Origin of the sequence: Idiomarina sp., from assembly GCF_048265525.1 — a bacterium.
Taxonomy (GTDB): Bacteria; Pseudomonadota; Gammaproteobacteria; order Enterobacterales; family Alteromonadaceae; genus Idiomarina.
The window spans coordinates 690,662-806,004 of record NZ_JBLXBI010000001.1; the positions used below are offsets into that span (position 1 = coordinate 690,662).

The 115,343-nt window shown below is 45.9% G+C and carries 105 protein-coding genes, 1 tRNA gene and 1 riboswitch (2 of these 107 running past the window's edge); of the genes, 42 read left to right on the plus strand and 64 right to left on the minus strand.

Features of this window, described 5'->3' with window-relative positions:
* Positions 1 to 1,385, minus strand: the 5' portion of a protein-coding gene (gene gyrA, locus ACN0TF_RS03365; protein ID WP_417440742.1) for a DNA gyrase subunit A. It extends 1,255 nt beyond the left edge of the window; only the first 1,385 of its 2,640 coding nucleotides appear in the window; its start codon is at positions 1,383 to 1,385; its stop codon lies off the left edge, out of view.
* 149 nt (positions 1,386 to 1,534) lie between these two features.
* On the opposite strand from gyrA, the gene ubiG reads away from it, so the two are divergent.
* The 6 genes from ubiG to ACN0TF_RS03395 all read left to right on the plus strand — a co-directional run bounded on the left by ubiG (position 1,535) and on the right by ACN0TF_RS03395 (position 7,338).
* Positions 1,535 to 2,266 carry a bifunctional 2-polyprenyl-6-hydroxyphenol methylase/3-demethylubiquinol 3-O-methyltransferase UbiG gene (gene ubiG / locus ACN0TF_RS03370; RefSeq protein WP_417440743.1) on the plus strand — a complete coding sequence of 244 codons (732 nt, stop codon included), beginning with the start codon at positions 1,535 to 1,537 and terminating at the stop codon, positions 2,264 to 2,266.
* Positions 2,267 to 2,950, plus strand: coding sequence for a phosphoglycolate phosphatase (gph, locus tag ACN0TF_RS03375; protein WP_417440744.1), 684 nt, complete (start codon positions 2,267 to 2,269; stop codon positions 2,948 to 2,950).
* Positions 2,951 to 3,222: 272 nt separating this feature from the next.
* Positions 3,223 to 5,553 (plus strand): class 1a ribonucleoside-diphosphate reductase subunit alpha, encoded by a 2,331-nt coding sequence (gene nrdA, locus ACN0TF_RS03380; protein WP_417440745.1) that lies wholly within the window; start codon positions 3,223 to 3,225, stop codon positions 5,551 to 5,553.
* A gap of 18 nt (positions 5,554 to 5,571) precedes the next feature.
* Positions 5,572 to 6,705, plus strand: coding sequence for a class Ia ribonucleoside-diphosphate reductase subunit beta (gene nrdB, locus ACN0TF_RS03385; RefSeq protein ID WP_417440746.1), 1,134 nt, complete (start codon positions 5,572 to 5,574; stop codon positions 6,703 to 6,705).
* Positions 6,706 to 6,708: 3 nt separating this feature from the next.
* Positions 6,709 to 6,969, plus strand: coding sequence for a class I ribonucleotide reductase maintenance protein YfaE (yfaE, locus tag ACN0TF_RS03390; RefSeq protein WP_011234611.1), 261 nt, complete (start codon positions 6,709 to 6,711; stop codon positions 6,967 to 6,969).
* 102 nt (positions 6,970 to 7,071) lie between these two features.
* Positions 7,072 to 7,338, plus strand: a complete 267-nt coding sequence (locus tag ACN0TF_RS03395) for a GrxA family glutaredoxin (protein WP_011234612.1) — start codon at positions 7,072 to 7,074, stop codon at positions 7,336 to 7,338.
* Positions 7,339 to 7,374: 36 nt separating this feature from the next.
* Here ACN0TF_RS03395 and hrpA read toward each other — a convergent pair whose 3' ends face one another.
* Positions 7,375 to 11,304, minus strand: a complete 3,930-nt coding sequence (gene hrpA / locus ACN0TF_RS03400) for an ATP-dependent RNA helicase HrpA (RefSeq protein ID WP_417440747.1) — start codon at positions 11,302 to 11,304, stop codon at positions 7,375 to 7,377.
* An 11-nt stretch (positions 11,305 to 11,315) separates the two neighbouring features.
* The gene (locus ACN0TF_RS03405; protein ID WP_417440748.1) at positions 11,316 to 12,353 is read right to left on the minus strand and encodes an isoaspartyl peptidase/L-asparaginase family protein; all 1,038 of its coding nucleotides are present in this window, start codon (positions 12,351 to 12,353) and stop codon (positions 11,316 to 11,318) included.
* Between the two features lie 89 nt (positions 12,354 to 12,442).
* Between ACN0TF_RS03405 and ACN0TF_RS03410 the strand changes: the two genes are divergently transcribed.
* Together ACN0TF_RS03410 and sbcB are read left to right on the plus strand one after the other, a co-directional pair.
* Entirely contained in the window at positions 12,443 to 12,679 is a 237-nt protein-coding gene (locus ACN0TF_RS03410) for a hypothetical protein (protein ID WP_417440749.1), read from the plus strand.
* Positions 12,680 to 12,741: 62 nt separating this feature from the next.
* The gene (gene sbcB, locus ACN0TF_RS03415) at positions 12,742 to 14,181 is read left to right on the plus strand and encodes an exodeoxyribonuclease I (RefSeq protein WP_417440750.1); all 1,440 of its coding nucleotides are present in this window, start codon (positions 12,742 to 12,744) and stop codon (positions 14,179 to 14,181) included.
* A gap of 104 nt (positions 14,182 to 14,285) precedes the next feature.
* Here sbcB and ACN0TF_RS03420 read toward each other — a convergent pair whose 3' ends face one another.
* From ACN0TF_RS03420 to ACN0TF_RS03430, 3 genes are all read right to left on the minus strand, one after another.
* Positions 14,286 to 14,999 (minus strand): hypothetical protein, encoded by a 714-nt coding sequence (locus ACN0TF_RS03420; RefSeq protein WP_417440751.1) that lies wholly within the window; start codon positions 14,997 to 14,999, stop codon positions 14,286 to 14,288.
* Positions 15,000 to 15,208: 209 nt separating this feature from the next.
* Positions 15,209 to 17,539: an efflux RND transporter permease subunit gene (locus ACN0TF_RS03425; RefSeq protein ID WP_417440752.1), complete on the minus strand. Its 2,331-nt coding sequence runs from the start codon at positions 17,537 to 17,539 to the stop codon at positions 15,209 to 15,211.
* Positions 17,540 to 18,712 (minus strand): WD40/YVTN/BNR-like repeat-containing protein, encoded by a 1,173-nt coding sequence (locus ACN0TF_RS03430; protein WP_417440753.1) that lies wholly within the window; start codon positions 18,710 to 18,712, stop codon positions 17,540 to 17,542.
* Positions 18,713 to 18,874: 162 nt separating this feature from the next.
* On the opposite strand from ACN0TF_RS03430, the gene ACN0TF_RS03435 reads away from it, so the two are divergent.
* Positions 18,875 to 20,224 (plus strand): DUF1329 domain-containing protein, encoded by a 1,350-nt coding sequence (locus ACN0TF_RS03435; protein WP_417440754.1) that lies wholly within the window; start codon positions 18,875 to 18,877, stop codon positions 20,222 to 20,224.
* Positions 20,225 to 20,299: 75 nt separating this feature from the next.
* On the opposite strand, the gene ACN0TF_RS03440 is transcribed toward ACN0TF_RS03435, so the two are convergent.
* From ACN0TF_RS03440 to ACN0TF_RS03450, 3 genes are read right to left on the minus strand one after another with little or no spacing between them, the layout of a single operon-like run.
* Positions 20,300 to 21,169, minus strand: coding sequence for an NAD(P)-dependent oxidoreductase (locus ACN0TF_RS03440; protein ID WP_417440755.1), 870 nt, complete (start codon positions 21,167 to 21,169; stop codon positions 20,300 to 20,302).
* A gap of 2 nt (positions 21,170 to 21,171) precedes the next feature.
* Positions 21,172 to 21,960: a methyltransferase domain-containing protein gene (locus ACN0TF_RS03445; protein WP_417440756.1), complete on the minus strand. Its 789-nt coding sequence runs from the start codon at positions 21,958 to 21,960 to the stop codon at positions 21,172 to 21,174.
* 16 nt (positions 21,961 to 21,976) lie between these two features.
* Positions 21,977 to 22,738 (minus strand): Nif3-like dinuclear metal center hexameric protein, encoded by a 762-nt coding sequence (locus tag ACN0TF_RS03450; RefSeq protein ID WP_417440757.1) that lies wholly within the window; start codon positions 22,736 to 22,738, stop codon positions 21,977 to 21,979.
* A 140-nt stretch (positions 22,739 to 22,878) separates the two neighbouring features.
* Here ACN0TF_RS03450 and ACN0TF_RS03455 point away from each other — a divergent pair, with 140 nt between their 5' ends.
* Positions 22,879 to 23,253: a hypothetical protein gene (locus tag ACN0TF_RS03455; protein ID WP_417440758.1), complete on the plus strand. Its 375-nt coding sequence runs from the start codon at positions 22,879 to 22,881 to the stop codon at positions 23,251 to 23,253.
* Positions 23,254 to 23,300: 47 nt separating this feature from the next.
* On the opposite strand, the gene ACN0TF_RS03460 is transcribed toward ACN0TF_RS03455, so the two are convergent.
* The 11 genes from ACN0TF_RS03460 to ACN0TF_RS03510 form a co-directional block, all read right to left on the minus strand.
* A complete protein-coding gene (locus ACN0TF_RS03460; RefSeq protein WP_417440759.1) occupies positions 23,301 to 23,558 on the minus strand; it encodes a DUF3912 family protein in 258 nt (85 codons plus the stop codon).
* An 83-nt stretch (positions 23,559 to 23,641) separates the two neighbouring features.
* A complete protein-coding gene (locus tag ACN0TF_RS03465) occupies positions 23,642 to 24,169 on the minus strand; it encodes a DUF3833 domain-containing protein (RefSeq protein WP_417440760.1) in 528 nt (175 codons plus the stop codon).
* Between the two features lie 2 nt (positions 24,170 to 24,171).
* Positions 24,172 to 24,678, minus strand: a complete 507-nt coding sequence (locus ACN0TF_RS03470; RefSeq protein WP_417440761.1) for a chalcone isomerase family protein — start codon at positions 24,676 to 24,678, stop codon at positions 24,172 to 24,174.
* A gap of 3 nt (positions 24,679 to 24,681) precedes the next feature.
* A complete protein-coding gene (locus tag ACN0TF_RS03475; RefSeq protein WP_417440762.1) occupies positions 24,682 to 25,182 on the minus strand; it encodes a DUF2878 domain-containing protein in 501 nt (166 codons plus the stop codon).
* A complete protein-coding gene (locus tag ACN0TF_RS03480; protein WP_417440763.1) occupies positions 25,182 to 26,420 on the minus strand; it encodes a class I SAM-dependent methyltransferase in 1,239 nt (412 codons plus the stop codon). Before ACN0TF_RS03480 ends, ACN0TF_RS03475 begins: the two co-directional genes overlap by 1 nt.
* A 21-nt stretch (positions 26,421 to 26,441) precedes the next feature.
* Entirely contained in the window at positions 26,442 to 27,164 is a 723-nt protein-coding gene (locus ACN0TF_RS03485) for a DUF1365 domain-containing protein (protein WP_417440764.1), read from the minus strand.
* The gene (locus tag ACN0TF_RS03490; protein WP_417440765.1) at positions 27,161 to 28,435 is read right to left on the minus strand and encodes an NAD(P)/FAD-dependent oxidoreductase; all 1,275 of its coding nucleotides are present in this window, start codon (positions 28,433 to 28,435) and stop codon (positions 27,161 to 27,163) included. The genes ACN0TF_RS03485 and ACN0TF_RS03490 overlap by 4 nt, the downstream gene beginning before the upstream one ends.
* Complete coding sequence (locus ACN0TF_RS03495) at positions 28,432 to 29,163, minus strand: SDR family NAD(P)-dependent oxidoreductase (protein WP_253620006.1); 732 nt, start codon at positions 29,161 to 29,163, stop codon at positions 28,432 to 28,434. Before ACN0TF_RS03495 ends, ACN0TF_RS03490 begins: the two co-directional genes overlap by 4 nt.
* Positions 29,160 to 29,594, minus strand: coding sequence for a nuclear transport factor 2 family protein (locus ACN0TF_RS03500; RefSeq protein ID WP_011234633.1), 435 nt, complete (start codon positions 29,592 to 29,594; stop codon positions 29,160 to 29,162). The genes ACN0TF_RS03495 and ACN0TF_RS03500 overlap by 4 nt, the downstream gene beginning before the upstream one ends.
* The gene (gene phrB / locus ACN0TF_RS03505; RefSeq protein WP_417440766.1) at positions 29,587 to 30,993 is read right to left on the minus strand and encodes a deoxyribodipyrimidine photo-lyase; all 1,407 of its coding nucleotides are present in this window, start codon (positions 30,991 to 30,993) and stop codon (positions 29,587 to 29,589) included. The genes ACN0TF_RS03500 and phrB overlap by 8 nt, the downstream gene beginning before the upstream one ends.
* Positions 30,994 to 30,995: 2 nt before the next feature.
* Positions 30,996 to 31,931: a YbgA family protein gene (locus ACN0TF_RS03510; protein ID WP_417440767.1), complete on the minus strand. Its 936-nt coding sequence runs from the start codon at positions 31,929 to 31,931 to the stop codon at positions 30,996 to 30,998.
* 145 nt (positions 31,932 to 32,076) lie between these two features.
* Here ACN0TF_RS03510 and ACN0TF_RS03515 point away from each other — a divergent pair, with 145 nt between their 5' ends.
* The 3 genes from ACN0TF_RS03515 (at position 32,077) to ACN0TF_RS03525 (ending at position 34,030) form a co-directional block, all read left to right on the plus strand.
* Positions 32,077 to 32,655, plus strand: a complete 579-nt coding sequence (locus ACN0TF_RS03515; RefSeq protein WP_417440768.1) for an LON peptidase substrate-binding domain-containing protein — start codon at positions 32,077 to 32,079, stop codon at positions 32,653 to 32,655.
* A gap of 87 nt (positions 32,656 to 32,742) precedes the next feature.
* Positions 32,743 to 33,363 (plus strand): sigma-70 family RNA polymerase sigma factor, encoded by a 621-nt coding sequence (locus ACN0TF_RS03520; RefSeq protein WP_253620009.1) that lies wholly within the window; start codon positions 32,743 to 32,745, stop codon positions 33,361 to 33,363.
* A complete protein-coding gene (locus ACN0TF_RS03525) occupies positions 33,353 to 34,030 on the plus strand; it encodes a ChrR family anti-sigma-E factor (protein WP_417440769.1) in 678 nt (225 codons plus the stop codon). The genes ACN0TF_RS03520 and ACN0TF_RS03525 overlap by 11 nt, the downstream gene beginning before the upstream one ends.
* A gap of 44 nt (positions 34,031 to 34,074) precedes the next feature.
* Here ACN0TF_RS03525 and ACN0TF_RS03530 read toward each other — a convergent pair whose 3' ends face one another.
* The 7 genes from ACN0TF_RS03530 to thrS form a co-directional block, all read right to left on the minus strand.
* The gene (locus tag ACN0TF_RS03530) at positions 34,075 to 34,371 is read right to left on the minus strand and encodes an integration host factor subunit alpha (protein ID WP_253620011.1); all 297 of its coding nucleotides are present in this window, start codon (positions 34,369 to 34,371) and stop codon (positions 34,075 to 34,077) included.
* Between the two features lie 3 nt (positions 34,372 to 34,374).
* The gene (gene pheT / locus ACN0TF_RS03535; protein ID WP_417440770.1) at positions 34,375 to 36,762 is read right to left on the minus strand and encodes a phenylalanine--tRNA ligase subunit beta; all 2,388 of its coding nucleotides are present in this window, start codon (positions 36,760 to 36,762) and stop codon (positions 34,375 to 34,377) included.
* Positions 36,763 to 36,775: 13 nt separating this feature from the next.
* Entirely contained in the window at positions 36,776 to 37,756 is a 981-nt protein-coding gene (gene pheS, locus ACN0TF_RS03540; protein ID WP_011234641.1) for a phenylalanine--tRNA ligase subunit alpha, read from the minus strand.
* A gap of 123 nt (positions 37,757 to 37,879) precedes the next feature.
* Positions 37,880 to 38,233 (minus strand): 50S ribosomal protein L20, encoded by a 354-nt coding sequence (gene rplT / locus ACN0TF_RS03545; protein ID WP_011234642.1) that lies wholly within the window; start codon positions 38,231 to 38,233, stop codon positions 37,880 to 37,882.
* A 13-nt stretch (positions 38,234 to 38,246) separates the two neighbouring features.
* Positions 38,247 to 38,444: a 50S ribosomal protein L35 gene (rpmI, locus tag ACN0TF_RS03550; protein WP_417440771.1), complete on the minus strand. Its 198-nt coding sequence runs from the start codon at positions 38,442 to 38,444 to the stop codon at positions 38,247 to 38,249.
* A 73-nt stretch (positions 38,445 to 38,517) separates the two neighbouring features.
* Positions 38,518 to 39,063: a translation initiation factor IF-3 gene (infC, locus tag ACN0TF_RS03555; RefSeq protein ID WP_126779471.1), complete on the minus strand. Its 546-nt coding sequence runs from the start codon at positions 39,061 to 39,063 to the stop codon at positions 38,518 to 38,520.
* Positions 39,064 to 39,082: 19 nt separating this feature from the next.
* Positions 39,083 to 40,999 carry a threonine--tRNA ligase gene (gene thrS / locus ACN0TF_RS03560; protein ID WP_417440772.1) on the minus strand — a complete coding sequence of 639 codons (1,917 nt, stop codon included), beginning with the start codon at positions 40,997 to 40,999 and terminating at the stop codon, positions 39,083 to 39,085.
* Positions 41,000 to 41,165: 166 nt separating this feature from the next.
* On the opposite strand from thrS, the gene ACN0TF_RS03565 reads away from it, so the two are divergent.
* Positions 41,166 to 42,059: a DMT family transporter gene (locus ACN0TF_RS03565; RefSeq protein WP_417440773.1), complete on the plus strand. Its 894-nt coding sequence runs from the start codon at positions 41,166 to 41,168 to the stop codon at positions 42,057 to 42,059.
* A 199-nt stretch (positions 42,060 to 42,258) separates the two neighbouring features.
* Positions 42,259 to 42,468, plus strand: coding sequence for a CPXCG motif-containing cysteine-rich protein (locus tag ACN0TF_RS03570; RefSeq protein WP_417440774.1), 210 nt, complete (start codon positions 42,259 to 42,261; stop codon positions 42,466 to 42,468).
* Here ACN0TF_RS03570 and ACN0TF_RS03575 read toward each other — a convergent pair.
* A complete protein-coding gene (locus tag ACN0TF_RS03575) occupies positions 42,462 to 43,070 on the minus strand; it encodes a riboflavin synthase subunit alpha (protein ID WP_417440775.1) in 609 nt (202 codons plus the stop codon). The two genes, ACN0TF_RS03570 and ACN0TF_RS03575, sit on opposite strands and share 7 nt — an antisense overlap.
* A gap of 31 nt (positions 43,071 to 43,101) precedes the next feature.
* Between ACN0TF_RS03575 and ACN0TF_RS03580 the strand changes: the two genes are divergently transcribed.
* Complete coding sequence (locus ACN0TF_RS03580; RefSeq protein ID WP_417440776.1) at positions 43,102 to 44,136, plus strand: DUF3080 domain-containing protein; 1,035 nt, start codon at positions 43,102 to 43,104, stop codon at positions 44,134 to 44,136.
* Between the two features lie 8 nt (positions 44,137 to 44,144).
* On the opposite strand, the gene ACN0TF_RS03585 is transcribed toward ACN0TF_RS03580, so the two are convergent.
* Positions 44,145 to 44,408 (minus strand): hypothetical protein, encoded by a 264-nt coding sequence (locus ACN0TF_RS03585; RefSeq protein ID WP_417440777.1) that lies wholly within the window; start codon positions 44,406 to 44,408, stop codon positions 44,145 to 44,147.
* Between the two features lie 195 nt (positions 44,409 to 44,603).
* Between ACN0TF_RS03585 and ACN0TF_RS03590 the strand changes: the two genes are divergently transcribed.
* Positions 44,604 to 44,680, plus strand: a tRNA-Val gene (locus ACN0TF_RS03590).
* Positions 44,681 to 44,722: 42 nt separating this feature from the next.
* Here the strand turns inward: ACN0TF_RS03590 and ACN0TF_RS03595 are convergent.
* The 7 genes from ACN0TF_RS03595 to ACN0TF_RS03625 form a co-directional block, all read right to left on the minus strand.
* Entirely contained in the window at positions 44,723 to 45,433 is a 711-nt protein-coding gene (locus tag ACN0TF_RS03595) for a cold-shock protein (RefSeq protein ID WP_417440778.1), read from the minus strand.
* A 272-nt stretch (positions 45,434 to 45,705) separates the two neighbouring features.
* Complete coding sequence (locus ACN0TF_RS03600) at positions 45,706 to 46,275, minus strand: porin family protein (RefSeq protein ID WP_253620019.1); 570 nt, start codon at positions 46,273 to 46,275, stop codon at positions 45,706 to 45,708.
* 220 nt (positions 46,276 to 46,495) lie between these two features.
* Positions 46,496 to 47,530, minus strand: a complete 1,035-nt coding sequence (locus ACN0TF_RS03605; protein WP_417440779.1) for a cyclase family protein — start codon at positions 47,528 to 47,530, stop codon at positions 46,496 to 46,498.
* 33 nt (positions 47,531 to 47,563) lie between these two features.
* Positions 47,564 to 49,012, minus strand: coding sequence for an NAD-dependent succinate-semialdehyde dehydrogenase (locus ACN0TF_RS03610; protein ID WP_417440780.1), 1,449 nt, complete (start codon positions 49,010 to 49,012; stop codon positions 47,564 to 47,566).
* On the minus strand, positions 49,002 to 50,381 hold the full coding sequence (locus ACN0TF_RS03615; protein WP_417440781.1) for a sigma-54 interaction domain-containing protein: 1,380 nt from the start codon (positions 50,379 to 50,381) through the stop codon (positions 49,002 to 49,004). The genes ACN0TF_RS03610 and ACN0TF_RS03615 overlap by 11 nt, the downstream gene beginning before the upstream one ends.
* Positions 50,371 to 51,732, minus strand: coding sequence for a hypothetical protein (locus ACN0TF_RS03620; protein WP_417440782.1), 1,362 nt, complete (start codon positions 51,730 to 51,732; stop codon positions 50,371 to 50,373). Before ACN0TF_RS03620 ends, ACN0TF_RS03615 begins: the two co-directional genes overlap by 11 nt.
* Positions 51,733 to 51,743: 11 nt before the next feature.
* Complete coding sequence (locus tag ACN0TF_RS03625) at positions 51,744 to 52,907, minus strand: iron-containing alcohol dehydrogenase (RefSeq protein WP_417440783.1); 1,164 nt, start codon at positions 52,905 to 52,907, stop codon at positions 51,744 to 51,746.
* Positions 52,908 to 53,219: 312 nt separating this feature from the next.
* On the opposite strand from ACN0TF_RS03625, the gene ACN0TF_RS03630 reads away from it, so the two are divergent.
* Positions 53,220 to 54,380, plus strand: coding sequence for a porin (locus ACN0TF_RS03630; RefSeq protein ID WP_417440784.1), 1,161 nt, complete (start codon positions 53,220 to 53,222; stop codon positions 54,378 to 54,380).
* A 116-nt stretch (positions 54,381 to 54,496) separates the two neighbouring features.
* Here ACN0TF_RS03630 and ACN0TF_RS03635 read toward each other — a convergent pair whose 3' ends face one another.
* Positions 54,497 to 56,413: a bifunctional metallophosphatase/5'-nucleotidase gene (locus ACN0TF_RS03635; protein ID WP_417440785.1), complete on the minus strand. Its 1,917-nt coding sequence runs from the start codon at positions 56,411 to 56,413 to the stop codon at positions 54,497 to 54,499.
* Between the two features lie 212 nt (positions 56,414 to 56,625).
* Here ACN0TF_RS03635 and ACN0TF_RS03640 point away from each other — a divergent pair, with 212 nt between their 5' ends.
* From ACN0TF_RS03640 to dbpA, 3 genes are all read left to right on the plus strand, one after another.
* Positions 56,626 to 58,968, plus strand: a complete 2,343-nt coding sequence (locus tag ACN0TF_RS03640) for a TonB-dependent receptor (protein ID WP_417440786.1) — start codon at positions 56,626 to 56,628, stop codon at positions 58,966 to 58,968.
* Positions 58,969 to 59,093: 125 nt separating this feature from the next.
* A complete protein-coding gene (locus tag ACN0TF_RS03645) occupies positions 59,094 to 59,966 on the plus strand; it encodes a DMT family transporter (protein WP_417440787.1) in 873 nt (290 codons plus the stop codon).
* Positions 59,967 to 60,051: 85 nt separating this feature from the next.
* A complete protein-coding gene (gene dbpA, locus ACN0TF_RS03650) occupies positions 60,052 to 61,476 on the plus strand; it encodes an ATP-dependent RNA helicase DbpA (RefSeq protein WP_417440788.1) in 1,425 nt (474 codons plus the stop codon).
* A 97-nt stretch (positions 61,477 to 61,573) separates the two neighbouring features.
* Here dbpA and katG read toward each other — a convergent pair whose 3' ends face one another.
* Positions 61,574 to 63,829, minus strand: a complete 2,256-nt coding sequence (gene katG / locus ACN0TF_RS03655) for a catalase/peroxidase HPI (protein WP_417440789.1) — start codon at positions 63,827 to 63,829, stop codon at positions 61,574 to 61,576.
* A gap of 234 nt (positions 63,830 to 64,063) precedes the next feature.
* On the opposite strand from katG, the gene ACN0TF_RS03660 reads away from it, so the two are divergent.
* The 7 genes from ACN0TF_RS03660 to ACN0TF_RS03690 all read left to right on the plus strand — a co-directional run bounded on the left by ACN0TF_RS03660 (position 64,064) and on the right by ACN0TF_RS03690 (position 74,116).
* Entirely contained in the window at positions 64,064 to 66,880 is a 2,817-nt protein-coding gene (locus ACN0TF_RS03660; RefSeq protein ID WP_417440790.1) for a TonB-dependent receptor domain-containing protein, read from the plus strand.
* Between the two features lie 8 nt (positions 66,881 to 66,888).
* Positions 66,889 to 68,058, plus strand: coding sequence for a M14 family metallopeptidase (locus ACN0TF_RS03665; RefSeq protein ID WP_417440791.1), 1,170 nt, complete (start codon positions 66,889 to 66,891; stop codon positions 68,056 to 68,058).
* A 104-nt stretch (positions 68,059 to 68,162) separates the two neighbouring features.
* Positions 68,163 to 68,771: an outer membrane protein gene (locus ACN0TF_RS03670; protein WP_034821143.1), complete on the plus strand. Its 609-nt coding sequence runs from the start codon at positions 68,163 to 68,165 to the stop codon at positions 68,769 to 68,771.
* Between the two features lie 292 nt (positions 68,772 to 69,063).
* Positions 69,064 to 70,686, plus strand: a complete 1,623-nt coding sequence (locus ACN0TF_RS03675; protein ID WP_417441109.1) for a BCCT family transporter — start codon at positions 69,064 to 69,066, stop codon at positions 70,684 to 70,686.
* A 71-nt stretch (positions 70,687 to 70,757) separates the two neighbouring features.
* Positions 70,758 to 72,611, plus strand: coding sequence for a DUF294 nucleotidyltransferase-like domain-containing protein (locus tag ACN0TF_RS03680; RefSeq protein WP_417440792.1), 1,854 nt, complete (start codon positions 70,758 to 70,760; stop codon positions 72,609 to 72,611).
* Positions 72,612 to 72,614: 3 nt separating this feature from the next.
* A complete protein-coding gene (locus ACN0TF_RS03685; protein ID WP_417440793.1) occupies positions 72,615 to 73,361 on the plus strand; it encodes a 3'-5' exonuclease in 747 nt (248 codons plus the stop codon).
* A gap of 140 nt (positions 73,362 to 73,501) precedes the next feature.
* On the plus strand, positions 73,502 to 74,116 hold the full coding sequence (locus tag ACN0TF_RS03690) for a hypothetical protein (protein ID WP_417440794.1): 615 nt from the start codon (positions 73,502 to 73,504) through the stop codon (positions 74,114 to 74,116).
* A gap of 16 nt (positions 74,117 to 74,132) precedes the next feature.
* Here ACN0TF_RS03690 and ACN0TF_RS03695 read toward each other — a convergent pair whose 3' ends face one another.
* From ACN0TF_RS03695 to ACN0TF_RS03720, 6 genes are all read right to left on the minus strand, one after another.
* Positions 74,133 to 74,387, minus strand: a complete 255-nt coding sequence (locus ACN0TF_RS03695; protein WP_011234669.1) for a hypothetical protein — start codon at positions 74,385 to 74,387, stop codon at positions 74,133 to 74,135.
* Positions 74,388 to 75,563 carry a 2-methylaconitate cis-trans isomerase PrpF gene (prpF, locus tag ACN0TF_RS03700; protein ID WP_417440795.1) on the minus strand — a complete coding sequence of 392 codons (1,176 nt, stop codon included), beginning with the start codon at positions 75,561 to 75,563 and terminating at the stop codon, positions 74,388 to 74,390.
* 14 nt (positions 75,564 to 75,577) lie between these two features.
* The gene (gene acnD / locus ACN0TF_RS03705; RefSeq protein ID WP_417440796.1) at positions 75,578 to 78,172 is read right to left on the minus strand and encodes a Fe/S-dependent 2-methylisocitrate dehydratase AcnD; all 2,595 of its coding nucleotides are present in this window, start codon (positions 78,170 to 78,172) and stop codon (positions 75,578 to 75,580) included.
* An 83-nt stretch (positions 78,173 to 78,255) separates the two neighbouring features.
* Complete coding sequence (gene prpC / locus ACN0TF_RS03710; RefSeq protein ID WP_317497051.1) at positions 78,256 to 79,380, minus strand: bifunctional 2-methylcitrate synthase/citrate synthase; 1,125 nt, start codon at positions 79,378 to 79,380, stop codon at positions 78,256 to 78,258.
* Between the two features lie 99 nt (positions 79,381 to 79,479).
* Positions 79,480 to 80,358: a methylisocitrate lyase gene (gene prpB / locus ACN0TF_RS03715; RefSeq protein WP_417440797.1), complete on the minus strand. Its 879-nt coding sequence runs from the start codon at positions 80,356 to 80,358 to the stop codon at positions 79,480 to 79,482.
* Entirely contained in the window at positions 80,355 to 81,044 is a 690-nt protein-coding gene (locus ACN0TF_RS03720; RefSeq protein ID WP_417440798.1) for a GntR family transcriptional regulator, read from the minus strand. The genes prpB and ACN0TF_RS03720 overlap by 4 nt, the downstream gene beginning before the upstream one ends.
* Positions 81,045 to 81,205: 161 nt before the next feature.
* On the opposite strand from ACN0TF_RS03720, the gene ACN0TF_RS03725 reads away from it, so the two are divergent.
* From ACN0TF_RS03725 to ACN0TF_RS03735, 3 genes are all read left to right on the plus strand, one after another.
* Positions 81,206 to 81,973: a TerC family protein gene (locus ACN0TF_RS03725; protein ID WP_417440799.1), complete on the plus strand. Its 768-nt coding sequence runs from the start codon at positions 81,206 to 81,208 to the stop codon at positions 81,971 to 81,973.
* 118 nt (positions 81,974 to 82,091) lie between these two features.
* Complete coding sequence (locus ACN0TF_RS03730; RefSeq protein WP_417440800.1) at positions 82,092 to 83,645, plus strand: peptide MFS transporter; 1,554 nt, start codon at positions 82,092 to 82,094, stop codon at positions 83,643 to 83,645.
* A gap of 67 nt (positions 83,646 to 83,712) precedes the next feature.
* The gene (locus tag ACN0TF_RS03735) at positions 83,713 to 85,029 is read left to right on the plus strand and encodes a M24 family metallopeptidase (protein ID WP_417440801.1); all 1,317 of its coding nucleotides are present in this window, start codon (positions 83,713 to 83,715) and stop codon (positions 85,027 to 85,029) included.
* Here ACN0TF_RS03735 and ACN0TF_RS03740 read toward each other — a convergent pair.
* The 9 genes from ACN0TF_RS03740 to ACN0TF_RS03780 all read right to left on the minus strand — a co-directional run bounded on the left by ACN0TF_RS03740 (position 85,019) and on the right by ACN0TF_RS03780 (position 94,070).
* The gene (locus tag ACN0TF_RS03740) at positions 85,019 to 85,489 is read right to left on the minus strand and encodes a hotdog fold domain-containing protein (protein ID WP_417440802.1); all 471 of its coding nucleotides are present in this window, start codon (positions 85,487 to 85,489) and stop codon (positions 85,019 to 85,021) included. The genes ACN0TF_RS03735 and ACN0TF_RS03740 overlap by 11 nt on opposite strands.
* A 134-nt stretch (positions 85,490 to 85,623) precedes the next feature.
* On the minus strand, positions 85,624 to 87,849 hold the full coding sequence (locus ACN0TF_RS03745; RefSeq protein WP_417440803.1) for an NADP-dependent isocitrate dehydrogenase: 2,226 nt from the start codon (positions 87,847 to 87,849) through the stop codon (positions 85,624 to 85,626).
* Between the two features lie 89 nt (positions 87,850 to 87,938).
* Positions 87,939 to 88,379: a VOC family protein gene (locus ACN0TF_RS03750; protein WP_417440804.1), complete on the minus strand. Its 441-nt coding sequence runs from the start codon at positions 88,377 to 88,379 to the stop codon at positions 87,939 to 87,941.
* 137 nt (positions 88,380 to 88,516) lie between these two features.
* Positions 88,517 to 89,233 (minus strand): M48 family metallopeptidase, encoded by a 717-nt coding sequence (locus tag ACN0TF_RS03755; RefSeq protein WP_417440805.1) that lies wholly within the window; start codon positions 89,231 to 89,233, stop codon positions 88,517 to 88,519.
* Entirely contained in the window at positions 89,217 to 90,044 is an 828-nt protein-coding gene (locus tag ACN0TF_RS03760; RefSeq protein WP_417440806.1) for an ion transporter, read from the minus strand. Before ACN0TF_RS03760 ends, ACN0TF_RS03755 begins: the two co-directional genes overlap by 17 nt.
* A gap of 11 nt (positions 90,045 to 90,055) precedes the next feature.
* Complete coding sequence (locus tag ACN0TF_RS03765; RefSeq protein WP_417440807.1) at positions 90,056 to 90,853, minus strand: undecaprenyl-diphosphate phosphatase; 798 nt, start codon at positions 90,851 to 90,853, stop codon at positions 90,056 to 90,058.
* A gap of 85 nt (positions 90,854 to 90,938) precedes the next feature.
* Positions 90,939 to 91,280: a hypothetical protein gene (locus tag ACN0TF_RS03770; RefSeq protein WP_417440808.1), complete on the minus strand. Its 342-nt coding sequence runs from the start codon at positions 91,278 to 91,280 to the stop codon at positions 90,939 to 90,941.
* A gap of 81 nt (positions 91,281 to 91,361) precedes the next feature.
* Positions 91,362 to 92,702, minus strand: a complete 1,341-nt coding sequence (gene lysC, locus ACN0TF_RS03775) for a lysine-sensitive aspartokinase 3 (protein ID WP_417440809.1) — start codon at positions 92,700 to 92,702, stop codon at positions 91,362 to 91,364.
* Positions 92,703 to 92,798: 96 nt separating this feature from the next.
* Positions 92,799 to 92,976: riboswitch (Lysine riboswitch) on the minus strand.
* A 44-nt stretch (positions 92,977 to 93,020) separates the two neighbouring features.
* Positions 93,021 to 94,070, minus strand: a complete 1,050-nt coding sequence (locus ACN0TF_RS03780) for an NAD(P)-dependent alcohol dehydrogenase (RefSeq protein WP_417440810.1) — start codon at positions 94,068 to 94,070, stop codon at positions 93,021 to 93,023.
* A gap of 136 nt (positions 94,071 to 94,206) precedes the next feature.
* Between ACN0TF_RS03780 and ACN0TF_RS03785 the strand changes: the two genes are divergently transcribed.
* The 3 genes from ACN0TF_RS03785 to ACN0TF_RS03795 are packed head-to-tail and all read left to right on the plus strand — an operon-like array spanning position 94,207 to position 99,825.
* Positions 94,207 to 97,119 carry a ligand-binding sensor domain-containing protein gene (locus ACN0TF_RS03785; RefSeq protein WP_417440811.1) on the plus strand — a complete coding sequence of 971 codons (2,913 nt, stop codon included), beginning with the start codon at positions 94,207 to 94,209 and terminating at the stop codon, positions 97,117 to 97,119.
* Positions 97,116 to 97,991: an MBL fold metallo-hydrolase gene (locus ACN0TF_RS03790; protein ID WP_417440812.1), complete on the plus strand. Its 876-nt coding sequence runs from the start codon at positions 97,116 to 97,118 to the stop codon at positions 97,989 to 97,991. Before ACN0TF_RS03785 ends, ACN0TF_RS03790 begins: the two co-directional genes overlap by 4 nt.
* Positions 97,992 to 98,010: 19 nt before the next feature.
* Entirely contained in the window at positions 98,011 to 99,825 is a 1,815-nt protein-coding gene (locus ACN0TF_RS03795; protein ID WP_417440813.1) for a DUF885 domain-containing protein, read from the plus strand.
* Between the two features lies 1 nt (position 99,826).
* On the opposite strand, the gene ACN0TF_RS03800 is transcribed toward ACN0TF_RS03795, so the two are convergent.
* From ACN0TF_RS03800 to ACN0TF_RS03815, 4 genes are all read right to left on the minus strand, one after another.
* Positions 99,827 to 101,221, minus strand: coding sequence for a phospholipase D family protein (locus tag ACN0TF_RS03800; RefSeq protein WP_417440814.1), 1,395 nt, complete (start codon positions 101,219 to 101,221; stop codon positions 99,827 to 99,829).
* Positions 101,218 to 102,387 (minus strand): vWA domain-containing protein, encoded by a 1,170-nt coding sequence (locus ACN0TF_RS03805; RefSeq protein ID WP_417440815.1) that lies wholly within the window; start codon positions 102,385 to 102,387, stop codon positions 101,218 to 101,220. The genes ACN0TF_RS03800 and ACN0TF_RS03805 overlap by 4 nt, the downstream gene beginning before the upstream one ends.
* An 8-nt stretch (positions 102,388 to 102,395) precedes the next feature.
* The gene (locus tag ACN0TF_RS03810; protein ID WP_253620049.1) at positions 102,396 to 103,232 is read right to left on the minus strand and encodes an AAA family ATPase; all 837 of its coding nucleotides are present in this window, start codon (positions 103,230 to 103,232) and stop codon (positions 102,396 to 102,398) included.
* Between the two features lie 61 nt (positions 103,233 to 103,293).
* Positions 103,294 to 105,228: a PAS domain-containing protein gene (locus tag ACN0TF_RS03815; protein WP_417440816.1), complete on the minus strand. Its 1,935-nt coding sequence runs from the start codon at positions 105,226 to 105,228 to the stop codon at positions 103,294 to 103,296.
* 101 nt (positions 105,229 to 105,329) lie between these two features.
* On the opposite strand from ACN0TF_RS03815, the gene ACN0TF_RS03820 reads away from it, so the two are divergent.
* A complete protein-coding gene (locus tag ACN0TF_RS03820; RefSeq protein WP_417440817.1) occupies positions 105,330 to 105,800 on the plus strand; it encodes a hypothetical protein in 471 nt (156 codons plus the stop codon).
* 1 nt (position 105,801) lies between these two features.
* Here ACN0TF_RS03820 and ACN0TF_RS03825 read toward each other — a convergent pair whose 3' ends face one another.
* Both ACN0TF_RS03825 and ACN0TF_RS03830 read right to left on the minus strand, forming a co-directional pair.
* Positions 105,802 to 106,869, minus strand: a complete 1,068-nt coding sequence (locus ACN0TF_RS03825) for an alpha/beta hydrolase (RefSeq protein WP_417440818.1) — start codon at positions 106,867 to 106,869, stop codon at positions 105,802 to 105,804.
* Positions 106,870 to 106,883: 14 nt separating this feature from the next.
* Positions 106,884 to 107,207 carry a DUF3392 domain-containing protein gene (locus ACN0TF_RS03830; RefSeq protein WP_417440819.1) on the minus strand — a complete coding sequence of 108 codons (324 nt, stop codon included), beginning with the start codon at positions 107,205 to 107,207 and terminating at the stop codon, positions 106,884 to 106,886.
* A gap of 121 nt (positions 107,208 to 107,328) precedes the next feature.
* Between ACN0TF_RS03830 and xthA the strand changes: the two genes are divergently transcribed.
* Positions 107,329 to 108,138 carry an exodeoxyribonuclease III gene (gene xthA / locus ACN0TF_RS03835; RefSeq protein WP_417440820.1) on the plus strand — a complete coding sequence of 270 codons (810 nt, stop codon included), beginning with the start codon at positions 107,329 to 107,331 and terminating at the stop codon, positions 108,136 to 108,138.
* Positions 108,139 to 108,162: 24 nt separating this feature from the next.
* Here the strand turns inward: xthA and yfbV are convergent, their stop codons facing one another.
* Positions 108,163 to 108,597 carry a terminus macrodomain insulation protein YfbV gene (gene yfbV, locus ACN0TF_RS03840; protein WP_417440821.1) on the minus strand — a complete coding sequence of 145 codons (435 nt, stop codon included), beginning with the start codon at positions 108,595 to 108,597 and terminating at the stop codon, positions 108,163 to 108,165.
* 139 nt (positions 108,598 to 108,736) lie between these two features.
* On the opposite strand from yfbV, the gene ACN0TF_RS03845 reads away from it, so the two are divergent.
* The 5 genes from ACN0TF_RS03845 to ACN0TF_RS03865 are packed head-to-tail and all read left to right on the plus strand — an operon-like array spanning position 108,737 to position 111,609.
* Positions 108,737 to 109,285: a PTS glucose transporter subunit IIA gene (locus ACN0TF_RS03845; protein WP_417440822.1), complete on the plus strand. Its 549-nt coding sequence runs from the start codon at positions 108,737 to 108,739 to the stop codon at positions 109,283 to 109,285.
* Positions 109,286 to 109,305: 20 nt separating this feature from the next.
* Positions 109,306 to 109,650, plus strand: coding sequence for an arsenate reductase (locus ACN0TF_RS03850; protein ID WP_417440823.1), 345 nt, complete (start codon positions 109,306 to 109,308; stop codon positions 109,648 to 109,650).
* The gene (dapE, locus tag ACN0TF_RS03855; RefSeq protein ID WP_417440824.1) at positions 109,647 to 110,777 is read left to right on the plus strand and encodes a succinyl-diaminopimelate desuccinylase; all 1,131 of its coding nucleotides are present in this window, start codon (positions 109,647 to 109,649) and stop codon (positions 110,775 to 110,777) included. The genes ACN0TF_RS03850 and dapE overlap by 4 nt, the downstream gene beginning before the upstream one ends.
* A complete protein-coding gene (locus ACN0TF_RS03860; RefSeq protein WP_417440825.1) occupies positions 110,771 to 111,475 on the plus strand; it encodes a M15 family metallopeptidase in 705 nt (234 codons plus the stop codon). Before dapE ends, ACN0TF_RS03860 begins: the two co-directional genes overlap by 7 nt.
* A 38-nt stretch (positions 111,476 to 111,513) precedes the next feature.
* Positions 111,514 to 111,609, plus strand: coding sequence for a hypothetical protein (locus ACN0TF_RS03865; RefSeq protein ID WP_309109148.1), 96 nt, complete (start codon positions 111,514 to 111,516; stop codon positions 111,607 to 111,609).
* Here ACN0TF_RS03865 and purC read toward each other — a convergent pair.
* The 3 genes from purC to dapA are packed head-to-tail and all read right to left on the minus strand — an operon-like array spanning position 111,606 to position 114,321.
* On the minus strand, positions 111,606 to 112,319 hold the full coding sequence (gene purC, locus ACN0TF_RS03870) for a phosphoribosylaminoimidazolesuccinocarboxamide synthase (RefSeq protein ID WP_417440826.1): 714 nt from the start codon (positions 112,317 to 112,319) through the stop codon (positions 111,606 to 111,608). The genes ACN0TF_RS03865 and purC overlap by 4 nt on opposite strands.
* A gap of 23 nt (positions 112,320 to 112,342) precedes the next feature.
* Positions 112,343 to 113,431, minus strand: coding sequence for an outer membrane protein assembly factor BamC (gene bamC / locus ACN0TF_RS03875; protein WP_417440827.1), 1,089 nt, complete (start codon positions 113,429 to 113,431; stop codon positions 112,343 to 112,345).
* Positions 113,431 to 114,321, minus strand: coding sequence for a 4-hydroxy-tetrahydrodipicolinate synthase (gene dapA / locus ACN0TF_RS03880; RefSeq protein ID WP_417440828.1), 891 nt, complete (start codon positions 114,319 to 114,321; stop codon positions 113,431 to 113,433). Before dapA ends, bamC begins: the two co-directional genes overlap by 1 nt.
* A gap of 177 nt (positions 114,322 to 114,498) precedes the next feature.
* On the opposite strand from dapA, the gene bcp reads away from it, so the two are divergent.
* On the plus strand, positions 114,499 to 114,969 hold the full coding sequence (gene bcp, locus ACN0TF_RS03885) for a thioredoxin-dependent thiol peroxidase (protein ID WP_417440829.1): 471 nt from the start codon (positions 114,499 to 114,501) through the stop codon (positions 114,967 to 114,969).
* Between the two features lie 22 nt (positions 114,970 to 114,991).
* Here the strand turns inward: bcp and ACN0TF_RS03890 are convergent, their stop codons facing one another.
* Positions 114,992 to 115,343, minus strand: partial view of an AI-2E family transporter gene (locus tag ACN0TF_RS03890; protein WP_417440830.1) — the final stretch only. It continues 728 nt past the right edge of the window; the window shows 352 of its 1,080 coding nt (coding positions 729-1,080); the start codon falls outside the window, past its right edge — the gene reads right to left on this strand; its stop codon occupies positions 114,992 to 114,994.

Consider the following 115,343-nt stretch of genomic DNA (forward strand, 5'->3'; position numbering starts at 1 on the left):
CGTAAATCCAGAATAGCCTGAGCCTGTTCTTCGGTCAGGTGATAGTTGCCATCCCGTATGCCGTATTCTTCCGGCAGATGATCAGGACGCGCAGCATCAACGCCGGCAGTTTCCAGCATTGCAGCAACATCACCCAGTTGCCATGCGCGGGCAATTAGCCCAGCTTTAGCTTCAGCAGGCGTTGGCGAGCGACGGATAAGCTCAATAATTTCGTCAATATTGGCCAGCGATATCGCCAGACCTTCCAAAATATGGGCACGTTCACGAGCTTTACGTAATTCGTAGACTGAGCGGCGCGTAACCACTTCACGACGATGACGGACAAAGCAATCCAGCATATCGCGCAGGTTAAACAAACGCGGCTGGCCTTTATCCAGGGCAACCATGTTGATACCAAACACAACCTGTAACTGGGTATTAGCGTACAAATGGTTAAGAACAACTTCGCCAACATCGCCACGACGGATCTCAATAACGATACGCATACCGTCTTTATCAGACTCGTCACGCAAGGCACTTATGCCTTCAACGCGCTTTTCTTTAACCAACTCAGCAATTTTTTCAATTAAGCGAGCTTTATTCACCTGATACGGAATTTCCGTAACAATGATGGTTTCTTTACCCGTTTTCTCGTCAACTTCAATTTCCGCCTGAGCGCGCAAATGAATACGGCCACGACCCGTTTTATAAGCTTCGACAATACCGCTACGGCCAGAAATTGTTGCTGCTGTCGGGAAGTCCGGTCCCGGGATGTATTCCATTAACCCTTCAACATCAATGTCCGGGTTATCAATCATGGCAAGTGCACCATCGACAACTTCGGTCAGATTATGAGGAGGGATGTTCGTTGCCATACCAACGGCAATACCAGAAGAACCGTTAACTAACAGGTTAGGTACACGGGTAGGCAGAACGTCAGGAATACGCTCGGTACCATCATAGTTGTCTACAAAATCAACCGTTTCTTTATCTAAATCGGCGAGTAACTGATGCGCAATTTTCGCCATGCGAATTTCGGTATAACGCATCGCGGCAGCAGAGTCGCCGTCAACCGAACCAAAGTTACCCTGGCCGTCGACCAACATATAACGCAAGGAGAAGTTCTGTGCCATACGTACAATAGTGTCGTAAACAGCACTATCACCATGTGGGTGATATTTACCAATGACGTCACCAACGACACGAGCTGACTTTTTATAAGGTTTATTAAAGTCGTTGCGCAATTCGCTCATTGCGAACAAGACACGTCTGTGTACTGGCTTCAGGCCATCACGAACATCTGGTAAAGCACGCCCAACAATGACGCTCATGGCATAATCGAGGTACGAGCTTTTTAGTTCGTCTTCGATATTTACCGGTGACACTTCTCTGGCTAGATCGCTCATAGTTTATTCCCTAAATATAGATCCGCATATTCATTGTTATTTTGATCCAATCATTGTACCCATCCCAAACGAGTCTCGCACCCTCTTTTTCTTATTCTTTGCCTGAGGTAGACTAGCCGCGTTATCCATCTCTTAAAGACGTATAATCTATGACCACCAGTCGCTCTAAAAGTGAACAAAAAAACGTCGATCCGGAAGAGATCGCAAAATTTTCAGCCCTGGCCTCGCGCTGGTGGGACCCCGATGGAGAATTCAAACCCTTACATAAAATAAACCCCGTTCGACTAGGGTTTATTGAGAATTATACTGAAGGCCTGTTCGGTAAAAAGGTACTGGATGTTGGTTGTGGCGGTGGATTACTCAGTGAAGCTATGGCTGAACGTAGCGCTCAGGTTACAGGGGTTGATTTAGCCGAACAGTCGTTAAAAGTAGCGCGTTTACACGCCTTAGAAAGCGGGCGTCAAATCGACTATCAATGCATTGCTATTGAAACTCTGGCAGAACAGCAGCCAGCAAGCTTCGATGTGGTGACTTGTCTGGAGATGCTGGAGCATGTACCTGACCCTGAGGCTATTGTAAAAGCCTGTGCTAAAGCACTAAAACCTGGCGGGAAGATCTTTTTTTCCACATTAAACCGTAATGTAAAGTCTTGGCTGTTAGGTATTGTTGCCGCTGAGCATGTTTTAGGCTGGGTTCCCAAAGGAACTCATCAGCACCAACGTTTTATCAAACCATCAGAGCTACTGCGTATGACAGATGCCGCCGCGTTAAAAGATATCGCCATTAACGGTCTTATCTTTAATCCGTTTAAAGGCTTTGTTCTTTCAGAAAAAGATGTTGATGTGAATTACATTATCGCTTTAGAAAAGCCGGAGTCATAAATGGCCTCATCAGACAGGAATTCTCCGGTAAAGGCGGTATTGTTCGATTTGGACGGCACGCTGCTTGATACAGCCCCCGACCTGGGTGCTGCACTGAACGCCGTATGCGAACAATACGAACGCCCCGCCATTACCGCTGAAGTGTTTACGCCAGTCGCATCCCATGGTTCCAGAGGTATGCTGCAGCTAGCTTTTGCCGAAGAGTACAGCGACATGGAAGCCGAGCTCCGGCATGCGTTTCTTAGTGCTTATAAAGAGAACATAGCCATTCATACGCAACCCTACCCTGGGGTTCTCGAACTACTCTCTGTACTACAACGTGAATCTATTCAAATTGCTATAGTCACTAATAAGCCAGAGCGCCTCACCCAACAATTATTGCCTCATTTCCCGGAGTTTGAAGCTATTAGTGTGGTCGTAAGCGGTGATACCCTAAGCGTAGCAAAGCCCTCGCCGGAACCTTTATTCTATGCGGCTGAAAAGCTGGGAATAGAACCTGCAGACTGTCTTTATGTCGGAGATGCGGAACGGGATATCGAAGCCGGTCGCAATGCCGGTATGGTTACTGTGCTTGCTGAATATGGCTATATTAGCAACGAGGATCAGCCGCAACGCTGGCAAGCCGACTATCATATCGCCTCACCGCTGGAGTTACTGAAGTTACTTGCTATTGATGACTCTTGATCTATAAACATCTTTTAAAAGATCAAAAAAATATATAGCAAGATTACCAGCGCAAACTCACGCCAAGCAAAGGCTGACAAAAAATCAAGATTTCTAAATCAAAATTATTACTGTTTTTGCCCGTAAATTTACTTGATCGAAGTGGCAGTTAGACCTAGCATACTCTTCATCCTCAAGACACTAGATATTGTGTAAATATCGCTCTGTACAACTAATAGGCACAATATCTAGTGGCTACAAACATATAACAAAAAGCTAAGAGTCGGCGCAAAATGAACGAGCAACTATATGTCACTAAACGCAGCGGCGAACGCGAACCGCTAAACCTCGATAAAATTCACCGGGTTATCATGTGGGCCGCTGAAGGTCTTAATAATGTTTCAGCTTCTCAGGTCGAAATTAAGTCTCACATTCAGTTTTACGACGGTATTAAAACCGAAGATATCCACGAGACCATCATTAAAGCTGCAGCTGATTTAATTTCAGAGGAAGCGCCCGACTATCAATACATGGCTGCGCGTCTGGCTATTTTCCACTTGCGCAAACGGGCCTACGGTAAGTTTGAACCGCCGCGTCTCTACGATCAGGTCAAAAAGATGGTTGCAGAGCATCGCTACGATGAGCACTTGCTGGAAGACTACACTGAAGCTGAATTTGACCAGATGGACGAAATTCTGGATCACTGGCGTGACATGAACTTCTCTTACGCGGCCGTTAAGCAGCTTGAGAACAAATATCTGGTTCAGAATCGGGTTACCGGAGACATCTATGAAAGCGCTCAGTTCTTATACATTCTGGTAGCGGCTTGTTTGTTCGCCAACTACCCGAAAAGCACTCGTATGGACTACGTTAAACGTTTCTACGACGCCGCTTCTGAATTCAAAATCTCACTACCAACACCTATCATGTCGGGTGTGCGCACGCCTACGCGTCAGTTCAGCTCCTGCGTTCTGATTGAAGCCGGCGATAGCCTCGACTCTATTAATGCCACTTCAAGCGCCATCGTAAAATACGTATCGCAGCGCGCCGGTATTGGCATCAATGCCGGGCGTATTCGCGCTCTGGGCAGCCCTATTCGTAACGGCGAAGCTTTCCACACAGGTTGTATTCCGTTCTATAAATATTTCCAGACGGCGGTTAAAAGCTGTTCGCAAGGTGGTGTTCGTGGTGGCGCGGCTACCCTGTTCTACCCGCTTTGGCATCTGGAAGTTGAAAGCTTATTAGTACTGAAAAACAACCGCGGTGTTGAAGAAAACCGCGTTCGTCATCTGGATTACGGTGTGCAGTTTAACCGCACCATGTACCAGCGTCTGATTAAAGACGATTACATTACTTTGTTCAGCCCGTCGGATGTGCCAGGCCTTTACGACGCGTTCTTTGAAGATCAGGACGAATTTGAGCGTTTGTACCTTCAGTACGAACAGGATGAGAGCATCCGCAAAAAACGTATTAAAGCCATTGAGTTGTTTGGTTTGTTTATGCAAGAACGCGCCAGTACTGGCCGTATCTACGTACAAAACGTTGACCACTGCAACACGCACAGCCCGTTCGATTCAAAAGTTGCTCCTATTCGTCAGAGCAACCTGTGCCTTGAAATTGCGTTACCAACTAAGCCTCTAAGTCATGTGAACGACGAAGAAGGTGAAATTGCCCTGTGTACACTGTCGGCCTTTAACTTAGGCAAAATTGAGAGCTTAAGTGAATTTGAAAACCTTGCCGACTTAGCTGTTCGCGCACTGGATAGTCTGCTGGATTATCAGGAATACCCGGTTCCGGCCGCTTACAATGCAACAATGAACCGTCGTACTCTGGGTATTGGTGTTATTAACTTTGCCTACTACTTAGCTAAGCACGGCGTTAAATATTCAGACGGTTCTGCAAATGGTCTGGTTCATCAGACCTTTGAAGCAATACAGTATTATCTGATGCAGGCGTCAATGAACCTGGCTAAAGAAAGAGGTGCCTGCCCTAAATTTAATGAGACCACCTACTCTCAGGGCATTATGCCAACCGACACCTACAAGAAAGACCTGGATAAGGTTTGCGATGAGCCTCTGCACCTGGACTGGGACAAGCTTCGTGCCGACATCAAACAACATGGCATGCGTAACTCCACATTATCAGCGTTAATGCCTTCTGAGACATCGTCACAGATTTCTAACGCAACTAACGGTATTGAACCGCCTCGTGGTTTTGTCAGCATTAAGTCGTCAAAAGACGGTGTCACCAAACAGGTTGTTCCAGACTACGAAAACTTAAAAGACAAGTACGAGCTGTTATGGCAAATCCCTAACAATAAGGGATACCTTGAGCTGGTGGGTATTATGCAAAAGTTTGTCGACCAGACAATTTCTGCGAACACCAATTACGACCCAAGTAAATTCGAAGCCGGTAAAGTACCAATGAAGCAGCTTCTGCAGGACTTATTAACGGCCTATAAGCTTGGCGTTAAGACGCTTTATTATCACAACACCCGTGACGGTGCTGCGGATAATCAATCCGACATTGCGGCACGTAAAGGTGCTACTGCGTCTCAAGCTCAGCCGACAACAGTGATCATTGAAGAAGATGATGACTGTGCCGGCGGCGCCTGCAAAATTTAATAAGAAGGATTTTAGCGAATGTCGTACTCAACCTTTAATCAAGAGCAGAATAACCCGTTAACGGAGCCTATGTTTTTAGGCAACTCCGTTAACGTTGCTCGCTACGACCAGCAAAAACACAGCATTTTTGAAAAGCTGATTGAAAAACAAATCAGCTTTTTCTGGCGACCTGAAGAAATCGATGTCAGCCGCGACCGCATCGACTTTAACAAGTTAACAGCCAGTGAAAAGCATGTGTTTATTTCTAACCTGAAGTATCAAACACTGTTAGATTCAATTCAGGGGCGTTCGCCGAATATCGCGTTACTGCCTATTGTTTCTCTTCCGGAACTGGAAACCTGGATTGAAACCTGGTCATTCTTTGAGACCATACATTCGCGCTCGTACACACATATTCTGCGTAACCTGTTTAGTGATCCCAGCGAAGTCTTTGAAGATATCGTCATTAACGAGCAAATTAAAATTCGCGCGAATGACATCTCCAAGTACTACGATGATCTTATTTTCTATACTCAACTGTTGCAGACGCACGGTGAAGGCGATGTCGTTGTTGAAGGCAAAACCCATACCGTAACGCAACGGGAAATTAAGAAGAAACTATTCTTATGCATTAACTCGGTTAACGCGCTTGAAGCTATTCGTTTTTATGTCAGTTTCGCCTGCACTTTCGCTTTTGCAGAACGTGAGTTAATGGAAGGCAACGCAAAAATTATTAAACTGATTGCCCGTGACGAAAACGTTCACCTGACATCGACACAGCACATTCTTAATTTGTGGCAATACGGCGAAGACGACCCGGAAATGAAAGAAATTGCCGAAGAACTGCGTGACGACGCCTATGAAATTTTCATGACTGCAGTGAAGCAAGAAAAACAGTGGGCGCACTACCTGTTTAAAGACGGCTCAATGATTGGCCTGAACGAGAGCATGCTCTGCCAGTACGTCGAATATATTGCGAACTTACGTATGCAGGCCATTGGCTTTGACGCACCGTTTGAGAACCAGCGTTCCAACCCTCTACCGTGGATGAATAAGTACCTTGTTTCAGACAACGTTCAGGTAGCGCCGCAGGAATCAGAAATCACCTCTTACCTTGTTGGTCAGATAGATAGCGAAGTGAGTGCTTCCGACCTTGGGGACTTTGATCTCTAAGCTATGGCTAACACCTTTAAAGTCACTGTCAACGGTGGGCCCGAACTTGCCGTTGACGCGACTGAAGGCACCTTACTCGAGGCCTTAGAAAAGCATCAGTTAGAAATGCACTACCACTGCCGCAGTGGTTTTTGTGGTGCCTGCCGTAGCACCCTAAAGTCCGGTAAAGTCCGTTATACAACAGAACCTCTGGCTTATGTCAGAAAAGGCGATATTCTGCCCTGCTGCTGTGTACCGGAGTCGGATTTGGACATAGACCACTAAGTATTATTCATTAAATCGATTGTGCCCATCGTGCAGAACAATTGTTAACCAGCAATAAAATCTGGATAATGGCACCATAAATTTTTGTGAGAGAGGTATTTCATGTTTACAGTCATTTTTGGACGTCCGGGTTGTCCGTTTTGTGTTCGTGCCGTAGAAGTTGCGGATAAATTAAAAGCCGATATGGAAGATTTTGATTATCGCTATGTCGACATTCACGCTGAAGGCATCAGCAAAGCTGACCTGGAAAAAACGGTAGGCAAACCGGTACAAACGGTTCCTCAAATTTTTGTCGACGAACAACACGTTGGCGGTTTCACAGAATTTGAAGCCTACGCAAAAGAAAACTTAGGGCTATACACTGCATAGTTCTGTGTAAGTAATGTAACCCTATCGTAGAGGCGGCTATCTAGCCGCCTCTATTGCTTGTTTAACCCGCTTTTCTGACACCGGATACTTCGTTCCCAGCGTCTGCGCGAAGAATGATACTCGCAGCTCTTCAATCATCCAGCGAATTTCAGCAACCTCATCGGGAACCACCGAACCTTTATTTTCATAAGCTTTCACCGCCGCTTTATACTGCTCTTCAAGGTTGGCCAGGGTCAGAGTCATCAATCTGTCCTTATTCGGGTCAACCGGCAGTTTTTCTAGCCGACGTTGAATAGCTTTTAAATAACGCACAATGTCACTCAAGCGCTCCCCACCAAAAGCAGAAACAAACCCGGCGAACACTAAGTTATCCAGTTGGTCCTGAATATCGCCCCGGGACTGGATCTGATCCAGTGGAATTTTACCTTTAAGAGACTTTCTAACCTGTTGTGACAATAGAAGGCACTGTTCAACTTCCAGTGCTATTTGTTCAACACGATCATTCAAATTAGCACGAACAATATCTTTTAATTGCTCAAATCCCTTTTGTTCACGGAGCTCATTGCCCTGCTCAATCTGTTCCTGAATAAGGCCGTCTACCGCCGCTGCTATACAGTCGGCTATTAACGCATCCACTTTACCCCAGGGGTTAAAGTACATAGTCAACTTGGCTTTATTCGACAGTGACTTCTGTAAATGCTTAATAGGTGACGGTATTTGCTGCAATAACAATTCGCGCACACCGGCTTTATGATGCTTCTTAGCCTGCTCCGGGTTATCGAACAACTGCAGAGCAACCTGCCCTTTGCCTTTATTGATTAAGCCCGGATACGCCTTCAGCTCAAAACCTTGCTGACGTTCGGTAATAACTTCCGGTAAGTCATCAAAGTCCCAGCTATCGACGCGCTCACGGCTAATATCGTCACCGGCGGTTTTCTCCAGTCGCTGCTGCACTTTACCCGACAATTGCTGCTGAAGGCTTTGCAAATCACGCCCCTGGCTAACCAACTTTTTGCCGTCAAGAATCTTAAAGTTCATGCGTAAATGAGCCGGTAGCGAGGACTCATCCCAGTTTTCTTCCGGAACCGTCACGCCGGTCATACGCCGCAACTTAGTCGCCATAGCATCGGTTAAGCGCCCCTGCAGCGGTTCAATATCGGCTATAATCGCGCCAGCAAAGTTAGGTGCCGGTACAAAATTCCGGCGTAAGGTTTTCGGCAACGACTTAATTAAGTGAGCAATACGTTCCTCGCGAAGCGCCGGAATATGCCAGTCGAAACCTTCCGGCTTCACCTGATTCAGAATACCCAGTTGGATATTCACACTGACGCCGTCGTCTTCAGCGTTAGGTTCAAAATGGTAGCTTAATGGCAGTCGCAAGTTGCCTTGTCGCCAAAACTCCGGATATTCATTTTCTGTAATGTGTTCGGTGTCGCCGGCAATAAGGTCATCGCGTTCAAAAAACAGAAGTTTAGGTTCTTTTTTGGCCGCCTTATGCCACCAGCCTGCCAGTAGCTTTTCGTTGTATATGCCTTCGGGTATTGCGCGGTCATAAGCCTCGAACAGGACCTCTTCATCCACCAGAATATCGCGCCGGCGGGACTTCGCCTCCAGCGCCTGAACATCCTGAATCAACTTTAAGTTGTGTTGAATAAACGGCAGTTTGCGCGTCAGCTGCGAATTAACCAGCCCTTCGCGGATGAAAATCTCCCGGGCTTTGACTGGTGAAACCGGACCAAACTGGACACGCCGTCTGGGTACCAGAATAAGTCCCAGTAACGTCACCTGCTCATCGGCAATAACACTGCCTTGCTTCTTCTCAAAATGAGGCTCAAGGTATTGTTTTTTAACTAAGTGTGGCGCGGCTTCTTCTATCCACAGCGGGTCAATATCGGCATTAATGCGCGCATACAACTTCGAAGTTTCCGCCAGTTCAGCGGTAACAACCCATTTCGGAGGTTTGCCAAACAAACCTGAGCCCGGAAAAATATGAAAACGCGTCTGGCGTGTTCCCTGATATTCGTGTCGGTCTTCTTTAAAGCCCACCTGAGACAATAAGCCAGTAATCAACGCCCGGTGCACTTGCTCGAAAGTGGCCGCTTCTTCATTAATGGATAACCCCATTTCCCGAACCGTTTGTCGGCTCTGCGTGTAAATGTCCTGCCACTCACGCAGGCGCATAAAATGAATAAACTCACGACCCATTTGCTTACGGAACTGATTTCCTGACAAGGCTTTTTGTTTTTCTTTGACGTAATTCCATAGATTCAGAAACGCCATAAAGTCGGAGCTTTTGTCACGAAAACGCTGGTGCCATTCATCGGCTTTTTGCTGCGCATCGTGTGGCCGTTCGCGCGGATCCTGAATACTCAGAGCCGCGGTAATTATCAGCATTTCACGAACACAACCATATTGCTGTCCGGCTATGACCATTCTGGCCAGGCGCGGATCCAGAGGCAGCCGCGACAGTTGACGTCCCGTATCCGTTAATTTCGGTTGCTCATTTTTACGTCCGGGCTTAATGGCATGCAACTCTTCCAGTAAGTTCAGGCCATCTTTAACAAAACGCTCATCGGGCTTTTGAACAAATGGAAACTGGCGAATGTCACCCAGGCGCAACGACGACATTTGCAATATGACCGCCGCCAAATTGGTACGGAGAATTTCTGGGTCGGTATACTCCGGACGCTGCAAAAAGTCCTCTTCACTGTATAAGCGAATACAAATGCCCGGACCAATACGGCCGCAACGCCCCTTGCGCTGGTTGGCACTGGCCTGTGAAATAGGCTCAATAGGTAAGCGCTGCACTTTAGTGCGATAACTGTAACGGCTCATGCGCACGGTGCCCGGGTCAATCACAAAGCGTATCCCCGGAACCGTTAACGAGGTTTCTGCCACGTTGGTAGCAATAACCACCCGGCGTTGACTGTGCGACTGAAACACACGGTTCTGCTCGTGCGAAGACAAGCGCGCATACAAGGGCAATACTTCAGTATTACGCAGCTGTAAGTCCCCGATAGCATCTGCGTAATCGCGGATTTCGCGCTCACCGCTGGCAAAAATGAGAATATCGCCTTCACTTTCACGTTGCAGCTCTTCCACCGCCTCACAAACCCCCTGAAGAACATCGGCATCAGCAGCTTTGCCATCTTCTTTAGGCGGCCGATACCGAACTTCCACCGGATAGGTTCGGCCGGTTACCGTCAGTACGGGAGCATCATGAAAGTGTTTGGAGAAACGTTCGGTTTCGATGGTCGCTGAGGTAATAACAACTTTGAGATCACGGCGTTTGGGCAGCAGCGTATGCAATACGCCCAGCAAAAAGTCGATGTTCAGACTGCGCTCATGCGCTTCATCAATAATAATGGCGTCGTATTGCAGTAGCAGAGGGTCTTGCTGCAGTTCGGATAACAGCATACCGTCGGTCATCAGTTTTATTGCCGTAGTCGGTGCGGTCTCATCCTGAAAGCGGATTTTATAACCCACCTGCTTTTTCGCGTGATCCTGCAGCTCATCCCCAATTCGGGCAGCAACACTGCGTGCCGCCAGCCGCCGGGGCTGAGTATGACCAATGGTACCTTTGCGACCATACCCCAGTTCCAGCAACATTTTCGGTAGCTGCGTGGTCTTACCCGAACCGGTCTCGCCGGCAATGACCACCACCTGATTCTGCTCAATGGCTTTCTTAATGTCGCCACGCTGCTGGGCAACCGGCAATTCTTCGGGGTAACTGATATGAAACTTTTGCTGCTGACGCTCCAGATACGCCAACTCAGCAGTCTCGATATCGCCCGCTATCCGCTCCAGCACTTGCTGCTGTCGTTGCTCGTTTTTAATTTTACTCAGACCACGCAAACGACCGCGCAAAAGCGCGGCCTGTTGTGTTGTACATTGCTCTAATTGTGTCTGAAATTTATCAACAAAAGGCTGACTTTGTGATTTATCGTGCGATTTTTGACGACTCATAGACTCCGAACTTATTCATCCTCGTTATAAATAGCAATATGGGCATCACCTTCGCCCTTAATATAGCCACGATACATACCTTCAGTATTAAACGGCATAGCAATATTGCCTTCTGCGTCAATAATAATGACGCCTCCGGTACCACCCGCTTGTTCCAGCATGCCGTGAATAACCTCATCGCCGGCCTCACTGACCGAAAGCCCTTTATATTTAACCCGCGAGCAGATATCAGCCGCCACGTGGAAGCGAATAAAGTATTCACCGTGTCCGGTTGCCGAAACAGCACAGCTGTCGTTATCCGCCCAGGTACCGGCACCAATAATGGGGGAATCCCCTATTCTACCATAACGTTTGGCTGTCATGCCGCCGGTTGAGGTACCAGCGCTTAATAGCCCGTTTTTATCAACAGCCACAGCACCGACGGTGCCGTATTTGTAGTCCAAATCCAGATATTCCCAGGCCTGTTGCTCTGGTTGTTCACTTTTCTTGATGGTTTCCTTGGCGTTTTGTAGCTGCTGATAACGGTGCTCTGTATTAAAGTAGCTGTTCTCTACCTGCTCCAGGCCTTGTTGACGGGAAAACAGCTCTGCGCCTTCACCACTTAGCATGACGTGTACCGACTCATCCATTACTTCACGCGCCAGTTCTATTGGACTTTTTACCGTTTTCACACCGGCAACAGCTCCCGCATTGCCGTTCAGACCTTCCATTAACGAAGCATCCAGTTCATGTTCTCCGTCCCAGGTATAAACCGCGCCTTTACCAGAGTTAAAAAGTGGCGATGCTTCCATTACCTGAATAGCTGCAATAACTGCGGTGGTGCTGTCACCGCCTTCTTTCAATACCTTTCGGCCGGCTTCTAGCGCTTCTGTCAGTTTATCTTTATAGGCTTGTTCCTGTTCAGCGGTTAAATTGGCCCGAGTAATTGTTCCGGCTCCGCCGTGAATGGCCATAGCGTATTCAACATCATGTTCATCCGCCTGTGCGGCGGGTAATAGCGATCCAAACGCAGCAGTGGCAAGTAATGCAGATAAGTAGAGCTTTTTCATTCTGACCTCGATTTTATTGTTATAGGCTAGATTGTTAGTCATAACATAGTCGCAGGAAAGCAACGAACTGACAACGAGGAGATATGCAGATGCCGACTTATCGCGTTGAGTACACACACTTAGGCGACAGACAGCAAATTACGCTGGAAGTAGATAATGAAGCACTAGATAACGAACAAAAGTTCAGAGACGCCGTTGCACAACGTTTAGCTAAACGCATTCTGCCGCACGCTGAACTTGCTTTTCGCCACGAAGATGACCGTACACTGGAGCAAAAGCTGGACAAAGCTTACGACTTGCAAGTGAACAAGATTGAAAGAGAGTGAGTGGCTGAATTTATCTGCGGGCTCGTGCTATAGTTTTCCTTTTCCGCTGAGCACTTAGGCTTATGGCACAAAACGAACAAGAAACCTTCTACTGGCACGATTATGAGACATGGGGCGCTAACCCTTTAGTGGACCGCCCTGCACAGTTTGCCGGATTACGCACAGACACTGATTTTAATGTTATCGGTCGGCCTTTAACGCTTTACGCTCAACCCACACCGGACTTTCTGCCTAACCCGGAAGCCACCTTAATTACGGGTATTACGCCGCAGCTTGCTGCGAAGCAAGGAGTCGGTGAAGCGGAGTTCAGCAAAGCCATAGCAAACGAATTTCAAAAGCCCAATACCACCATTATTGGCTACAACAACATTCGTTTTGATGACGAAGTCACCCGTTTGCTGTTCTATCGTAACTTTTATGACCCTTACGAATACAGCTGGCAAAACGGCAATTCACGCTGGGACTTAATTGATGTGGTGCGAGCCTGTTTTGCGCTGCGCCCGGACGGTATTAACTGGCCGGAAAACGCCGACGGACAACCCAGTCTAAAACTGGAGCACTTGAGTGTTGCCAATAACATTGAGCACGGTCAGGCGCACGATGCTATGTCGGACGTTTACGCGACCATTGGTCTGGCAAAACTTGTCAGCGAGAAGCAGCCTAAGCTGTGGCAGTGGGCTTACAGTATTCGCCGTAAGCAAAAGCTACTGAATTTGTTTAACTGGCAGGCACCGGAGCCTCTGGCACATGTCAGTGGGTTTTACGGTACGGCTAACCGCTATTTGTCGGCTATATTGCCGCTGGGCTTTCATCCTAAGCAAAATAGCAACGTTATTGCCTGGGACCTGCGCGTTCCGCCCATGGATTTTGCCGATAAATCGGTAGAAGAATTAACGGAACTAACCTACACCAGTCGTAGGGAACTGGAAGAGCAAGGCTTACAGAAAAGCGGTATACAAAATATTCACTTGGGTCGTTGTCCTTTCTTAGCGCCTATTAAAACTATTTCTGCTGAAGCTGCTGATAGTGCCGCATTAGATACAGCCGCCCTGGAGACAAACGCTAAATGGTTACAGGATAACAGCGACTTCCGTGACAAGCTCATGCAGGTGTTTGAACAAACCAAAGAGTTTGCTCCCAGAACCGATGTTGATCACCAGATATACGATGGCTTTTTCTCTCCTCAGGATAAAAAACATATGGAGATTATCCGTTCGTCAGAGCCACACCAACTGGCAGGTCTGGAGCTGGATTTTCAGGACAAGCGTATGCCTACACTGCTGTTTCGCTACCGGGCACGAAACTACCCGTCGACTCTTAGCGACAAAGAACTAAATAAGTGGCGTCTGTTTTGTCAGCAGCGCTTAATTGAGCCGCCAGAAGGCTTATTGTCCGCAGAGGACTTTGCACTGAAGCTTGAGGATTTAGCAAATCAGCATCAGGAAGATGCGCATAAGCTGCGGTTGCTAAAATCACTGTATGACTACGCCGCATCGCTTTAATGCTAATGTTCTAAAACCTGTGTCGTTGCGTTGAATTAAAGAAAAGCTGATGACACAGGATATTTATCTCCTCTCCACCAGTGATGAATCCAGGATTTACATGCTTAAACTTTAGCGTTAAAGCGCACACTCGTATTCTGCAGTATATCTAGTACATTAAAGTGGACTTCCTCACTGAACATTGCTCTTTCATCATAAGGTTTCAGAACAATATCTTCATCATGAATTCTACTTTTCTCTGCAGACCTTTCTTCAGCCTGCTCTATCACACTTCTGACTTTAATTCGGCCGGCCACGTCTTCTTTGGTGTATATTGTGTTACTTCTTGATGTTTGTGTTTTCTCTCTAGCTAGGTCAGTATTTAAAAAATCAGTGGCTTCAACTAGTTTATCACTAGCGTTGAGTTTTGCTTTTAAGTAGTTATATTCTCTTTTTGTTAAATCATGATCAATGATGTCTATTTCATCGCCCGTGTTAGTAAAGTCGAAATTTTTGTTTAGTAGGTTTGGTTGCTCTTCTGCTACCTCTGCTAAAATACGTTGAGTTTCAGAGACCATGTCACCGGCATATTTTTGTTGTTCCTTTTCAATAGCGACTAAGTCTATAAGCCCCTCTTTTAATTCAGCTGCTGTTGGTTTAGTTACTTCCTTAATGGTTATTGTATTTTGTTTTGATGATGTTGCTATCGTGTCGTTAGAAATGCTAGCAACATACTGTTTTTTCGCAGAACTTACTTCCATGTTATTAATTTTTTGCGCTTGTCCAGGCGAGTTCATTGAAGTAAGTATTGAAGTCGATGTCAACGTAATAGGTTTCATGTTCACTTCCTTTTAAACGTTATTTATAAACTCCGTTTAATAAGTTATCGGTCGCTTTTTCATTAACTTAAACACTTTACTTTTCAAACGAACTTTACAGTCTTGTTAAGGCTGTGAATAATATGGAATTAAAATACTCACAGAAAAAAGGCGCCGACTTAATAAAAGCCGACGCCTAATATCACTGATTTATCTTTCGAATAAGCAAGTTAGGCTTTCTTATTCCCCACTCTGAATAACCTTGCCAGTGCCGGAATTAAGATAAGCGCACCCAGCATATTCCACAGGAACATAAAGGTTAACAATATACCCATGTCGGCCTGGAATTTAATGGGTGAGAATATCCAGGTAGCGACGCCTATGGCCAGCGTTAAGCCAGTAAAGCCGACGGCCTTGCCGGTGTTATCCAGCGAGTACTTGTAGGTTTCCTGCAACGACATGCCCTGCTGCAAGCCCTCTTTCACTTTACTGTAAATATAAATGCCGTAGTCGACACCGATACCAACCCCTAAGGCAATAACCGGCAAGGTAGCCACTTTAATGCCTATGCCTAACACCGCCATTAGTCCCTGACTCATAACAGTAGTAAAGGCCAGCGGCAATACAATACAAGCCACCGTACGAACGCTACGGAAGGTAATAAAGCACAGCACGATAACAACGCCATAAACCCACAGCAGCATCTTATTCTGCGCTGCTTCTATAACTGAGTTGGTTGCCGCTTCAATGCCCGAGTTGCCCGCTGCCATCAACAACTCTAAACCTTCCTGCTGATAGTTCTGGTTAAACTCATTAACCGAGCCAACAACATTCTCTAATGTCTCAGCTTTATGGTCGTCCAGATAAATAATGACCGGCGCCATTGAGCAGTCGTTATTGATCAAACCATCAGGAATGCGACTTAACGAGGCGTTAGTCACATACTTGTTACGGTTTAAGCTAAACCACTTAAGGTTACCCTCGTTAATACCAAACATGCCCATTTTAGAAACGTAGACAACAGATTTAACGTCCTGAACACCGCTGGTGTTTTCCATATGCCAGCTAAAACGTTCCATCATCTCGAGATTATCGTACGCAATACATTGCTCAGGCGCGGACGCCGCCATGACCACAAAGATATCGGTACTGGAGCTGTAGTTTTCTACAATAAAGGCATTGTCCTGATTGTAGCGGCTGTCAGGGCGAAGTTCCGGCGCGCCTTTATCAAGGTCACCAATTGCCATATTCTGACTATTGACTAAGCCCCAGGCCAGCATAACAAGAGCAATAACTAACGCTGAATACGCCCATTTAGGCTGAGTAAATTTAGCAAAGAAATCAAACAGCGGATGACGCTCACCCTTTATTCGTTTCTGGTAAGCAACACCGTTGTCGGATGTTCCCAAGTACGACATCAAAATAGGCAATAAACCCAGGTTGGTCAGCACCACCACGGCGACACCTATACTCGCGGCTATCGCCAGTTCTTTAATTACCTCAATATCAATAACCATCAAGGTCGTAAAGCCAATGGCATCGCTGGCCAGAGCGGTTAACCCGGCAATATACAGACCACGGAACGCTGTGCGAGCTGCAGCAACTTTATCAAGCCCGGCAACCCGGTTAGAGCCAATGGCATTAATAATTTGTACGCCGTGTGATACCCCTATGGCGAACACCAGGAATGGTACGAGCATTGAGTACGGGTTAATACCGCTGCCAATAAGTTCAATAATCCCCAGTTGCCACACTACCGCGATAATTGAACAACTAAGCACCATAAAGGTACTGCGCCAACAACGGCTATACAGATAAAGCATGACCAAAGTAATAGCGATAGCCAACAGGAAGAACAAACCAACCTGCTCAGCACCTTCAATAAGGTCGCCTATCAGTTTCGCAAAACCGGTAATGTGAATTTCAATATCATCACTTTGGTATTTATCGCGAACCAGGGTTTCCAGCTTTTCAGAGAACTCTTGATAATCCAGCTTTTCACCGGTTTCCGGATTAACTTCATCCAGCGGAATATAGACGATGGTTGATTCAAAATTATTGGCAACCAGGTTCCCTACTTCACCTGAACGCAGAACGTTAGTTCTTAGTTTATCTAAGGACTCTTCACTGCCGTCATAACCATCGGGAATAACCGGGCCGCCGACAAAACCTTCTTCGGTTACTTCCATCCAGCGAACATTGGGTGTCCATAAACTGCGAAGCCCGGAGCGATTGACGCCCGGAATAAAGAAGATCTCATCGGTTATTTTTTGCAGTTCTTGTTGAAAATCGGCTTCAAAAATATCGCCGTCTTTATTCTCAACCGCCACCCGGACAACGTTCCCCAAACTGGCTAAGTCGTCCTGATACTCAAAATAGTTTTGAATAAACGGATGGTTGGTCGGGATCATTTTGGTCAGGCTGGCATCGGGGCGAACCTGTGACGCGTGATAACCCAAAAACAAGGTCAGTAACAAAAAGACAATTAGCCAGGGAGCCCGTACCGTGAATAATAGCTTCTCCAGCAGTCCAGCTGGTTTATTCGCACTCGGATTATCCATTTACTGCGCTCCTTGTTGCGTTGCTAATGCTTCTTCTTCAGTGATTTTGGCTGGCCAGTGCAATAAACCACTGCGGCCCGTCATAATCCACTCACCGTCGCCTACTTCAATAATATCGGTCATAACCGAACCGCTCGGATGTGTCCGGTTCTTTACTTCTAGCTGGTCATCAATCTCAAGAATGGTTCCGGAATGCCCAACAATTAGCTGAGTACCGTTGTTAGTGTTGGTTCCTGCCGACAAATTAACTCTGGTGCCTGTATCAACGGTTGTAAAGCTTTGTCCTTTATCGTCTGAGACAAAAGCATTGCCGCGTAAGCCATAAACCCAAACACGGCCCTCGGCATCAAGGTGTCCGCCAAACAGCGAACCGCGATAAGGAGAATCAAGAGTCTCCCAACTCTCACCACCGTCGTAACTCGCAAAGGCTAGTCCGGCTTCCCCGACAATATATAAGTCGTCACCCTGACCAAAAATGGTATTCAAATGATAACCACCCGGGTTTTCCAAACGACCCGAGATAACCTGCCAGCTGTCGCCTCCATCTTCGGTTTTAAGGAAGGTACCATAAGCGCCTATCGCCAGCACGGTCTGACTATCCTTCGCGTAAAGGTCTAAAAAGGGCTTGCTGGGGCCTTCTTCTCTGGCTGCCTCTATATTACTGATCTGGAACTGAGCCTCTTCAAGCTGCCACTCCAGTTCACCGATAACGTCTTCATCCTCGGTTGATTCGAGTTGTTCATTCAGTTTCTCAATATGCTTTTCATAATAGCCTTCTTCTAACGTCATCAGTTCAAAACCGTCTAACTGACGCTTCCAGCTTTTACCGCCGTCTTCTGATTTAATAATGACACCATGATGCCCGGTCGCCCATCCATTTTGCTCGTCAGCAAAAGCGATACTGGTTAAAAGTACGCTGGTATCTACTTCTGCCTGTTGCCAGTCATCACTCTCTTTCCAGATAATATTTCCATGCGCACCGACGGCTATAAGTCGCGTTCCAACAGTCGTCACTTCAATAAGTACTTCGCTTTTAATTCTGTCTGATGACAATGCTGGTGCACTGATCACGTCGTAATCAGTAATTGTTGTTGTGTCGCTATCCTGTGCGAGCACTGTGGTGCTAAAAATAGCCCCCAACAACACCCCTAATGGGGTTAAAGACAAGCGCATGGAACCTCCCGGGTACTAAAAATGTCATAGGATTGTATAAGCTCAAGATAATTTGAAAACCTTTTTTCGTTAAATTCGTGCTTTTTTTCGTTAAAGTATTGCTTGAGAGGTCAGTCCTCTGGCAAAGTGATGTTGGAAAGTAGAACAACAAGGAAAATTATAATGAATAAACTGATGCTAAAAGCTGGCGTTTTTGCCATATCGGTGATTTCCGCGAGCGTTGCGGCTAAAGTATCACCAGAAGAAGCCGCACGGCTTGGTCAGGACCTAACCCCTATTGGTGCTGAAAAAGCGGCAAATGCCGACGGCTCTATCCCAGCCTGGGATGGTGGTTACTCCGATCACGCGGTTGAAGTTGTTCGCGGTAATGACCCGTATGCTGATGATAAACCTTTGTTTACCATCACTCACGATAACCTGGATGAGCACAAAGAACATCTGAGCGAAGGCCAAATCGCGATGTTCGATAAGTACTCAGACTATAAAATGATTGTGTATCCAACACGTCGTTCGGCAACCTATCCGGACGAACTTTGGCCTAAGATTAAATCCAACGCAGAAAATGCAGAAATGGTTGCCGGTGGTAACGGCGTCGAAAACTTTGATACCACCATTCCGTTCCCTATCCCGGAAAATGGATTAGAGGCTGTATGGAACCATATTACTCGTTACCGTGGCGGTGCAGTTACTCGTAACGTAGCGCAGTTCCCAGTTCTGTCTAACGGTAACTACACCACAGTAGAACTTAAAGAAACCCTGGTATTCCCTGAGTACTTAGAAACCGGTCGCCAAGAAGCCGACGACAACGTTCTGTTTTATTTTATGCAGGAAGTTGAAGCTCCTTCTCGCTTAACCGGTACTGTTTTGCTGGTTCATGAAACCATTAACCAGGTGAAAGAAGGGCGTCGCGCCTGGATTTATAATGCCGGTCAGCGTCGCGTTCGTCGTGCACCTAACGTTGCTTATGACGGACCAGGCACTGCAGCAGATGGCCTACGTACTTCTGACAACCTGGATATGTACAACGGTGCACCAGATAAGTACAACTGGGAGTTAAAAGGTAAGAAAGAAGTTTATATTCCTTACAACAACTTCAAGATCATGGATCCTGAACTGAGTTATGACGAAATCATTAAAGCTGGTCATATGAATCAGGACTTGATCCGTTATGAAAAACACCGTGTTTGGGTGGTTGAAGGTAGTCTTAAAGACGGTGAACGCCATATCTACTCTAAGCGTACAATGTACCTTGATGAAGATACCTGGACAGCGTCACTGGTTGATCACTACGACGGACGTGGCGAACTATGGCGTGTTGGTGAAGCTCTGAATACTCAGTTCTATAACCAGGACGTTCCATGGATGGCTGCAGAAGCGTTATATGACTTGGACTCTGGACGTTATATTTCTCTGGGTCTGGGTAATGAAGAAAGTACTTACATGGAATGGGATATTTCTCCAAACCGTGAAGACTTCAGTACTAACGCATTGCGTCGTAAAGGCTTCAGATAAGTTAAACACTTAGTGGAACTTAAAAAGGAGGCAACCGCCTCCTTTTTTAATACTATAGTTAGGCCAATAAGCTAATCACTTTTCAAGACGCGCAAGCAAGCTTGAAGTATCCCAGCGACTGCCACCCATTTTCTGAACGTCAGCATAGAATTGATCAACTAATGCTGTCGCCGGCAGCGACAAGCCCTGACGATCGGCCTCAGCCAACGCTATTTTTAGGTCTTTACGCATCCAGTCTACAGCAAAGCCATGCTCGTAGTGGTTATCCCACATGGTTTTATAGCGATTTTCCATCTGCCAGGAGCCTGCAGCGCCCTGGCTAATAGCCGTAATAAGCTTATCAGGATCTAAGCCGACTTTACGTGCCAGTTGAAGCCCTTCCGACAAACCTTGCAAAACGCCGGCAATACAAATCTGATTGACCATTTTCGCTAATTGTCCACTGCCAACAGGACCCATCAACTGACGAGTTTTGGCATAGCATTGGAAAAGCTCGTCTGCAGCTTCAAAAGTGTGTTGTTCACCACCGACCATAGCGGTTAGAACACCGTTTTCCGCTCCGGCCTGGCCGCCTGAAACCGGCGCATCTAAAAAGCTGCCCTGCTTTTCATTTACAGCTTGTTCGAGCTCTCGTGCCAATTCAGCAGAAGCCGTAGTGTGGTCAACAACAACAGCTCCGGGTTTTAAATTAGCCAAGATGCCGCCGTCACCATAAAATACACTGCGTACATCGTCATCGTTACCAACACAAACCATAACAAAGTCAGCTTCTTTAACCGCTTCAGCCGGGGTTGGCTGGTAGCGTCCGGAGTATTCCTTTGCCCATTTTTCGGCTTTAGCCTGAGTGCGGTTATAAACCGTTACCTTATGATCCGCTTTTTGTAAGTGGCCGGCCATTGGGTAACCCATGACGCCTAATCCAATAAATGCACATTGCTTCGACATAGTCATTCCTCCTGACAATTCGGTTTTTCAATAAGCCAGTGTTGATAACGCCCCAGCTCACGATAAGGGGATATTTGGTTGTATTTCATCTCCAGCGCCAGTAACTCATCGAACCGTTGCTGATGAGTTAGGTCCCGTAAGTAGTCATGAAAACAGCGAACACCAGTTTTTTGCTGAACTTTTAACCCTTCTTGCTCTAGCCAATGGTCAACATGTTCCGGCACCGCCGGGTTCTGCGGACTCAGGCGAACCGTTTTTTTCACTTTCAGACCACGCTCAATATAATCAAAGTTGCCGTATATGGCATTGGCAAAAAGCTTGGCGTGGTAGTTATAGAACATAAGCGACAGTTTGCCGCCTGGTTTTAATAATGAAGCCAATTGATGAATGGCGAACTCGGTATCCGGCAGCCATTCCAGCACCGCGTGGCAGAGAATAATATCGTACTGATCTAGCGGCTGTTGATTAGCAAGCTCCGTTAAACTTGCCGAAACGTACTTGCACTGATGCCCCAGGCCTGCCGCTTTGTGACGGCGCTCAGCTTCTTCAACCATTTCGGTTGAAAGGTCAGAATGCACTACCGTAAAGTCTTTTTCCTGAAACCACTGGTTTACCTGACCAAGCCCGGCTCCTACATCAAGCACTAAACATGGCTCAGTGGCTAACAGCGGCGCTAAATCACGCTTGAGCACCTCAACCCTGAGTTGCCCCTTAGTGGTGTCATAAATGGATTTAGAGAACTTTTGGCTGATGCCGCTAAAGTCGCCGCGTTCTTGTTTCTTTTTATTCATTAAAGGCTTCTTTTCATCAGGCCGGACTGTCAATGTCAATAAACTTAACATCAAGTTTAAACTGGCTTGCTAAGTGCTCGCCCAGCGCTTTTGCGCCGTAACGCTCTGTGGCGTGATGCCCGGCCGCAAAAAAAGCGATTCCCTGTTCCCTGGCACTGTGTATAGTCGGTTCTGAGACTTCACCTGTAATAAAGGCGTCGACACCAAGCTGAGCCGCCCGGTCAATAAAACCCTGACCACCACCAGTGCACCAGGCAACTGTTTTAATTTTATTTAAACTGTCGACACGACAAACCAGCGAGCGCTCTAAGCGCTGCTCCAGTTCATTGGCAAACTCATCGCAGGAAACGGATTTAGCTAAATGACCGGTTACCAGCGGGCATGCCGGATCAGAAGGATCCACCGGCCCATCGAATTGCCAATCCATCAGTTTGGCCAACTGAGCATTGTTTCCCAATTCAGGATGAACATCGAGTGGTAAGTGGTAGGCAAATAAATTGATATCATGCTTCAACAGCTGCTGTAAGCGCCGCTTTTTCATTCCGACAACTTCCGCCGGTTCTCCCTTCCAAAAATAGCCGTGATGAACCAGAATCGCATCGGCGTTCTCGTCGACGGCCCTGTCAACCAAAGCCTGGCAAGCCGTTACCCCGCTGACCACTTTGCGGATCTCGGATTTACCCTCTACTTGCAGTCCATTGGGACAATAATCTTTAATCTGCTCACTATTTAATAGCTTATTAAGATAATTCTGTAATTCATTTCTATTTATCGGCATATCTAAAAACCAAATTGCTTTGCTGAATGGCCTCAGTTTACCCGAAATTAGACAATAATCCGAAAAAACGGTATAAACGAATAGCGAAGCATTTTTATACAAAACTTTTACAACCAAACCTTGAATAAGGGAACACTTGAATGAGCAAACTGGATAAAGAAAAGGTACTCGCCGAATATACCGAAGCTTATCAAAAGGCTCACGGTAAGAAGCCTGAAATAGAAAGCAGTAACGGCTGGTATAGCGTTGATGGAGGCAAAAATGTACGCCTGAGTCAATTAGCTGACGACGCAAAAGCGCTTGGTAAAGAGAAAAAGTCTGCGCCTAAAAAGTCGGAGTCGAAGAAGACTGAGCCTAAAAAAGCAGAAGCGAAAAAGCCTGCTGCGAAGAAATCTTCAGCTAAGCAATCCCCGGCGAAAAAATCCAGCTCTGGCGGCTTAACTGCAAAAGAACTGTGGAAGCAAAAGCTAGAAGGTAAAGACAGTGATTGTCGTTTACCCCGAGGCAGTGCGTAAGGCACCGCTAGAAGTAAAAAAAGCGACCTTCATGGTCGCTTTTTTCGTTATAGAACGTCCGGATTTTTTCCGGCAACGCGGTCTATTGGAACTCTAATTTTACGGTAACGGTGCACCAGGAAATCGCTACGTTTGAAAATGACTTTTTCAGAACCAAAGTCAGCCTGAGACACCAGGAAGCGCTCGTTATCCAGTGTTTTTGCTATAATTCCTAACTTCCCCTGATGCGGTCCACGCTTAATAAAAATCGTCTGCCCTTGTATGCGGGGGTTGTTATAAGAAAATGTCGGATAATTAATTGCCACTGCCGTTTCCCTAAACCTTATAAGGCTATATCAATATCAGGATTATACTCCTATTATCGGTCACCGACAGAGATTCTTGATATTTATTTCTTAACAATATAAAGCGTGATCTCACCAACCGGAAAGCCCCATTTAGACATATCGGTACGATTGATCATATTGTTCTCGTCAATAAGATACAGCCAGTCATCCAGCGTCAATACTAGAGGCTCTCCGTCTACCACTACTTCCAGTTGGTACTCCCAGTTAAGAACATTGCCTGCTGTTGTACCTTTGGCAACACCTTCAACATCGTCTGCGCGCCCTTCATAGCTATTCGGGCCGGTTTTCGTTATGTGCCAGACTCGTTGCTGCTCACGACCGTCGGCATAAGTGAAATGTTCGTCGAGAACGCCTTCATTACCTTCCCAGGTACCTGTCATGGTTACCTCGAAACGCTGAATCACTTCACCGCTATAGTCCTGAACCATACCGTAAGCAACCAGCTCACCGTTAAAGAACTCTTCAAGCTTTAACTTCGGCTCAGCTGATTTATAAGCATCAATGCCGGTTGAGCACGCCGCAAGTAAACTGAGTAAAACGGTGAAGCCCAAAACTTTTAAAGTCTTCATTTTTATTTCTCCCCAATGAGTTCATTACGCTCAGATTCAAAGCGGCTATTTTCCGACAGCCAAATAGCTAAAAACTGCTCGGTAAAGTCTTTATCTTCAATTTCGCCCAGCAACTTATCGCCTTGGTAAAATTCTGCTGTCCCGTCTTTCTTTTCAACTAAGAGGAGGCAGTCGCCCTCTTTAATGTCAGGCCAGATAGAGTCCAGTTTTTCTAACCATTGCTCGTGTTTATCGCTATTCAGTTCCAGCTTCAGCCATTCTTCTTCCGTTGTTTCTATAAGATCTTTCGCCTCAATATCACGCAGGTACTCCAGTAACAGAGCTTGTCGTTCGTCCTGTTTATACTTACCTGAAGGGCTATATAAAGTGGCGTCATAAACGTCCCAGAAATACACACTGAGCCGAGTTTGCCCAACTTTAGAAAAGTCATCGGGTACGGAACCGGTGCATTCAGCGGCATAGGAATTAAGGCTGAAAAGCGCAATAATTCCGCATAAAATGAATCTCATACTCTACACTCCCTGTTCTTTCTTAGATGACATGGAAAAAACAAAATACGCCATCATTAGTCCCCATACAGCGGCATAACAGGCAATAACAATGGGCATTGAGTCAACGGTGGCAGCATTAAGCTTTATTCCTGCAACATAGCTTAAAGGGCCTGAAACAGCACCGAGCAGAACAGCTATTAGCGGTTTAGGTGCCAGCCAGTCCAATGCAACCGGTGCCATAGATGAAAACCCCAGCCACAGCATGACCAACCACAAAGGAAAGTATCCTCCGGCAAAATCGATAACGCCCAGACTAATCACAATAGCTTCAAGCAATAATCCCACCGCAAACAGCCGCAAAATTAAAGTCCAGCTGACCCTGACTACGGCAATGCTGTAAAAAAATTGCAAGGCTAATAAAACACCGCTAAGCACAATATAGTTCTCACGGCCAGAAACAGCACTTAACCAAAGTGCATTGAACAGAACGAAACTGACAATTTTATGCTGAATAGAAGTCATTAGTAGGCCTGCGATTTGCTGGCAGTAACCTGAACAACCGATACTCGTTGCTCCAGAAAGCCGCCTTCACAATAGCTGAAATAGTAATTCCAAAGTCTGGAAAAGCGTTCATCGTAGCCAAGCTTTTCGAGCTCGCTTTCGTGGGCGTTAAACCGCTCTTCCCACTCTCTAAGAGTTTTGGCGTAACTCAAACCGAAGTCGTGTACGTCACGAACCACCAAGTCAGTGTAACGCGTAAACAGTTGCGTCATCTGGCTCAAAGACGGAAGGAAACCACCGGGAAAGATATGCTTTTGAATAAAATCTACAGAGCGAGCATAGGATTTCGCTCGCTGGTCGGCAATAGTGATAGCCTGTAACGACATTCTTCCGTCTTCTTTCAACAGTTTGTTGCAGGTTTTGAAAAAGGTCGGTAAGTATTCCTTTCCTACCGCTTCAATCATTTCAACCGAGACCAACTTGTCGTACTGCCCTTCTAAGTCACGGTAGTCACGCTTCAACAGTTCAATTCTGTCGGACAAGCCCGCCGCTTCAACTTGCTGCTTAGCGTACTGAAATTGCTCATCTGAAATTGTCGTCGTTGTTACCCGGCAACCATAATTTTTTGCCGCATAAATGGCCAGACCGCCCCAACCTGTACCTATTTCCAACAAGTGGTCTTGCGCTTTTAAATCAAGCGGATCGCATAAGCGCTGCATTTTATTGCACTGAGCTTGCTCCAGTGAATCTGTGGACTCTTTAAATAAGCCACTAGAATATTGCATTGCGCTATCAAGAAAACGAGTATAAAGCTCGTTGCCCAGGTCGTAGTGGGCGGAGATATTCTTTTTAGCCTGCCCTTTGTGGTTGCGATTACTCCAGTGCTGGTATTTATTAAAGGGAAAAGTTAACCAGGCCAGTCGCGTCTCCAGCTTATCTAAGGCCGGTAAGTTACGGGCAAAAATACGAATAACCGAGGTTAAATCGGGAGTATCCCAATGCTTATCAATATATAACTCGGCTGCACCAATACTGCCACCAGTAACCAGACGACGGTAAAAAGACGAATCCTTCACGTCAATTTCAGCGTTCAAATCTTTATCGGGATGCCCGAAGGTTTCAATGAACGTGCCTTTTTCTTTTATCGTCAACTGCCCATACTGCAAATGAGCTAATAACTTAAAAGCGATAGTACGGAAAAGCTTATCCAACACACCATACTGAATAGGCGCTACCATAGTTGTTTCACCACTGGACATACAAACTGCCTTCTAATTATTTTAGTTACCAGGGTTTCCGTAAAATGGAACCCGCTTGATAAAAAGCTTTAACGCCTGCCAATAAATGCCCCCAATAATTTTCAGAGCCATAACAGGTGTTGTTCTTAATACGCGGTAAACTTCACTACGGTTTAGCGGTTGTCTATTTAATTTCATACCGGCAACAAAATCTTTCTCTTGCTGGTGGGCGCTTAGAGTGACTTTTAAACTCTCGGAGGGTGGCTCTATCTGCCAGTGGTAAGTCATATCCATAGGGTTAAATGGAGAAACGTGGAATTGCTTTACGGTTTCAGGAGACTCTTCTGACAAATCGACCAAGTAATAATGACGTTGTAGCCAGGGCGTATTACTGACTTCAGCTAACATGTGCGTATATTCGTCATTGTCCTGACGAAGAAAATACAAATTAATGGGGCTAAAAAAAATTCCAAAGGTACGTAAGTTACCGACAAATAGAACCTGACCGGTTAAATCTTTTCCGGCAAGGGAGGACATTTTCTTTAGTGCCGCCTGGTGTAAACTGCCCTCTTCATCTTTCAGGTAGTCCTTTCGACGAAACCAAAGGGGAGCAAAACTGTTACAGGATAACCAGCGACTTATAGAGCTGACTTGGTCAAGTTCGGATAAATCGATGCACCATTGTTGAAAACGGTAATTAAAGGCGTGGTGTTTGGGGCGGTGCCTTACATGAAAAACATCGCCCCAATAAATGGCACTCTTCATGAGTTATCAATCGCTGCTGTATTCAAACGGTTAGCAACATCAATGGCGCTTCTTACGCCGTCTTCATGAAAACCGTTATACCAATAAGCACCAACAAAATGAGTACTATTTTTTCCACAAATTGAATTCCGTTCTGCTCTAGCTTTTAAAGACTGAACGGAATATTGTGGGTGCTCATAGGTAAAGGTTTTAATGATCTCATCAGAATTAATTGCGGCTGTATTGTTCAACGTAACGCACACGGTTTTGTCGCACAGCAATCCTTGCAGAATATTCATATTGTAAGTTACTGAACTGGGTTGCTCTTCTGCTGCATTGTCTTCTCTTAATAGATAATTCCAACTGGCCCAGGCACGTCGGTTTCTGGGTAACAAGTTCTCATCGGTATGCAGAACAACCTCATTCGGGCAGTATTTTATCTCACCAAGAATACGTTTTTCATCAGCACTGGCGTCATCGAGTAAAGCAAGCGCCTGGTCACTGTGACAGGCGAAAACCACCTCATCAAAATACCGTTCCTCTCCATTACTAAAAACAAGAACAACCTGTTCCTGTTGGCGCTTAACCGCAACAATGTCACTGTTTAGCTCAAGCCGTTCTTTAAACGGCTCTGTTAGCATTGGAATGTACGCGTGAGAGCCGCCAACCAAAGTATGCCACTGAGGACGGTCGCTGACATTCAATAACCCATGGTTATCAAAAAAACGTAAGAAAAAGCCCAGAGGAAAGTCCTTCGCATCAGCCAGACTCGCAGACCATATAGCCGATACCATCGGTAATAAGTAGTAATGCGAGACCGATTCCGGAATATTGTGCCGAGTGAGGAATTCTGCCAACGTGACATTGTCGGCTTCGCTGACATCCTCTTCTAACGCATTTTTCGCGGCAGCGTTAAACTTCAAAATACCCTGTAACAAACGGTAAAAAGACAAGCTAAACAAATTTTTCCGTTGCGCAAACAGTGTATTAAGGTTATGTCCGTTAAACTCCAGTCCCGACTTAGGATCTCGTACGCTGAAACTCATTTCAGTGTCGCGCCAGGCCACTTTCAGCTCTGCTAACAGACGTTTAAAGCGCGGATACGTCTTATCATTAAAAACAATAAAGCCTGTGTCCACAGCATACATACTGCCATTAATCTTCACATCGCTGGTGCATGTATGCCCGCCAATATAGTCATTTTTTTCAAATACACTGACTTGATGTTCACGACTTAAATAATAAGCACTGGTAAGACCCGCAATACCACTTCCAATAACGGCTATCTTCATGACGACTGCTTCCTTGCCATTTGTTCTGATAGTTTCACTTGTAGGCCTTCCGGCAAAATAGACATTAACTTCAGAAGACTACTGAATAACCACGGAAATGCGATGTCCCGTTTGTTCTTATTAATGCCTTTTATTATTGCCTTCGACGCAAACTCAACGTCAACGCGCATTGGCATTTCAAAATCATTGGCATCAGTCATTGGTGTTTTCACAAACCCGGGTGAGACGGTTTGAACTTTGATTCCCTGAGGTTTCAAATCAACTTCCAGACCCCGGGCAATATAGTGCATTGCCGCTTTCGAACCGCCATAAGCCTGAGCCCGGGTGAACGGGAGAAGTCTCGCCAGGCTGTCAACAATGACCAGCCGCGCCGAGTCACTGAACTGAGGAAGTAAAGCTTCCACGCAATTCATCGTGCCGAATACATTCACTTTAAACACCCGCTCGAACATGTCGGCATCGAACGCTTTAACGTCGAGGTATTCACACACACCCGCACACAATATGGCAACATCAATATCGTTAATTTGTGCTAACGCATTTTTTGCTGACTCTTTGTCGGTAATATCAAAAGCGCTGCAGGTTATTTTTTCAGGATATTGTTTTTGTACCTCTGACAACGCATCGTTATTTCTTCCGCACACAACAACGTCATTGCCATCAGCTGCATAATCCAGAGCCAGCTGGCGCCCAATACCTGATGAAGCTCCAGTAATTAAGACTTTCATTCGTCTGTTAGCCTATTTTTAATTTTATCAATGACATAGCCGACTAGCGGTACGTGTTCATAAAGCATTGCGCCAAGATCGTAATAATCTCTTTGTTCTCTGATTTTGCCGTCTTCAAAGGTTAAATACGAAACTCCCGGCAGAATAATTTCCATACCATTGGCGAGCTTGGGGTGTGCGTAACGCATCTGCCAAGTTAGAAACGCCTGTTCTTCTCCGACGCATTCATCGTCAAAAGCAAAGTGACAATACTCAACGTTTTCCATTGTGTGTTTTAGATACTTGCGAAAATCGTCCAGCCCGACAACATGTTGTATTGGATCAGTAAACGAAATTTCGTCATGGTATAGCTCATCCAGGTCATCAAGGTTTTCGGTTTTCAGCTCATCGTAGAATTCTTTGAGTTTTTCGACTAATTCACTGTTATCCATTTTTCACCTGCTTAAACGTTGTTAAGAATCGTTCACGAGCAAATTTGTGCTCGACCATGGGTTCGCAATAGTTATTACTGCTTTGTTGCTGAAGCCAACTATGAGGCCAGTGAATATACTTTGTTGGTACTTCCTTAAGCTCGTCTACCCATTTACGAATGTACTGCCCGTCAGGATCAAATTTCTCACTTTGCTTAACCGGATTAAAAACACGAAAATATGGAACGGCGTCAGTTCCGACCGAAGCACTCCATTGCCAGCCACCATTGTTTGCCGGAAAGCTACCATCAATTAAATGCTGCATGAAAAAGGCTTCACCTTTTCGCCAGTCCACTAATAGATCTTTTACCAGAAAATTGGCTGTGATCATTCTTAAGCGGTTATGCATCCACCCGGTTGATGTCAACTGACGCATTCCGGCGTCAACTATTGGATACCCGGTACGGCCATCACACCAACGTTGAAAAGCATCATCGTCTTTTAACCACTGAATTCTGTCAGTTTCAGTCTGAAAGCTCTCACCTTTTGATAAACGCGGCACAAAGTACATTAGATGCTGATAGAATTCTCTCCAGGCCAGTTCGGTAAGCCAGGTATCGGCCCCGGAAGCAAGCCCAAACGGAAACTCCGGCGAAAACTTGTGTAATGCCCGGGCAGCGGTCTGCGGCCCGATAACCCCCTGCGCCAAATAAGCGGAAAGTTGTGAGGTTCCATTTTCAGCCGGCAAGTCTCTGGCTTGTTGATAATCATCAACACTGTGGCCGACAAATTGACCCAGTTTCCCCAGAACTTGTTGCTCTCCGGCACTCCAGTCAGACGAGTCTTTTCTCGCCAACGGGCATTCGGGCAGGCCTTTTGCGGTAACTCGAGAATAAGATTTAATTTGCAGCGGTTCGCTGTAGGCTTTTTCGCTTAATACTTGTCGCCAACGCCGGTTAAAAGGCGTGAACTTTTTGTAGTAGTCACCTTGTTGTGTTCTAACCTCTCCGGGCGCCACCAACAAGTTGCCATGATGCGAAACCATTTCGATATCATCATTGCTTAGTACCGCATTGGTAGCTGCGTCTCTACGTTTTTCATCCAGCGCATATTCCGCGTTAATATGTACCCGGGAAATTTTATTTTCCCGACAGAAGGATCGTAAAGCCCCTGGAACCTGACTGAATTTGGGTACTAACTGCACTTGCAGTTCAATGCCCTTTTCGGCTAAATCCTTCTGCAGGCATTCTAAGTTTCGCCAAATAAAGTCAACTTTTATCGGTGCCCAGTCATGGTTTTTCCAGGTTTCATGACACACAAAAAATATAGCCAAGGGTGGCTCATCGCCCTGACACGCAGAAAAGACGGCCGGGTTATCTAATATTCTTAAATCACTACGAAACCAAATTGCTTCTCGCATCACTACAGCCCATAACGTAATTTTAAATCATCGGGATAAGGCGTCAGATACCATTGCCCTTCTAGGTACTCTTTCGGAAACTCGCGCAAATAATGTCGTATTAACGTTAGAGGAGACATCAGAGGGAGAATACCATCGTGATACTGAAGAATGATATCACTCAGCTCTTCTCGTCTTTCATGAGCAAGATCAGATTTAAAATAACCCTGGATATGTTGAAGCACATTGGTGTGATTCTTACGCGACGCCGGTTTTGATAAAGCGTCCATCACATCAATGATATATTGTTCCGCAAAGGCATTGTCGATGCTTTCTTGTTCACCCAAACGTTTACCCAACTCGCGGTAACGCTGCTGATTATGAGCTAACAAAAGTAGCTTGCAGCGCTGGTGAAACTGCAAAAGCTGATGTTTGGAAAGCTTCTGCGTCATTTCTTTCCATTGACTAAACACATAAACCCGCATCACAAAGTTTTCACGTAAATGTGGGTCATTGAGCCGGCCATCTTCTTCTAAAGGCAAAGCGGGATTCTTTTCTTTCAGGCGCGCGGCAAAAATCCCCATTCCAGCTTTTTGTGCATGCCCGGTTTCCGGATCATATAACTTGACCCGCTCCATACCGCAGCTGGGAGATTTCGCGCATAGAATGTAGCCGCTTAACTGTTCTACTTTCACCTGAACCTTATCGGCAAAGGCAGCTAGCTGTGACGTAACATTTTCACCGGTTTTGGGCACTACCGCCTGTACATCGTCATGTTGTTCAAGCCGAATAGTCGGTCTTGGCACCGGCATTCCAATACCAACTTCCGGGCAAAAGCGTACCAGTTCAATGTGTCGATTTAATTCATCAACACAGAATGAGGACTTCTTGTGTCCCCCGTCAAATCTGACCTCGTCGCCCATTAAACAGGAACTAATACCCACTTTTAACTTTACCATTTTAACCCCTGTTGAATTTCACTGATGATAATGTACGGCATATCGCTAAAAATAGTTTGGCATTTATTCGATAAAAAAGATCCAACCAGACCCGCCTCAACGTAATGTTTCTTAATTGTTCAAACTACTAGCCAAATGAGGTTATATGCAGCAGTATCAGCAGTTACCGCTATTCCCGCTTACGTCGCATATAATGCCGGGCGGGCGCATGAAATTAAAGGTGTTCGAGCCTCGCTACACCAGGCTGGTAAAAGAGTGTCTCCAGAATGACAGTGAGTTTGTGGTGGCCATGTTTAACAACGAACATGCAACGACATCAAGCGATTACCTTCTTCCTTACGCCACCACCGTAAAGATTATTGATTTTGAACCAAGAGATGATGGCTTACTCGGTATAACTATTGAAGGAAAAAGTCGGGTTCGTATTGACGAGCATTGGTCGGAAAGCGATAAACTAAGGTTTGGGAAAATAGAATATCTTGAAAACTGGCCTGAACTTTCTCTGGATAACGCCGCTGCAAAACTCAAAACCCGATTAGAAGAAGCTTTCGAGACCTACCCGGAACTGTCCGAGTTGTTACCAAATCTTGGCTACGAGAAACTTGACTGGGTATGTTCAAGATGGCTTGAAATACTGCCTCTGGACGTCTATACAAAACAAGAGCTGATAAGATGCGAAAGTTGTCTAAAAGCAAAAGAATATCTGTTAGACTTAATTCGTTAATTGAGTAAACATTCTGCCATCTGGGTGATCCATTTTCTCGACACCCCGTAATAGTTAGAACATTGTGTGAAAAAAGCAGGTCTAATTATGCAAATGGTGTCAGAAAGAACATCGAATCGGGGGTCTATGGCTACCACCCAGACAGACGCTGCAGAGAAAGCAGCGGAACTGCTGGCAAAGATTGCAGAAAATAGAAATCGCGCTGCCTTTAGTGAACTCTTTAGGCTATTCGCACCCAAACTGCAGTCTTACGCTACAAGACAATTTGGTAATGAACAAACGGCTATGGATCTCGTCCAGGAAACCATGACTAACGTCTGGCATAAAGCTCACTTGTTCAAGCCTGACCGTGGCTCTCCTTCCACTTGGATATTTACCATAGCTCGTAACATCCGCTTCGATTTGCTTCGTAAAAACAAGAAACGCAAAGATGACATCAGTGCTGATGAACTATGGCCGATTCTTTCAGAGCAGAACGATAGCCTCGATGACGGTTACGCTTTGGATCACGATGTTCTGATGCAGGAAATTTCTTTCTATTACGCTCAATTGCCCGATGCACAACGGGTTGTTATTGAGAAGATTTATATTGAAGGTAAATCTCAGCAGGAAGTCTCTGACGCCCTGGGAGTGCCTTTAGGGACAATTAAGTCCCGAACTCGTCTAGCATTAAAAAAATTGAAAGAGTTGATAGTCGATGATGATTAAATCACACCCAGGCGAAGGCCTTTTATATCAGTACGCCTCTGGCGACCTTAGTGCGGCCATGACTTTAGTTGTCGGTACACACATCGATATGTGTAAAGCATGTCGTCAAACCGTGTGTGATATTGAACAGAAGTTGTGTGAAGAAAACCTGGATACCTTAGTTAGTGTTGCCAGTACAACGATGAGCAAGTCTCAGTGTGACCAAATGCTGGAAGCCATTTTTGCGTCTTCTGCATGTAACAAACAAGCACAGCAACCGAATGAGATGCTCTCTCTGGAAGGTCGTCGCTTTACACTGCCTCGTACTTTGGCTCATAACAGTCACCGCATTGGTGAGTGGTCAAAACTGGTTGGTAAACTCTGGCGCGCACCATTAACTCTGGACAATGGGAATCAGACAAACTTGATTTACATGGCGCCAGGCGCAAAACTCCCGGAGCATACGCACAAAGGAAAAGAAGCGACGTTGGTTATTGATGGTGTTTTTAATGACGAGCAGAACGAATACCGGGACGGCGATTTTATTTTGTTAGACCCGAGTCGTACCCATACTCCGGAAACTCAAGATGAAGACTGTTTAACTCTGGCTACGCTGGATGCGCCCTTACACTTTACTTCTGGTATCAGCCGATTGCTGAACCCCTTTAGTCAGCTCTTCTTTCGTTAATTCCAAGCGACTAAGTACAGACTCAAATAAAAAAGAACCCGAGGTTAATCCTCGGGTTCTGCGTTTTCGACTCGACTTTTAAATTTCTGACCAGGTTTGAAGGTGACAACCCGCCGCGCTGAAATAGGAATTTCCTCGCCCGTTTTCGGGTTACGCCCAGGGCGCTGATTTTTAGTTCGCAGTTCAAAATTGCCAAAACCTGACAACTTCACCTGCTCACCTTTTTCCAAAGCAACTCTGATTTCTTCAAAAAAATCTTCAACTAACACTTTGGCATCTTGTTTACTAACACCGTATTTGTCGAACAGCACTTCTGCCAGTTCTGCTTTGGTCAGCGCCATAGTTTAATCCCTCAATGTTGCATTAAACTCACTCTTTAATGTCTCAATAAATTTAGTCATAAGCTCAGTGACTTCCGCTTCTTCCAAAGTTTTGTCGCTGTCTTGCAGAGTAACGGATAGAGCCAAGCTTTGCTTACCTTCTGCCACACCATCACCGATGTAAACGTCAAACAAGTTTAGGTCAACTAACTGTTTTACGCCAACATTTTCCATCGCAGCGATCAGTTCACCCGCCGCAAGGTCTTTATCAACCACAACAGCAAGGTCGCGGCGAATAGAAGGATAACGAGATACCGGCTTAGCTTGCGGTAAAGGTCGCTCAGTCACGGCTGATAACGCCAGTTCAAAAACAAAGGTGCGCTGGTTAAGCCCTAAAGCCTTATCAAACTTAGGGTGCAAAGCGCCGATATCGCCAACTTTTTCAGAGCCGCGGTAAATTGCCGCTGATTGCCCCGGGTGCAGCGCTGGATTTTGCGATGCAACAAAACGAAAGGCTGCAGCATTGCCTGTTTGAGCCAACAAAGCTTCAACATCGCCTTTTACGTCGTAAAAATCAACTGCACGATCACCTTCCGACCAGTGCTCGGAGTGCGCTTTACCAGAACGTATGCCACTAATAACCGCTTCCTGACGAACACCATTTTCAGCTGACTCGTCTGGAATAAAGCGTAAACCCGTTTCTACAAAAGCCAGTACAGACTGCTGACGCTTCTGGTTATGAGCAACCGCGCCGACTAATCCTGGCCATAGGCTCACACGCATAGAAGACATATCAACTGAAATTGGGTGTGGCAAAGTCAGCGCTGCGGTTTCATCAAACATCAGTGCCTGATGTTTTGGATCAACAAAGCTGTAAGTTATCGCTTCCTGATAACCACGACTGACCATAGCATCTACCAATTGATGGGTACTAAGCTGGCTTTCTTTGCGCTCAGTCATACGCAGTTGCGCTGCCGGCGGTGCAGCCTGAATTGAGTTATAACCGTAAACCCGGGCTACTTCTTCAATTAAGTCTTCTTCAATACTCAAATCAAAACGGTATGACGGAATGCCCACCTGCCACTGTTCACCGTCAAATGAAACCTCGAAGCCTAAACGCTCAAGAATTTCAGTGACATTGTCATTAGCAATGCTGACACCCAGTACTTTAGCCAATCGGCTGGTTCTTAGCGTAATACCATCACGCTTAGGTAAAAATGCTTCTGCAACCGCTTCGGTTACCGGCCCTGATTCACCACCGCAAATCGCCAACAATAATTCTGTCGCTCTTTCCATTGCCGTACGCTGCAACTGAGGGTCCACGCCGCGCTCATAACGATGAGACGCATCTGTATGTAAACCGTAACGGCGAGCTTTGCCTAAGATGGCATCTGGTGCAAAGAAAGCGCTTTCCAGAAAAATGTTTTTGCTGTTTTCTGTTACACCACTGTTTTTACCACCGTAAACACCCGCCATGGCTAGTGCTTTTTTCTCATCAGCAATGACCAGGGTGTCTTCGTCCAGCTCAACCAGTTGCTCATCTAATAAAGTCAGCTGCTCTTTGGGCTTAGCTAAGCGAACATCAATGTTCCCTTCCAGCGAATCTAGGTCAAAAGCATGCATGGGGTGACCCAGTTCAAGCAACACGTAGTTAGTGACATCAACTACCGGGTCAATACTACGAATATCACTGCGTCTTAATTTTTCTGTCATCCATACCGGCGTTGGGCGAGTTAAATCGACACCTTTAATAACGCGACCTAAATAACGTGGACATTGCTCAGCGGCAGACAAGGTAATGCTTAGCGTATCTTCAATACTGGCGGCTACTTCATTGCTTTCTGGTACTGTTACATCCAGACGGTTCAATACACCCACTTCACGGGCTATACCTCTAATGCTAAGGCAGTCACCACGGTTAGGCGTTAAGTCGATATCAATACTGTTGTCGTCAAGCTGCAGGTATTTACGGTAATCTTCTCCGACCGGAGCATCTGCCGGAAGCTCTATAATGCCGTCGTGCTCATCAATAAGACCCAGTTCTTTGAACGAGCACAGCATACCGTTTGACGGCTGACCGCGAAGCTTCGCTTTCTTAATTTTGAAATCACCAGGCAATACCGCACCAACTTTAGCAACCGCGACCTTAATACCTAAGCGGCAGTTAGAGGCGCCACAAACAATATCCACCGGCTCGTCTTCGCCAACATTAACTTTGGTCACTTGCAGTTTATCTGCATCCGGATGAGGACCACACTCAATCACTTCACCAACGACGACAGTATGGAATTCATCGGCAACCGGCTCAACAGCATCTACTTCAAGACCAGCCATACTGAGCTGTTCACTCAATTCATGACTGCTGATGTCGGGGTTAACCCATTCCCTTAACCATTGTTCACTGAATTTCATTGCTTACTGCCCGTTAGTTAAATTGTTTGAGGAAACGCAGATCGTTCTCGAAGAACGCACGTAAATCATTCACGCCGTAGCGCAACATGGTAAGACGTTCAACGCCCATACCAAATGCAAAGCCGGTGTACTTTTCCGAGTCAATACCCACCGCCTTTAATACATTTGGATGCACCATGCCGCAACCTAAAACTTCTAACCATTTACCGTCTTTACCCATGACATCAACTTCCGCGGAAGGTTCGGTAAATGGAAAGTAAGAAGGCCTGAACCTAACCGTCAGCGACTCTTCAAAAAAGTGGTTCAGAAAGTCTTCTAAAATGCCTTTCAACTGCGTGAAGCTAACATCGGTATCAACCATTAACCCTTCTACCTGATGAAACATCGGTGTGTGGGTCTGGTCGTAGTCGTTCCGATAAACCCTGCCCGGAGAAATGATCCGCAGTGGCGGTTTTTCATTTTCCATGGTACGAATTTGCACACCAGAAGTTTGCGTACGCAGCATTGTTGAGGGAGTAAAGTAAAACGTATCGTGGTCGGCTCGTGCCGGATGATTCGCCGGAATATTCAACGCATCAAAGTTATGAAAGCCGTCTTCGACTTCCGGGCCTTCTTTTACGCTAAAGCCTAAATCACCGAAAAACTGTTCAATACGACGAATGGTCTGAGTAACCGGATGCACACCGCCCACCGCTGAATGCCGTCCGGGTAGGGTAACGTCTATACGCTCCGCTTCCAGCTTTTGCGCTAACTCAGCAGCTTTCAATAACTCTTTACGAGCATTGATACTGGTCTGCACTTGTTGCTTGGCTTCATTAATTTTCTGTCCGGCTTCCCGGCGTTCAGACGGATCTAACTTACCTAAGCCTTTTAAAAGCTCAGTAAGCTGCCCTTTCTTGCCCATATACTCGACGCGGACTTCGTCTAACGCAGTCGGTGAATCTGCGGCCGCAATGGCCGATTCAGCCTGCTCAACAATTTGCTCTAGCTGCATCGTATCCCTCAACAACACAAGATAAATAATAAAGGCGCTATGATAGCGAATTTTCAATGAAAAAGGGAGCCAATTGGCTCCCTTCTAAATCTGTTTATTCGAACCCCTAAAGGTTTTGAATAATTACAGCGCGCCTTTTGCTTTCTCAACCAAAGCGGCAAAGCCGTTTTGATCATGAACAGCGATATCGGCTAAGATTTTACGATCGATTTCAATAGATGCTTTTTTCAGACCATTGATAAAGCGGCTGTAAGACAGACCGTTTTGACGAGCCGCAGCATTGATACGAACAATCCATAATTGACGGAATTGACGTTTTTTGTTGCGACGGTCACGGTATGCGTATTGACCTGCTTTAGTTACTGCCTGGACCGCTACGCGATAAACGCGACTACGGGCACCATAATAACCTTTCGCCTGCTTCAGGACTTTTTTGTGACGCGCTCTCGCGATTACACCACGTTTTACTCGTGCCATTTGCTATCTCTCCTTATGCGTACGGTAACATGCGAGCGACTAATTTAACGTCGGCCTCATGGACCATGCTCTTAGCGCGAAGCTGACGCTTACGCTTAGGGCTCTTCTTAGTCAGAATGTGACGCAAGTGAGATTGCTTGCACTTAAAACCACCAGAAGCAGTCTTTTTAAAGCGCTTGGAAGCGCCCTTGTTCGATTTCATTTTTGGCATGAAATTAAACTCCGCATTGTTGATAAAAGTGTGAAAGGGTGAGCCTGACAATCAGACTACTTGTAAACCACGATCACTTCTTGTTGGGTGCCAAGACCATAATCATCTGGCGCCCTTCGGCACGTCTTGGGAACGACTCAACAATTGAGATTTCTTCTAAATCGTCTTTAACACGGTTTAGCAATTCAATACCCAATTCTTGGTGTGCCATTTCCCGGCCACGGAAACGGATAGTGACTTTAGTTTTGTCACCTCCCTCGAGGAAACGACGCAGGTTGCGCAGTTTTACCTGGTAGTCGCCCTCATCAGTACCAGGTCGGAACTTAACTTCCTTGACCTGAATCTGTTTCTGTTTTTTCTTCTGCTCTTTCTGTTCTTTACTCTTTTCAAAGAGGAACTTGCCGTAATCCATCAAGCGGCAGACTGGTGGTTCTGCGTTAGGGCTCATCTCCACCAAATCAACACCAGCTTCCGCTGCTGCATCAAGAGCCTCGTTAATACTGACGACACCAGCTTGTTCACCATCGGTTCCGATTAAGCGAACTTCATCAACGCCTGTAATCTGTTCGTTGATACGGTTTTTATCTGCAGCTTTCTGAGTTCTTTTTCCGCCTTTAATGGTTTATTCCTCCAAACAATTAATCAATTTTGCGAGTACGGACTTCGTCCTCTACACGAGCAATGAAGTCTTCTAACGGGAATTTGCCCAAGTCATCACCACCACGTGTACGTACCGCAACCTCACCAGCTTCGACTTCTTTATCGCCGACAACCAGTAAATATGGAACACGTTTCAATGTGTGTTCACGGATTTTAAAGCCTATCTTCTCATTTCTCAAGTCGGCTGATGCACGAATTCCCTTTTCGTTCAGGGTTTTGACAACTTTTCGTACATAATCGCTTTGATTATCCGTGATATTCATTAACACAACTTGCGTTGGCGACAACCACAACGGGAAGTTCCCTGCGTACTCTTCAATAAGAATACCCATGAAACGTTCAAGTGATCCCAAAATAGCCCGGTGAATCATAACTGGCGTGTGTCGCTCGTTATCTTCGCCTACGTATGTGGCACCTAAACGTCCTGGCAACGCAAAATCGAGCTGTATTGTACCACATTGCCACGCTCTGCCCAGACAATCGAACAAAGTAAATTCTATTTTAGGGCCATAAAAGGCACCTTCACCCGGTAAATAAGAAAAATCGATGTCATTATTTTTCAAAGCCTGAGCTAATGCAGTCTCCGAGCGGTCCCATGTCGCATCGTCACCTAAGCGTTTTTCAGGACGGGTTGAAAGCTTTACATCGATGTTTTCGAAACCAAAGGTTTTGTAGGTTTCGTACACCATTCTGATACAACCCGCGACTTCTTCCTGTATCTGCTCCTCGGTACAAAAAATGTGCGCATCGTCTTGTGTGAAACCTCGAACACGCATCAGACCATGCAACGCACCTGAAGGTTCATTACGGTGACAACTACCAAATTCCGCCATGCGTAACGGCAAGTCGCGGTACGACTTTAAGCCCTGATTAAAGATTTGAACGTGTCCCGGACAATTCATTGGCTTAACGGCGTATTCGCGGTTTTCCGATGACGTAGTGAACATCAGTTCTGAGAATTTCTCCCAATGACCTGATTTCTCCCACAGCACCCGATCCATCATCATCGGACCTTTGACTTCCTGATATTCGTACTCGCGCATTTTTTCGCGAATGTAAGTTTCTAACTCACGGAAAATGGTCCAGCCATTGTGATGCCAGAACACCATACCCGGCGCTTCTTCCTGCCAATGGAATAAATCCTGAGCTTTAGCAATTTTACGGTGATCGCGTTTTTCCGCTTCTTCTAGACGCTGCAAATAGGCTTTTAACTGTTTCTTATCTGCCCAGGCGGTACCGTATATACGCTGCAGCATTTTGTTGTCAGAATCACCCCGCCAGTAGGCACCGGCCATTTTCATAATTTTAAAATGCTGACAAAATTTCATGTTCGGCACGTGCGGCCCACGACACATATCAACGTATTCTTCGTGGTGATAAAGCCCCGGCGTTGCATCGGTTGGGATGTCTTCGTCCAGGATTTCTATTTTATAAGGTTCATGGCGTTCTACGAAAGTTTCACGGGCTTCTTTCCAGCTGGCTTTTTTCTTTATAACGGCATATTCCGTTTTAGCCAGTTCTTTCATCCGCTTTTCAATCTTCTCCAGATCTTCCTGAGTAAAGGTATGATCAACATCGATGTCATAGTAAAAACCGTTGTCGATGACCGGGCCTATTGCCATTTTTGCGTCTGGCCACATCTGCTTCACCGCGTGCCCCATTAAATGAGCACAAGAGTGACGAATAATGTGCACTCCGTCGTCATCTTTTGGTGTCACAATTTCAATGCGGGCGTCATGTTCAATGAGTTCACAGGCATCAACCAGCTCACCGTCAATACGGCCAGCAACCGTTGCTTTCGCAAGGCCGGCACCGATATCGGCGGCAACTTCCATAATGCTTACAGATTTATCGAATTCGCGTTGACTTCCGTCAGGGAGAGTAATTACAGGCATGAAACTTCCTTTCCAACCAGTGGTGACACCTACCAAGTGCCACGTGCTCTATTTTGGTTTTATCTGCTTTATAGAAAAAACCTACGAAATTTTTGCGTTCGGTACCATCGAACGCGAGACGCTACTATAATCGACCGCTTACATTTGAGCAACCGCCGAGCCTGCTTTGACATCAGACATTACTGGAGAGTTAACCGGACAACTTGCCGCTTTATTGGCCGCTGCCTTCTGGGCGGTCGCCACCGTGTTGTACCACCGCGCCGGTAGCCACTTCTCGCCCTTACAAATGAACTTAGTTAAAGGCGTTGTTGCCACTCCCCTGCTTTTAACTATGAGTTTGTTGCTGGGCAACTCGTTAGAGCTAAGCTCAGGCCTGTGGTTACTCGCATTAAGCGGTATTATAGGTATTACCATTGGCGACAGTTGTCATTTTGCCGCGCTGCGACGTTTAGGTCCCTGGCACGCTATGTTACTGGAGTATCTGGCACCACCATTGGCCGCTTTCATGGCCTGGGTATTTTTAAGTGACGGTTTATCCACCATTGAAATTACCGGTGCGGTAATAACCTTAAGCGGTGTTCTGTGGGTCGTTACTGAAAAAGCCCCAGACAAACAGCCTGCGCTTTCATTATCCGGTATATTCTTCGGCTGCGGCGCAGCACTCTGCCAGGCCACCGGTTTAGTCATGGCTTTTGCGGTGCTAATGCAATCCAGCGTAAACGCTATAGATGCGGCATTTGTGCGTCTTGCCGCCGGTTCTTTTTTACTCGCTATAATTGTCGGACTTTCAAAACGAGGCGCATACAGCGCAATCATAAAACAAGTTCGTTCTATCAACCCATTGCCGCTTCTCGGCGCCATTGTATTCGGTACGTTCCTGGCTATTTGGTTACAGCAAATTTCTATCGCCAATATCAACCCGGGTCTTACCCAGACTTTATTATCCACTGCACCACTCTTTTTGATACCGATTTCTTTACTGAAAAAACAACGAATTACCCCGCGTTCCATAACCGGAGCGTTAATCTCATTGGGCGGAATCAGTATTTTATTTCTATAGTAAGACGTAGAACCTTATTTCGTTAAGGATGCGTGGGTAAATTCTGGCGTATAAAGAAATGACCGGGTATGAAACAGACTATCGAAGGCCATGGATGGCCTGAGTTAAGCGTCCATGGACGGACTCGTAGCGTGTCTGTTTCATACCCGGTCATTTCTCAGCCAGGGTTTACCCACGGATCCTGACAAGGGAGTTACCAATGAACGAAGAAAACTTACAAAGTGTTCCGGTGAAATGCCCGCACTGTGGGCACAATACCTTTTTAGAAATTGATGCCTCGGAGGGAAATCAGGATTATCAGGAAGAATGTGCTGCCTGCGGTGACCTCATTCATGTTCAGTTACAAGTTGATGAAGTTAACCAACAGGCACGGGTGAAAGTAGATGGTAACGATGAGCAGTTTTACTGACGTTTAGCCAGCACACGCTCAACTGTTTCAACAATAGTGATAGTTTGCTGATCAAGTTCAATATTCAGACTGTCGCCCACCTGCGTTGATTCCAAATTGGTCAGGCGCAAAGTTTCCGGAATTAAATGCAGGCTAAAGCAATTAGCTTCAACCTGACCTACCGTCAAACTGGCGCCGTTAACCGCAATAAACCCTTTGGCAAACAAGTATGGGGTGTAATGCTCCGGTAGTTCTATCCACATAGCAACGTTATTCTCAGAGGTATCAATTTTAGTCACTTTGCCCTGGCAATGAATATGACCTGAAACTGCATGCCCGCCAATTTCATCGCCCACTTTTAGTGACCGCTCCAAATTAACTTTGTCCCCCTCACCTAACAGCCCTAAATTAGTTAGCCGCAGGGTTTCATCAATGACATCAAAATGCACCTCAGTATCGCTAAATTCGACCACCGTTAAACAGCAACCATTTATGGCAATACTTGCACCAATAGCCAGGTTTTGTAGAAATTGGGGTTCAGTTTTAACAACCAGGTGTCGAAAAGATCCTTGGTCAGAGACTGAAAGTATCGTAGCTTGGGTTTGAACAATACCGGTAAACATCGATAAGAACCTTGTTGCAAGGAATAATACAATGAAGCGAAGTGTACTGATTTTCCGCTCTTTTGGCTATGCGTTCGTCGCCTTTGGGTTATCGGCCTGCTCAGATGACCAGGGTCTAACGGAATACGCGGATGAACTGCATAACCGCGTCCAGAGTACACTTAAGCTCCCCAATAACTCAATAGAAGCTCCTAAGCCTCAACTCCAGTATCCGGCCAAGCGCGCATTAACCAGAAATATTGAACGGACAAGCATGGGCTTACTGGAAAGCCTTCGGCTTAATCATTGTCAGTTAGGCCAGCTAATAGCTGAAAACAACAGTTCACTGGGAAAGCTAAAAGATGGGTTTAGCCGCTACCACGCTGACCTGACCATGATTAAGGCACTGAAGGAATGCATTGAGCATCCTGAGTCGGCCAATGTTAAAGACAAATTGAAAGAAGTATTAGTGCATAAGGAATCGCAACTACAGAGCAGCCTGGCGAATGCCTTTGCCCGTGACGAAGGATTGAGAAGAGCTCTGTCTGTAGGCAATAACTCTTTACCCAAAATACATGTGACAGAGTACAACTACGCTGTGAATGCGCTGGAGCGCTTTACCCGCATATTAGAACGCTGGAACTACACAAAAGAAGCAGATGACCCCGATGAGCTAATAAAAATGCTCGGTCGTTTAGAGCGTAGTGACTACCTTCCTGACTTGTTCCGTACTATGTTGGATTACTCTTATAAACTGGAGAAAATGACCGAACTGCTGCCTGAAGTTCCTAAGTCAGTTTATTGTCAAAATGGAAAGGTGCCAGATGACGCATTAGCGCTAAAAGAAGCTTTTAACAACATTTATCTCAAAGAAATGCAAGGTGACATAGCAGAAGTTATTGAACAGCATCAGCGCTTACTCATGACTCTGGAGAATCTCGCAGGTATAGCCCCTCAACCGGAGCTAAAAGCCTACATTGCAGAACTCGGTACACTCAGTAAAAAGCTAACCGATGCATCAGTGCATTTTGTACGCCCATGGCAAAAATTCTATAGCGCCTGTGACTTTACACCAGGGCTAGATTAGCGGTTCGCTTAAAGATGCCAGTGTTTAGTTAGGCCCGGGTGTGGCGTACCTTGCTCTGTTTGGTGAATTTCATTGATAACGTACCGTAAGCCAATAAAGACCCAAAGCCAGAAAGCGGCATGTAAAGCCCCCGCCATAACAACAATTACGGAAGAGCGCATCAAAATATCGACATGTAATATATTGAAAGCAAGCTGTGCAATAATGCCGGCGATGGTCGCCAGAAAAAGAAGCCCTGCAACGGCGCGTATTACTCGTAAAAAAGTAAACATTTAACCACCTCTTTTTCGTCAGTAAAAACTGAGTATAGTGAACATTCTAGCAAAAGCCCTCTTAAGAAAGTAAGCATAGTCATTCAAAGCTGAATAGAATTTCGACAAACAAATGCATTTAGTAAAAAATCGCTTGCACCTGTGGGCGCAAATCACTAATATACCGCCCGTCGTTAACGACATTCCCCATAAAGTGCGTCCGTAGCTCAGTTGGTTAGAGCGCTGCCTTGACATGGCAGAGGTCGGTAGTTCGAGTCTACTCGGACGCACCATTTACTGTTTCTACTTCTCAAGTATCCCCTTGAATTATGCTTTCAACTAACTATCGTAACCCCTAAAACAAAAACTAATAGTGCTAAACTCGCCCATACCCAAATTGAATTCTCTCCTTCGAAATCTTTTTTCAAAACATTGCCATCATAAACGACATTGCACTTTCTTGATAAAGTCCCGCTATAGGGTGGAAGAACCTCATTGATTCGCTCTTCAATTGCAGCTACCTGCTTTAAAACTTCTTTTTCAGGAATTCCTTGAGTGTCATTTTTCGTCCCATTCATCACTAAAGCGCTCTCACCAATCATCGAAAAAGCTCTATAAATATAGTTTCCTTCATAGAATTTTTTTTGAACTAATCGAGTATTTAACAGCGCATTGCCGCCAGTTAATTGAACTTCTGCTCTTGCATGTGCTTCAGCTTCGTCTGGATCACGATAAAAATAAGTTTGAATCATTCTACGATAAAATACAGTTCCATACTTTGGGGATTCGTTTTTTGTCTTAATGAAGTTTTTAGGAGCCACAAAAAATTTATCCGAGAAATTAGATACAGGTACTACTAAACGGGTAACACAAGGACCTCGTTCTTCTAACTGAATATCCACATTCACCATAAGGTCTTTCTTAAGTTCTGAGAAGGTATTTTTACCAACAACTTTTATATGAAAGAACGCATCATTACCTTCATGATCAGTAACAAAGCCAAAACCTTTTTCAGGGAATAGATTTTTTACTAACGCTTTTTTCATATAAGACACTCTTATCTACAAAGTACTATAATCCGAACCATCGTTCAGAATAACTAAATCGAGGATACTAAATGATCAATATTCTTGTTAATACTATTACTTATTTTCTGTTCCGAGGAGATCTAATAAAAGTAAGAAAAGTAATATAGCGGATTAATAAAGCATATAATTTTTAGAAAACTATTGGGAGTCTAAATGAAATACAAGGGTGATTTTAAAAGAGTAAATTGCCGCCCATCTAAAACGACAGGCGGCGGGCTTAACTGGCTTGCTTAGAAGTGCCAAGCAGCGCCAAGGAAGTAACCGTCGCGGTTATCACTATCAAAGCTATCAGCGTAAGTTGCACTTAAGCTGAATTGGCTATTGATGTACCAACGAGCAGCCAATTCAAATTGTTGGTCATCATCATCAATATCGATGTGACGTACCAAACCTGAGAACTCAACTGCTGGGGTTAAACGATAAACACCACCAATTTGCACTGCGTAGCCAGTATCGTCATCGCCATATGACTGGCCATTCACGTCAAAATCAACATCCATGTAAGCAAGGTTCACATCAGCAAAGCCAGTGAATTTTTCGCTAAACTCGTGTTTGTAACCAACACCAGCCAAAACTTCATCCATATCCAGACTGCTTACGCTAGTGTGAGCGTAATCTGCAGTGAAATAGATAGATTCACTCAGCATGACACGACCATCAAGGCCAAAACCATCAACATCATCGCCATAGTCGATAAAACGCGCTTCTACGCGATCAAAGTCAGAACCTTGGTCTGCGGCTAAAGTTGCACCACTGAATAACGCGGCGCCGATAAGTGTAGCTAATACTGCTTTTTTCATTCTTTAATACTCCGTTATGTCGTGCGTGTCCCGCACATACTACTTCCAAGCTGCCAGGCAGCACTGCTTCATTCAGCGAAGCAATGTATGTAATGATAACGAAAAGTTCTTTGACTATTTGTTGTTTTTTAGTTGATTATCATATGATTAACGACAGGTTACTACGACAAAAAGTAGAGAAGCATACAGATACAACGCCTGCATGCTTCAGGGTGAAAGGCTACTTAATAACGATAGGATTAATTGGAGAACCCGAGCCTCGCTCCATTTTTAAAGGAGCAGCGGTAAACATAAACGTATATTGACCGTCTTCACGGCTATCTGCCGCCAAATCGTCCAGCCAGTAAAGCTCACTCAATACCACACCTAAGTCCCGAATAAGTGCCCCATGCAGCGGGATCACATAATCTTTACCTTCAATCTCTTGCGGTACAAGTTCAACTGCCAGGTTATCAGCAGCAATCACGGGTATCTCCATGTTATCAATCCATTTGATCAGATCTTTGCTATAACACAGGCCGGGCTCTGTCGTTGCGCTCCACTCAGCATCTGGTTCTTCCTGATAGAAACGTCCAACAGATCCTGTTCTTATTAATAAAATATCGCGTTTTTCTACGGTTACATCCTGCGCTTCTGCCGTGTCTTTGAGGTCTTGTAAAGTAATACATGAGCCCGGTGCCAGCCGTCCTACGTCACCGCCTTTCAAATGCCCGACATCCAGCAGTACGCCGCGGCCAACAATACCGTGCTCGGCTAATACTCCGACATCAACATGATCATGTCCATGCACTGTGCTATCGGCCGATACCCCACCGTATACTTTATCGCCATACCAGGCGTGACCTAGTGCATCCATGTGCGTCGTACCCTGCAAGTACATAAAGACTGCATCGTCTGAGTACTTAACACCACCGGCCAGCTCATCCAGCTTATTTACGCTGTACATACTTTCGTCCTGAGTCATGAAATGCATTGCCGGAACACGTCCCGGGAATACAGGCCCCACTCCATGAGTAATCGGCAGTTGAAGCGTAAAAGTTTCACCTGAACGAACGGCTTTTATACCACGCAAGGCCTGTTTTTCATCAAGGTAGTTAAGAGCGCCAAGTTGATCGTCATCGCCCCATTTCCCCCAGTTCTTGGGCATATCTTTTTGAAGGTTTTCAATATCGCTGGTCTGGGCCAACGAAACTCCGGATGCACTCATAAGTGCTGTAGCTAAAGCCATTGATAGTACTGATTTTATTGTTTTCATTGTTCTTCCTTTTTTGTTGTTCTAACGCTTATATTAATAACTAAGTTTGATGTACTTAGTTTCTAAATATTCTTCAATTCCGTGACGCCCGCCCTCGCGGCCAATCCCTGACGATTTAACGCCACCAAAAGGCACTGCCGCATCAGATATAACGCCGCTATTGACACCAATCATTCCAACTTCAAGAGCTCTCGAAAGACGGTTAACCTGTCCTAAGTTCTGGCTGTAAAAATAAGCAGCTAATCCGGTTTGTTGCTGTCTGAGTTCTTCTAATAAAGTTTTCTCATCGTGGTATCGAACAATAGGTGCAACGGGTCCGAATATTTCTTCATTCACACAACGCATAGAGCTATCGGCGTTGAGTAACACGGTCGGGTAATACCAGCGCTCTGAGTTTACCCACCGCTCTCCACCACATGCGATTACGGCACCTTTTTTTACTGCGTCAGCGACTATCTGCTCTACTTTTTCGAGCGCATTTTCGTTAATCAATGGGCCGATATCGACTGACTCATTTTTGCCGTTACCCAACATGAGCTGATTCACCCGGGCGATGAATTTCTCAGTAAACTCATCGTAAACGTTGGCATGAACGTAAAAAGCATTGGCACATACGCAGGTTTGCCCCGCATTACGAAATTTTGATTGGATAGCTCCTTGAACGGCACGCTCGACATCCGCTGTTTCACAAACAATAAAAGGCGCATTTCCACCGAGTTCAAGTGAGAGCCGTTTAACGGTTGAAGCTGATGAAGCCATGAGTAAACGCCCGACTCGAGTTGAGCCGGTAAAACTTAATTTTCTGACCACGGCGCTTTCACTGAATATTTTACCAATAGCCTCCCCGTCGCCGGTTACAATGCTTAAAACGCCTTCGGGAATGCCCGCCTGTATTGCCAACTCAGCAATAGCAATTGCTGTCAGCGGGGTTTCAAGAGCAGGTTTCACCAACATTGTGCAACCAGCCGCCAGTGCCGGCGCAACTTTTCGAGTGATCATCGCCGCAGGAAAATTCCAGGGTGTTATCGCAGCACAAACACCTACCGGCTCGGTAATAACCATCATCGATTCATCGGTTGACGAGTACGGTAGAACGCTCCCCTGGTCTTGCAGGCCTGGCTGCGCATACCATTGAATATAACTTGCCGCGTAACGTATCTCGCCTCGTGACTCAGATAATGGTTTACCCTGCTCACTGGTCAAAATGCCTGCAAGCTCCTCTTCCTTTTCAAGCATGAGTTGGTACCAGCAGAAAAGCTTCTCGCATCGCTCTCTGAGAGGAACGTCTCTCCACTTGTAAAAAGCGGCTTCCGCAGACTCTATAGAGCGGCTAATTTGCTTCGGTGTTAAATCGGGTACGTGACCTATCACATTCCCAGTTGCAGGATCATCAACAGCTATTGACCTGTTTGTTGACGGGCCAACCGGGCTGTTTTTTATTAACTCCACATTATCGGGCTGGAAAACTTGTTCATTCTTCATCGTTCGGTAAGTCCCTTTTTTGTTCTATGCGCCAGCGTTTTTGTTTTTTAACTAAGGTCGACTGATCAACTCCCAGAGCACTGGCTGCCGCCCGCGTCGTACCGTGTATTAATAACGCCTCTTCAATTACTTTCTTCTCAAGCATCTCTACCTGCTCTTTTAGCGGGCAACCTTCACGCCCTAACGGCCTGTCTGTTGCTATTTCTATAGGTAACTGAGCAGTCGTTATCAGCGACTGCTCAGAAGTCACCATTAATCGTTCTGTCAGGTTAATCAGCTCGCGAATATTGCCCGGCCATTGATATTGTTTAAGACGAGAAATCACATCCGCATGCCAACGACAGTCCAGCTCATAGTTTTCATTGAAATGGCTGAGATAATGTTCAAGCAGGACAGGGATTTCTTCGATCCTTTCTCGCAGGGGAGGCAATTCAATCGGTACCACACTTAATCGGTATAACAAGTCTTCGCGAAAATGATTTTCGGCAACAAGTTTCTTTAAGTCATGATGTGTTGCAGAAATTAACCGAAAGTTCGTTTGCTTAAACGATGTCGCTCCGACCGGTAAAAATCGCTTCTCATCAATAACTTTAAGTAACTTGGCTTGAAGAGTTAGCGGCAAATCACCAATTTCATCAAGAAACAAAGTGCCATTATTAGCCGCCTCAAGTAACCCTGTCTTGCCTTTCTCTGAAGCTCCGGTGAACGCCCCGGAAGCATAACCAAATAACTCAGACTCAAGCAGAGACTCTGGCATCGCGGCACAATTTAATTCAATAAAAGGCCCGTTAGCTACAGTGCTATAACTATGAATAGTCCGTGCAAGCAGTGTTTTCCCGGTACCCGTTTCTCCCTGTAGCAATACTTTTGCAGAGGAGTTTGCGACTCGTTTTGCGAGATCATAGCAAGCTCTCATTTGCCGACTAATGACAAAAGGCTCTTTATGGCCATCAGTTGAAACGGAAGCGCCATATTGCTCTCGTAAGCTCAGTAACTGTTCCAGTTTTTCCTGCGCTCTTTTGGCTTTTAGCAGCTCAGTAACGTCCCGAACCGTGGTAACAACGTATTCAATACGCCCGTCGGAGTCGAACATCGGCGTACCAGAAACTAAAATTTGGTGCTCTTTACTTACGTCCTGCGTCAAAGTAACTGGTCTTCTTTCTTTCAAAACCTCCAAAGATACCGAGCGCGAAATATAACCACGCTTCACAACTTCGGACATATGTAACCCCCGAAGCTTTTCCTTCGGAATACCGGTAATACGCTCATAAGCCGTATTGACCGTTATCGTAATGCCGTTACCATCGGTGACATAAACGCCGTCGCTCATCGCATCTAATACACGTTGTAACCTATCGCTACCGAACATCCGTCTGCTCCTTTTTAGGTGCGCGCAAACGCCAGCCATATATTAAAAAACATAACAACAGCCCTGCAGCGAAAGCCCAGGTTGCTCCTTTAACCACGAGAATTGCGCCAATAATTCCTGCAATACCCAGGTCGCGTTCAGTTTTTGCTTCCTGAATGCCAATACGAACACTGACGTAGCCTTGTATAAGCAAAGTCAGGGCTAAAGCAATTCCCAGAATCGGTTGAACTAAGCTAACCACCGGCAGAAGTAAAAGACCGGTATTGGTTCCCCAGCGAAAGGAACCTGCGCCTCCAAAAATGGAATCCATCGCTTTCCGGCCTTTCTTAAAGCGCTCAACAATAACCACATGCATTGCAGCCCATAACGGTCCGCACATTGCGACATCCGGGCCAATTATGCTCATACCAAAGTTGCGGGCACCAAAAATGAGATGCGCGCGATCCGCGTTGTAATCAATTTTTTCGTCCTGACGCATCTCATCCGCTTCCGCCAGGATAGCTTTGCTCTGTAAAACATCGCCAAAAAGAACAATATAAGCCGCCAGCACCGTAGGTATGGCAGTTAAAAACATACTGAGTGGCGGTAGCCCAACACCAAAAACGGTGTAATGCGCGAATAAGGTTGCAAAATCAGGTGACGTTATGCCCCATTCGATATCCGGCCATGGAGCTTCCGAAGCCAATGGCGCAATAACAATCGCCAATGCAATAATGGGAAAGATGCCGAGCTTGCCCAGTGCCCGAAGAACCCAGTGTTTATTCTGAACGGTCGCGAAATGGCGTGAAAAAATAAGATAAAAAGCAATGCCAACCGCAATTGAGATAGTAAACGGGTAGGATTCAAAACGGCCTCCCTCCTCAAATACTACCGCTACCGCGGCTAAGCCGGAGCCCATGATGATTCCAGCTTTTATAGCGCTGGGAATAAGCTGCACTACTCGTTTTGCAACACCAGATGCCCCCAGTCCAATAGCAAAAAGGCCCAGCAGCATCTGAAACGCTATCAAAGCATGCACTCTCGCTTCACCCTCCGGAAAGGTTGAGACGTACATCATCAATAAAGGAATAGCGGGCGTTATCCATCCGGGAACGACCGGGTCACCCAATAAATGGTGCAACAGATAAAACGCTCCGTTAATCACAACAACGGCTAATGCCGCTTCAAATGGCATTCCCAGTAATTCGGTCATTAATGATATTGCCGCCAAATCGACGGCGCACATTAATAACCCTTGCAGATAGTCTGGCCACTCAAAGTGATAATGCAGAAATGGCAATCTGACCTTGAATGATCCCATAGGCCAGAAAGGTGCTTCCGCCCCGTCTTTTCGTTGTTTCCATAACGACATAATGAATCCTTTTAATAGGCGGCCTGATAAATTGCTTCGATATCATCGACGCTAAGTTCACGAGGGTTATTTCGCAGTAAACGCGTCACACCACTCGCCGCTTCAGCCAGTGAACGCAGATCGCTATGCTCAATACCAAATTCTCTTAGTCCACCAGGAATTTCGACAGCCCGGCAAAGGGATTCAAGTTTCTCGATAACGAAATCTCCTGCGTCGACTTCGCTAATCGTTGCTTCAGCCCCCATCGCCAACGCAATATTGAGAAAATCATTTGGGCATGATGATAGATTCCAGCGCATGACGTGAGTGAACATCAGTGCATTACTAATTCCATGCGACAAGTGATAACGCCCACCCAGGGGATAAGCCAATGCATGCACTGCGCCAACTCCCGCATTTCCGAATGCCAATCCCGCCATTAAGCTACCGGTAGCCATACGCTCTCTCGCGTCAAGATCATCAGGGCGTTGATAAGCGTCGGGCAAGGCGTTGACAATCATTTTTATGGCGCCTATCGATAACGCCCGGGTGATATCTGAAGCAAAGTTAGAAATATAACTTTCTACGGCGTGCACCAATGCGTCAATGCCACTTGCTGCCGTTACAGATGGCGGGCAACTCTGCGTCAATTCCGGTGCAACAATCGCCACATCCGGTAACAGTTCATCGCTGACAATCCCCTTTTTCAGTTGTGCCTCTACGTCTGACAGGATAGATATATTAGTGACTTCAGAGCCGGTTCCTGCAGTGGTCGGTAAACAAATTAAAGGTACGGTTCGCCGCGCACAGTTGTTCTCGCCAAACAGTTCGCTCAAAGCTCTCTTTTCGCTTTGATATACCGCAACAGCTTTTGCAGTATCCATTGCACTACCGCCACCAATTCCAATAATGCCGTCACAGCTTTCACTGATAAAAACGTCACGGCACGACTCAACGACATGGGTCTCTGGCTCCGCTGATATCTCAGAGTAAATAACAATATCCGTAATGCCCTGATTTTTAAGTTCGGCAACAATAGGTTGAATTAGCCCGGCATCAAGCACGCCTTTATCCGTTACAATTAAGGGATGCCTCAAGTTAAGCCTGCACATTTCGGAAAATAGCTGGTTACTTGCTCCTGAGCCGGTAAGCAATCGTCCCGCCGTTTTAAAAATCTGTACGCTATTGGCTGTCATAGATTTCCTTCATCCATACCTTCAATTTATGTCAATAAACTGTAGCAAAACCCGTACCACTCACAACAGAATTATATAACTGATTGTTTTTAAAATACTTTATTTAAATCCAGCCTCTGAAATTAAAATACATTGATGAATTAAATCATCAAAATACAAAGATTGGATGAATTATTTCATCACCCCGTTAAATGTAAAAACATTAAAAAACCATAAAAAACATAGAGTTATTTAAAATCCACCGTTTGGCACAAGCATTGCTACTCAAACCGCTGACATTAGTCACATAATAAAAAACCAGGGATTATAAAAATGAATAACAAATACGCTATTTATCGGTCGCTAGGTATTGCAGGAATGTTAATCAGTGGAAGCTCAGCAGCGCAGACAGCTCCGGACTGGGATTTCAACTTTAACGGCTACATCAATGCGCATGCGGTATATGCAAGCTGTGATGACTCTAATAACACCGTCGCAGGAAACGCACTGCTATGTATTGGTGAAGACGCTACGTCAGTATCAAATGGATATAGCCCGTCCAGCTTTCAATTCTCAGCAACAACTCAGACACATGACTTCGATATAAAAGCATTTTTAGCAATTGAGCCAGGATCTACTGATAACAGTGCTTTTAACGGCAACGGAGACAATCGGGCTTACCGAGCGTATTTTACGGTAGGAAATGATGATGTCGGAACGTTAAAAGTCGGACGCGGATATGGAGTATTCGGCATTGATGTTGTTTTAGAGGATATGGCATTGAGTGGTGTCGGCGCACCAGCCTCAATTCGCAGTCCATTGAATACCTCGCTGGGTGCGGCAGGTTATGGTTATATTTTTGCCGACCGACTTTCTCAAATTACATACAGCCGGGCATTAGGCGAAAACTTCCACGCAGATATCGGTATTTTTCAACCATTAGATTCTGTTAGTTTCGGTGGCAATGGCTATGTTGGCGATTCAGGTTCGGAGCGCCCGGGACTTCATGGACGGCTTCGCTATAACTACGACTACGGGTTTGTTTCAACAACCTTCTATAATCAAAAGGTCAGTACCTCACTTGATGATTACGATGCAAAAGGAATCGACATCACCGCGGCCATCCAGTTTGATGACACGCGTTTATCACTTTCAGCTTTTGATGCGTCAGGCCTGGGCTATTACGGTTTATTAATTGATGCCGCTGACATCAACGGCAGTCCCCGCGACAGCTCAGGCTGGTTTACACAGCTAACCCATCAATTTGGTGCAACCAAAGTTGGGCTGAATTACGGCACGTCAAAAGTGGACTTAGCTGGCGTAGACAGCTTAGAGCAAGTTAAACAACAAACAAAAGTCAGCGCTGCCGTTTATCACACATTATGGGAAATATTTACAATTTCGGCTGAAGTATCGGCGCTAGAAGCAGAAAACCACATGAACCAAAGCATTAAAAATGAAGCTTTCAGTATTGGTTTTGCGTTATCGTTTTAATAAACAGGATTGATGTCAATTCAGAGATTTGAATTCACCATCTCTGAATACCGGCCTTGAAAGAGCAATCAGGTTCCAACACCTGATTGTTCTTAACAACGAAGCACTAGCTTTCTCTAATCTGGCAAGTGTCTGAAAAGCCGCCCGTCTTCACGTATGTCGATTGTTTTCTCAGCAGCTCGCTTACGCAAATATTCCAGTACTTGGTTACGCAGCATAAATCCAGTATTCCTGGACGATAGCGACATTAAATTATAGCCTTGGATTGTTTTTCGCATTGCCACCGACACTGACTGTCCTCTCCAGCCAAGGTTACCAGAAGCAATATAGTCGCCAACCAGTAGGCTAATTGTCTGCCCCTCATATGCCGATAACGGCTTCCCGTTAAATTCAATATTTACCGCCTTAGGGAACGCCTCTTCAGCATCAACTCGAATTCCATACCGCAATGCGGAAGAAAAATGTAAAAAACCGCGATTAATAAAGCCAGTAAGATCTAAGTTCTCTTTTTCAGTTGGTTTAACGAGTCTTTTTGCGTTTGACTTCACTAGTTGCTCTAGCTCGTCAGGAGTCAGTTCTATACGATGCAACACGTCGGCGTATGGAATAACGGCATACCAATCCGAAAAAGTAGGGGTCCCACCGTCAGGCAAACCATCAACGATACTGGAAGCGTTAATTGCCAAAAGATCATAGTGCTCTCCCCGATTATTCATGGTTTCAAGTGCTGCATCGGTCATAAAATTAGCCAAAGCCAATTCCGTTGTGTAGCGATCCTCAAGAACCCTATCTTTACTTAGATAGGGATGAGGTTTTATCTCACCCATGGACTCATTAATCACGCTAGCGAAGTCGGCCAATACCGGAGCTAAAACCATTTCCTGGAATTTATCTTCAAGTTCTTTTCGAGGAGTTTGGTTTGCGGCGTCATGCTTTCTAATTTTATGTAATATGCTTTCATTCATTATCATCCGGGGGCCATGTTCAGTCGGCTGTATTTCAATCTTCACTTCCCCTAGGTATTGCCCCCATTGCCCGGCCTGAAATACGGGAACATCACCGTACTCATGTTCAATAGAATAACCGCCCGCATGCAGCAAATCATGTGAGTGACCGCCGATAACGACTGACGGAACATCATATTCTGACAACAACATCGCAACGTCCTGATCACCGACTTTACCAGCCTGACGATAGCCGATGTGTGTTAACGCTATAACCAGATCAACTTTGTCTTGTAATGCAGGCATCAGTTGCTCGAGGGTGTTAATTTCAGAGCGCATCGTCAAATTCGGGTCATCCGCTAAATTCGTTTTTGTATCCGCGGCTGATGTCAGTCCAATAATCGCTATACGCCATTGGTCTATAGTTCCTAATAAGGCTGATGCATATTGGTTTGTTGTCAGATTATCGGAATGAGCGAGGTTAGCACTCAGCAAAGGAAATTTCGCATCCTGATTTATCGCTTTTTTTAGTACCGATGTGCCGCGATCAAACTCATGGTTGCCTAATGTTGCTGCATCCACGCCGGCAGCAGAATAGGCATAATATGCTAAGCTTTTTTTAAACGACGTTTCATCTGTTCCAAGCAGTTCATCGTAAACCGCTCCGGTATGATCGTCCCCTGCCGATAAAAACAATACACCACGATTTTTCTCCTTGTCATTAAATTGCTGGCTCCGAGCTTCCTGAATGTGAGCTGCAATTTGTGCCATTACTCGGGTATCGCCGTTAACATCATCTGGAATAATTAATTTATTATGCAAATCGTTAAAGTGAAATACGCGTAATGACAACGGTTTCTTAGCAGAACTATCAGGCCAATTCTCTGGCCAGGCGATTTCAAGTGAAGCATCAGAATTGGACGGTGTAAAAGCTTTATACACGCTGTCAAAAGGACTCTGTTCATGCGGTGTATATTGTTCAACCTTAACTTTTTCAAAGCGTTGAGAAAAAGCAGGCACACTTAAAAACACAAAAACACCAACAATGACAAACCGTTTAAAACTTTGCAGTCTTTCTTGACTCTTCACATTAAATCTCCTTGCAAACATAATTTTAGCGACAATTTCCTCTACGGTAAGTGAAACCTAAGTTTGTGACAGTGTTATAAACGAAACATTAAGATTAAGCGCTGTAATAAATTTGTATCTTCTTTCTACTTTTATTGTCATATCTCCGCGGTAACTTATCTCTTATTTCGAGTTTATTAAAAAATATAAACCACATAATGGAGTACCTTTATATGCCGCGCTTTTCGCTTAATCCGCTTTCTCTCGCCATTAGTACCTTAATCATTGCCCCGTTCGGAGCTATTTCATTTCACGCCTCAGCTCAGGATAACAGCGATAAAATTGAAACTATTATGGTTACGGCTCAAAAGTCTGAGCAAAGCCTACAGGAAATCCCGGATGCTGTATCAGTCGTTGAAGGTGATGCGCTCGATAGGCTAAATGTCGCTAATATATTTGATTTAAGCGATCAGGTTCCAGGGCTCGTCGTTTCAAGCGTTCAGGGGTATCGACCTTCTGTTTCGTTGCGCGGTGTGGGTAATGAGATTCCGGATAATGCAGGCACTAAGCAAGCTGTGGCTTATCATATAGACGATGTGTTCATGGCCAACGATTATGCCCTGTGGGCCGATCTAGTCGATATTGACCGTGTAGAAATAACTCGTGGCCCCGATGGAACCATATACGGTAACAGTTCCACCGGTGGGGCAATTAATGTTCATACGAAGAAACCTGAGTTTATCAATGGTGATGGCTTCCTTTCATCCACTTTTGGTCAATATGACACGATGAACTTTAAGGGAGCCGCAACACTTCAATTAGACAATAATGTCGCGTTACGCCTGTCAGGTTCTCAGAGAAAACACGATGGTTTTACCGAAAATAAAGCTCTGACTCATGATTTTAGTTTAGATGATAAAAACGATACGACCATAAGAGCCCAACTTCGCTGGCAACCTAGTAGTAATCTTGACTTAATGCTACAGCATATGCAGTTTAGTTCAGACACCAACGGTCCTGCGCTAAAAGGTAATTTTGATATCATTTCAGATGACCCACGTGTGGTTTATCACGACACCCGTGAGTATTATCGTCTGGACATGGATATGACTAGCCTGCATGCTGACTACGACCTGAAGTGGGCAAACTTGCGAGGAATCTTTAGCCAACAGAATTACGACATGCGTCGCCGTCTGGATATGGATCGTAGTAGCTTGACAGCAAATGATCCTGCACCTTTTCCTCTCCCTGCTGATGGCCAGCCGGTTAGTTTGGGACAAGTGCCAATTCCCGAATTTATTAGCAATTTGCGACAAGAAGATGAATCCTATACCGCTGAAATTAACTTAGTTTCGCCAAATTCTTCCGCTGATTTAACCTGGGTAGTCGGAGCCTTTTATCTGGATACTGAAATTTTCAGTAATACTCGTAATTTTTATGATGGTGGGCGCGATGGTAATCCTGTCAATAAAATTGTCGCCGGTCCGGATGTTTTTGCGAACAATGCGGATATTGACTTTATTAATTCCGACTTCCGTAACTTTCAGTCATACTCAGTCTTTGGACAAGTAGGCTATGCGCTAACCGAAAAACTACGACTGACTTCCGGTTTACGTTATACCAACAACCAGTTTGAAGACGAGCGTTGCAGCCTGAACTGTGTTCCAAATCGTAACCCCATAACCAGCACCCCATCAGACGAGACTGATAACGTCACTGGTAAAATTTCGCTGGATTACCGTTTCTCGACACAAAGTATGGGTTACGCTTCAGTCGCAACGGGCATAAAGCCAGCAGGCTCCAACAGTTCGACTGATACCCGATTTTTCCCCGAAAAATTTGATCAGGAAGAAGTACTTGCCTACGAATTGGGAATGAAAAACGATTGGTTTAGTAACCGTCTGCGAGTCAATACCGCATTATTTTACTACGACTACAGTGACTACTTATTTGAATCGAGTGGTATTGGTCGGTTTAATTCTGGCGCATCAAATTTACCTGAAGCTGAAATTTATGGCGTTGAAATAGAAGCTCAGGCAAACCTTGGCAGTGGTTGGAGACTGGATTCAAATCTCACATGGATGGAGTCTGAAGTAACTAAAGGACGTGATGCTATTGATCGTGCAGAAGCCGAAAATGCATCCGTCGGACTAATTCTTGCTGGTGCATCCACAGAGGAAATTAACGCAGCAAGGGAAGCAACTGCTGTTGATTTAACAGGTAACGATTTAGCTAAAATCCCAGAGCTTGTCGCTAATATCCGACTGAGTTATACCCATTTACTCAGTAATGGGTCCAGCTTACGCACCTCTCTCGGCTACACTCACCGTGGTGATTACTTTGCCCGTGTATTCAATTCACCAGAACGCGACGTCGTTGAGTCATATGACCTTGCTCATTTAAATGTGAATTACACTCCCCCACAAGGAAATTGGGATATTGAGTTGAATATTCGAAACCTGTTCGATGATGATTCAGTTGCTTCGGTTCACACCGACACCTTTGGCATTGGGGTTACGAGCACACAATATTTAGCTCCAAGAGTAACGACTATTCAGGCTCGCTATTACTTCTAAATTAATTGATTATCCTGTAGCAAGCTCACATGTTGTGAGCTTGCACCATTTGAAAATCTCCTTCCTCTCTTCTAAATTCAATACTTTAGGTTCATTCAGCACTTCAACAAAAGTTGACCGAAGCAATGGCGAATTCAGGCATCATACTGGTGGCGTCAGCGGCGCTGTTCTGGGGACTGTCCGGCGGAATAGCCGGCATTCTAATCAACGACGGCTGGAATGCCGTTTTAGTATCTTTTTGCCGGGGTGCTGTCGGGCTTATATTTGTGCTGATGTGGTTGGTTTTAAGACCACGTAATAGTGGGCTCACTAACAGTAAGTTATGGTTGTGGTCTATCATCGCCGGGCTTGGAGTCTCCGGGAATTTCGCTTTTTATTTCTTCAGTATTTCTGAGAGCAGCGTTGCCGTTGCAGCGACACTCATGTATTGCGCTCCCATATTTGTTTACCTAATTTCTTTCGCCGTTAAAATTGAACGCCCCACGTTAAGCAAATGTGCTGCAATATTGTTAGTCATGGCTGGTGTCGTATTGCTCACCCGTGTGTATCAAGTCGACAGCGGTGGTATTACTTCTATAGGCGTCATAGCCGGACTTCTTTCAGGTATGTCACTGGCGCTTTTTATTTTTGGTTTTAAATACGCAGCCAGGCAAGGCAGTCCTCAGGCCGTTCTTGCAATCGCGTTTTCTACCCTGACACTGGTTCTGGGCACATTAATCGATAGAGAGGAAGCAGGCAGAGTCGTCAACTCCGTGGACTGGCCGCTCTTTGCTATTCTCGGAGTACTGGGCGGTGGCGCATCATTTATTCTTTATATTATTGGGCTGAGAAGAACATTGCCCGCGCTGGCATCTATAGTGGCGACAATAGAACCCGTTACGGCCGCGCTATTCGGCGTGATTATTTTAGGTGAGGTGCTGGCTTACACGCAGATACTAGGAATGCTAATAATACTGGCTACGGTCACTGCCCTGGGCGTTTATTCCAGCAAACAGTAAGCTTTTGCTCAGATTACCTCAGTGTATTTGTCCGGAACCCTGTTACAATAACCACAGAAACCTGACACAGAAAGTGGCCCCTTTAATGCCTATAAATACGCCTGAACATATCTCGGATAACACTTCTGAGACTTCACCTGAACTCCTTCACTTTAATCAACTGAACCTGCCGCCAGCGTTACTGACACGGCTTGATGAAATTGGTTACCAACAAATGACACCGGTGCAGTCCTTAAGCTTACCGGTCATTTTAAACAACACCGATGCCGTTGTTCGCGCGGATACCGGCTCCGGAAAAACCACCGCTTTTGCGCTGACTTTGCTGGCAAAGCTGGAGGCAAAAAGCTTTTCGCCACAGGCGTTGGTATTGTGCCCTACTCGTGAACTCGCCCATCAGGTTGCTGACGAGGTTCGTAAGCTGGCTAAATCAATGCTTAATATAAAAATACTGACCCTGTGCGGTGGCGAGCCATCTCGTATTCAGACCAACTCGCTTGAGCATGGCGCTCATGTATTGGTTGGCACACCCGGGCGGGTACTTGATCATCTTGAGCAGCGCAATGTTGATTTGTCCATGTTGAAGACTCTGGTTCTTGATGAAGCCGACCGAATGTTAGAAATGGGATTTCAGGACAGCCTGAACGCCATCGTCAAACACATTCCAAAAACACGACAGACACTATTATTCAGTGCCACCTACCCTAAAAATATCGCCGCATTAGCAGAACAGGTGACAACTAAGGCAAGAAATATTGAGGCCATTCAAGAGCAGGCAAAGCCACAAATCGAACAGCTCTTTTATGCCATGAATAATGAAGACAGTGCACAGCTGGTAATGAATTTACTGGGCGATCATCAACCCGAAAACTGTCTGGTTTTCTGCAACACCAAGAACGAAGTAAAAGACATTTTTAACACACTTCGGGCCAATAAATTCAGCGTATTGGCTCTGCATGGTGAGCTTGAGCAAAAAGATCGCGATCAGGCGATTATACAATTTAGTAATGGCAGTGCTCGCGTACTCATTGCAACCGATGTCGCTTCCCGCGGCTTAGATATCGCCGAACTTCATTTAGTGATTAGCGTTAATATGGCTCATGATTTAGACACCCATACCCACCGCATAGGTCGTACTGGCCGCGCAGGTAAAAAAGGCGTCGCAATAACCTTAATTGCCGAAAAAGATGATTATAAAATGCGCTTGCTTGAGGATACTTTTGCCGAACCCATTCAAGTACAGCCTGCGCCAGCGCTATCTAACAACACACCGTTGAAAGCTAATATGTCGACCATACAAGTCAGTGGCGGGAAAAAGGACAAGTTGAGACCGGGTGACATTGTTGGCGCCCTAACGAAGGATAACGTTTTAAGTGCTGACGACATTGGAAAAATAAAGCTGGAAAGTATCTTTGGTTTTGTTGCCGTAAACTCCCGTTTGGCTAAGCACGCTTTAGGGCTTATCAATAATAATAAAATAAAAGGTAAGAAGTTTCGGGCAAAAGTACTTTAATTCGCGGTGCCTCAGCCTGCTCTCTTAAATGACAATGTAAAAAGCGGTGATACTCTCTTGGTTCTGAAGAGAATACCACCGCTCACACGCTTAACTATTATTTCAGATCAAAGCGGTCTAACTGCATGACTTTCGTCCATGCCTGAACAAAATCATTAACAAACTTCTGGTCTGCATCACTCATTGCATACACTTCTGCAACAGCACGCAATTCAGAGTTTGAACCGAAAATCAGATCAACCGTCGTAGCAGTATATTTCTGTTCTCCAGTTTTACGATCAAAGCCTTCGTATATCGCTTCGTTGTCCGATGACTTTTTCCATTCGTTATCCATGCTTAGCAGGTTAACGAAAAAGTCATTATTCAACGTGCCCGGCTGGTCTGTAAAAACACCATGGTCACTATCGTTATAATTAGCGTCCAGCGAACGTAAGCCACCCACTAATACCGTCATTTCCGGTACCGTTAAAGTTAGCTGGTCAGCTTTATCGACCATATGCTGAGCTGGTGACACACGGTTGCCTTCAGCATAGTAGTTGCGGAATGCGTCAGCTTTAGGCTCAAGGAACGAGAACGAGTTAACGTCCGTCATTTCCTGAGAGGCATCAGTACGACCCGGCTCAAAAGGTACCGTCACATCGTAACCGGCATCTTTTGCTGCTTTCTCGACAGCGGCAGCCCCGCCTAAAACGATAACATCAGCCAAAGACACGTACTTGTCGCCGGACAGCTCATCATTAAAGTCTTCCTGAACGCCTTTCAGCGTATCCAGCACTTTCTTAAGCTCAGCCGGGTTGTTCGCTTCCCAGTTCATCTGAGGCTCTAATGCAATACGAGCGCCGTTAGCACCGCCACGCATGTCAGTACCACGGAAGCTTGATGCTGAAGCCCAGGCCGTACGAACTAACTGAGGCACGCTAAGGCCTGAGTCCAGAATAGCAACCTTGAGCTGTTCAACGTCATTGCCGTTAATCAATTCAAAATCGACTTCAGGAATTGGATCCTGCCACAGAAGATCTTCCTGCGGAGCCATATCACCAAGATAACGCTGTTTAGGGCCCATATCGCGGTGAGTCAATTTGAACCAGGCTTTTGCAAATGCCAGTTCAAACTCTTTAGGATCTTCATGGAAGCGTTTAGCAATTTTACGATACTCAGGGTCTTCTTTCAGCGAAAGATCCGTCGTGAACATAATAGGTGCGTGACGCTTACCTTCAACGTGGGCATCAGGAACTAAATTAGACGCCTGACCGTCAACAGGGATCCACTGAATAGCACCGGCTGGACTCTTAGTCTGTTCCCACTCAAAACCAAACAGGTTATCCAGATACTGAGTTGTCCAGGCTGTCGGGTTCACTGACCACGCCCCCTCTAAACCACTGGTAATGGTATCTTCGGCGTTACCTTTACCGCATTTATTTTTCCAGCCCAGACCTTGCTCTTCAACACCTGCAGCAGCCGGTTCAGCGCCTAAACATTCTTCTGGCTTGTGCGCACCATGTGCCTTACCAAAGGTATGTCCACCCGCAATCAGAGCAACAGTTTCTTCGTCGTTCATTGCCATGCGGCCAAAGGTGTCACGAATGTCTTTCGCGGCCAATAAAGGATCAGGCTTGCCGTTAGGTCCCTCAGGGTTAACGTAAATCAGACCCATCTGAACAGCGGCCAGAGGGTTTTCAAGTTCACGATCACCAGAGTAGCGCTCGTCACCCTTTAACCATTCTTTCTCAGGGCCCCAATAAACAATATCAGGTTCCCATGCATCTTCACGTCCGCCGGCAAAACCAAAGGTTTCAAAACCCATAGACTCAAGCGCAACGTTACCGGTTAGCACCATCAAATCAGCCCATGAGATATCTCTGCCGTACTTTTGCTTAACCGGCCACAACAGTCGACGCGCTTTATCCAGACTGACGTTATCCGGCCAGCTATTTAGTGGCTCAAAACGTTGTTGAGCGCCAGCTGCACCGCCGCGGCCATCCTGAACCCGGTAGGTTCCGGCACCGTGCCAGGCCATACGAATAAAGAATGGACCATAATGACCGTAGTCGGCTGGCCACCAGTCCTGATCCGATGTCATCAGCTCTTCAATGTCTTTTTTAACCTGCTCAAGGTCAAGCTGACTGAAGGCTTCAGCATAATCAAAATCGTCGCCGTATGGGTCTGATTCAGGACTATGTTGACGCAATGGCTCTAAATTGAGCTTATTTGGCCACCAGAAATCGTTCGACTTAGGCTCTGGAGAATTCACCTCATAAGATGAGTTTTCCTGAGCACTTGCAACACCCGTTCCGGCTGAAAACGATATCGCAATCGCTACAGCAGAAAGTAAAGGTACTGTTTTCTTAAACATGATTAATTACCCTTTTCGTTAGACACAATAAGTGCGTCAGTAATATAAAACAAACGCAGTGTTTTAGGGGGCTCAGATAGGCTCGAAAAATAGATTGCCATAATCGGATTGTCAGTCTTGACTCAAAATTTTCAGTCATCAATATGTTAAGAATGTTTAAAAATTGAGGTAAAAATAACGATCTGGGTATATACCTACAACTAAGTTAATTGTTAACACAGTGTAGGTTTTATCATGAATAAACACAGAAAAAGCTACTTATCACTCTGTACTCTTGCCGCTTTAAGTTCATTTACTCTCCCCCTTCAGGCACTTGCCATGCAGCAAGATCGCAGTGAAGATGATGAAGAGGCAATGGAAAAAATTACTGTGGTAGGCAGTAATATTCGGGGGGCGCAGGCTGCCGGACGACTCCCGGTGACTATCCTCGATTCAGATGACATCATTAATACAGGCGCTGTTACTGGAGATGAACTGCTTCGCTCTATTCCTCAAGTGGGCGATATCAGTTTTAACAACGAGCGATCTATTGGTGGTGTTAATGATGCACGTGGCGATGTCGCTTCCATTAACTTGCGAGGCATAGGCACAGGTAATACCTTAACTCTGCTGAACGGTCGTCGTCTGGTTTTGCACCCGGGAACCCAGACCGAGAACTTTGTTCCTGTTACCACGGTAAACTCGAACACCCTTCCGGTAACCGGTTTAAGACGACTTGAAGTACTTCGTGATGGTGCCTCAGCACTTTATGGAACCGATGCCGTAGCTGGTGTCGTTAACTATGTTCTGAAAAAAGAAGTCACTCAAACTCAGTTAAACCTGAGCGCCGGCAACGCTGAAGGAACTTCAATGCAACAGTACCTTGCCAGCGGTTCAACCGGCGTATTTTTTAACGACAATAAAAGCCATTTAAGTCTGTCTTTCGCTTATTACACCCGTGATGAAATCGGCGCCAATGAGCGCTCATATTCAGCCAGCGAAGACCGTCGTTTTAACGACAGAATACCAGAGGCTTTTGTTGGTGATACCCAATTAGACAACCGTTCGTTATCCAGCCCCTGGGCAATATACGATGGTGAAAATATTGGCCGTTTCCATATTCGCCCGGAATCTATGGGTGATTGCTTTCAAACTTTGTCTGATGGAGTCTGTGCTGCCGAAGGTTCCATTCCCAGAGATATGCGTTACGACTCAGCTCAGGATCAGAGCATGACCTCGGCAATAGACCGGGTAAACCTATTTGCTTATTACACACATTCTCTTGCGCCTAACTTAGAGCTTTTTGGCGAGGCCTTGTACTACGAGGCGCTATCTAAGCGTCGTCGCGAACAAAATGCCAATCTTACTGCGCAGCGCTTCACCATTAGCGAGGATGCCGCTTACAACCCATTTGGCGAAACCGTAACATTACGCAACATACGGCCAATGGATGTCGGCCCAAGAAGAATAGAAGTTGAAGACTCCAGTTACCGTCTACTGGGAGGCATAAAAGGTTATTCAAAACAGTGGGAATGGGAATCCGCCCTACTCTATTCCAGAGCTGACACGCTGGATACAGGCTATAACCGCATCCGCGTAAGTGCGCTGCAACAGGCGATTAACTCAACCAATATTGAAGAAGCTTATAACCCATTTATTGGCGGTAATCCGGACAACGTAAATAACGGAACATCTGTCTATAACTCAGCCGCTGTTATAGCCGGACTGACTGAAGACATAACCCGGGACAGCACCAGTGAGCTGGCCCAATGGGATTTCAAACTATCCAACCCGGCATTGGCAAACTGGTATGCAGGCGACATTGGTCTTGCCGCGGGGGTTGAGTATCGTTACGAAGCCTACGCCGATGACCGACATTATTTGCTAGATGGCTCTACCCCTTTCTACGATCAAGTCACTGGCGAACTGATGACTAACTCCGATGTTTTAGGAAGCAGCTTTACACCTGACTCAGAAGGCAGTCGCAATGTTTTTTCCGCTTATACTGAGCTCCTGGTACCGCTGCACCAAACCATTGATATGCAACTGGCGCTTCGTTACGAAAGATTCAGTGACGTCGGCAGCGTAACCAAGCCGAAAGTCGCCCTGAGCTGGTTACCGGTTGACTGGCTGCAATTAAGAGCATCGTACTCCGGCGGTTTCCGCGCACCTAACTTACCTCAGGTGGTTGAGGAAAGTGTTTCCCGGACCAATTCCAGAACCGATCCTGTTATTGATGATCGTTACAGCATAACCGAGATCAGAGGCGGCAATAGCAAACTCACACCAGAAGACGACGAAATTTATAACGTTGGTTTTGCCGTTACCCCTTTTGAAAACTTTCTTATTACTGTTGACCGCTGGACAATTGAGCAGGAAAACGTAGTCGGAATTTTAAACAGCCAAACCCACTTACTTTATGATTCACTGCTACGCTCACAAGGCAGCTCAAATCCTGCCGTTATACGTAACGATGATCTGGAGGTTGTTTACGTAAATAATCAGTACGACAACCTTGAAGTTCGTGAAATTTCCGGTACCGATATCAGTATTAATTATGAAGTTAACAGTGAAGCCCTTGGTTTATTCAACTTTTCGATCAACGCAGCTCACTTGCGTAAATTTATGCAAACCCCGGACCCTATAAGTGCCATTGTTCTGGAAGCTCAGGAAAATGGTAACCCCGCTGTCCCTATTGACATTCCGGTGGTTGGCGCAGGTGATTTACGGCAAATGGACGGGAACCCTAAATGGCGTTCGTTTGCTCGTCTAGACTGGGATCTCGGGAACTGGGGCGCTGGTATACGAGTCAACTATGTTGATGACTTTTACGAAACTAGCGTAACAACGTCTGATGGAGAAATGATGCCAATTGATAGCTGGATCACAACCGATATCTATCTCGACTACTACTTTAGTCAGGAGTCACTCGACGGCTTAAGTCTGCGAATAGGTGCCCGCAATCTGGCTGATAAAAAACCGCCCATTGCAGATGAAAGCTTCGGTTACTTTTCCGATGTTCACTCAAACCGTGGACGTTATACATACGCAACTTTGTCGTGGGCATTTTAGGAGTATAAATGCTCACACTAGCTAATGTTGCGTTATTAAGCCAGTTAGCACTTCAGCAGCCTGAAGAAACGGATAAAAAACCGAAGGACTGCTCCTTTGAACGGATCGAGTTCACTATTAATTTTGCTGTTGGACGCCTGAACCACTGTGAGAAGACAGGTGATAATCAATACAGGCTCTTTCTTGAACCTGAACGGGAGAAGATAAACCCCAGCCCCTGGTATGCTTTTGCGGTAAAAAATAAGACTGAAACAAGTCAAACGGTCGATATCACTTTGGTCGCCAGTGAAGGGGTTTCGCGATATAAACCCAAACGTAGCGAAGGCGATGATATTTGGCACGCAATTCCATTTTCTGAGGGCGACGGCACGCTTCAATTTGAATTAACCCTTTCAGGCCAAACCAAAGAATATATTGCCGGACAAGAAATTATTGATAATGTTCATTATATTGAGTGGCTCAGTAGTCTTATTAAAGAGCCGCAACAGACCGAAGTTATTTCTCTTGGTGTCTCCAGTGAAGGACGTAACCTGGCAGCTCTGGAGCATAGAGTTGAGTCCAGCGATAAATGGATAATTTTAATTGGCCGTCAACACCCTCCCGAAGTTACCGGCGCGTTAGCACTACTACATTTTGGTGAGTTGCTGTTTAGCGACGAGCCTTACGTCGTTAAATTTCGGCAAAAGTACAACATTCTATTGGTACCCAATATGAATCCGGATGGGGTCTACCATGGTAACTGGCGCTTAACCGCGGCAGGCATCGATATGAACAGAGACTGGAAAAATCTGACCCTACCGGAAACTCAGGCCATGGCTAATTATCTTAAAAAGCTGGTTAAAGACGGCGGGGAAATTGAATTTGCAATTGACTTCCATTCTACCCGAAAAAATGTCTTTTACACCATGCCTGAAGACTACGAACCCCGCAGTGGCGTTCCTTTGAGAAACCCTCAAAGAGTCTACAACTGGATTGAGGAAATTGAAGAACTTGTCGGTTCAGTAGAACTTGATTATCAGCCCGGAGCTCATCCTGAAAGTGGTGTTTTTAAGCAGTTCATCGCTGATGAATTTGCCGCTCACGCCGTGACCTATGAAGTAAGTGACAACGAAAAGCGCAATAACATTAAAAAAGTTGCGGAAGCCGCTCTGATCTCTTTAATTAACCGCTTAGATTAAAGGTTTCGTAAAGGGCATTGCTGACTGCCAAGGGTGTAGCTAGCTTTAAATAGAGATAACCGCTTGGTTACTTTTGAATAGCTACTCTCAACTAAGGAAGAATTATGAAGAAAACATTAATTGCAATTGCATTGATTGGAACTTCAACTAGCGCCTTTGCCGACTCTCCTAACTGGGATAAAATTCAGGCGTCCTACATAGAAACCGATATTGAAACACCTATTGACGACGATATTACAATGGATGGTTATGCCGTAGCAGGCTCGCTTTCACTAACTGACTCAATTTTTGTGTTGGCCAATTTCGACTCCGTTGGTGACGAATCGGATTTCGGTGACGTTGATTTAGACTCACTTAACGCAGGTATCGGCTTTAATCACGGTATCACAGAGTCGACCGATGTCTTCGCTACGGTTACTTACGAAAAACTTGAACTTGTTGGCTCAGTAGACGACCTTGGTTCAGAATCTTTCGATGAATCAGGATACGGAGCAGGCGTTGGCATTCGTTCAATGATCACCGACTTTTTTGAGCTATCGGTAAAAGCTGATTATCTGGACATTGATGACGAAAATGGTATTCGTTATGACGCTTCAGCTTTCTTTCACTTAACCAGTAACCTCTCTCTTGGTGTTGGTTATAAACTCTACGATTTAGATGAAATCGATCAGGACGTCGATACTGTCGCCGCAACAGTCCGGTACAGCTTCTAACTCTCAGTCTAAATGCTTAAACGCTGGCGTGCCAACTTCTATAGAGACACGCCAGCACACCACTCCAATATTTTTAATTTTTCTAATTCATTATTTTTACTGCAAAAAACCGATCTAACTTTAAGAAACCTCCGTAGCTCTCTATACTCTATTAGTAAATTTAGAATAAACGCTTAAATTTAAAGCGTAAGAGTACCTATTTTTATACAGGGGAGAGCAAATGAATAAAAAAGAAGAGGAAGTGCTCCGCGGGGACAAAGATCTCGAGCGCGAGCGCAAAGCTGACGACCCAATGATTCCTGACGGTGAAGTCAATCCAATCGATACGGATTACCAAGTAGGACAAGATAACGTTGTTATGAAAGTAGGACCTTTTGGTCTGGATTTCCATAACCGCGTATTCGCTATCTCCGGACTTGCGATCGTCGCCTTTGTGGTTATTACTTTAATGTTCCAGAATCAGGCGGAGCCGGTATTCACAAGTACAAAAAATTGGTTAACCGCTAATTTGGACTGGTTCTTTATTGGTGCAGCTAATATTTTTGTACTTCTGTGTTTATTTTTAATCTTTTCACCACTGGGTAGAGTGCGTTTAGGTGGTACTGAGGCAAGCCCTGATTTTTCCTATCTTGGCTGGTTTTCAATGCTGTTTGCCGCAGGCATGGGTATTGGACTCATGTTTTACGGTGTCTCTGAGCCGATTACTCATTTTAGTGCTGCATTTGGTGGAACTGAGTTTAACGCAGATGGTATTCGTACCGACTCAGCACCTCTTGGCGGCGCCGGCGGTGACCAGGCTGCTGCAATAAAATTAGGCATGGCTGCAACCATTTTCCACTGGGCTCTGCACCCTTGGGCTATTTACGCCGTTCTTGCTTTAGGTTTAGCCTTATTTTCTTTCAACAAAGGCTTACCCTTAACAATACGCTCTATTTTTTACCCAATTCTGGGCGAACGCGTATGGGGCTGGCCAGGACATATCATTGATATTATCGCAATACTGGCAACCTTGTTCGGTCTTGCAACATCACTTGGACTGGGTGCTTCTCAGGCGGCAGCAGGACTAAACTTTCTATTCGGCTGGGCTGAAGGTGATACCACCGATGTGCTGCTGGTTATGGGGATAACCGCTATCGCATTAATTTCAGTTCTTGCAGGCCTGGAAAAAGGTGTGCAGCGACTATCGCAAGTGAATATGTCACTGGCGGCTATTCTTATGCTGTTTGTCATTATTGTCGGCCCGACGGTAGCTATTTTCACCGGTTTCGCGGAAAATCTTTACAATTACATTGTTAACCTCCCAGCCCTGTCAAATCCGGTTGGACGTGAAGACCTGGGTTACTCTCAAGGCTGGACATCGTTTTACTGGGCATGGTGGATTGCATGGTCACCTTTTGTAGGCATGTTTATTGCCCGGGTATCAAGAGGCCGTACCGTACGTGAATTCTTAATTTCGGTACTATTGATACCTTCTCTGGCCTGCGTATTCTGGATGACAGTATTCGGTACCGCTGCAATAGAGCAATTCGTTGCGGGAGCCGAACAAATAGCCAGTGAAAAGCTTTCACTCAAACTGTTTATTATGCTGGGAGGCTTGCCCTGGACAGAAGTAACATCGTTTGTGGGTATTATTCTGGTTATGGTATTTTTCATTACCTCGTCTGATTCAGGCTCGCTGGTTATCGATACCATAAGCGCTGGCGGTAAAGTTGAAGCACCGGTACCTCAGCGTATATTCTGGTGTACGTTTGAAGGGTTAGTCGCAATTGCGCTGATACTTGGCGGTGGTCTCGTTGCCCTGCAGGCAATGTCCTTATCTTTAGGCTTACCGTTTACCATAGTTTTATTGGCTTCCTGTTTTGCAGTCGTTCAGGGATTGCGTTCCGAACCAAGAGTTGGTAAACCTGCGAAGTAGCGATTCGCGTAAGTTATTTACCCATTTAAAAGCGGCGCTTTAGCGCCGCTTTTGCTATAACAGGTGCAATTATGGAAGCCGAACATCTGGAAATTCTGAATTTTTTACGTCGTTTCCCCCCCTTCAACGAGTTGCCTGAAGAAGAACTTGTTGAGCTTGCCAAAAATACTGCAATCAGCTACTTCAAAGCGGGTTCGCAAGTTCTTGAATATAACGAGTCAATTTCTGATTTATACGTCATTAGGAACGGTTCAGTAGAAACCTACAACCGTAACGGCGACCTGTTTAATCGTTTAAGCGAAGGTGGTTTTTTTGGTGAAGCGGGTTTACTGCGTAAAGGCAAGGTTCGTTACCCTGTCAAAGCATTAGAAGATACGCTTATCTATTTTATTCCCGGCAGTTTGTTTAATCGCCTGTTTGATGAATACGACAGCTTTGCCGACGCAGTGGAAGTTGAAGGACACCGGCGCGTAAATCAGGCGGTAAAAGAGCAGGAAAACCGCAATGAATCGCTTTCAGCGACCGTTGATACAATCATTACGCGCGAGCCAGTTTCTATTGATTTGAACGCCAGTATTCACGATGCTGCCGCAAAAATGACAGATGAAAAAGTATCATCATTACTTATTATCGATGAAACACAGCATCTTCCTGTGGGTATTATAACGGACAAAGACCTACGCAAGCGTGTTCTGGCGGTAAACCGGTCCAGTACCCACCCCGTTTCTTCTATAATGACCGAGAACCTGACATTTGTTCAGCATAATAACCGCGTGTTCGAAGCTTTGTTGATAATGATGCGAACCAACCTTCACCATTTGCCGGTACTGAAAAAAGGTCAGGTTGTAGGCGTCATAGCTTTATCGGATGTGGCACAGCATGAGTCAAAAAGTACTCTGTTTATTGTCAGTGGTATTTTTAAGCAAAACTCTATTGAAGAGCTAACCGAACTTGCTGAAAGTGTCCGCGCCAGCTTTGTGCGCATGGTTAACGAAGATGCGAACTCGCGAATGATAGGTTCCGCAATGGCTACCATTGGTCGTTCGTTCAAACAGCGACTTTTAGAACTTGGCGAAGAGAAATTCGGACCACCACCGGTGCCCTACTGTTTCCTGGCTTTGGGTTCAATGGCACGTGACGAGCAAAGTATTGTCACGGATCAGGACAACGCTATGGTTTTACACGACGATTTTGATCCCAAACAGCACGATGCCTACTTTAAAGAGTTAGCGGGCTTTGTGGCCGACGGCTTAAATGCCTGCGGCTATACCTATTGTACGGGCGGCATTATGGCCACCACCGATGCCTGGCGACAACCGTTAAAAGTGTGGAAAAACTACTTTACCGACTGGATTGAAAACCCGTCACCAGAAAAGCTGCTGCACTCCTCCATATTTTTCGATTTGGACGGTGTCTGGGGGCAACAAAAATTCGCCGATGAGCTCAATTCACTGATACGAAAAAAAGCCAAAGGCAATAAACGGTTTTTAGGCTCTATGGCACGTAACGCGCTAAACCGCACCCCCCCTCTGGGCTTTTTTAAAGACTTTGTCATGGAAAAGGATGGCAAACACCGTGACAGCATCAATACCAAGCGCCGCGGCACCGGCCCTGTTGCAGACTTGATCCGTGTTCATGCTCTGGCCATTGGCTCATCACAGCGCAACTCCTTTACTCGTCTTGAAGACATTATTGATTCACAAATTTTGCCACAAGGTCGCGGACCAGATTTACGTGATGCCCTGGAACTGATTTCTATGGTGAGAATTCGACATCAGGCATTAGCCATTTCGGCTGGTGAAGTGCCTGACAATAACGTTGCTCCTGAAGACTTATCTCATTTTGAGCGTAAAAACTTAAAAGACGCCTTTCAAATTCTAAGTAACGCCCAAAAATATTTGCGTTACCGTTACTCGGGAGGCTAAACAATGCTTTATCTTGCCCCGGAAAACAAACAAAAGCAAAAGCCCAGAAAATCGAAGAATATTAACTGGCCCAAACAATTTGAGACCTTAGAGCAGCTCAGCCATTCTCAGGCGCTTAAAAGGTATTACAGTCAGGGCATCAGTTCGCCGGATACGCCCATTAATAAAACGCCTATGGTTGCCGTCGACTTTGAAACAACAGGGATGGATCCTGAACAGCATGGCATAGTCAGCATCGCTGCAATTCCTATGACCACAGAGCGAATCTTATTTTCAGAAGCAAAAAGCTGGGTAGTTAAGCCACGACGCAGTCTTACTGATGAATCTGTCGTTATACACGGCATTACTCATAGCGAAATTGAACACGCACCCGATTTAGAAAGTATTATTGATGAACTACTGGAGCTTGTCGCCGGAAAAGTCTGGGTTGTCCATTACCATGGCATTGAGCGCCCTTTCCTGCAAAGAGGGATTAAAGAACGCCTGCATGAAAACATCCAGTTTCCGCTTATTGATACGATGGAAATTGAAGCTCGATTCCACCGTAAACCATTATCCTTCTGGCAAAAACTGCGTGGTAAAAAACCGGAGTCTATTCGTCTGGCGGACAGTCGTACCCGCTATAACCTGCCCTTTTATCCTCCGCATAATGCATTAACTGACGCACTGGCATGTGCGGAACTTTTGCAGGCTCAGATAGCTCATCACTTTGAGCCAGATACCCCACTTGGTGAGATTTGGCTGCCTTGATCTACTCGTTGGGCACTGAATACGTGTCAAGTTAAGTAAAATGTCTGGACTCTGGAGCTAATTAATATCACCCTTGCTCTCTTAGTCTCAAAAAAACCGCATCGGAAATTGGTTTTATAAAAAGCAAAAAGGTAATAACAATGAAAATCAGGCTTTCCATTCTTACTTTACTTTTAGGAACAGCATTATCTCATACATCGATCGCTCAGGATCAAGTTATTAAACCGGCTCCCAGGGTTTCAACTCAGGCTCAGGCTGAATTTTTTGCTGCTATAAACAAGCTTTGCGGTAATTCTTATGCAGGCGAGGTAACAGTCGATACACCAAAGTCAGAAGGGTTCGAAGGTGACTTAGTGATGCACGTTCGTAAATGTGGTGAGCAACGAATCGAAATCCCTTTTCATGTTGGAGACAACCACTCGCGCACCTGGATACTAACGCAAACAGGCTCAGGTATTAGCCTAAAACACGATCACCGTAAGCCTGACGGCAACTATGACCCGTTAACTATGTATGGCGGACACACAACAGACAAAGGTTATGCAACCGCACAATCCTTTCCTGTTGATGCCTATTCTAAAGAGTTATTTATTGAACTTGGCGTCCCGCAATCAAATACCAACACCTGGGAAATGTACATTCACGACGAAACCTTTACTTATCGTTTAGTTAGAGAAGGTCGCGAGTTTCGGGTGGACTTTGACCTAACGGAGCCGGTTGAAACACCAGCTACTCCATGGGGATACGCAGACTAAGGTTTACCGAATAGAACTAATTAATATCGCTCCAGTGCGTATTTTTATTACTTTTTTCTTCCTTTTCCATTAGCACCAGAGTGAGATAAATTTTGGTGGGCAGCGACAGAATAACGCCAACGGCATTCATCGCTGCCCCCAAAATATAACCACGAAAATCAATATCATCGTTGCCAATAGTCACAGCCAGCACAACATGACCTAATAAAATTAGAGTAATGCCGGTGATCATGGCAATTTTGAGTAACTTGACTTGCGTGGCTTTTTCCACTTAAAGAACGTCCCCCGGAATACGTACCTGCCCTTCCATTAACACTCGGGCACTGCGACTCATAATGGCTTTAACGGCTGTCCATTGACCATTCACCTGTTTACATTCAGCGCCTACTTGCAAGGTACCTGAAGGATGGCCGAAATTCACCATAGTACGGTCTTTACCGCCCGCGGCTAAATTAACGGTTGTACCTGGAATAGCGGCAGCAGTGCCGATAGCAACAGCAGCAGTGCCCATCATGGCGTGATGCAATTTTCCCATCGACATCGCCCTTACCAGCAAGTCAATGTCGTTGGCCTTAATGACCTTGCCACTGGATGCGGTGTAGTCTTTTGGCGTTGCCACAAAAGCCACTTTTGGGGTGTGCTGACGGTTAGCCGCTTCGGCAATATCATCAATCAAGCCCATCTTCACCGCGCCATAGGCACGTATGGTTTCAAAGCGCTCCAGAGCTTCCGGACTACCGTTAATGACTTCCTGCAACTCAGTACCGTCGTATCCAATTTCCTCCGCATTGAGGAAAATGGTCGGGATGCCCGCATTAATCATCGTGGCTTTTAATGTACCAATGCCAGGAACCTCTAAATCATCGATTAAGTTACCGGTCGGAAACATGGATTCACCGTCGGCAGACGGGTCCATAAACTCCACCGGCACTTCAGCCGCCGGAAAGGTCACACCATCCAGAATAAAGTCACCGGTTTCCTGCACTTCACCATTAACCATGGGCACCTTATTGACTATGGTCTTTCCAATATTGGCCTGCCAGATACGGACTTCGCACACACCGTTATCAGGAATACGTTCAGCATCGACAAGACCGTTAGCAATAGCAAAAGGCCCTACGGCTGAGGATAAATTGCCACAGTTCCCGCTCCAGTCAACAAAAGGTTTATCAATAGACACCTGACCGAACAGATAGTCTACGTCATGGCCTGGTTGTTCGCTTTTAGAGACGATAACCGTTTTGCTGGTGCTGGAGGTAGCACCTCCCATGCCGTCGGTGTGCTTGGCATAAGGATCCGGGCTGCCTATTACGCGCATCAATATAGCGTCACGCACAGCTCCCGGCTGCTGCGCCGGTTCGGGTAAGTCCTGCAGGCGAAAGAACACGCCTTTTGAGGTCCCGCCACGCATATAGGTGGCGGGAATTTTAATTTGTGGTTTATGCATCGTTTTAGAACTCCTTAGCTTGCTTCTGCTTCTAAAAAGTCCTGAGCAAAACGTTGCAGTACACCACCAGCTTCATAAATCGACACTTCTTCTTTGGTGTCTAAGCGGCACTGCACCGGCACTTCTTCACTGTCACCATTGGCACGATGAATAACCAATGTCAGTCTTGCACCCGCTTCAGGCGTACCTTTCATATCAAAGGTTTCAGTGCCGTCAATATTTAGCGTTTTACGGGTTGTGCCCTCTTCAAACTGCAGCGGCAATACGCCCATACCAATCAGGTTGGTACGGTGGATGCGCTCAAAGCCTTCGGCCACAATGACTTCAACACCCGCTAAACGCACACCTTTTGCAGCCCAGTCGCGAGACGAGCCCTGACCATAGTCAGCACCAGCCACAATAATCAGCGGCTGCTTGTTCTCCATATAGTGCTCAATAGCTTCCCACATGCGCACGGTTTTACCTTCAGGTTCAATGCGTGCCAGCGAGCCCTGAATGACTTTACCGTCTTCGCCTTTCACCATTTCATTAAACAGCTTCGGGTTGGCAAAAGTTGCGCGTTGCGCCGTTAAATGGTCACCACGGTGCGTTGCGTAAGAGTTAAAGTCCTCTTCCGGCACGCCCATTTTCGCCAGGTATTCACCCGCGGCACTGTCAGCCATAATGGCATTTGACGGTGACAAATGGTCAGTGGTGATATTGTCACCCAGCACGGCTAACGGGCGCATGCCCTTCATGGTACGTTCTGCAGCTAATGCGCCTTCCCAATATGGCGGACGACGAATATAAGTGGTTTGTGGGCGCCAGTCGTACAACGGGTTATTCTTCTCACCATAATCAACCGACAGATCAAACATCGGGTCATAAACCTTACGGAATTGCTCAGGTTTAACGCTCTGTTTCACAATGGCATCAATCTCTTCATCGCTTGGCCAAATGTCTTTCAGCGTTACCGGGTTACCGTCCGGGTCAATGCCCAATACATCTTTCTCAATATCAAAGCGAATGGTTCCCGCTATGGCGTAAGCTACGACCAATGGCGGCGAAGCCAGGAACGCCTGCTTAGCATAGGGGTGGATACGCCCGTCAAAGTTACGGTTACCAGACAATACCGCCGTAGAGAATAAATCACGGTCAATAATTTCCTGCTGTATTTTAGGATCCAACGAACCACTCATGCCGTTACAGGTGGTACAGGCAAAGGCGACTACGCCAAAACCTAAATCTTCCAGTTCAGGCAAAAGTTCAGCTTCTTCCAGATACATTTTGACCGTTTTTGACCCCGGAGCCAGCGATGATTTGACCCAAGGCTTACGAGTTAAGCCAAGTTTATTGGCGTTGCGGGCAATTAAGCCGGCCGCAATCATGTTGCGTGGGTTACTGGTATTAGTACAGCTGGTAATAGCCGCAATAATCACAGCTCCGTCAGGCATTTTGCCCTCTTCCGGGTTCTCAATGTGCTTCGCAACACCACGCTCAGACAGTTCCGATGCCGGTAACAACGAATGCGGATTCGATGGCCCGGCCAGGTTACGCTTGACTTTCGATAAATCGAACTTAAGTACTCGGCCATATTCGGCAGACTTTAAGCTGTCGGCCCACAATCCGGTTTCTTTGGCAAAATGCTCAACCAATTCTACCTGGTCATCGTCACGACCGGTCAGTTTCAGGTAATCAATAGTTTGATCATCAATATAGAACATGGCCGCAGTCGCGCCGTATTCCGGTGTCATATTTGAAATGGTTGCACGGTCACCTACCGTTAAGGCTTCTGCACCTTCACCGTAAAACTCCAGATACGCCCCAACGACACGCTCTTTACGCAAGAACTCAGTCATTTCCAACACTAAATCCGTACTGGTAATACCCGGTTGCAGCTTACCGCTCAGCTCAACGCCAATAATGTCAGGCAAGCGCATATAAGATGCACGCCCCAACATAACGCTTTCTGCTTCGAGGCCGCCAACACCCACAGAGATAACACCTAAGGCATCAACCATGGGTGTATGGCTATCAGTACCCACACAGGTGTCTACAAAAGCGACGTTGTCGCGAACCTGCACAACCGGCGACATTTTCTCCAGATTGATCTGGTGCATAATGCCGTTGCCGGGAGGAATCACATCAACGTTTTTAAACGCCGTTTTGGTCCAGTTAATAAAGTGAAAACGGTCGTCGTTACGACGGTCTTCAATAGCCCGGTTTTTTTCAAAAGCGTCTTTATCAAAACCTGCATGCTCAACGGCCAGTGAATGATCAACAATCAACTGGGTTGGCACCACAGGGTTCACTTTGGCGGGGTCCCCACCTTTTTCAGCAATGGCGTCACGCAATCCGGCTAAATCCACTAAGGCTGTCTGACCTAAAATATCATGACAGACAACGCGTGCCGGAAACCATGGGAAATCGTGTTCTTTTTTGCGGTAAATCAACTGTTCTAACGATTGCGTCAGAATATCCGCCGGGCAACGACGGACTAAGTTTTCAGCTAATACACGGGAAGTATAAGGCAGGCGCGCATAGGCACCCGGTTCAATCGCATCTACCGCGGCTTGAGTATCAAAGTACTCGAGCGTAGTACCAGCGAGTTTTTTACGGTATGAAGTCATGAGTTACCACTTATCGTCATCGTTAAACGAAAAAAGGAGCAGTAGATGACTGCTCCTGTACTATTTATCAGTCGAAGAACAGATTAACGCTCTTCTAAAGCCGGAACTTTACGCGGCTCTGGTCCAGTATAATCAGCACTTGGACGGATAATACGGTTGTTTGCACGCTGCTCTTTCACATGAGCGGTCCAGCCGGTCACGCGTGACATGACAAAGATTGGCGTAAACAGTTTAGTTGGAATACCCATGTAGTGATAAGCCGATGCATGGAAGAAGTCCGCATTCGGGAACAGTTTCTTCTCGTCCCACATAACTTTTTCACAACGCACTGAAACATCGTACAAGCGGCTATCGCCTACTTCTTCAGATAGTTTCTTAGACCAGGCTTTAATCACGTCGTTACGCGGATCAAAATCACGGTAAATGGCATGACCAAAGCCCATGATTTTCTCTTTGCGTTCCAGCATGCCTTTCAGCTTCTGTTCAGCGTCATCAGCATCTTTCATGCCTTCAATCAGCTCCATTGCCGCTTCGTTTGCACCACCATGAAGTGGGCCGCGTAATGAACCAATGGCACCGGTCACACAAGAGTGAATATCTGACAAGGTTGAAGCACAAACACGAGCCGTAAAGGTTGACGCATTAAACTCATGCTCTGCGTACAGAATTAACGAGGTGTTCATTACTGCTGCATGCAGCTCTGAAGGCGCTTTGTCGTGCAAAAGACGCAGGAAGTGTGCACCAATAGACTCTTCTTCAGAATCGGTATCAATACGAACACCGTCGTGAGTAAAGCGGTACCAGTACAGTACAATACCTGGGAAAGTCGCCAGCAAACGTTCGATGTGATCATCTGCCTCATCAAAGCTTTCTTCCGTTTCCAGGTTACCCAGCATAGAACAACCGGTACGCATAACATCCATTGGATGCGCTGATTTTGGAATACGCTCAAGTACGTCTTTAACTTCCTGAGGTAAAGTACGCAGTGACTTCAAACGCTTTTTGTAATCTGTTAGCTGTTGCTTATTCGGCAACTCACCTTTAGCTAAAAGATAAGCCACTTCTTCAAAACTAACTTTTTCCGCCAGTTCAGAAATGTCATAGCCACGGTAGGTTAAACCTGAGCCGCTTTTACCAACAGTACATAGTGCCGTTTCGCCGGCTGATTGTCCGCGCAAACCTGCGCCACTTAGTTTCTTCTCTGCCATAGTGTTGTTCCCTTCTTAATTTTTGTATTTGATATCTGCCATCGCTCGTAGCCTGACGCTTACGTCAGGAACGATATCTCACCTGACATAAATGTCAGGCTACTTTTTAAATAACTGGTCTAACTTTTCTTCAAAATCGTGATAATTCAAAAAGTCATACAACTCTGCGCGAGTCTGCATGTCATCAATGACGGCTTTCTGATCGCCGTTCTCTAAAATACTATTGTAGACGCTAAGTGCGGCTTTGTTCATTGCCCGGAAAGCACTTAAAGGGTAAAGAACAATTTCCACCCCAACGTCAGCTAATTCCTGTTTATTAAACAATGGCGTAGCGCCAAATTCAGTGATATTGGCCAGAACCGGCACATTCAGAGCTTCGGTGAAGGCTTTATATTGATCCAGCGTATGAACAGCTTCTGCAAAAATGGCATCAGCGCCGGCATCCACACAAGCCTGTGCACGTTCAATAGCGGCTTCCAGCCCCTGCTGTTGCAATGCGTCGGTACGCGCCATAATCAGGAACTGGTCGTCAATACGCGCATCTACGGCTGCTTTCACTCGGTCAACCATCTCTTCCTGCGTAACGATTTCTTTATTGGGACGGTGTCCGCAGCGTTTTTGAGCCACCTGGTCTTCAATGTGCATTCCGGCAGCACCGGCACGTGTCATTTCTTTAACCGTACGGGAAATATTAAATGCTCCGCCCCAACCAGTGTCAGCATCAACTAACAGAGGCAGATCGGTTGCAGCAGTAATACGGCGAATGTCTTCACAAACATCATTTAACGACGTCATGCCTAAGTCAGGCAAACCGAAAGACGCATTTGCCACGCCAGCGCCAGACAGGTATAGCGCTTTGTGCCCAACCTTTTCTGCCATCATTGCTGTGTAGGCGTTAATGGTGCCAACAATCTGTAAAGGATTTTCGTCGGCAATAGCTTGGCGCAACTTAGCACCCGGGCTTGTCATATGAGTCATGATGTTTCCTTTTCTGTTTGTAACCGTAATTCAATGTTTTTACGAGACGCGCCAATATGACGGCGCATTAGCAGATCGGCCAATTCACCATCGCGATTAGCAATAGCGTTAATAATGGCTTTATGTTCATCGAAGGCGCGCGAAACTCTCGGACCATTCATACCCATCTGCACTCGATACATACGGACAAGATAGTAGAGTTCGTCGCAAAGCATATTAATTAAATACTGATTTTTACTGCCGAGTATAATGCGATAATGGAAGTCGAGATCGCCGGCTTCCTGATAGTAACTTTCACCTTCACGAACCCGCTGAGTTTCCAGATGCTTATCTAAAAGCTGTCTTAACTCGTCTATTTCATTGTCGGGCATTTGCTCTGCCGCTAAACGGCAAGCCAGGCCTTCAAGCTCTTCCCGAATTTGATATAACGAAATTAATCCTTCCAGAGACAAGGTAACCACTCTGGCACCAGCGTTCGGTATTCGTTCAATAAGATGGCAGCGCTCGAGTCGAGCCAAAGCCTCACGTAACGGCGCTCTGCTGACATTGAACCGCCGGGCAAGCTCCGGTTCGCTAATTTTGCAACCCGCCGCAATATCACCTTCAACAATAGCCCGTTGTATTTCAAACAGAACTCTGTCTGACGAGGTAATGGCTGAACGTTCGAAAGGACTGATTATTTGCATTGATTGTCGACAGTAATTTTTGATTGCTCCATTTTCTATGAAAAAAACTCTACTTGCAAGATTGAAATCAAAAGATTGTCGACAATCTAAATTAAATTGTGTTTATCTCCAATACCTTTCAATATAGCAGTCACTACGTTAATAAAACCTAAGGGACCAAGATGTTTGAGTGGATAACTATGCCAGAAGCCTGGGTTGCTCTGGCAACTTTAACTGCTTTAGAAATCGTGCTGGGCATTGATAACATCATTTTTATTTCAATTCTGGTGGGACGTTTACCCGAGCACCAGCGTGATAAAGCACGCACAATAGGCTTGGGCCTTGCCATGGGAACCCGGTTGCTGCTGCTTTTTTCCTTAACTTGGGTGATGACCCTGACCGATCCCCTGTTCAGTATTTTTTCTGAAGATATTTCAGGGCGCGATTTAATCTTGCTGTTAGGGGGGTTGTTCCTTCTCGGGAAAAGCACATTAGAGATTCATCATGCGCTAGAAGGAGACTCTCAAACAGAGAAGTCACCAGTCACTGTTTCCTTTATCGGTATTCTTATACAGATAGCCATTCTGGATGTCGTATTTTCACTTGATTCAGTCATCACTGCGGTTGGCTTAGCTGATCAACTCAGTGTCATGGTCATTGCGGTTATCATTTCTGTCGGGGTTATGTTGGTTGCGGCTAAATCTGTCAGCGATTTTGTCGACAAACACCCGACCATCAAAATGTTGGCTCTTAGCTTTTTAATTTTAATAGGCATGACCTTAGTTGGCGAAGGATTCGGGTTTCACGTGCCTAAAGGCTATGTCTATTTTGCTATGGCATTCTCTCTTGCAGTTGAAATGCTCAACCTTAAAATACGATCAAGCCGTAAGAAACCGCAGCCAGTAGAGCTGCGCAAGGGGATACCGGGCGATAAACACCCCAAAAATTGAGTATTTCATCGTTTTCGGTTTTATTTCACGGCGGTCGCTAGTAAAGTAACGCCACTTTTTTTGACTTAGACCAAAGTCGAACAGGACCAAAGTTTCAATAACTAAACGGATAATAACAATGGATCCAACAAAAATAGTCGACAAAGACGCAAGTTTTTTCGGACAACCAGGGGGCTTACAAACCCTGTTTTTTACCGAAATGTGGGAGCGCATGAGTTACTACGGTATGCGTGCGTTGCTGGTTCTTTTTATGACGGCCAGCTTACAAGAAGGCGGTATAGCATTCACAGTCGCCTCTGCAACAGCCATCTACGGCCTATACACCGGTGCCGTTTACTTTATGGGCTTACCGGGCGGTTGGATAGCTGACCGATTATTAGGCGGACAGCGCGCCACCTGGTACGGCGGCATCATTATTATGCTTGGCCACATTGTCCTGGCTATACCAAGTAAAGCTGGCTTCTTCATTGGTATGATTTTAGTGGTACTTGGCACAGGTTTATTAAAACCAAATATCACCGCCATGGTTGGCCAATTATATAGCTCAGACGATGACCGTCGTGACGGTGGTTATACTCTTTATTATATGGGTATCAACATAGGTTCTATTATCGGTTACATCGTTACCGGTTACCTTATGGAAAATGCTGGTTACCATTGGGGCTTCGGCGCTGCTGCTGTTGGTATGGCATTTGGTCTTATTCAGTACAAACTGACTTTACCTAAACTGAAGGGCGTTGGTGAAAAGCCACCGAAGCCTTTAGGACCAAAGGCGGCAAAACGCAGTTGGGGAATTATTTGGTTTTTACTGGCAAGTTTGGCTGTCTACACATTCCTGGCGCTAAATGGCTATGTCAGCATTAATCCAGTCGCTGCTGCTGAAAGCGTTTCCATTATCTTCACGGTTATATTTTTCCTGTTTTACCTATCGGTTTTCATTTTCGGTAAATTGACCCGCGATGAAATGAAACGACTGGGAGCTTTATTCTTAGTCTGTATTGCCTCAACCATGTTCTGGGCAGGCTTTGAACAAGCAGGTTCTTCATTCAACTTGTTTGCGCGAGACCTAACCGATCGTATGGTTGGCGACTTTCAAATTCCAACCACTTGGTTCCAATCGCTAAACTCTTTCTTTTTGGTTGCCTTGTCACCCTTCTTCGCAGCACTTTGGATTAACCTCAGCAAGCGCATGATTAATCCATCGTATGGCTTCAAAAGTGCGATTGGCCTAATCATTATGGCCACCGGTTTCATTGTTATGTTCTTTGCATCACAAGCTGCAGCAAGTGGCCTGAAAGTAGCTCCATACTGGTTAGTTGCAGTTTACTTTATCCATACTGTGGGTGAGCTTTGTTTAAGCCCAGTTGCGCTGAGTGCGGTCAGTAAACTGTCTCCAAAGCGTATGGCAGGTCAAATGATGGGTATCTTCGTATTGACCTACTCAATCGGTAACGTTGTTGCCGGTCGAATCGCTGGAGGTCTTAATCCAGACGACCCACAGGCCATGCCTGAGCTTTACTGGACCATTTTCTTATTTGGTATCAGCGTTGGTGCGGTTGTTTTCGTGCTGGCTCTGTTTACTCGCAAATGGGAAAAACTGGCTCCGGACGATGGTGAAGACGAGCACCCAGGTGCCGTCATCGACGCTAACGAGCCAGTCGGCAAACCATAATTCACTTCTTTGTGAAAAACTGCTAGAAAGGGACCTTCGGGTCCCTTTTTTAATATCGGTAGCACTTATGCTAAAACAAATCATTCTCCTGGCCAGCCTAACTTGCTGTACTGTTTTTTCTGTTAGCTTACTTGCAGAAAATATAACCCCCCTGCCCCTTAAACAACGCGCAGAGGTTGTTGACAAGCTTCTTCAGCAACGTGTTCAGCAACTGCTTCCGGAGCTGATGCGACAAGCTGATATTGATATGTGGGTATTAATAAGTCGCGAATATAACGAGGACCCGGTACTTAAAACCTTCCTCCCCAGCGACTGGTTATCTGCCAGACGAAGAACCATTTTAGTTATCCATAACCCGGGCAAGGGTGAGAATCTGGAAACCTTAGCAATAGCCCGTTACAACGTTGGCGAGGTGTTTAAAAGTGCCTGGAATCCGGAGCAACAGCCTAATCAATGGCAACGTCTGACGGAAGTCATTACAGAGCGTAATCCCAGTTCTATTGCGATTAATCAATCGAAAGACTTCGCTCAGGCCGACGGGATTACAGCAACAGATAAAGAGCTTTTCATGGCCGCTTTACCCGACAATTTAGAAAATAAAATTGTCAGTGCTGAACCGCTTGCTGTTTCCTGGCTTGAAAAGCGAATAGAAGCCGAACTGCCCTATTATCGTAATGCCGTTATACTTGCTCACCAAATTATCGCAGAGGGTTTCTCCAGCAAAGTGGTTTCAGTTGGTGAAACCACCACAGAAGATCTTCAATGGTGGTTCCGTGAACGTGCGGCAAAGGAAAACTTGCCCGTTTGGTTCCATCCTTCAGTGAGTGTGCAACGTATCGATGACCCTCAACCCGGACACCCACGCTCAACCGGCGTTACCATACAGCCCGGCGATTTACTGCACGTGGACTTTGGCATCACTTATCTGCGTTTAAATACAGATACTCAGCAACATGCCTATGTTTTAAAAGAAGGCGAGTCAGACGCACCTGATCCCCTAAAACAAGCACTAGCCAATGCTAACCAACTACAGGATATTCTGACAGAACAGTTTGAAGAGACGCGTTCAGGCAACGACATTTTGCTCGCCGCATTAGAAGAAGCCAGAAGCGAAGATCTGGAGCCAATGATTTATACCCACCCTATTGGTTATTACGGCCATGGATCAGGGCCTAACATTGGCATGTGGGATAAACAGCATGCTATACCAGGTGGAGGAGAATACCCACTATTTTCCAATACGGCTTATTCTATAGAACTTAATAACAAAACCACATTCGAGGATAAAGCCATCACCATCATGCTGGAAGAGGATGCATTTTTTGATGGTGACGGGGTCAGCTACTTAAACGGCAGACAGAAGTCCTTTCATCTTATCGACTAGGCTTTTCTGAAACATAAATAGTAATGTGCCCGGCGGCTACAACAGTGCCGTCGCTGCGTTTGGCTTCTACCGATATGGGCTGATCGCCCGGTTGCCAGGTGGACTCTGAGCTAGATGCTTCTATGGTCACATCGCTGTCAGTTTTTGCCAGATACTGCACATTCATACCTTTCGGTAACCAGCGCAGATGTTTAGGAATGGATGCTTCCGCTACAGCTCCCATTGCCATTTCCATACCGTTGCACACAGCAATAGCATGCACAGTGCCAATATGGTTCTGTAGCGCCTTTCGCTTCTTAAACGTTAGTTGGCAGAAGTTCGGCTTTAATTCAGTGATGAGCGGCTTAATTGTTTTAAAGTAAGGTGCTTTTCGGGCAAACATAACCGAAAAAATCTTACGTCCAAAAGGCATTTTTAAGCAGCGTTCGTACAAATTAATAAGGTAGTTACCAGTTGCCAAAATCGTTACTCCAGACCTTTGTTAATGAAAACCTTGTTTCAGAATGTACTAATGTACAGACAAAAAATACAGATATAAAAAAAGCAGGCCGCAGCCTGCTTCTTAAACTTACAGCTTAGTTTACACTATGTAAATTATAAGCTGGCAAGCGTTTCGTTTAATACAGAACAAGGGCGCATTGCTGCTGAAACCTTATCTGTATTTGGTTGATAGTAACCGCCAATGTCCACTTTAACGCCCTGAATTTCGTTCAGCTCATTGATAATCGCTTGCTCGTTACCAGACAGTTTTTCAAACAACTTACTGAAACGTTCTTTCAGCTCGGCATCTTCGTTCTGGTTAGCCAGCGCTTCTGCCCAGTACATGGCCAGGTAGAAGTGTGAACCACGGTTATCAATTTCACCCGCTTTACGCGATGGTGATTTGTTTTCTTCCAGGAACTTAGCTGTTGCCACATCTAAGCTGTCGGCCAACACTAAAGCACGTTTGTTATCAAAGGTACGGCTTAAGTGCTCGAGAGAAGCCGCTAACGCCAAAAACTCACCTAAAGAGTCCCAACGTAAGTGGTTCTCTTCAACAAACTGCTGCACGTGTTTAGGCGCTGAACCGCCAGCACCCGTTTCAAACAAACCACCGCCATTCATTAACGGAACAATTGACAGCATTTTAGCTGAGGTGCCCAGTTCCAGAATTGGGAACAAGTCAGTCAGGTAGTCACGCAATACGTTACCGGTAACAGAAATGGTGTCTTTGCCTTCTTTCACACGCTGTAACGTGTGGCGAGTCGCTTCAACCGGCGCCATGATCTGAATGTCCAGACCATCAGTGTCGTGCTCTTTTAAATACTCTTCCACTTTCTTAATCAATTGAGCATCGTGGGCACGGTTGCTGTCTAACCAGAATACCGCCGGCATACCGCTCAAGCGTGAACGGTTAACCGCCAGCTTAACCCAGTCACGAATCGGTGCGTCTTTTACCTGACACATGCGCCAGATATCACCTTCTTCAACGTTATGTTCGAAAACAACATCACCGGCTTTGTTTAAAACTTTAACCACGCCGTCAGCCGGAATTTCAAACGTCTTATCGTGCGAACCATACTCTTCTGCTTTTTGCGCCATTAAGCCAACGTTAGGTACTGTACCCATAGTTGCCGGGTCAAAGGCACCGTTTTCACGGCAAAAGTCGATGGTTTCCTGATAAACGCCAGCATAGCTACGATCTGGGATCATTGCTTTTGCGTCTTGCTGGCTATCGTTCGTATCCCACATTTTACCAGAGTCACGGATCATCGCCGGCATCGATGCGTCGATGATAATGTCACTAGGAACGTGCAGGTTAGTGATGCCTTTATGCGAGTTGACCATAGCCAGTTCAGGCTGCTTCGCGTAAACCGCGTTCATGTCCGCTTCAATGGCATCGCGTTGCTCTGCGGTTAGCTTGTCCAGCTTGCCGTATAGGTCGCCAATACCGTTGCTTGGATCAAACTCAATCTCTTTCATTAAATCGGCGTGTTTTTCTAAAACATCTTTATAGAAAACACGTACCGCGTGACCAAACATAATTGGATCAGAAACTTTCATCATGGTGGCTTTCAAGTGCAGTGACAGTAATACACCCTGCTCTTTTGCCGCTACTGTTTCTTTTTCAAAGAACGCCTGTAGTTGCTTTTTGCTCATAGTAGCCGCATCAACCACTTCACCAGCCAGTACTGGCACAGATTCTTTCAGTACTTTTTGCTCACCATTACTTTCAAAAACAATCTGGAAGGTATCATCGCCGGCAGACGTCACAGATTTTTCGCTACCGTAGAAGTCACCTTCATTCATGTGGGCAACGTGTGATTTGGAGTCTTTAGACCACTCACCCATACGGTGCGGGTGCTTCTTCGCATAATTTTTTACAGCGCTTGGTGCGCGACGGTCAGAGTTACCTTCACGTAATACCGGGTTAACCGCACTGCCTTTCACTTTGTCGTAACGTGAACGAACGTCTTTCTCTTCATCGGTTTGCGGGTCAAACGGGTAGTCCGGCAGTTTGTAGCCCTGGCTTTGCAGTTCTTTTATGCAGGCTGTCATCTGCGGAATAGACGCGCTGATGTTTGGCAGCTTAATAATATTGGCTTCTGCGGTTTTCGCCATTTCGCCCAGTTCAGCTAAAGCATCTGACTGACGTTGTTCTTCGGTCAGGTACTCCGGAAACTGCGAAATAATACGACCAGCCAAAGAAATATCACGAGTCTCAACTGAAACACCTGCAGCTTTAGTAAATGCTTCAATAAAAGGCAGAAACGAATAGGTAGCAAGGCGCGGTGCCTCGTCCGTTTCAGTATAAATAATCTTTGCTTTATCAGTCGACATAGTCATTCCTATTTATTGGACCAAAGTAAAAATTGCTTCATTTACTTACATAGTTTTGTGGCGCAGATTATAGAGGATCTGCCGTTTAATTACCATTCGCCAATGTTTTCCATGGAGGTCCACGGCTCTTCCGGCGGCAAGCTATCACCCTTTTGTAATAGCTCAATGGAGATATTGTCCGGTGAACGCACAAACGCCATATGACCGTCTCGCGGGGGCCGGTTGATAATGACACCGTTATCCATCAGCTTTTGGCAAAGCTCGTAAATATTCTCGACTCGAAAGGCTAAATGGCCAAAGTTACGACCACCGCGATAAGTTTGCGGATCCCAGTTATAGGTAAGCTCCAACATGGGAGCCTGATCTTTCTTCGCTCTTTCAATATCAACCGGTGCCGCTAGAAAAACCAAGGTAAAACGCCCTTTTTCCACATCTTTGCGGCTGACTTCCTGCAAGCCGAGTAAATCACAGTAGAAATTTAAAGATTGTTCCAAATCATGTACACGCACCATCGTATGTAAATACTGCACCGCTAATCTCCTGTTTTTTCAATTAGAGCTTTTGCACCACGCTCAATAATATCGACACACTGTTACAACCCTTCTATCCATCCAAGGTACGGATCGGACACCTGCAATGGTTCATAACTATCAAATAGGTGAAGAGCTTAGATAAACTGGTTGGTCAGCTTCTTTCGTTCACGCCAGTCCGGAAGAAACTCATCCATTAGGGCGTAGAAGCGTGCATTATGATAACGCTCAAAGAGGTGCGTTAGCTCATGAACTAGCACGTATTCCAGGCACTCGACCGGCTTTTTAACCAGTTCAAGGTTTAACCATATTTTTTTGCTGCGTATATTACAGCTGCCCCAGCGGGTTTTCATCGCCCTCATTCCGAAGCCGCTACTGTATGCTCCCATTCGCGGTTGCCAAATATCCAATAAGGCTTCAATTTCCCGGGAAAGTTGTTCACGGTACCAGCGATCCATAATCTTTTTACGCTGCTCCGCATTGTAATGTGGCAGAGAAACCAGCTGTAACTGCTCACCTTCACATTTCACTGAAGTACCGCGCTTTTTAACTGCAACATCCAGTGTGTGACTTTTCCCCCAAAGCTTGTGCTCTTCGCCCGTTACAAACTGAAGCTCAGGCCGGCTTGGTTGCTTAGCAACTCGTTGGCGTTGTTTGATCAGCCAGTCATGGCGCTCAAACAGCCAGCGTTCAATTTCATTTAGCGAACATTGTCGGGGAGCAGACACCTCAACATCACCTGAGGGAGCACGCACCCTTAAGTACATATTTTTTATGCGCTTACTCTTTACCGTAACAGGAATATCGTTAATAAGAAGCTTCGCGCTGTATAGGCTTTTACTTTCTTTCGGCATCCTGCTGAGCCACTATCAGTTGTTTTAATTCACGAATTTCCTGCTGCAAATCGGTTATTGAAGGTTCTTTGTCCAGAGCCCCTTCATCCAAGCCTTCCTGAGCAAGTTCAATTTTCCGACTCTCTTTATCCATGACGTTAATCACAATACCGATAACCATATTTAAGAACGCAAAAGCGGTCAGGAAAATAAAAGTCATATAGTAAATCCAGCTCCAGCCATACACTTCCATGGTTTCGTACTGAATGTCAGTCCAGTCTTCGAATGTCATCACCCTGAACAACGTGAGCATTGAAGTGGCGATGTTGTCCCATAAAAACGGATTGATATCGGCAAATAAATAACTGCCTACCGCAGCATAAATATAGAAGATGATAAACATCAACAGAACGACATAGCCCATCTGCGGAAGCGCTTTTAATAAGGAGTTTATTAAGGTTCTCAACTCAGGAATAATGGATATCATCCGTAATACCCGGAAGATCCTCACTAAACGCGCCAGCAAAGCCAGTTCCGAGTCATTAATTGGAATAAGACTGACCAGCACGACCAGAGTATCAAACACATTCCAGCCGTCTTTGAAAAACGCTTTTTTATTGTCTTCAGCAATGAAACGGATGGTTATTTCAATTAAGAAAAACAAGGTAATAAAAAGGTCCAGACCGAAGGTCAGACTGTTAGCAAAGGCTGGTAATTCGTATGTTTTCGCGCCAATTTCTAATGCCGAAATAATTATGACGGCAACCACCAGCGCTTCAAAAATTTTGTTACTTTTAAGGTGAAATAACTGCTTTTTTATTTTTTCGTACATAAAGTAACAACTCAGAAGAACAGTAAGTACAAGACCACCGCTAAGACTAAACGGTAGATAACGTAAGGCCACATACCGAACGCATTAAGCCACTTCAGAAAGAAGTGAATAGCCGTAATGGCGGTTAAAAAAGACACTATGCCGCCAACCAGAAAACCTAACCAATCTACGGCTATGGACTCTGAGGCTATAGTTAATAATTTGACCAAAGCCGCCGCAGTCGTAATTGGAATGGCCATAAAAAATGAAAACTTCGAGGCCGATTCCCGGCTTAACCCTAAAAACAGCCCAGCGGTTATCGTTGCTCCAGAGCGTGAGGTTCCCGGAATAAGCGCCACAGCCTGAGCAAGACCAACAATAATCGCATCTTTAAAACCAATATCCTGCAAAGTCCGGCTGCCCCGCGCAAAACGATCTGCGACCGCTAACAGCACGGCGAACACCACTGTGGTGGTGATGATAACACCCACAGCTCTTAATGCGGTGTCTATGTAATCCAGTAACAGTATTCCCGCAATACAGGCGGGGATGGTTCCAACAACGACGGCCCAGCCCAGCCGGCTTTGCCCAACATGCTCCCGTGCAGCAATCGAACGAAGTCCGTCAACAAAGAGTTCACTTACATCTTTGCGAAAATACAGAATTACGGCGAGTAAGGTACCGACATGAACAGCAAGATCAAAGCCTACGCCCTGATCGTCCCAGCCAGTAAGTAGCGGCATTAAAATTAAGTGAGCAGAGCTGGATATTGGAAGAAATTCGGTTATTCCCTGAATAATGCCCAGGATGATCGACTGTAAGAAATCCATTAAAAATGCTCGCTTTCATTCTGCTCAAATAGAAAGCGAGCATTATAGTCAGTTTCGTCCTCAGAACGAAAGTAACATTAAGCGATTAGGCTCCACATTTACCTTCGCCACATTTACCCTCTTCTGACTTCTCACCTTTTTTCTCAGATTTCTCTTTCTTCATTTCCTCGCCGCGCTTCCCTTCGCCACATTTGCCCTCACCGCACTTGCCTTCCTTTGCTTTGTCTTTCATCTCTTCAGATTGTTCTTTCTTCTCTTCGCCACATTTACCTTCACCACACTTCATTTCCTGTGGTTGAGAAACTTCATAACCAGACGACAGTTCGGTGGCTTCAAAGGGATTTGCCTGCGCAGCTCCCATACTCATTGCCGAAGCAACAGAAAGAGCCGATGTAATTGCCAGAGTTTTTGATGTCAGTTGTTTCATAATAATCACCTGAATTTGGTTGCCAGAGTCTCTTTAACTGTAGTTTATATTTACAAAAAATAGACAGTTATTTACACATTATTAACGCAATATTCTGTCATGCAAAGTGCGGATCACATTCTCACCTTCACTGTCTGAGACAAGGAAGCACAAATTATGTTCACTGGCTCCCTGACATATTAGCCTCACTGCATAATCATTAACGGTGTTAAACGTCAGCTGACTAATATGTGCATCACGCCCAATGCCATTACCAATAATAGCAACCAGAGATAGCCCGGTTTCCACTTCCACCCGACAAAATTGCTCCAGTTCTTCCAGCGCTGCTGCCGGTAATAGAGCCTGCCCATTAGCTGAACTGCCGCCTTCATCCAGCGTTAATGCAATGCTAACTTCTGAGGTGGTAACCAAATCAACGCTTACGTTGTATCTGGCCAATATTTCAAAAAGCCTGGCCAGAAAGCCGCTTGCATGCAGCATATTCAGGCTATGAACTGTCACTAAGGTCTGGTCACGGCGCAGCGCTACCGCACGAACGTCGGGCCGGCTTGTTGGACTGGCGGATATATATGTTCCGCCAGCAAGCGCATTCTGACTGTTGCCAATAAATACTCGAATGTCGTTTTTAATTGCCGGTGCCAGGCTTGAGGGGTGCAGTATTTTCGCGCCAAAGGTTGCCAGCTCTGCCGCTTCAGAAAAGCTCATTTCCGCTATAGCGCGTGCGCTGGAGCAGATTCTGGGATCGGTTGTATAAATGCCGGCAACATCGGTCCAAATTTGTAAATCCGTTGCATTAAAGCCTGCCGCTAAAAGCGCAGCGCTGTAATCACTGCCACCGCGACCCAGAGTCGTTGTCTGTTCATTTTCGTCAGAACCAATAAACCCCTGAGTTACCCACACACAGTCGGACTCAAGTTTTTGCTTCTGCTCCAGACAATGTGATTTGGTGGTAACTTCATCCGGTTGAGCGCGACCAAAATCACTGTTGGTTTTAAGTAGCAGCCGGGCATCAAGAGTACTGGAACGCAGTCCCTGCTCAACAAGTAATGAGGAAAATAGCAGACTGGAACACCGCTCACCAAAGCTCAGCAACTCATCTCGCCATGAAGCTCGGTCTTCCGAAGTTTTTTGGCAATGAAGCGCGAGTTTATGGTGCAGTTGCTCTAATGATTTTTGCACCTGGCTGGCATTGTTAAGCTTTTTCTGAATAGCGAAATGAATCTGGTATATCTCATTTAATAGCTTTTCTACCTGCATTCCCTGTTGGTCTGCTATCGCTACTAAACGGTTAGTCACACCCGCACAGGCACTGACAATCACCAGACGGATAGATGAATCACTTTGAATAATTTCAGCACAACGGAGCATTGAAGCGTGATCAGCAACGCTTGTACCTCCGAACTTCGCAACGGTAAAAGTCACAGTTTTCTCCAGAACAAAACAACAAAAGTGTTCGGAGAACTTAGGCTTTGCAGAAAAAGTACCAGTAGCTGGACTTAGCCACTAATGAGGAATGCAAACACCAGAAGCTCTCCACCTTAAAGGTGACAGTTGCGGGTGTTCAAACCCTGCAACCGGCAACATTGCGCCAAAATGACAATATTACCTCGGCGTGACATCCCCTCTCTTTCGACTTAAATCTGGCTTTGGCGGCCTAAGTTCAAAAGTCCCTGATGTACGCACCTCTTCTCGGTCTGAATTAGACCACGCCAAATAAAGCGTGGTCAATTCATTTGCGACTTAAGACTGTTTTAATGTGTCCATATCGATAACAAAACGGTATTTCACATCGCCTTTTTTCATACGCACAAAGGCTTCGTTAATATTCTGGATATCAAGCATTTCCACGTCACAGTGAATGTCGTGCTCCGCACAAAAATCCAGCATTTCCTGAGTTTCAGGAATACCGCCAATTAAAGAACCTGCCAGTACACGACGCTTCATTACCAGCGCACCAGCTTGCAACGCTGGGTCAACAGGTTCCAGTAAGCCGACCAGAATATGAGTGCCATCAACTTTAAGACAGTTAATATAAGGGTTTAAATCATGTTGCACCGGCACAGTATCCAACAAGAAATCAAAAGTCTCAGTAGCCGCTTCCATTTGTTCATCGTCGGTTGAGATGATGACATTGTCTGCGCCTTGTCGTTTTGCTTCAGCAACTTTGCTTTCCGAACGCGTGAAAATAGTGACTTCGGCTCCCATGGCTTTGGCGAACTTGACGCCCATGTGACCCAGGCCACCCATGCCAATAACACCCACTTTATGCCCTTCTTTCACACCAAAGTGACGCAGCGGAGAGTAAGTTGTAATGCCCGCACACAGTAATGGCGCCGCTTTTGCCGGGTCGAGTTTTTCCGGCACTCGCACAACAAAACGATCACTGACCACTATCTTTTCTGAGTAGCCACCGTAAGTCACACTTTTATCGTGCAAGTCTTCACCGTTGTAGGTTGGAACCATTCCATTCAGACAGTACTGCTCCAACCCCTGCTCACATGAAGAGCACTCGCGACAAGAGTCAACCATGCAACCAACCCCAACCGAGTCTCCTACTTTAAAGCCTTTAACGTTGTCGCCGACAGCCGTGACTTTTCCGATAATCTCGTGCCCCGGCACGACCGGATAAATGGTTCCGCCCCAGTCGTTTTCTGCATAATGAATATCGGTATGGCATACGCCACAGTACGTGATATCAATAGCGACATCGTCACTACGCAATTCACGACGTTCTATTGGGTGAGGCGCTAACTTAGAAGTTTCTGATTGTGCGGCATAGGCTTTCGTCATTTGTTGCTCCTTTAATTTGATTTATCACACTAATGTACTCATCAATTCATTTTTTAGATTGTAGTCCTTTTGAGTTATTGCAACCCAGTCAGGGACAACATACCATTCAAAAATGCTGTTCAATAATTGAAGACCTATGAAGTATCACTTTTCCTTACTGCTGGTTGCCCTGTTTCTGTCTCTGAAGGTGTCAGTGGCGGCAGCTTTTGTTGATGAAAATAGTGCAGAAAATGACATACGTCCACTGAGCGACTATTTGATTCGACACTGGGAAACCCGCGACGGTTTGCCTCACAACTCTATCAACGAAATTATTCAAGATGATAAAGGGTATTTGTGGTTTGCAACCTGGCAGGGGCCGACCCGTTTTAATGGTCGTCGCTTTGATATCTACGATAATTTACGCGAGACCGGGCTACCCGATATAGGTATGTACACTCTAGCCTACAGTTCTTGCGATGGCAGTGTTTACGTTGCCGGTAACCGTGGAGGCATTGCCCGTTTTTATGATGGTCATTGGCAAACACTTCAATCAGCCCCCCCTTTTGTCAACGACTTAGCCATTGATAGCAACTGCAACCTCTGGGTCTCGACTTCAACGCTGGGAATACTGGTTTATAAGAATAATGAACGTATTGCTCAGTTCACCACTGAGCATGGGTTAAATTCTATGTTCCTTTTTGACTCGCTTGTCGATACTGACGGAAGCCTATGGGCCGCAACCAATAAAGGTCTTCAGGTCAAAAAAGCGGGTAAATCGAGGTTTATCGATATAGCAACGATTCCAGAAGACGTTATCATCACTTTATTCGAGTTAGACGATAACCGTTTACTCGTCGGTACAGAGAAAGGCCTTTATAAACAGGTTAATGATACCGAGTTTGAACCTTTTAAACCTGAAATTGACAGCAGAATAAGTACTATTTCCCAGACTGCCGACAATCAAATCTGGCTAGGAACATACCAGGACGGCTTGATAAGAATAAACCAGTCGGGTATCGAAAAATTCAGCACTAAACAGGGTTTACCGAATAATCACGTGCTCGATATTATTCAGGACAAAGAAAGCAGCGTTTGGGTGGCAACACACGGAGGCCTGGTGCAATTCAGAGACTCCTTATTTGCCTCTTATACGACTAAAAATGGGCTCACGGGAGACTATGTCCGAGCTGTAGCTGAGAATAAGAACGGGGAAATTATTGTCGGCTCCAGTGTTGGGGTGTCTGTTGTTAATGAACTTGATATCGCCCCGCTGGCCGCTGACACCCTATTAAGCGAATTATCTGTATTGTCTTTGGCTTATGACGACGAGCAAAAGCTCTACATTGGCAGTTACACCGACGGTCTTTATATCTGGGACGGTGAAAAAGTTAGCCAACATTTTACTAGTGATGACTTGCTCCAATCGAATGAAGTGCGGCAAATAGCACTCGATGCGCAACTGGGAATTTTTCTGGCCACACCAAATGGTGTCACCCACTTGTATCAGAATGCAGAAAACACCTGGGTATCACAGCATGTTCCCTTAAAAGATGTGCTGTCTAATGACTTTGTTATGGCGTTGTACCTGGATAAGTACGGGACGCTTTGGGTAAGTTCCGGTGGTGGGGTCGCGCAAATAGAAATTATTACCAAAGATGAAGGTTTTAATTATCAAATTAACCCCATTGATTTAACTCACCTTAATAATGCACAGCTCGCCTTTCATATCACTGAGCGAGGCGACTATATTTGGCTGGCAACCGACCGCGGACTTATTGTTCATAATATCGATAAGGATAGCTGGCAGATTTTTAATCGTGATACCGGACTTCCCTTCGATAATTTTATGTCCGTTGCATTTGACGGCGATGGAAACCTTTGGCTTGGCTCAAGCCGGGGGCCTATCATGGTGGGACATGACTCATTTACAGAAGTTTTAAATGGGCAGGCCGACACGCTGGACTTTCAGCGTTATACCGAAGTTGATGGTCTTGAAAGTGCCCAAATTAATACCGGTGGCCCTTCAATTCTCGAAAGCTCCGATGGCCGCATCTGGCTGGCAACAAGTAAAGGCGTTTCTGTCGTTGACCCGAATACCATCACTAAAATTGGTAACCTCCCTCCGGAGGTCAATATTGAATCGGTAAAAGCGGACAATGAAACCGTTATTTTTGGCGAAGGGTTGAGCGCAGATACTGATCGCATTGTATTTGAATTTGTTGCTCCCGGTTACCTTATGGCTGAGCACATTGATTATCAGGTACGCTTAGAAGGTTTTGATGAAGACTGGGTGGATAAAAACTCATTCAATTCGGTTGAATACACGACTTTACCAGCCAAAGACTATGTTTTTCAGGTAAGAGCAAGGTACCCGGGAGGCCAGTGGAGTCAACCCGACTATTTTTCATTTCGACAGTCAGCTCATTTTTGGATGCAACCCTGGTTCTGGATTATAGCCTCTTTGATCACTGCCCTGCTGATTTTAATTATCGTTCGGGCGCGTCTTAATCAATACAACAGAACTCGTCTACAACTCGAACAGATGGTCAAAGAGAAAACCGCCGACTTGGAAACCATGGCTCGACAAGATCCCCTGACCAACCTGGGTAACCGGCGGGCGTTTGATGAGCGCCTGCAACATGAACTTAATCGTTGTCGCCGCGACGGAACCTATTTAAGCCTGGCTATTCTTGATGTCGATTACTTTAAAGAAGTTAATGACCGCTATTTGCATACTATCGGTGATAAAGTGCTTATTCGTCTGGCCGAAATTTTAAATGATGAAATAAGAGAGATAGATTACGTTGCCCGCTGGGGTGGTGAGGAGTTTGCGGTCCTCATTACCAACTCTGAACTGGAAATTGCCAGAGAAGCCAGTGAGAGAATGCGCGAGCGTATCGCCACAACGCGCTTTGACGATTTGGTTGAGGATATGAAGATTACCGTTAGTATTGGTGTAGCCAGCAGCTACGACTATGCTGATCATTCAAGTTTACTAGTTGCTGCAGATAAAGCTCTGTACCAGGCCAAAAGTGAAGGCCGCAACCGCGTGGAGTCAAAACCATGAGTGAAGTAGAAAAAATTCAGGTTAAGGCGTTTTTAGATAACGACAGCGAAACTTTCAGCTATGTAGTTTACGATTCAGAAAGTAAAGACGCCATTGTTATTGATCCGGTACTCGACTTTGACTACGCCTCCGGTAAAACCTACACCGAAGGTGCTAACCGTATTATCGAGTTTGTAAAAGACAATAAGCTTAATGTTGCGTGGTTATTAGAAACTCACGCTCATGCTGATCACTTAAGCGCGGCACCTTATTTAAAAGAACATCTTCTGGCACCTATTGCTATTGGTGAACACATTACAGAAGTACAGAAAACGTTTAAGCAGGTTTATAACCTGGACAAAGAATTTCTCCCTAACGGAGAACATTTTGACAAGCTTCTGCAAGATGGCGAAACCTTTCAGCTTGGTTCAATGACAATTCGGGTGATACATACACCGGGACACACACCCGCAGATATTGCCTACGTAATTAATGAAAACAAAGTGTTTGTCGGTGACACACTTTTTAACCCCGATGTAGGCACTGCCCGATGTGATTTTCCCGGCGGCAGCGCGAGCACCCTGTACCGTTCTATTCAGAAATTGTTTGAACTGGAAGACACCACCGAAGTGTATATTTGTCACGACTACCCACCGGAAGGACGTCAACATCAATGCAAAACGACGATAGCAGAGCAAAAGCAAAATAACATTCATGTTGGCGGCAAAGCTACAGAAGCGCAGTTTGTTAAATGGCGTGAAGAACGCGACGCAACACTGAATATGCCCCGACTCATTATTCCATCAATTCAGGTAAACATTCGCGCCGGACAGCTCCCGCCTGCAGAAGATAACGGCACTGTTTATCTGAAGGTTCCACTGAATCGCTTATAATCAATAGCAGGTATTTAACATGATAAAAAAGGCCACTCTCGCTATTTCATTGTCACTGCTTATGGCCGGTTGCGGACAACCACAACAAACGGATAAAAATTCAGAATCACAAACAAGTTCAATAAAGCAGTCGTCTCAAACCGACCAATTACAGGAAATTTATAACGACTATTTTGATGAGCAACTGCAACTTAACCCTTTATTAGCCACTTACATTGGCGATAACCGTTACAATAATTTGCTACCTAACTTCTACTCCGAAGAACACCGGAATAGATCTCTGCAGTTAGAAACTCGCTATTTAGAGCAAATTAAGAATATTAACGCTGAACAGCTACCCCGCTCTGAACGAATTAGCTATGACATTTTTAAGCGTAACCGCGAGTTGGCTATTGAAGGTGCTCAATATCCCGATCATCTGATACCTATTAATCAGTTTTACAATATTGCCGGACGACTCGCGATGCTGGCGTCTGGCACCTCGGCACAACCCTTCGATACTACGGAAGATTATCGTGCCTGGGCCAGTCGCATGGAGAAAATACCCAGACTGTTCGATCAGACTATTGAGAATATGAAAAAAGGTGTTGAGCAGGATATTGTTCAACCTCGCGTGCTGATTGAAAAAGCCATTCCTCAAATTGATGCCCAAATTACAGAAGATGTCACCGAGAGTATTTTCTGGCGCCCTGTTGCTGAATTACCGGACGACATTGCCGACACTGATGCCGAAGCTATTCGTAAACAGTACCGCGACATTATTGCCAATACGGTCATTCCAGCTTACCAGAAACTGAGCGACTACCTGAGTGACGAGTACTTACCGGAAACTCGCACTGAGAGCTTTGGCCTGGGCCAACTACCCGACGGCATGGACTGGTATGAATATCAAATAAAAGCCAACACATCGACACAACTCAGTGCCGATCGCATTCATAACATAGGTAAAGACGAAGTTTCCCGTATTCATGATGAAATGCGTGACATTATGGAAGAAACGGAGTTTGACGGCGATTTACAGGCGTTCTTCGATTTCATGACCAACGACGAACAATTTATTTATGAAAGCAGAAATGAAATGCTGGAGGACTACCGCTCTTTACGCGGTGCGGTTGATGATACCGTCGATAAACTGTTTGATATCTTCCCTCAAGCTGAATACGAAGTTCGTAAAGTTGAAGAGTTTCGCGAACAATCCGCAAGCTCTGGGTCTTATCAGGCGGCTCCTACAGATAATTCGCGCCCGGCCATTTTCTATCTGAACACTTACGACTTGTCGTCTCGTCCCAACTGGGCTAAAACCGCTTTATTCCTGCACGAAGCCGCTCCCGGACACCACTTCCAAATTTCTATACAACAAGAACTGGAAGACTTACCCAGATTTCGCAAGTTTGGGCGGGAAACCGCCTATACCGAAGGCTGGGGGCTCTATTCGGAAGCTCTGGGCTACGACATGGGGCTTTATGACGATCCATACCAGCGTTTTGGTCAGCTTGCCGCCGAACTGTGGCGCTCTATTCGGCTAGTAGTGGACACCGGAATTCATGCAAAAGGCTGGAGCCGTCAGCAAGTGCTGGATTACATGTACGACAACGCGCCGGTAGCCGAAGCAAGAGCAGTATCTGAAGCGGAACGCTTTATGGCTCTGCCCGGACAAGCGTTAGCTTATAAAATTGGACAACTAAAAATTAGTGAGTTGCGCCGCGAAGCAGAAAGAAAGCTAGGTAATAGCTTTGACATCAAAGCTTTTCACCGCGTGGTTTTAGAAGACGGAGCTGTTCCGCTTACCGTGCTTGAACGTAAGGTGAAACGTTGGGTTGCCCAACAACTCTAAACTAGAGTAAATGATCAACCGGCAACCGTGCGGTTAACCAAACCGCCAGACGCCGCCAAATACCGGCTCCCGGCTCTTTATACAGTCGTAACGCCGGTATTTTACTTTTATCCAGCCAGTACAGTTTATAAAAACGGTTGATTCGAGCCTCATAGGTTCGTAACGGCAGTTCGTGCTCAAACATCGCGTTAATTCGTTCCGCCATTTCCGCCGACTCAATTAAAAGCCCCGACTCTGTGTTAATTTGCGCTGAACGCGGATCAAAATTAAATGAACCAACAAAGACTTTTTCATTGTCCACTGTCACCGTTTTAGCATGTAAGCTAGACGCAGAACGCCTGAAATAAGGACGCACATTCTTGCGTAAAGATTTTTCCTCTGTTCGTTTCAGTTCAAACAGTTTTACACCTGACAACAACAGCCTTCGTCGGTGTCGCTGGTAGCCCGCATGTACGGCCGGAACATCAGTCACGGCCAGTGAATTAGTCAGCACCCGGACTTTTACTCCTTGCTCAGACAAACTCTCCAGCTCTTTAACACCGGCAGGCGTCGGCACAAAATAAGGAGAAACCATAACAATAGATTGCTTTGCCAAACCCAGGGTTTGTGCCAGCTGCTGCGTTACCAGACGGCTGGGTTTACTATCAGGCTGAGCTTTTAAAGGGTCATCACTGACAACCGTTGCGGTTGCCTGATACCAGTTTTCGGTGTCATTTTGGCGAGTGTCCGTCAGGTGCTCATCAGAAAGGACAAACTGGCGTAAATCTTTAAGCTCCGGTTGTTTTTGGTACCCCTTCCAAGTATCGTCAAATAACCGGGGCTTATCTGACGATCTTATTGCATTAACCGCAACCGATAAAGCGCAATCCCAGTATTGCTGCCAGTCCTCAAGTAACTTTTTAACGATTTTACCTTTCGCAATAACATCAAGATCATAAAACAACTGCCCGGCATGGGTGCCGAAATACTCATTACCAATATTTCGTCCACCGACAATACCCACTTCTGCATCTACTAACATGGACTTGTTGTGCATTCGTCGGTTCATGCGCTTAAAGTCAGTTAACCAGTTTAACCAGCGCCAGCGTCTGTGTTTAAAAGGATTAAAAAACTTAATATTAAAATTAGCGCGGGAGGATAAATCCCGTAATAAGGGTTCTAACGGTTTACTGTGCAAATCATCCAGCAGGAGGTCAACCTGCACACCACGCTCAACAGCATCCAATAGTTCCTTAAGCATGGTGAGACCACTGCTGTCGGGGCGCCACAAATAATACTGTAACGCAATATGCTGCCGGGCCTGGCGTATTAACCTCACTCGTTCAATCAGCGCCCGGTGAGCATCTCCCAGCAATTGAAACTGATTGTCCGGGCATGCCGGCAGTAAAGCTGTCATCGCAGTCCGCTCATCGCCCTTTCGAGCCCGTCGAGAGTCAATGGGTACATTCTTCCACCCACTAAGTCATGAATCATTCTTACCGACATATAGTAACGCCAATGTTCCTCTGGCTGCGGATTAAGCCAGGCGACTTTTTCAAAATGACGAGTCAGCCGGTTTATCCACGCTTCGCCGGGCTCTTCATTCCAGTGTTCGACACTGCCACCCGGGTAAGCTATTTCATACGGCCCCATAGTAGCATCGCCGACAAATAGCAGTTTATAGTCCTCGCCATAAGTCTGAATTAACTGCTCAGTCGGAAGTTGCTCCTCACGCCGGCGCGAATTATCCCGCCACACGCCTTCATACACGCAGTTATGAAAGTAAAATAGCTCCAGATGCTTGAACTCGTTTTTTAATGCGGTGAACAACTGCTCGCACTGATACACATAGTCATCCATTGAGCCGCCAACGTCTAGCAGCAGAATGATTTTAACCGCATTATGACGCTCGGACTGCCACTTCAAGTCAAGTAAACCGCCTTTTTTTGAGGTAGCTTCAATGGTGCCGTTTAAATCGAGCTCTGTCGCGGCGCCGGTGCGGGCAAACTGACGCAGCTTCCTAAGCGCCACCTGAAAGCCTCGCTGCTCAAGCCGGGCATTATCGTCCAGATCACGGAATTCCCGCTTGTCCCATACTTTAGCTGCGCTGCGGTTACGGTTGCCATCCTGTCCAATGCGGATACCACCGGGGTGATAACCGTAAGCACCAAAAGGAGAGGTTCCGCCGGTGCCTATCCACTTAGACCCGCCCTGATGACGTTTTTGTTGTTCTTTTAAGCGCTCCTGAAAGGTTTTCATGAGCTCATCCAGACTACCCAACTGCTGAACTTTGCTCTTTTCTTCATCGCTCAGATTACGTTTCAGGGCGTTCTCTAACCAGTCTTTCGGGATTTTCTCAGTCACATCAACCTTAGCAACTTTATCCACATACTCGCTGAAAGCACGGTCGAACTTGTCATACTGGGCCTCATCTTTTACCAGAATAAGCCGCGATAAATAATAAAATTGCTCTACATCGGCAAAAGCTAAGTTCGCTTTCATGGCACTGAGTAAATCCAGCCATTCGGTAATGCTGGTTTTTAGCCCGTGCCGCCGCAGGGTTTGAAAAAAATCTATAAACATAATGCGAATTAGCGCCGTTGAATGCGAGCGTATTCAGCTAAGCGCTCGACATCTTGTTCGTGCTTGAGTAAAGCGCCTGATAAAGGCAGTAACCCACCTTGTTCACGGCTTTTACGCAATTCATTAGCATCAATATCTTCAACCAATAATAAGCGCAGCCAATCCAGTAACTCCGATGTCGATGGCTTTTTCTTCAGCCCGGGCACATCTCTCAACTCAAAGAACAGCGCTAACGCGGTGTCCAGTAAGTCACGATGTAAATCAGGGAAATGCACATCGACAATGGCTTTTAATGTGTCACTGTCAGGAAACTGAATGTAGTGGAAAAAGCAGCGGCGTAAAAACGCATCAGGCAAGGCTTTCTCATTGTTCGAGGTAATAAGTACAATGGGACGCTGCTCGGCTTTAATCTGCTCACCGGTTTCATAAACGTGAAACGCCATTTGGTCCAATTCATGCAATAAGTCATTCGGAAACTCAACATCCGCTTTATCAATTTCATCAATGAGCAGAACGGGACGTTTTTCGGCGGTAAACGCCTGCCACAGTTTGCCGGGGCGAATGTAGTTACTAATATCATGTACTTTTTCACTGCCCAGCTGACTATCACGTAAACGAGAGACAGCATCGTACTCATACAAACCCTGCTGTGCTTTCGTAGTCGATTTAATTGACCATTGCAGTAACTCGGTATCTAAAGCATTTGCCAGTTCCTCGGCAAGACGAGTTTTCCCCGTGCCCGGTTCACCTTTCAGTAATAAAGGTTTCTCTAGTGTTACGGCGGCGTTAACGGCTGTCGCCAGTTCTTGCGACACGACATACTGAGAGCTACTGCTAAAATCCATTCCATATCCCTTACATTAGGCTTAAAACTGAGCCTATGGTACAACAGACACTCTGGCGGTGCTAATCAGTGGGCTTTCTGGATAACAGCATATCAAAGCGCTCCAGCACTCTGGCAATATCCGCTTTAACAAAGGGTTTTGTCACGTAATCGTCCATACCGGAGCGCAATGCCTGGGTTCGTGTCTCAGGGTAGGCATCCGCGGTAAGCGCAATCACATATGGTTGATGAATGTGCATATTCCGCAACGTTCTGGTCGCCTCCATACCGTCCATATGCGGCATATGAAGATCCATAAACAGCACGTCGTAATCTCTGGCCTGCATCATCTTTAACGCGTTATGGGCATCACTTACCAAATCAACATACTGATCAAGTGACAGCAGCATTTCTTTTATTATCAGTTGGTTGATTTTATTATCATCAACGACCAGAACCTGTTTTTTCGATAGCTTAGGCACATCATTCGGCTCTGGTTGGTGTGCGCTTTCAGACTGAACGCTCATTGGTATGCAAAGCGTGAAGCAGGAACCCTGTTCTGGTTCGCTATCCACCTGAATCGTACCGCTTAATAACTGCACCAGGTTACGTACTATGGCAAGGCCCAGTCCGCTGCCACCTTCCGGACGGTTTAACCCATCCTGCTCCTGCTCAAAAAGTTGCCAAATACGCTGAGTATCATAAATACCAACTCCGGTATCCTGAACTTTAACAATAAGGTCGCCCTCAACTGGCTTTTCGCTATTAGCCTCCCAACCCGCTTTAATTGTTATGGAGCCTCGCTCGGTAAACTTTAAAGCGTTACTGACTAAATTACTGATCACCTGGGCAATACGAGCCCGATCCATTAATGTTCGCTCCGGAATATCAGCATCAATATCGATAATAAATTCCAGACCTTTATCTTTTACAGGCTGTTCAAACAGCTGAATAACATGGCCCAACACTTTTGCCGGCGAGTGAACACCTCTTTTGACTTTTAGCTGCCCTTCTTCGGCCTGAGTTAAATCGAGCACATCATTCAACGTTGTCAACAGATAATCGCCGCTATTCTTTATAGTACCCAGCAATTGCTGTTGATACGGGTTGAGTTCAGTTGACTCCAGCACAGACGCGATACCCAGTATACCGTGTAGCGGCGTCCGGATTTCGTGTGACATATTCGCCAGGAACACATTTTTTGCATGAGCGGCTTTTAACGCATCTAACTCGGCTTTTTTCTGTTCCGTCACATCGGTAACCGTTCCGGTATAGCGAATGGCTCTGCCTTCGTTATCCCGTTCTATGATTTTTCCGCGATCCAGTACATAAACCCAATGGCCATCACGATGCCTTATGCGGTGAAGACTTTCGTAAAAAGGCGTTACTCCGTCCAGATGATTCTTAATGGCCTGCCATACGTCATCGTAATCTTCAGGGTGTAACCGGCTCGACCAGCTTTCTACATTCGCTTCCAGCTCGCAGACGTCCCAGCCAAACATATTGGCCCAGCGTTGGTTAAAAATGGTAACGCCGGTTTGCGGATTCCACTCCCAGGTACCTAAACGGGTAGCATCTAGAATAAGCTGTAACCGGTTACGTTCCATTTCAAGCGCTATCTGTAACTGTTTACGTTCAGTCACATCAATCAGGTAACCATAAAGATGATTCTTACCGTCTTCATAACGTAATAGTACCGTGGTGTCAGATACCCAAATGTCATGCCCGTTGGCGTGCTTTACCCGATAATCCTCGTGCGATAGTGATGACCCGGATTCACTGCTGAGAAGCGATTTAACCTCTTCCATTACGCGCGGCAAATCGTCCTGATGAATAAGATCCCGGTACTGAATTTCATGACTTTCTAAACGCGCTTTTTTATAGCCTAAAAGACTTTCTATGTTGTCTGAAACAAAACGTACCGGCCACCCCGGAGCATCTTCCCAGATAAACAGACTTAAATGACTTCCGACATTCAGCAAAGCGGCTAGATTTTCATTGGAAATACGTGTTGGCATCTATTCAGACTCACTTTAAAGGCTTTCTCGTAACCAGTTTGCCGCAGTAGCAACTTGGTGTACACTGGCAAAAACAATAACATAAAAACAACGAAACTCGGATGACCCAGGCAAACGTCAATGAATGGCAAACCGCACTACTAACACAAGTTGATCAACTCATAGAGTTGGCGCAAACCCGTCTGCCTGGTCGACAAAAGCCAACGATTCGGGGGCCCGAATATTGGCAACGTTTTGCTAAGCATCATTATGTGCGAGCCGCGGATTTACTTAAAGCCGGACAGGGATTTGAAGCCGCCAAGCACTTTCGCCGCGCGGCGTTATTTGGCCATAGCAAGGCCATGTTGTACTTAGGGCAAATGTTTTTACAAGGTAAGGACTTACCAGAGAGCATTTTTCACGCATGCTGCTGGCTAACCTTAGCGGACCGGGCCGGTGAAAGTGAAGCCGCTAAAATTATTGATGGTTTTCTACATCAGCTTACGGCAAGACAATTAAACAGCGCCCGGCAGCTTGCCGCCGAGCGATTTGAGCAAATTTGCGATGCCAGTTTTGACGTACATGGGTTGTAATTTAAGGTAACCACAACTTTGTTTTTTCTCGTATTTTTCCGGTAGCAACCCAATCCTGAAGCTGATCCGCCATACGTTTCCCTGCATCCACCGCTTTTTCCCAGTAATCAATACGAGTCGCAGCGTCCAGCTTGGCAAAGTCAGTGCGATCAGGAATTTTCCCGTAAGGCAGTGACTGAATAAAGTCTTCCGACGGCGTAATAAATACCACGCCTGGCCATTTCTTACCGGTAGTTCTGCGCCAACTCAAGCGCTTGTCAAACCAGCCCGGAATAGCTTCTTTATGAAAGTGAGGGTAAAGCACCAAACCATTCACGTCAGAGAAATCCAGATCAAAGTGATAATCGGTAACACCGCCATCACGATAAATACCTTCAGGTGCTCCGGGAATATCAACCACGCCATCCAGTACTAAAGGAATTGAACCAGTCGCCAGTAACGCCTGCTGAAAGTTATTTTGAGTTAATTCAACATGATGTGTCGGTAAGTCGTTCCAGCCTTTTGCAAAGCTTAAGTCTGACTGTGGATGATGAAAGATAACGCGCTCATAAAACCGGCCTAGCCAGCGGCGGTTCACACTGTTGGCAAAAGCTGAACTTAACAACCCCAGCATTTGCTTTTTCGTTTCGGCTGCGGTCCAGCCCCGGCAACGCGCCACAATAAAATGATGTCTAACCGCCGACTGCCCCAGTATTTCTGTTACTGCCTGATCAGGAACGTACTTGGCCAACAAGGCTTTGGCTTCACTGGTAATTTCATTTCGGTCGGGTTTCGCGCTGTAGGTCTGGGTTCTGTATAAACGACAAAATAAATCACTCGCAGCAACCGGGTCTTGCTGCCCCAATGCTGCGAAACGCCAGGCACCTGCGGAAGTCCCCAGGGTATTCAGCGGCGCTTTCTTGTCTTTAAAGAATTCACCGAACATCCATTTATCAAGCCCCTGAAGCACAAACCACTTCGGCCCGCCGGAAGCACCTAATAGCAAACCGATGTCGTCGGCTTTCAGTCCCTGCTCCTGAATATGTTGATAAGCCGACGAGCCTGCTTTTATGTTAATCCAATCCGTCATACAACTTCCCTGTTTTACAGTTGTCGTTTTCTTTCTGCGAGAAAACCTAAGAAGAACAATATTCCAATGGTACTTACCGCCAGCAGGTGCAAAGGAATAAGACTTAACCAGCCGGCTAAAACTGGCGTAAACCAGACTATCAGCCAACCGTAACCAAATGCGCAAACCACGATGAAGACCAAAGTCCTGAATACAAAATGCCAGTGCGCAACTTGCTTTTGCACCATGCGATTCACTTCTGCGCCATAAATAACCAATAGCGTGGCAATGATCGCCATAGCCAGTTCGTAGAAATGCGGGCGGATCATCATGCCCAAATTATTTAACACATTCTGCACGCTAGTACCCCTCTGAAAAGCATCGTCCGAGTATACGAATTTTCTGTCGCTTTCGCATCCCAAGTTTGCGCTTTGCTGTGTTATCCTAAGCCGATAAAGAGGCTTATTTACAGGACATTTCATGAAAATCATTTCATTCAATATCAATGGTATACGAGCGCGACTGCATCAGTTACAAGCATTAATTGATAAACATCAGCCCGATGTTATCGGCCTGCAGGAAACCAAAGTACACGACGACCAATTTCCGCTGAAAGACGTGGAGGCCATGGGTTATCACGTTATTTACCACGGTCAGAAAGGTCATTACGGTGTGGCCATGCTCAGTAAAAAGCCACTGGAAAACCCGCAGTTTGGTTTCCCTACTGACGATGATGAAGCACAGCGGCGCATGATAATGGGTGATTATCCGCTTGCAAATGGTGGCCATGTACGTATTTTAAATGGCTATTTCCCGCAGGGCGAAAGCCGTGACCACCCTACGAAATTTCCAGCTAAAGAAAAGTTTTATCAGGACTTAATGAGCTATCTGGATAACGATCTTTCGCCGGAGCAGCCAGTGATTGTTATGGGCGATGTAAATATATCCCGTATCGATTTAGATATTGGTATTGGCGAGAACAACGCCAAACGCTGGCTTAAAACCGGGAAATGCAGCTTCCTTCCGGAAGAACGGGAATGGATACAAAGGTTAATGGACTGGGGTTTTACTGACACTTATCGTCAGCTGAATCCAGATGTGGATAACCAGTTCAGCTGGTTTGATTATCGCTCGCGAGGCTTTGATGACAACCGGGGGTTACGTATCGACCTTATTCTTGCCACTAAAGCTCTGGCCGGGCAATGCGAAGACAGCGGTATAGACTATGATCTCAGAGGCATAGAAAAACCTTCGGATCATGCACCCGTCTGGTCCACATTCAAAGACTGATAATCATTTTGCCGTCGGCTGGCTTTAATGCTCTTCCGGCGGCAATGTTTCCAGTGCTTTACGCAAAATAATCGCTAAATCCATATATTCAGGGCCTTTCTCACCCTGTGGCTGACACTCAACGCCCTGCTTTCTAAGTTTCTCTCTCAGCTCTTTATACCAGCTCCGCAACATTGGTTTTAACGGTTGTCTGGCACGCCAGCCTAGCCAGTACAAACCCTGCAAGGGTAAGCTCAACATAATGAGTGACAGCATCAGCCCCGGAGCCAATTGTTCCTGTGGCATAAACTGCCAGGTCAGAGCAGCATTGAGTACCGCTATTCCCGGAGTCCAACTAATGGCTTTGCGAGTTATAGGGATAATTCGCGACTCAGCCATAGCGGCAACAACTGAATGATGAGGCCATTTATCTGCATACCTCTTTCCATCTCTTAAAACCGCAAAAAATGAACGACTCATGGTGACCTCTTAGACAAACCTGCTGTAATTATAATCGATTACTGAGCTATTGTACGATATTCGCACTTTTAATATTATCTTTATTTTTCATTAAGTTACACTGTTACAACCGTGTAGTTCACAAAGATATCCACAGTTAATGTGGATACAGTTGCACCCAGGCTTTAGCTTTGCCACTATACTACCTGAATTAGTCAGTCGCATGGTGTCAGCAGTGACAACAAGTCAGCTTCCTTCTCTTTATGCGCCGGTTACCGGTCGCATCATAGCAGCACAACCTTCGGCCGCAGTATGCCAGCATGGCCTGCTTGGTAAAGGCATTGTCATTGAAATGACCGGCAGTACACTATACGCCCCCGCCGATGGCTCACTGAGCCATATCAGCAGTAGCGGCGATTACTTGTCGTTACGCTTAAACGACACCTATTCCTTACAATTAGTCATAGGTTCCGGCGATGCGTTCGGCAACCATGCCGCTTTAACTGTGCTTTGTCGCGAACAGGCAGAGGTTAAGTGTGGTGATCCTCTGGTTAAGATTAACCAGTCATTACTGCGCAGCTTGAAACCTTCACAACAACGCCTTGCTGTTTTGCTTTGTTCATTGAACTCCGGGCACAATAGCGAATCACCCGAATGGCTTAACCCAGGACTTATTACTGCGAAAGACAGTCCACTTATTACTTATTAACATCGACAGGAGCTGTACCTATGTTGCGCGTTTATGGCATTAAAAACTGCGACACCGTTAAAAAATCACTTAAATGGTTAGATAAAAACGAAGTCGATTACGAATTTATTGATGTTCGCCAGCAGCCATTGCAAAAAGAAACCGTCAGCGGCTGGTTACAAAAACTGCCGGCGGAATCTTTACTAAACAAGCGCAGCACCAGCTGGCGCAACCTGTCAGATGAGCAAAAATCTGTTGAAGACGCCAACGCCATAGCGGAATTAGTTGCCGAACAACCAACGCTGTTTAAACGTCCGTTAGTTGAGTCCGGCCAGGCTGTTCATTGTGGTTTTAATGAGAAACTCTGGAGCGAACGCTACTTATGAGTTCAGAGACATTGAAGCTTGCCCGTGAGCTTATTTCCCGCCCGTCCATTACACCGGAAGACGAAGGATGTCAGCAGCTTATCGGTGAACGGCTTGCGGCTCTGGGCTTCAACCTTGAGTCTATGATATTTGAAGACACCACTAACTTGTGGGCTCGCCGCGGGCAAGGCCGTAAACTGTTTTGCTTTGCTGGCCATACCGACGTTGTTCCGCCCGGCGACATCAATGACTGGCAGTTCCCACCGTTTGAACCTACTACACACGAAGGGTATTTATACGGGCGCGGAGCCGCTGATATGAAAGGCAGCCTGGCGGCGATGATAACCGCGACTGAGCGATTTATTAAAGACTATCCGAATGTGGATGCTGACATAGGCTTTCTTATAACCAGTGACGAGGAAGGCCCGTTTATTAACGGCACCAAACGTGTTATTAAAACGCTGCAGAAACGCAACGAAAACATAGACTGGTGTATTGTCGGAGAGCCATCCAGTACTGACACTCTGGGTGACATCGTTAAAAACGGGCGCAGAGGCAGCTTAACCGGGGACCTGACCGTATTAGGCATACAGGGTCATGTCGCGTACCCCCATTTAGCAAAAAACCCGGTACATGATCTTGCACCCGCGCTCAGCGAGCTTATTAATGAAGAATGGGACCAAGGCAACGCCAGTTTTCCGCCAACCACCTTTCAAGTATCTAACATTAAGGCAGGAACCGGTGCCGGTAATGTCATACCCGGGCGTATTGATACTCAGTTCAACTTCCGCTTTTCCACCGAACTGACTGCCGAGAAAATTAAGCAACGAGTTGAGACCATTCTCGATAAGCACTCGTTAAAATACAACCTGCAATGGAAGCTTAACGGACCACCCTTTTTAACTGAATCAGGCGCATTAGTTGAAGCCGTGCAGGCAGCAATTGAACACGAATGTGGGTTTTCAACTACCCTCTCTACTGCGGGTGGCACGTCCGATGGGCGCTTTATTGCACCAACCGGTGCTCAGGTCATTGAGCTGGGTCCCGTAAATGCAACCATTCATAAAGTGAACGAATGCGTGAAAGCCAGTGATTTGGATAAACTCAGTGATGTTTACTACCGCTGTCTGGAGAAGCTTTTATGTTAAGCAGCACAGAACTGACAGGTTCCTGCGAAACACACTTAACGGCAGTAGACGGGCATAAACTGCATCCTGATGCAGCAGAAGCTTATCTTGCCATGCAAAAAGCAGCAGCGGCTGAGGGTATTGAACTGGCCATAGCCAGTGGTTTCCGATCACTGGACCGACAACTGTCTATCTGGAATAGAAAATGGCGAGGAAAGCTTCCCCTTCGCTCCAAAGAGGGTGAGCTACTGGATGTATCAAACTTAGACGACGTAGAGAAAATGCACGCCATTTTGCATTGGTCGGCGTTACCGGGCAGCAGCCGTCACCACTGGGGAAGTGACTTCGATATTTACGATCCCCGCCCTTTTCAGGACAGTGAACTGAAATTGCAATTGGTGCCCGGCGAGTACATTGACGAATCAGGCCCTTGTCATGAACTCTGGCAATGGTTAACTCGACATGCTCACGAAAGTGGCTTTTTCTTTCCCTATGCACGCTATCAGGGAGGTGTTGCACAGGAACCCTGGCACATGAGCTACCGTGCGGTCTCACAGCCATGCCATAAGCAATTAAGCCTTGAGCTGTTAGCAGAAACCATTGACTCATTAGCCATAGAGGGAAAAACCATTATTCTGGATAACCTGGCTCAAATAAAAAATCAGTACATTGATACGATAACGGAGGATGACGGATGGACGACTATTTGGTGTGGCTAATAATATTATTGGTAGTAGGCGTGGTTGTGAGTAACCTCATGGTGCTGAAGTATACCGCTAAGTTTAAATGGCCTGGTACGAAATCATCTAAAACGGAAGATGACTCCGACCAGGACACTAAAAATAAAGACTAATCCAGCGTTACGCCAAGGCGCTTAGCAACTTCACGGTAGGCTTCAACAACACCGCCTAAGCCCTGGCGAAAACGGTCTTTATCGAGCTTCTCGCGTGTCTCTGCGTCCCAAAGACGACAGCCATCTGGAGTAAACTCATCACCCAGCATAATTTGGCCTTCAAACACACCAAACTCAAGCTTGTAATCCACCAACAACAGACCCGCATCAGCAAACAGAGCTTTTAGAACGTCGTTCACTTTAAAGGTGAGCGCTTTCATTTTCTCAATTTGCTCTGCTGTTGCCCAGCCAAAGGCCTGAATATGATATTCATTGACCATAGGGTCGTGCAGCGCATCGTTCTTTAAGAAAAATTCGAATGTCGGTGGGTTTAACTCTTTACCTTCTTCAACACCTAAACGACGCACCAGAGAACCAGCTGCCACGTTGCGGACAACACATTCAACCGGGATCATATCCAGTTTCTTAACCAAAGACTCGGTATCACTCAAGCGCTCATCTAACTGCGTCGGAATACCAGCTTCTTCCAGCTTCGACATAATAAAATGGTTAAACTTGTTGTTCACCATGCCTTTGTCATCAAGCTGTTCAACCTTTTCGCCGTCGAACGCTGAAGTATCATTACGAAACTCCAGCACCAGACGGTTAGGATCGTCGGTATGGTAGACCGTCTTTGCTTTTCCCCGATACAGTTCACTGCGTTTTTCCATGAATCTTTCCACTCGCGCTTAAGTTAAAGTTGGCTTTGCTGTTTAACAGCGTTCTTAAAGTCTTCAAATACTTGATTAATCCATTCGTCGGAAACAATTTCCTCACCCTGGTAAACCGTAACAGAGGTATTTTCGCCATCTTCCAGTAACCGGAATTCGTATTCACCTTCGGCAATACCCAAGTCTTCGTAGTCATCGCCACCAATGAACAGGAAGCCGCTGCCGGGTTCGCTGTACTCAACAAAATAGGTTCCTGTCTCGCGGTTTAAGTCTTCAACCTCAAAACCAATATTCTGAAGAGCCAAATTAACTAATGGCCATGCTTGCTCAAAATTGTCTTCAACAATGAAAACTGAATGCCCTTCTGCAGCTTTTGACAAGCTAGTTTCAATACCGGCGGCTTTTTCACGAGCTACTGCCAGTTGTTGTTTCCGGTTAACTTCCGAAATAATCGCATTGAGTAAGTCAGCTTCCAGATTGCGAACAACCAAAGGCGCAACTTCTTGCTCTTCACCATCAACAACCTGAGTAAAGTCGTTAATATCAACTCGTAGCCCGGTGCTGCGCTGATGCGATTCGGTTTCCTGAGTCAGCTCGTAGTGAAAGGTTCTTTCCAGATCGCTGTCGCTCTCTCCGCCAAATCCGAAAAAGCCGCTGTCGCCCTCTATGGTCTGTTGTACCGTCATTTGCTCAGTAAGCCAGCGGTTATCACCGGCTTCTTCCCATTCAATATCTCGTCTTTCCAGTACATCAAATGCCGCCTGACGAACAAACTCGGTTACTGAATCGCCCATGCCATCGACGATATCGAAGTACACCCGAGTTTCTGTTTCAGTTTCTAAAACCCGGCTACCCAGCCCAATAGGACGAACCTGCTGAGGAGCCATGATATTGACTTTATAACCGACTGGTGCCGGTGCAATGTCGGTATCCGGAATTTGATACTGCGTTCCTTTTTCCGGTTTTTCCAGATCATCCGGAATATTCAGTGTGGCAGTAGGTTGAATGTTCACATATTCAAACCCGCCGCTGGCACGTTCTTTTTCTACCGACGAACAACCTGTTACAACTACGGCAGCTACGCCCATCCACGCAAGGCGAGACAATTTCATTACGACTCCTGAATATTCAGTAGGTTTGCTTTCTGTAACACTGACTCAATCAACTGTTGATTACTCTCTTCCGGAGGTGTCAGTGGCAGACGATAATTTGCGCTGACCCAGCCCATTAAAGCGAGCGACCATTTTACAGGAATAGGGTTGGATTCAACAAATAACATATTATGCAAAGGTTCCAGCTCGGCATCTATTTGGTTTGCACTTTCTTTATCACCAGCAAGTGCCGCCGTTACCAGTTCTTTCATTTTGGCAGGAACAACATTAGCAGTAACACTGATAACACCATGACCACCCGCGAACATAAATTCGCGTGCAGTAGGGTCGTCACCGCTTAATAAGATAAAATCATCGCCGCAGCGTTTTTTAAGTTCCTGCACCCGACTCACGTCACCGGTAGCTTCTTTTATACCAATAACGTTATCAATTTTTGCCAACTGTTCGACCATGTCAGGTGTCATATCAAGACTGGTGCGCCCCGGAACATTATATAGAATTTGGGGTTTATCAGAGGCATCAGCACAAGCCTTATAATGTGCAATTAAGCCTGTTAAAGAAGGTTTGTTGTAGTATGGCGTAACATTTAAGAAGCCACTTACACCCGCCTGGGTCATTTTTTCTGTAAGTTGCACGGCTTCGCTGGTCGAGTTTGAACCGTTTCCAGCAATAATATCGATGCGCCCGGCACTGAGTTCGACCATGGCATTAACGACAGCGATATGTTCTTCATGCGTTAAGGTTGTTGACTCCCCTGTCGTGCCAACCGCTACAATAGCGTCGGTACCCGCTTCGCAATGTTTGTTGACCAGAAACTCAAGTTCACTGTAATCAACATTGCCATATTTTGTAAAAGGGGTAACTAAAGCGACAATACTGCCCTTAAGCATACATTCTCCAAGTCCTAAATTGGGGCTCCAATGGTAATGCCAGCCCTGACGAAACACAAGTGATAGGAACGTAACTTGCCAAGAAGGTTCCGTAAACTTTTGCCAGTATGGCATTTTCCAAGACGGCATCTGTCCGCTATGATGTTGGCACTGTTAACTAAGTTCCAGGAGAATGCAATGCAGACACTACAACAGGGCGATAAAGCACCTGACTTTACTTTACCTGATGCGAACGAGAACTCAGTGACCTTATCGGAGTTATTGAAAGAGAACCGGGTACTGGTCTACTTTTATCCGAAAGCGATGACGCCAGGCTGTACAGTGCAGGCACAGAATTTACGCGACAGCCGCAAACAGCTTGAGGAATTCAATGTTGTCTCTGTTGGTATAAGCCCGGATGCGCCTAAGCGCTTAGCAAAATTTACTGACAGAGATGAGCTGAATTTCACTTTGTTAAGCGACGAAGACCATAAAGTGGCTGAAGATTTTGGCGTATGGGGCCTGAAAAAGTTTATGGGTAAAGAATACGACGGTATTCACCGTATTAGCTTTTTGGTAGAACAGGACGGAAGCATTTCAAAAGTCTTCAATAAATTCAAAACCAAAGAACACCACGACGTGGTACTGGAGCACCTTAAGCAAGCTTAAGCTCTAATCAGCAAACACCGCGCTAAAGCGGTGTTTGCTCTTCTGCTTTTTCCCCGGTGCCACTGTCCCATGCTGTCAGTACCGCCTTGACCAGACTGGCCAGCGGAATAGCAAAAAATACGCCCCAGAACCCCCATATGCCGCCGAAAATTAATACCGCACCAATAATGTAAACCGGGTTTAAACTTATTGCCTCTGAAAACAATAGCGGTACCAGTAAGTTACCATCCAGAGCCTGAATAACCAGGTAGGCTACGGTGACCCAAACAAATGCCGCCGTTGGTCCAAACTGGAATAACGCCACTAACACCACCGGTATAGTTGCGACCGCAGCGCCAACATATGGAATTAAAACCGACAAACCAACCATAATG

Excerpts from the sequence above, each read along its gene's own strand:
- nrdA (WP_417440745.1), top strand. The coding sequence starts at position 3,223 with ATGAACGAGCAACTATATGTCACTAAACGCAGCGGCGAACGCGAACCG.
- ACN0TF_RS03810 (WP_253620049.1), bottom strand. The coding sequence starts at position 103,232 with ATGGATTTTAGCAGTAGCTCTCAGTATGTCGTGTCGCAAGAACTGGCG.
- ubiG (WP_417440743.1), top strand. The coding sequence starts at position 1,535 with ATGACCACCAGTCGCTCTAAAAGTGAACAAAAAAACGTCGATCCGGAA.
- ACN0TF_RS03480 (WP_417440763.1), bottom strand. The coding sequence starts at position 26,420 with ATGTCCAGTGGTGAAACAACTATGGTAGCGCCTATTCAGTATGGTGTG.
- ACN0TF_RS03660 (WP_417440790.1), top strand. The coding sequence starts at position 64,064 with ATGAATAAACACAGAAAAAGCTACTTATCACTCTGTACTCTTGCCGCT.
- hrpA (WP_417440747.1), bottom strand. The coding sequence starts at position 11,304 with ATGAGTCGTCAAAAATCGCACGATAAATCACAAAGTCAGCCTTTTGTT.
- ACN0TF_RS03495 (WP_253620006.1), bottom strand. The coding sequence starts at position 29,163 with ATGAAAGTCTTAATTACTGGAGCTTCATCAGGTATTGGGCGCCAGCTG.
- thrS (WP_417440772.1), bottom strand. The coding sequence starts at position 40,999 with ATGCCTGTAATTACTCTCCCTGACGGAAGTCAACGCGAATTCGATAAA.
- ACN0TF_RS03615 (WP_417440781.1), bottom strand. The coding sequence starts at position 50,381 with ATGTTCGGTAGCGATAGGTTACAACGTGTATTAGATGCGATGAGCGAC.
- dapA (WP_417440828.1), bottom strand. The coding sequence starts at position 114,321 with ATGCTTAAGGGCAGTATTGTCGCTTTAGTTACCCCTTTTACAAAATAT.
- prpC (WP_317497051.1), bottom strand. The coding sequence starts at position 79,380 with ATGGCAGAGAAGAAACTAAGTGGCGCAGGTTTGCGCGGACAATCAGCC.
- ACN0TF_RS03670 (WP_034821143.1), top strand. The coding sequence starts at position 68,163 with ATGAAGAAAACATTAATTGCAATTGCATTGATTGGAACTTCAACTAGC.
- ACN0TF_RS03470 (WP_417440761.1), bottom strand. The coding sequence starts at position 24,678 with ATGAGATTCATTTTATGCGGAATTATTGCGCTTTTCAGCCTTAATTCC.
- ACN0TF_RS03780 (WP_417440810.1), bottom strand. The coding sequence starts at position 94,070 with ATGACGAAAGCCTATGCCGCACAATCAGAAACTTCTAAGTTAGCGCCT.
- ACN0TF_RS03445 (WP_417440756.1), bottom strand. The coding sequence starts at position 21,960 with ATGAATAAAAAGAAACAAGAACGCGGCGACTTTAGCGGCATCAGCCAA.
- ACN0TF_RS03610 (WP_417440780.1), bottom strand. The coding sequence starts at position 49,012 with ATGAAGAATGAACAAGTTTTCCAGCCCGATAATGTGGAGTTAATAAAA.
- ACN0TF_RS03600 (WP_253620019.1), bottom strand. The coding sequence starts at position 46,275 with ATGAAAAAAGCAGTATTAGCTACACTTATCGGCGCCGCGTTATTCAGT.
- ACN0TF_RS03665 (WP_417440791.1), top strand. The coding sequence starts at position 66,889 with ATGCTCACACTAGCTAATGTTGCGTTATTAAGCCAGTTAGCACTTCAG.
- ACN0TF_RS03725 (WP_417440799.1), top strand. The coding sequence starts at position 81,206 with ATGTTTGAGTGGATAACTATGCCAGAAGCCTGGGTTGCTCTGGCAACT.
- rplT (WP_011234642.1), bottom strand. The coding sequence starts at position 38,233 with ATGGCACGAGTAAAACGTGGTGTAATCGCGAGAGCGCGTCACAAAAAA.
- ACN0TF_RS03510 (WP_417440767.1), bottom strand. The coding sequence starts at position 31,931 with ATGGTAAAGTTAAAAGTGGGTATTAGTTCCTGTTTAATGGGCGACGAG.
- ACN0TF_RS03735 (WP_417440801.1), top strand. The coding sequence starts at position 83,713 with ATGCTAAAACAAATCATTCTCCTGGCCAGCCTAACTTGCTGTACTGTT.
- pheT (WP_417440770.1), bottom strand. The coding sequence starts at position 36,762 with ATGAAATTCAGTGAACAATGGTTAAGGGAATGGGTTAACCCCGACATC.
- ACN0TF_RS03520 (WP_253620009.1), top strand. The coding sequence starts at position 32,743 with ATGCAAATGGTGTCAGAAAGAACATCGAATCGGGGGTCTATGGCTACC.
- ACN0TF_RS03570 (WP_417440774.1), top strand. The coding sequence starts at position 42,259 with ATGAACGAAGAAAACTTACAAAGTGTTCCGGTGAAATGCCCGCACTGT.
- prpB (WP_417440797.1), bottom strand. The coding sequence starts at position 80,358 with ATGACTCATATGACAAGCCCGGGTGCTAAGTTGCGCCAAGCTATTGCC.
- ACN0TF_RS03405 (WP_417440748.1), bottom strand. The coding sequence starts at position 12,353 with ATGAAAAAGCTCTACTTATCTGCATTACTTGCCACTGCTGCGTTTGGA.
- ACN0TF_RS03395 (WP_011234612.1), top strand. The coding sequence starts at position 7,072 with ATGTTTACAGTCATTTTTGGACGTCCGGGTTGTCCGTTTTGTGTTCGT.
- ACN0TF_RS03585 (WP_417440777.1), bottom strand. The coding sequence starts at position 44,408 with ATGTTTACTTTTTTACGAGTAATACGCGCCGTTGCAGGGCTTCTTTTT.
- ACN0TF_RS03770 (WP_417440808.1), bottom strand. The coding sequence starts at position 91,280 with ATGAAACAACTGACATCAAAAACTCTGGCAATTACATCGGCTCTTTCT.
- purC (WP_417440826.1), bottom strand. The coding sequence starts at position 112,319 with ATGGAAAAACGCAGTGAACTGTATCGGGGAAAAGCAAAGACGGTCTAC.
- ACN0TF_RS03630 (WP_417440784.1), top strand. The coding sequence starts at position 53,220 with ATGAATAACAAATACGCTATTTATCGGTCGCTAGGTATTGCAGGAATG.
- ACN0TF_RS03485 (WP_417440764.1), bottom strand. The coding sequence starts at position 27,164 with ATGAAGAGTGCCATTTATTGGGGCGATGTTTTTCATGTAAGGCACCGC.
- ACN0TF_RS03605 (WP_417440779.1), bottom strand. The coding sequence starts at position 47,530 with ATGAAAACAATAAAATCAGTACTATCAATGGCTTTAGCTACAGCACTT.
- ACN0TF_RS03455 (WP_417440758.1), top strand. The coding sequence starts at position 22,879 with ATGAGCAAACTGGATAAAGAAAAGGTACTCGCCGAATATACCGAAGCT.
- ACN0TF_RS03865 (WP_309109148.1), top strand. The coding sequence starts at position 111,514 with ATGGTGCTGAAGTATACCGCTAAGTTTAAATGGCCTGGTACGAAATCA.
- acnD (WP_417440796.1), bottom strand. The coding sequence starts at position 78,172 with ATGACTTCATACCGTAAAAAACTCGCTGGTACTACGCTCGAGTACTTT.
- katG (WP_417440789.1), bottom strand. The coding sequence starts at position 63,829 with ATGTTTAAGAAAACAGTACCTTTACTTTCTGCTGTAGCGATTGCGATA.
- ACN0TF_RS03675 (WP_417441109.1), top strand. The coding sequence starts at position 69,064 with ATGATTCCTGACGGTGAAGTCAATCCAATCGATACGGATTACCAAGTA.
- ACN0TF_RS03640 (WP_417440786.1), top strand. The coding sequence starts at position 56,626 with ATGCCGCGCTTTTCGCTTAATCCGCTTTCTCTCGCCATTAGTACCTTA.
- ACN0TF_RS03680 (WP_417440792.1), top strand. The coding sequence starts at position 70,758 with ATGGAAGCCGAACATCTGGAAATTCTGAATTTTTTACGTCGTTTCCCC.
- ACN0TF_RS03595 (WP_417440778.1), bottom strand. The coding sequence starts at position 45,433 with ATGAAAAAAGCGTTAGTAAAAAATCTATTCCCTGAAAAAGGTTTTGGC.
- nrdB (WP_417440746.1), top strand. The coding sequence starts at position 5,572 with ATGTCGTACTCAACCTTTAATCAAGAGCAGAATAACCCGTTAACGGAG.
- ACN0TF_RS03845 (WP_417440822.1), top strand. The coding sequence starts at position 108,737 with ATGTGGATACAGTTGCACCCAGGCTTTAGCTTTGCCACTATACTACCT.
- ACN0TF_RS03805 (WP_417440815.1), bottom strand. The coding sequence starts at position 102,387 with ATGTTTATAGATTTTTTTCAAACCCTGCGGCGGCACGGGCTAAAAACC.
- ACN0TF_RS03765 (WP_417440807.1), bottom strand. The coding sequence starts at position 90,853 with ATGGATTTCTTACAGTCGATCATCCTGGGCATTATTCAGGGAATAACC.
- ACN0TF_RS03860 (WP_417440825.1), top strand. The coding sequence starts at position 110,771 with ATGTTAAGCAGCACAGAACTGACAGGTTCCTGCGAAACACACTTAACG.
- ACN0TF_RS03475 (WP_417440762.1), bottom strand. The coding sequence starts at position 25,182 with ATGACTTCTATTCAGCATAAAATTGTCAGTTTCGTTCTGTTCAATGCA.
- ACN0TF_RS03450 (WP_417440757.1), bottom strand. The coding sequence starts at position 22,738 with ATGCCGATAAATAGAAATGAATTACAGAATTATCTTAATAAGCTATTA.
- yfbV (WP_417440821.1), bottom strand. The coding sequence starts at position 108,597 with ATGAGTCGTTCATTTTTTGCGGTTTTAAGAGATGGAAAGAGGTATGCA.
- ACN0TF_RS03825 (WP_417440818.1), bottom strand. The coding sequence starts at position 106,869 with ATGACGGATTGGATTAACATAAAAGCAGGCTCGTCGGCTTATCAACAT.
- dbpA (WP_417440788.1), top strand. The coding sequence starts at position 60,052 with ATGCCTATAAATACGCCTGAACATATCTCGGATAACACTTCTGAGACT.
- ACN0TF_RS03720 (WP_417440798.1), bottom strand. The coding sequence starts at position 81,044 with ATGCAAATAATCAGTCCTTTCGAACGTTCAGCCATTACCTCGTCAGAC.
- bamC (WP_417440827.1), bottom strand. The coding sequence starts at position 113,431 with ATGAAATTGTCTCGCCTTGCGTGGATGGGCGTAGCTGCCGTAGTTGTA.
- ACN0TF_RS03515 (WP_417440768.1), top strand. The coding sequence starts at position 32,077 with ATGCAGCAGTATCAGCAGTTACCGCTATTCCCGCTTACGTCGCATATA.
- ACN0TF_RS03410 (WP_417440749.1), top strand. The coding sequence starts at position 12,443 with ATGCCGACTTATCGCGTTGAGTACACACACTTAGGCGACAGACAGCAA.
- ACN0TF_RS03820 (WP_417440817.1), top strand. The coding sequence starts at position 105,330 with ATGACCCAGGCAAACGTCAATGAATGGCAAACCGCACTACTAACACAA.
- ACN0TF_RS03625 (WP_417440783.1), bottom strand. The coding sequence starts at position 52,907 with ATGACAGCCAATAGCGTACAGATTTTTAAAACGGCGGGACGATTGCTT.
- ACN0TF_RS03620 (WP_417440782.1), bottom strand. The coding sequence starts at position 51,732 with ATGTCGTTATGGAAACAACGAAAAGACGGGGCGGAAGCACCTTTCTGG.
- phrB (WP_417440766.1), bottom strand. The coding sequence starts at position 30,993 with ATGCGAGAAGCAATTTGGTTTCGTAGTGATTTAAGAATATTAGATAAC.
- xthA (WP_417440820.1), top strand. The coding sequence starts at position 107,329 with ATGAAAATCATTTCATTCAATATCAATGGTATACGAGCGCGACTGCAT.
- yfaE (WP_011234611.1), top strand. The coding sequence starts at position 6,709 with ATGGCTAACACCTTTAAAGTCACTGTCAACGGTGGGCCCGAACTTGCC.
- ACN0TF_RS03440 (WP_417440755.1), bottom strand. The coding sequence starts at position 21,169 with ATGTCGAAGCAATGTGCATTTATTGGATTAGGCGTCATGGGTTACCCA.
- ACN0TF_RS03785 (WP_417440811.1), top strand. The coding sequence starts at position 94,207 with ATGAAGTATCACTTTTCCTTACTGCTGGTTGCCCTGTTTCTGTCTCTG.
- rpmI (WP_417440771.1), bottom strand. The coding sequence starts at position 38,444 with ATGCCAAAAATGAAATCGAACAAGGGCGCTTCCAAGCGCTTTAAAAAG.
- ACN0TF_RS03800 (WP_417440814.1), bottom strand. The coding sequence starts at position 101,221 with ATGACAGCTTTACTGCCGGCATGCCCGGACAATCAGTTTCAATTGCTG.
- pheS (WP_011234641.1), bottom strand. The coding sequence starts at position 37,756 with ATGCAGCTAGAGCAAATTGTTGAGCAGGCTGAATCGGCCATTGCGGCC.
- ACN0TF_RS03490 (WP_417440765.1), bottom strand. The coding sequence starts at position 28,435 with ATGAAGATAGCCGTTATTGGAAGTGGTATTGCGGGTCTTACCAGTGCT.
- ACN0TF_RS03790 (WP_417440812.1), top strand. The coding sequence starts at position 97,116 with ATGAGTGAAGTAGAAAAAATTCAGGTTAAGGCGTTTTTAGATAACGAC.
- bcp (WP_417440829.1), top strand. The coding sequence starts at position 114,499 with ATGCAGACACTACAACAGGGCGATAAAGCACCTGACTTTACTTTACCT.
- ACN0TF_RS03815 (WP_417440816.1), bottom strand. The coding sequence starts at position 105,228 with ATGCCAACACGTATTTCCAATGAAAATCTAGCCGCTTTGCTGAATGTC.
- ACN0TF_RS03760 (WP_417440806.1), bottom strand. The coding sequence starts at position 90,044 with ATGTACGAAAAAATAAAAAAGCAGTTATTTCACCTTAAAAGTAACAAA.
- dapE (WP_417440824.1), top strand. The coding sequence starts at position 109,647 with ATGAGTTCAGAGACATTGAAGCTTGCCCGTGAGCTTATTTCCCGCCCG.
- ACN0TF_RS03745 (WP_417440803.1), bottom strand. The coding sequence starts at position 87,849 with ATGTCGACTGATAAAGCAAAGATTATTTATACTGAAACGGACGAGGCA.
- ACN0TF_RS03530 (WP_253620011.1), bottom strand. The coding sequence starts at position 34,371 with ATGGCGCTGACCAAAGCAGAACTGGCAGAAGTGCTGTTCGACAAATAC.
- ACN0TF_RS03690 (WP_417440794.1), top strand. The coding sequence starts at position 73,502 with ATGAAAATCAGGCTTTCCATTCTTACTTTACTTTTAGGAACAGCATTA.
- ACN0TF_RS03575 (WP_417440775.1), bottom strand. The coding sequence starts at position 43,070 with ATGTTTACCGGTATTGTTCAAACCCAAGCTACGATACTTTCAGTCTCT.
- ACN0TF_RS03500 (WP_011234633.1), bottom strand. The coding sequence starts at position 29,594 with ATGGATAACAGTGAATTAGTCGAAAAACTCAAAGAATTCTACGATGAG.
- sbcB (WP_417440750.1), top strand. The coding sequence starts at position 12,742 with ATGGCACAAAACGAACAAGAAACCTTCTACTGGCACGATTATGAGACA.
- ACN0TF_RS03525 (WP_417440769.1), top strand. The coding sequence starts at position 33,353 with ATGATGATTAAATCACACCCAGGCGAAGGCCTTTTATATCAGTACGCC.
- ACN0TF_RS03425 (WP_417440752.1), bottom strand. The coding sequence starts at position 17,539 with ATGGATAATCCGAGTGCGAATAAACCAGCTGGACTGCTGGAGAAGCTA.
- ACN0TF_RS03730 (WP_417440800.1), top strand. The coding sequence starts at position 82,092 with ATGGATCCAACAAAAATAGTCGACAAAGACGCAAGTTTTTTCGGACAA.
- ACN0TF_RS03465 (WP_417440760.1), bottom strand. The coding sequence starts at position 24,169 with ATGAAGACTTTAAAAGTTTTGGGCTTCACCGTTTTACTCAGTTTACTT.
- ACN0TF_RS03420 (WP_417440751.1), bottom strand. The coding sequence starts at position 14,999 with ATGAAACCTATTACGTTGACATCGACTTCAATACTTACTTCAATGAAC.
- ACN0TF_RS03850 (WP_417440823.1), top strand. The coding sequence starts at position 109,306 with ATGTTGCGCGTTTATGGCATTAAAAACTGCGACACCGTTAAAAAATCA.
- ACN0TF_RS03435 (WP_417440754.1), top strand. The coding sequence starts at position 18,875 with ATGAATAAACTGATGCTAAAAGCTGGCGTTTTTGCCATATCGGTGATT.
- ACN0TF_RS03430 (WP_417440753.1), bottom strand. The coding sequence starts at position 18,712 with ATGCGCTTGTCTTTAACCCCATTAGGGGTGTTGTTGGGGGCTATTTTT.
- prpF (WP_417440795.1), bottom strand. The coding sequence starts at position 75,563 with ATGCATAAACCACAAATTAAAATTCCCGCCACCTATATGCGTGGCGGG.
- ACN0TF_RS03685 (WP_417440793.1), top strand. The coding sequence starts at position 72,615 with ATGCTTTATCTTGCCCCGGAAAACAAACAAAAGCAAAAGCCCAGAAAA.
- gph (WP_417440744.1), top strand. The coding sequence starts at position 2,267 with ATGGCCTCATCAGACAGGAATTCTCCGGTAAAGGCGGTATTGTTCGAT.
- ACN0TF_RS03645 (WP_417440787.1), top strand. The coding sequence starts at position 59,094 with ATGGCGAATTCAGGCATCATACTGGTGGCGTCAGCGGCGCTGTTCTGG.
- ACN0TF_RS03755 (WP_417440805.1), bottom strand. The coding sequence starts at position 89,233 with ATGCCGAAAGAAAGTAAAAGCCTATACAGCGCGAAGCTTCTTATTAAC.
- ACN0TF_RS03580 (WP_417440776.1), top strand. The coding sequence starts at position 43,102 with ATGAAGCGAAGTGTACTGATTTTCCGCTCTTTTGGCTATGCGTTCGTC.
- ACN0TF_RS03795 (WP_417440813.1), top strand. The coding sequence starts at position 98,011 with ATGATAAAAAAGGCCACTCTCGCTATTTCATTGTCACTGCTTATGGCC.